The organism is Sorangium sp. So ce131 (assembly GCF_051519095.1).
Taxonomy (GTDB): domain Bacteria; phylum Myxococcota_A; class Polyangia; order Polyangiales; family Polyangiaceae; genus Sorangium.
On the sequence record NZ_CP150455.1, the window covers coordinates 921,014 to 1,036,356 of the forward strand.

The following is a 115,343-nucleotide window of genomic DNA, read 5'->3' on the forward strand; positions in this document are numbered from 1 at the left end:
GCTCCTCAAGGTGCGATCCAGGGAGATCGCGTTCAGCCGCTTCCGGGTGCAGGTGACGGCCGGCCCCGACGCGGGGGCCGCCCAGGTGTCCGACGCGACCGAGTTCGTGATCGGCACCGCGCCCGGCAACCAGCTCATCCTGAGCGACCGGGCCGTGTCGCGGCACCACTGCGTGATCGCCGTGACCCCGAAGGGCTTCCAGCTCCGCGATCTGGGCAGCAAGAACGGCACGACCCTGGCCGGCTTCCGCGTCGAGGCGGCCTACCTCCAGCCGGGCGCCACGCTGGGCGTCGGGCAGTCCACGCTCCGCTTCGAGCCGCTTGCCGAGGAGATCCGCGAGCCGCTCGTCGACGAGGACCGGCACGGCCGCGTGCTCGGGCAGAGCACCGCCATGCGCCGCATCTTCGCGGCGCTGCCGCGGATCGCCGCGTCGGACTCGACGGTGCTGATCGAGGGCGAGACGGGCACGGGCAAGGGCCTGCTCGCCGAGGCGATCCACGAGAGCAGCCCGCGCGCGGGCGGGCCGTTCGTGGTGATCGACTGCGGCTCGATCCCGCCGACCCTGATCGAGGCCGAGCTCTTCGGGCACGCGAAGGGGGCGTTCACGGGCGCGCAGGCCGCGCGGGCCGGCGCCTTCGAGGCGGCGCGGGGCGGCACGGTGCTGCTCGACGAGATGGGCGAGCTCCCGCTCGACATGCAGCCGAAGCTCCTGCGCGTGCTCGAGGAGCGGCAGATCCGGCGCATCGGCACGGTCGAGCCGACCAAGCTCGACATCCGGGTCATCGCCACGACCAACCGCGATCTCCGCCAGGAGGTGAACCGCGGCAACTTCCGGTCGGACCTCTATTACCGGCTGAACATCGTCCGCCTCCGCGTCCCGGCGCTGCGCGAGCGCCCCGACGACATCGCGCTGCTCACCGCGCACTTCTACCGGCAGTTCGCGCAGGGGCCGGACCAGAGCCCGCCCGGCGAGCTGCTCGAGGCCTTCATGCGCCAGGACTGGCCCGGCAACGTCCGCGAGCTGCGCGGCGCGGTCGAGCGCGCGGTGCTGATGATCGATCCGGCGCTCTTCCGGGAGGCCGTGATGGGCGGCCCGGAGCCGCTGGAGGGCAGCTCCCCGGCGCTCGACGCGCTCCGGGACGACGAGCTCTCCCTCTCGTTCCGCGAGGCGAAGGAGCGCGCCGTGGCGCGCTGGGAGCGGGCGTACCTCACCGCGCTCGTGCGCGCGAACGGCGGCAATCTCTCGCGCGCGGCCCGCGCGGCGCGCATGGACCGGAGCCACCTGCGCGAGCTCCTCCAGCGGCACGGCGTCTCGGCGGCCGAGGTCTGAAGGCTGCCCCAATGTTGGGGCAGCGCGGCGCCCCATGGTACGTCTCGTCACATGAGCGCCGCGTGGGACTGGGTTGTTCCGATTCGACAGAAGCACTTCGGCGAGCCGCTCGCGGGCCTCTACCCGCTCGAGCGGCTCGCCGGCGAGGAGGCCTACTGGGCGCTGCACGAGGCCGAGCTGCGCCGCCATTTCCCGCCCGAGTTCTATTTCAACCTCCCGGCGCTGTCCGGCGAGGAGGGGAGACGCGCCCGCGCCCGCCTCGCGGCGTCGGAGGGGGCCCACCGCCTCGCCGACTTCTGGATCGCGCGCGACGGCGACGCGATCGCGGCCATGTTCGCGGGCCACCAGAAGGACGCGGAGACCTACCGGATGTGGCACTCGGTCATCCACCCCGCCTACCGCCGGCGCGGCCTCTACACGGAGATCGTGCGGCGGATCCTCGCGTATACGCGCGATCTCGGCTTCGACTACGTGGTCAGCGAGCACGCCCCGAGCAACAACGCGGTGATCATCGCCAAGCTGAAGGCGGGATTCCGCATCGTCGCCATGGAGATAGACGCCGCCGTCGGCCCCGGCGTGAACCTCAGGTATTTTCACAACGAGGCGCACCTCAGGGCCTACGAGTTCCGCTGCGGCATGGCCAGGCTCGACGAGCGCCTCGTCGAGGTCGGGTTCGGCGCGATGCCGCTCCTCCTGGAGCAGCTCCAGCGCGCGCCGGCCGCCGAGGTGCAACCCCCCGAAACTCCTGCGTCTTCCGACCCTCGCCGCCCCTCCGGCGCGGGCCGCTGAGCCCGCTGAAAGCAGCGCGGGGGCTGACCTCGCGCAGCGCGGCAGAGCCGCGTTGCCCGAGGCAAGCCCCCGGCCAGGGGCATGCTCGACGAGCGGTTACTGGTTGGCCTTCTGCCGGTTCTCGCCCTTGAGCTCCCTGGCCTTGCCCTCGGCGGCCATCTGCTCGTTGTCGATCAGCTTCCCGACCCGGTTCTTGAGGGCGCCCGTCGCCTGCTCGAACGCGCCCTGCGCGCGCTCTTCGGCCTTCGCGTCCTCCTGCTGGACCTTTCCTCGGACCTCCTTGGCGCGGCCCTCCGCTTCCATCTGCTCGTCGCCCAGCAGCTTGCCGAGACCCTTCTTGATCTTGCCGCCCATCTCCTCGGCGGCCCCTTCGTCTCGATCGCTCTCGTTGCTCATTGTCGCCTCCCATCACGGTTACTGGACATCCGCAGCGCGTGTCTGCGGCGATCGAGGTGAAGCAACCGCCGCGCCACGCAGCGCACATGAGCCCGCCGCGCGGCGGCGCCGGCGATTGGGGCAGGGTACCTCGCCCGCTCTCTGCGTTTCGCACGTTTGAGGCATTACGCCACGCGTCGGGTGTGGGCTTGCGCGCACCGGCCGGGCCTCGTCGCCCGCGTTGTGGCGCCGAGCAACGCGTCGCCGGGCGGAATTCCGGGCCTGGAGGTGGTCCGGGCCCTCTGTCTCCGACGTTCGGAGCCGTGGGGCGCTCCTGCAGAAGATGGACTCCCTGGCATGGCGCGCAGCTTGCTGAAGAGTCTGAGCAGCAACGAGGAGCGGGTTGCTCCTCTTATGGGAGGTTCATCATGTCGTTCATTCTCTTTCTCCTGTTTGGTCTCGTCGTCGGTGCGCTGGCGCGGCTTATTGTTCCGGGGCGTGAGCCGGGCGGCTGGGTCGTCTCGATGATCATCGGTGTGGTCGGCTCGTTCGTCGGCGGGCTGCTCGGCCGTATGCTCTTCATGTACCGCGAGGGTGAGCCGGCCGGCTTCTTCATGTCGCTGATCGGCGCCATCGTCCTGGTGGTGGGGTATCAGGCGATCGCCCGGCGCGGCTCCGCGGTGCGATGAGCCATGGATCGCGTGACCCTCTGTTGAGGCTCTACGCTCGATCCCGTCGTGGGGCGCGGCTCGGAGGAGCTCTGGTTCCGCCGCCGCGCCCTGCGACGATGGCGATCGCCTCGGGTCGTCCGTACCGAGGCGCGGACCAGGCCTCGCCGCGCGGGAGAGCGCTCTCAGGCTCGCGCGCCGCGGCGGTGCCGTCCCCGTCTCCACGGCAGGCCTGAGGGGGTCCTGCTCGCCGCGTCGCCCTCTCCCCCCCAGGGGCGGCGCGGCGAGCAGGGCCTCCTCGGGCCGCGTCCGCTTGCCGGGTAGGCCTTGACGCCGCAGGATGCATTGGGCTTGCTAGCGCGCTCCGCGCTTTTGCCCAAGGTCCTGGCCATGTCGTTCTCCATCCTGCCGCCCCCGATCACGCCCCTCGCCGCGATCCTGCCGTCCGAGCCCTTGCTCCTGATGGGCGCGGGCCCGGTGCCCATCCCGCAGGCGGTGGCGCAGGCGAACGGGGTCATCATCAACCACCTCGGCCCCACCATGGACCGCGTCATCCAGAACGTGAAGTACATGGCGGCGTACGCGTTCCAGACGCGCAGCGACAAGATCATCGGCATCGCCGGGCCCGCGTCCGCGGCGATGGAGATGGCCGTGACGAACCTGTGCTGGCCCGGGCGCAAGGTCCTTTGCCTCAAGGTGGGGACCTTCAGCGGACGCCTCGGCGAGATGGCGCTCGGCGTGGGCGCCGACGTGACCTTCCTCGAGGGGCCGCCCGGGCGGCCCGTGACGCTCGCGGACGTGCGCGAGGCGCTGAAGAAGCAGCGCTACGACGTGGTCACGATGGCGCACGGCGAGACGTCGTGCGGCGTCCGCATGGTGGAGCTGCCGGAGATCTGCAAGCTCGCGAAGGCGCACGGCGCCCTCACCATCGTCGACGCGGTGGTCACGCTCACGGCCATGCCGGTGCACATGGACGAGTGGGGCATCGACGTCGGCATCGTCGGCGGGCAGAAGGCGCTGTCGTCGATCCCGGGCGTCTCCGCGTGCGCGTTCTCCCAGGACGCCTGGAAGGTCGTCGAGGAGCGCCCCACCCCGCGCCCGCACTGGTGCTACGACGCCACACGCGCGCAGCGGTTCTGGGGTTACCAGCAGTACCATTACACGGCGCCCGTCCCCGGCGTGCTCGCGCTGCACGAGGCGCTGCGGCTCGTCTGCGAGGAGACGCTCGAGCGGCGGTTCCGCCGCCACGAGATGAGCTCCCTGGCCATGCAGGCGGGCATCGAGGCGATGGGGCTCGAGCTGTTCGCGGCGAAGGACGTGCGCCTCAACAGCGTGCTCGCCATCAAGCTCCCGGGCGGCGTCGACAGCGCCCGCGTGCGCGAGTACATGACCAAGGCCTTCCGCGTGGAGATCTCGGGCGCCTTCGGCCTCAACATCGTGCGCGTCGGCCAGATGGGCGAGCAGTGCCGCTCGCACAACCTGTTCAAGACGCTGTACGCGATGGGCATGAGCTTCCAGCGCGAGGGCCTGAAGCTCGACGTCGCCAAGGGCATGGCCGCGCTCGAGCAGGGGCTCGCCGGCGACCGCGACTACTTCGTCGACTGACCCGGCCGCCGATCCGCCTCGATCACGCGCAGCATCGCGCTCGACCGCCGCGACATCGGGGCCGGCTGCGCGGCGATGCCGAGCCCGTCGAGCACCGCCGGCGACGCGAACACCCCCTCCGCCGCCCCCTCGGGCACCCACGCCGCGAGCTCCAGCAGATCGCCGCCCGTCAGCGCGCCGTCCGCGCCCGCGACGAGCTCGCCGACGTGCACGCAGAACCGCACGTGCACCCGCGGGTCGCGCCCGGCGCGCGCGTCGAGCCGCCACTTCAGCGACAGCGCCGCCTGGAGCGCGCCGCGCCGCGCCGCCTCGTCCCGCGCCGGATCCAGCGGCCGGTCGGCCGTGACCAGCGCGGTCGTGCCCGCCTCGACCGCCGCCGCGAACCCGGCGCGCGCGAGCTCGTCGAGCAAGAGCGGCATGATCGACTCGAGATCGTCGAGCAGCGCGGCCTCGGCGTCGTCGAGCGCGCCGGGATCGGCCTGCACCTCGACGTAGACGCCCACCGCCGAGCGCCGCGCCGCGCCGCCGCCCGGGCCGCGCGCGCCGGGCGCCGCGATCGCCGCGCGGACCCCGGCGAGGAACTCGCCCACCGAGCGCTGGCGCTCCGCGGGGTCTTTGCTGAGCGCCTGCAGCACCACGCCGTCGAGCGACTGGCTCACGCGCGCCCGCGCGCTCGGGCGGGGCGGGCTCGCGAACAGGTGGAGCTGGCGCAGCACCACGAACGACGTGCCCGAGAACGGCGGCTCCCCGGTGAGCATCATGTAGGTCAGGGCGCCGAGCGCGTAGATGTCCGCCCGCGCGTCGACCGGGCGGCTCATCAGCTGCTCGGGGGACATCGACGAGGGCGAGCCCACGATCTGCCGCGACGTCGTGAGCGAGGGCCCCGGCGCGTCGAGCAGCTTCGCCACCCCGAAGTCGAGCAGCACCACCCGCCCGCCGACGTCGCCGCCGCAGACGAAGACGTTCGACGGCTTGATGTCGCGGTGCACGATCGCCTGCGCGTGCGCCGCCTCGAGCGCGCTGCACAGGGGATCGAGCAGGGCGAGCGCCTCCTCCGGGGGCAGGCGGCCCCGCGCGCGCAGGAGCCGCTCGACGTCGGTGCCGTCGAGCAGCTCCATGACGAGGTAGGGGCGCCCGTCCTCGAGCCGCCCCAGATCGAGGACCTCGACCACGTTCGGGTGCCGCACCCGCCGCATCGCCTCGACCTCGCGCTCGAACCGAGCGATGAGGTCGGGGTGGGCGGCGAGCTCCGCGTGCATCACCTTGATCGCCGCCGGCGCGCCGTGCGCCGCGTGCGTGCCGCGGTAGACCACGCCGAAGCCCCCCTGGGCGATGGCGCTCCCGACCACGTACTCGCCGGCGCGCTCCGGCGCCGGGGCCTCGTACCCGCCGCCCGCGGCCGCCGCGTCGTCCTCCCCCGGGAGGGCGACCGTCTCGTCGGCCGGCCCTACGGTTCCGGGCGACGCGCTCTCCAGGGTGTCATCATCGGCGCGTCCCATGGGCCAACGCGCGCGACAATAGCATAGGCTTGCTCCGCGCTCGCGCGCACCGCTCGGGTGGAGAGATCGAGTGCACCGCTGTCCCTCCTGTCACCGCCGCCGCGAAGGCGCAGCCCCGTGCCCCCTCGACGGGTGGACGCCCGCGCCCGCGGGCGAGCTCCCCGCGCCCGCGGGCGAGCTCCCCGCGCCCGCGCCGCCCCGGATCGACGGCTTGTCGCTGGGCGAGCGCCTCGGGCAGGGCGGCTTCGCGGTGGTCTGGGCGGGGATCTCGGAGCGCGACGGCGCGGAGGTCGCCGTCAAGGTCGGCTCCTCCGCGACGCCGATGCTCGAGGAGCGCTTCCGTCGCGAGGCGGAGGCGCTCTCGCGCATCGGCCCGCCGCACGCGCCGCGGCTCTACGGTCGCGGCCGGCTCGCCGACGGCCGCCCCTACCTCGCCATGGAGCGGCTCTTCGGCCGCACGCTCGCCTCGGAGCTCGCCGCGCTCGCCGGGCCGCCCGACGCGGCGTGGGTCGCGGCGCGCGCCGACGCGGTGCTCGCCGCGCTCGAGGCCGCCCACGCCCTGGGCGTGATCCACCGGGATCTCAAGCCGGAGAACCTCTTCATCGCGCGCGGCGGGGGCGCGACCGGGGTTGGGGACGTGTCCGGCGCGACCGGGGGCGGGGGCGAGCCCGGCGAGCGCGTCGTGCTGCTCGACTTCGGCCTCACGAAGCGCTTCCCCGGCGCGACCGGCGACGCGGCCGGCGAGGCGCTGCGCACGCGCACCGGCGTGATCCTCGGGACGCCCGACTACATGGCCCCCGAGCAGATCCGCGGCGAGGCGCTCGACGAGCGCGCCGACATCTATGCGTTCGGCGTCATCCTGTTCGAGCTGCTCACGCTGGAGCTGCCGTTCGCGGGCGACGAGGGCTCGATCGAGCACGGCCACCTCGCGCTGCGCCCGCGGCGCCCCGGCGAGCTCGCGCCCGTGCCCGCCGCGCTGGAGGAGCTGACGCTCGCGTGCCTCGCCAAGGACCCGGACCGCCGCCCCGCGAGCGTGCCCGCGCTGCGCCGCGCGCTCGCCGCCGCGTGCGCGAGCGCGGCGGCCTGCGCCGGGCCGTCGCCCGCCGGGCCGGGGGCGCTGCCGGGCGGCGCGGGGGCGGCCTCCGCGCCGCAGCGGATCGCGGGGGCGGCCTCCGCGCCGGCCCAGCTCGTGGCCGAGGGGCGGCACCCGGTCGTCCTGCTCGTAGGGGACACGGACGCCGCGGCGGCGCCGGTCATCGCCGCCGTCACCGGCCGCGGCGGGTTCGTCGCGCGGCAGCGAGGTCGCCGCTATGTAGCCGTATTCACTGGAAAAAATGCCGACCGTCCGGCCGAGGCCGCGCTCGCCGCCGCGCGCGAGCTCGCCGCGCAGCACGGCGCGCGGGCGGCGCTCCACCTCGCGTCCGTCACGATCCGCCGCAAGGCGCGCGGCGCCGTGTCGGCGTACGGCGCGGCGGTCGAGCGCCCGGAGACCTGGCTGCCCCCGGAGCCCTGGTCGGGCGTGGCGCTCACCGCGGAGCTCGAGCGCGCCATGCCCGCGCGCGACGACCCGGGCCCTGCCTCGACGCAGGTGTTGCCATCGGCCGAGACCGACGCGCCGCTCGCCGGCCGCGACGACGTGATCGCGGCGCTCTCCGCGGCCGCCGCGGAGGCCTTCGACGGCACGTGCCCGGGCCTGTTCACGCTGATCGGCGATCCTGGCCTCGGCAAGAGCCGGCTCGTGGCGGAGGCCGCCGCCGTGGCGCGCCGCCTCGCCGACGGCGCGGCCGGCGCGGCCGATGCGGCCGATGCGGCCGGCGCGCGGGTGATCGCGCTGCGCGCGGCGCAGCCGCTGCCGGGCGAGGCGGGGCGCGACGCGGCGGAGCTCCTGCGCTGGGTGCTCGACGCGCCCCCGGAGGCGCCGGTCGATCCCGCCGCGTTCTGCCGCGAGCGGCTCGGCGACGCGCTCGGCGAGGCGACGTGGCCGGCGGTGGCGGCGGCGCTCGGCTGGCCGGCGCCCGCGCCCCGCGGCGGCGCGCCGGCGTCGCTCCACCACGGCCTGGTCCAGGCGCTCGGCGAAGGGCTGCGCCGGCTCGCGCGCCGCGGCCCGGTGGCGGTGCTGCTCGACGACGCGCACTGGGCCGACGACGCGCTGGTCGACGCGCTCGAGTACGCGACGCTCGACGGCGCCGGCGTCTCGCTCTGGGCGCTCGTCGCCGCGCACCCCCGCTTCGAGCTGGTGCGCCGGGCCTTCGGCGCGCGCACGCACCGCCACCGCCGCGCCGCGCTCGCGCCTCTCCGCGAAGAGGCGGCGATGGCGCTCGCCGCCGAGCTCCTGCGGCCGGCGGAGTACCCGCCCGCGGCCACGCTGCGCCGGCTCGCGGCCTGGGCGGGCGGCAACCCCGCCTGCCTCTCGGAGCTCGTGCGCTCGCTGAAGCGGGCCGGCCTCGTACGGCGCCGCCAGCGCTCCGACAGCCACTACGTCGCCACGGCGGAGCTCGACGCGCTGCCGCCGTCGCCGGCGTGGCAGTGGCTCGCCGAGCGGCAGCTCGACGCGCTGCCGCCGGAGCTCGCCGCGTGTGTGAGGCTCTGCTCGGTGCTCGGCGTCTCGTTCGGCCGCGCGGAGCTCGAGCACGTGCAGGACGCGCTCGACCGGGCGGGGGACGCCGGCACGCCGATCGACGCGGGCTACGGCCTGCGCGCGCTCGTCGAGCGCAAGATCCTGGAGCGCGGCGCGGGCGAGCGCTGGTCGTTCCAGAGCGCGGTGATCCAGGACGCGGTCTACGAGCTGCTCGACCCGGCGCAGCGCGCGCAGATCCACCGGCACGCGCTCGTGTTCTTCCAGGCGCGGGTGGAGGCGGACGGCGCGCGCCCGGAGCTCCTGGAGCCGCTCGCGCGGCACGCGGGCGGGTGCGGCGCGCGGGAGGTCGCGGCGGACGCGTGGCTCGCGCTCGGCGATCTCGCGTTCGCGGCGCACCGGCACGTCGAGGCGGATCAGCACTACACGGCGGCGCTGTCGCTCGCGGCGGGCGACGACGCGCGGCGGCGCGCGCTCGCGCTGATGGGGCGCGGCAAGAGCCGCTACCGTGTCCACCGCTCCCGCGAGGCCACGGAGGACCTGTCCGCCGCGCGCGCGCTGGCCGCGGAGCTCGGCGACGAGGCGTTCCTCGCGGAGGCGCTGATCGAGGAGGCGGCCGCGCTGGACTGGGCGAACGAGTTCGATCTCTCGGCGGCGCGCGTCGAGGAGGCGCGCGCGATCGCCACGCGGCTGGGGTCGCGGTCGCTCCACGGCCGTGTGGTCGTGGCCGAGGGGCGCACCTCGTTCCGGCGCGGCCGCGTCGAGGAGGCTGTCGCGCACCTCACGCAGGGCGCCGCCATCGCGGAGGCCGAGGGCGACTACGAGACGAGGATCGTCGCGCTCCTCCTCTTGTCGATCGCCCTCGCCTTCACCGGAGAGCTCGATCTCTCGGACGCGCGCTTCGACGAGACGGTCGCGCTGACTTCGTCCGTCGAGGACTGGCCTCACCTGTGCGCGGCGTACGCAAACCGCGTCATCCTGAGGGCGATGCGGCGGCAGCTCGACCTCGCCATGGCCGAGGTGCGCCAGGCGATCGCGCTGGCGCGCGAGATCGGCAACCCCTTCATCGAGCGTCAGGCGACGCTGAACGCCGCGGAGCTGCTCCACGTCGCCGACCGCGGGGACGAGGCGCTGGAGCTGGCGCGCCGCGCGCATCTGCTCGAGCAGCGTTTCATCGAGCGGCCAGTGTCCGAGTGCTCCCTGCTGCTCGCGAGGATCCTCGCCTCGCGGCGCTGCCACCGCGAGGCGAGCGAGCTCGCCGCATGGGTCGAGCAGCGCTGTCCGCCCGACCCGTCCGCGCCCTCGCTGTGGGCGTTCTACCGCGCGCTGCAGCTGGTCTTCTGCGAGATTGGCCTCCGCGCCGCCGACCCTCGCTCCGGCGCGGACCCCTGGGAGGCGGTGCTCTCGCAGTCCCGGGGCAGCCTGCTGCCGATCGAGCTGCTCGAGCTGCTGTACTTCCGGGTCGACGCGGCGATCGCCGGCGGGCGGGCCAGGGAGGCCGCCCTGGGGCTAGAGGAGGCGAAGGCGCTGTTCGACGAGGGGCCGGGCTTCCGGGCCCGGTTCGCCGTCCTCGCGGCGCGCCTCGGGCAGATGGAGGCTCCAGCCGGCACCGGGTGAGGGCCAGCGCCTCCATCGCATGGCGTAGGGAGGGGCGCTCCGCTGCCGGTGTGGATGCGTAACGATCGGAAATTCTTGATGAAGACCCGTGCTCGGCGGCGCGCCGCGCCGGCGCGTGGAGGCTCCGCTCGCTTGGCACGAAACCTGGAATTAGCCGGTCAGACCGCGCCGCACGGCGGCGCACCAGGAGGATGTCATGGCGAGCCACGGAGCATCGGTTGCAGCGCTGTTCGGGTTGTGCGTGTTCGCGTTCGGATGCGCGGCGATGCCGGTGGAGGGCGACGAAGAAGAGGTGATGTCTGCTGAGGAGGCGTGGGTCGTGACGAACGGCGACTCCCCGGCCTTCTTCTGGAAGACGTCCACGCAGCAGGCGCTGCAGCGGCTCGCCTTGGTCCCGCTCGTCAGCAACGGCAAGCTCGCGACCACGCCGCTGCTCGACACCGACGACGGGCGCGACCTCCTCCACTACGTCGTGGGCTGTGCGCTCCCCTCGGGCACGACGGTGAACACGGCGATCGCGGGCATCTCGTTCAAGGGGTCGGCTGGGCTCGCGCCGGGGTGGAAGACGATGAGGCTGGCCTCCACGTCCTCGCAGCGCTGGGTGACGTCGTGCCTCCTCCAGACCCTCAACGGCCTCGGCGCGCACGTGCCGATCCGGATGGTGGGGAGCCATGTCGGCCTCAACGACGCCTCGCCGACGGACGCCCTCATCTACACCATCCCGGACGCCACCATGTTCGGCAACATCTTCAACCCGACCGCGGTGGAGGTCTACGCCTGCGTCGACGCCGGCGTGAGGGATTCGTGCGGCTCCGGGTGGAGCGTCTTCGCGGACCTGCGCATCTGCGACTCCTCGCCCGACTGCGGCATCACCCCGCTCGGGGTGTGCCGGGACTCGGCCAACAACCACTGCTGGCTGAACAGCGCCGGCAAACCCGTCTGCAGGACGCCGGGCGGCACGCTCTACCCGGAGGTGATCTCGACGTTCCTCGATCAGACGGGCTTCTCGGAGCACTACCCGACGTGCAGCCGCCCGGAGTGAGCCGGGTTCGCCGCGGGAACCGCCGCCCGCGCCGTCCTCGACGGCGGGGAGGTCGGGCCGGCGAAGGTCGGGGAGCGCGCGGCGCCGGGAGGGGTCGCGGGGGCGACGGCGCGGCGGCGGCGTCGACAGGGGCGCGCCGGCGCCGCTCCCCGGCGGCCGGGGGCGCGGCGGCCGCGGGCGGGCAGCCCCGCGCAGGGCGTCGCCTGCGCGGGCGATCCAGGCTAAGAACCGCCCCTCCCATGACCTTCCAAAACCTCATCCTCGCACTGCAGAAGTTCTGGGCCGAGCGCGGCTGCCTCGTCGTGCAGCCGTACAACTCGGAGGTCGGCGCCGGCACGTTCAACCCGGCGACGTTCCTGCGCGCGCTCGGTCCCGAGCCCTGGAACGTGGCCTTCGTCGAGCCCTCGCGCCGACCCGCGGACGGGCGCTACGGCGAAAACCCGAACCGTCTCCAGCAGTTCCACCAGTTCCAGGTCATCCTCAAGCCGAGCCCGATCAACATCCAGGACCTCTACCTGGAGTCGCTGCGCGCGATCGGAACGAACCCGCTCGAGCATGACGTCCGCTTCCTCGAGGACGACTGGGAGTCGCCGACGCTCGGCGCGTGGGGGCTCGGCTGGCAGGTGTGGATCGACGGGCTCGAGATCTCGCAGTTCACCTACTTCCAGCAGATCGGCGGCATCGACTGCCGGCCCGTGTCCGGCGAGCTCACGTACGGCCTCGAGCGGATCGCGATGTACCTGCAGGACAAGGAGAGCATCTTCGACGTCGTCTACTCGGACGTCGGCGGGAAGATCGTGCGCTACGGGGAGCTCTACCAGCGCGCGGAGTGGGAGTGGTCGACGTACAACTTCGAGGAGGCCGACGTCGCAGAGCACTTCGCGGCGTTCGACCAGTGCGAGGCCGAAGCGAAGCGGCTCCTCTACCGGGGCGTGGACCCGACGGCGAAGGGGGCGGCGATCGACCCGAAGAAGGCGCTGGTGCTCCCGGCGTACGATTTCGTGGTCAAGGCGGCGCACCGCTTCAACGTGCTCGACGCCCGCGGCGCGATCAGCGTGACCGAGCGGCAGCGGTTCATCGGCCGGGTCCGCGGGCTCGCGCGGGCGGTCGCCGAGGCGTACCTCGCGCAGCGTGAGGCGCTCGGCTTCCCGCTGCTCGGCGAGCCGCAGGCGAAGGCGGCGGAGTAACCCGCCGGTCTTCGCGGGAGAGGGCGGGGCGCGCTGCGCCGGCCGGCGGCGCGGGCCGGATCAGCGGGGCGCGCTGTCGGGGAGGAAATCCCGCCGCGTGCAGATCGCGACGAACGGCAGCCCCGCCTCGCGGATCGCCTCGGCGCCGCCCTCGAGGCGGTCGACGATGGCGATCACGCCGATGACCGAGGCGCCCGCCGTGCGCAGCTTCTCGACCGCCTTCAGCGTCGAGCCGCCCGTCGTGACGACGTCCTCCAGGATGGCGACGGGGGTCCCGGGCGCGAGCCCCCGATCGCCCTCGACGAGGCGACGGGAGCCGTGATCCTTGACCTCCTTGCGCACGTAGAGCGCGGGGAGGGGGCGGCCGCGCAGGTAGCTCGTGAGCGACACGGCGCTCGCGAGAGGACATCCCCCGAGCTCGACGCCGGCGACGGCCTCGCACCGCGGCAGCGCGTCGAGCGCCTCGAACATCAGCGAGCCGACGAGGGCGTGCCCCTCGGCGGTCAGCACCGTCTGCTTGCAGTCGATGAAGAAATCGCTCTCGCGACCGGACGCGAGGACGAATCGCTTCTGCTCGAACGAGCGCTCCCGCAAGAGCGCGACGAGCCGCTCCCGCTCCGACGCGCCAGCGGAGCTCATCGCCCGCCCTTCCTGCGGAGCGACGCCTTCGCGGCGCCCTTCCGGAGCGCAGGCACCACCGGCGGCGGCGGACCGCCGGCGCCGCCTTCGGCCTCGGGCTCGTCACCCTCGCCCGCCGCCGCGGCCGCGCGTTCGGCGTCCTCGTCGTCGTGCGCCGGCGCGAGGTCGTGGGCCGGCGCGTGGCGCGGCTCGGGCGCGGCCGCGGGCCTCGCCTCGACCGGGGCGGGGGCGGTGCGTGCGGCGGGCGCCGGGCGCGCGGGCAGGGGAGCGGCGCGCGGGGCGGTGCGCGCCGCCGGCGCCGGCGAGCGCGGCTCCGCCTGCGCCCGCGCCGGCCGCGCCGCTGCGGGCGCCGCGGCCGCGCGCGGCGCTGCTGCTGCAGGGGCGGCGGCGCGGACGGGCGCGGGGGCGGCGGCGCGCGGGGCGCCGGTGGTGACGTTGCCGCGCACCAGCGCGCCGGCCTGGATGCCGATCTGCGGGGCGCCGAGGTCGCCGACGACGCGGGCGCCGGGCTCGAGGATCACCGCCTCGTCGCCGGAGATGTTGCCGGCGACCGCGCCGCGGACGATCACGCGCCGCCCACGGACGTCGCTCTGGATGAGCGCGCCCTCGCCGATGGTCACGTCGCCGGTCATGACGACGCTCCCCTCGACGCGCCCGAGGATCTCGAGATCCCCGTCGCCCTGCACGTTGCCGCGGATGGCCGTGGTCGGCCCGATCGAGGACTGGGCGGCCATCGGCTACACGTCCATGTCGACGTTGCCCTTGAACGAGGCTCCGTCCGCGATGGTCAGCCGCGACGCCTTGACGTCGCCGACGAGGCGCCCGCCCGCGAGGAGATCCACGCGGTCGGCCGCCGTCACGTTGCCGGTCACGTGGCCGCCCACCTGGAGCGACGCCGCCCCGATGTCCGCCTCGACCTGCGCCCCTGCGTCGATGGTCAGAGGCCCCTCGACGGTCAGCTTGCCGCGCACCGTGCCGGCGACGATCACCTCCTCGTCGGAGGTGATTTCGCCCTCGATCGTGAGCCCGTTTCCGATGATCGTACCCGCCACGTTCGTGCTCCTCGCCGCGCCACCGCGGCGCGATTCTTCGTAGGTCAACGCGCGCTACCGCCCCGCCGGCTCGCGGCGGGCGCCTTGCCCGCGACCGCCCGTCGGCTGCGCGAGCTCGGCGGGCATGTCGAACTCCAGCTCGATGCGCCCGGCGAACGCCGCGCCTTCCTCGAGGACCACCTCGCTGCCTCCGATGTCCCCGGCGAGCTGCGCGGTCGCCCGGATGGTGACGGGGCCTCGCGACGTGACGTTCCCCGTGAGCTGCCCGGCGACGACGAGCGAGCTCGCCTCGACGTCCCCGGTGACCGACGCGCCGTCCTCGATCTCGAGGTCGCCGGCCAGCTGGATGTCCCCCTCGACGTTCCCCTCGACCCGGAGCGAGCCGTCGCCGTGGACCCGCCCGCGGATGCGGGCGCCCCGGCCGATGAGCGATTCGGCAGCGTCCGATGCGCTGCGCGTGGTTGTCGAGCCTCGGGCCATTCTCGTCTCCCGTGCGCGTTGGGCGCGGCGCGAGCCGGGGCGCGCACTGGAGGCCCGGCTCGTCCGCTGGAGCGAAGCGAGCGACATCGCCCGGCCCCGCGGCGGCGCGGACGCTACTCCAAGGCGCAGCGCCTCGCAACCGGCGGGGGGGCGCGGTGGTCGGGGGGCGCGGTGGGGCGGGAGCGGCGGGAGCGGCGCGAGCGGCGGAGGCGCGGGGGCTCATGCGCGCGCGGCGGTAGGGCCCAGCAGGGCGCAGGGGAGCCCTCGGGGGGAGGGGGTGTCGCGCGGGGGGCCGAGGGGGCCCCTCCCACGAACTCGCGCCTTGTGGTGGCTATTGCCAGCGGCGCGGAGGTGCCGAGTCCATGAGCGACTCGCTTCGGCGCGGGCCGGCGCTCGGGTTCGTGGGGCCCTACCCCTCGGCCCCCGCGCGACACCCCCTCCCCCCGAGGGCTCTTTCCGGAGGGAGCGCGTGGCCTTCCCCCGAGGGCTCTTTCCGGAGGGGGCGCGGACGGCCTTCCGAGGGCTCTTTCCGGAGGGGGCGCGGGCGGGATGCGCGTGAAGCGAGCTGGCCTCGGGGAGAGAGCGCTCCGCCCTCACGCCACGCTCGACCCCTCGCGCATCGAGGCGGGCGGCGGGCTTCCTGTGCCCATGGCCGAGGTGATACGGTCTATCTTGACTGGGCTTTCCATGCTCGCGACGCCTCGATGGACCCGAAGGGCGGACCGACGTGGACGGCTCGGCGCGCTTCGTCCTCTGGACGAACGCAGACCAACGCAACCCGGGGGTCCTTATGCGCAAGATTGCTATCGTGGGGTCTGGACAGGCTGGCCTGCTCGCAGCACACGCCTTGGTGAAGACCGGCTACGACGTAACGCTCTACTCGGATCGCACGCCCGAGCAGTGGCTGAACGAGTCGAAGCCGACCGGTACGGCCGCGCGGTTCGACATGGCGCTCGAGTTCGAGCGCGAGCTCGGGCTGGCCTTCTGGGAAGACGCCGCGCCGAGGGGCGAGGGGGCGCACCTGACCGCGTGCGCCGCGCCGGGCAACCGCCTCCTGACGCTGGCGGGCCGCCTGGAGCGGCCGTTCATGGCCATCGACCTCCGGCTCCAGAGCCACCGGTGGATGCTCGAGCTCGAAGCGCGGGGCGGCAAGATCGTGATCGAGGCGGTCACGGTCCCGCGGCTGGACGAGATCGCCGCGGAGAACGACCTCACCGTGGTCGCCGCCGGACGCGCCGACCTGTGCCGCCTGTTCGAGCGCGACGCGGCGCGCAGCGTCCACGCGGACGCGCAGCGCAACGTCGTCATGATGTGCGTGACGGGGCCGAAGCTCGGGTTCGACGGCGTCCCGCTGCTCCCGGTCAAGTTCAACCTGTTCGCGGGCATCGGGGAGGCGTTCTGGGTGCCCTACCACCACAAGGACGTGGGACCGAGCTGGAACTGTCTCTTCGAGGCGATCCCCGGAGGGCCGCTCGACCGATTCCAGGGGGCGAAGAGCGGAGAGGAGATCGTCGCGATCGCGAAGGACCTGGTGAAGGAGCTCATCCCCTGGGACCACGATTGGTTCAAGACAGCCGAGCTGTCGGACAAGCATGGATGGCAGAACGGGCGGGTCGTCCCGACGGTGCGCAAGCCGGTCGGGCGGCTGCCCTCCGGCCGGATCGTGACGCCGCTCGGCGACACGGCGATGTCGCTCGATCCGGTCGGCGGTCAGGGCGCCAACAGCGGCAACAAGATGGCGCGCAACCTGGTCGAGTGCGTCGTGGCGCACGGCGAGCGCCCGTTCGACGCCGACTGGATGACGCGCACGTTCGATCGCTTCTACGCGCGGCACGGCGGGCCCACCGACCGGTTCAACAACCTGCTCCTCGCAGGCGCGCCGGCCGGGGTGTTCCACCTCCTCTTCGCGCAATACGGGAGCGACGGGCGGGCGGACAACCGGAGCAGACAGCAGGCGCTCGCGAACGCCTTCGTGAACAACTTCAACGATCCGGCGCAGCTGACGTCCGTCGTCGAGGACGTGGGGCGGGTGCGCGCGTTCATCCGGCAGAAGACCGGGAGGCCCTGGCCGCTCGCGCTCGCCGCGGGCGGGGTGGGCGTCGGCATCGCGCAGGTGCGGCAGCGCCTCGGACTCCCGCCGCAGCACCCGGCGGCGCCGGCGCAAGCGGTGGGAGCGCTCGCGTAGCCCCCAGCGCTGGATTGGCGCTCGCCGCCCCTCGGTAGTGGTCCGTAAAAATTGGAAGATGAAGGCGACGGGAGATATTGAATCTTCTTCCCGTCTCCCATCTTCATGCTCAAACGACAGCACGCCCCACCGTTGGAGCATGCTGCGCCTGCGCCCCGCCGCTCGGCGCCAACGCGCGCGACAGCACCTGTTGGATGTCTGCTGTCCGCTCAGCGTCGAGAGAGCTCATGGTCCGCCTCGCGACGGCCGAGAGGCCATGTCACCGGCGACCGCGACGGCGCGCCAGGATCTTCTCCGCAGCCGTGAGCGGCCGCTCTTCGGCTGTCGTCGTTGCAGGCGCTGCGGGCGTGTGTGCATCGGGCACCGCCGCCCCGCGCGCGCCTTGCCCCCAGGCCGCCGACGCTCCGGCCGAAACGCCGCGCTGCTCCGGTCGCGCGGCCGCCTGCTCCGGCGCCCGCGCCGGCCTCCCGGGCGGCGCCCACGGCGGCTGCGCAGGCCTCCCGGGGGCCGCCCGCGCCGGCGCGCGCTCGCCGCGCTCGCCGCCGCGCGGCGCCGCGGTCGCCTGCGCCCCCTCGCGCTGCGCGCGCCCGCGCTCCCGCGCCGACAGCAGCGCCCCCACCGTCGCGCCCGCGCCGGCCGCCTCCGCCGCCGCCCCCCACGGCCTCGCCCAGAGCCCCGCGCGCGCTCGCGCACCCCACGCCGCCGCCGCCTCCGGCAGCGCCAGCCGCCGCGCCGCCACCGCGAAGAGCAGCGCGAGCGCCGCGAGGAACACGAGCTCCTCCGTCGCGTCCTCGTACGCGAAGCGCCTCGCCGCCCGATCCTCGAAGATCCCCGCGAGCGTGTCGCGCCGCTTGCCGCCCGTGAACTCCGCGATCCGGCCGAGCAGCGACAGATCGCTGCCCGTCGGGCGCAGCTCCTCGCCCGCGGACATCACCGCGCCCGTCGTCCCGACGGCCTCCCCCGTGAGCTCGTCCCGCGCCACCGCCACGTACGTCCCCGGCCGCGACAGCGGCAGCGTCGCCGTGTACGTCCCCGCGCCCGTCGCCTCGAGCGGGAGCTCGCGCGCGATCCCGTCGGGCCCCGCCACGTGCACCAGGAGCCGCCGGAACGACTGCGCCCGCCCGTCGTCGCCGACCACGCTCGCCCGCACCGACAGCTCGCCGCCCGACGCGTCCGCCTCGAGCCGCACGCGCGGGTCCTCGGCCTTGCGCGTCACGTCGCGCGCCGCCTGCGCGATCATCCGCGCCGCGCCCGGCCAGCGGGTCCACGCGGCCCCCCAGCGGTCCTTGAGATCGCTCGTGAACGCAGCGGCCCGGCCGAGCCCGGCCGACCACGCCGCGAGGATCGGATCCCCCTCCGGGCCCGTCAGCAGCACCGTCGCCCGGCCCTTCGGGATCGTCACCACGTACCCCGCGAGCGGCGGCGCCTCGCCGAACGGGACGCCCGCCGTGACCGGCGACGGCGCGCCCAGCGCGACCTGGAACGGCTCCTCCACGATCGCGCTCCTCGCCGCGAGGATCGTCTCCTGCGTGAACACCGCCGGCAGGCGCGCGGCGTCCTCGACCAGGTAGAACCGGCCGCCGCCGAGGCGCGACAGGACCTCCAGCTCCGGCACGTCGCTGCCCTGGCCCAGCGAGACGACGCTCGTCGTGATCCCGCGGCGCCTCGCCGCCTCCACCATCACACGGCACGGGCCCATGTTCTCCGCGTCCGACCCGTCCGCGAAGAGCAGCACGTGCTTGAGGTTCACCGCCTCCCGATCGAGCGCCCCGTACGCCGCCGAGAGCGTGATGTCGACGAAGATGCCGCCGCCGCCCGGGCCCACGGCGCGGATCGCCCGGTCGATGCCGGCCTTGTCCGCCACCGGCCCGAGCGGCACGCTCCACCGCACCGCCGTGTCCACGTGCGCCACGCCGAGCCGGTCGCCGGGGCCTAGCAGCGCCGCCGACCGCGCGGCCGCCTCGTTGGCGAGCTCGAGCTTCGTGTGCGCGCCCGCGCTCGCCGCCATCGAGCCGGAGATGTCGATGCCGATCACCTGCGCCAGGCTCGCCCGCCGGCGCTCCTGCTTCAGGTCGAACGACACGGGCGAGACCTCCTCGACCGGCGTCCGCGCATAGCCGCCCGGGCCCATGCTCCGATCGCCGCCCATCAGCAGCAGGCCGCCGCCGAGATCGCGGACGTAGCTCGCGAGCGCGTCGAGCTGGCCCGGCGAGAGATCCGACGCGCGGACGTCGCTGAGCACCACCAGGTCGTAGCCGGCGAGCCCCCCGAGATCGGCGGGGACCTGGGCGACGCCCCCCTCGTCCACCCGGAACGCGCCGGCCTCGAGCGCCCGCGCGAGGAACGCGCCCTGGCCGGCGTCGCCCTCGAGCACGAGCGCCGCCGCCGGGCCGCGCACCCGGACGAACGCGCTCCCCGCGTTGTCCTCGGCGGCCTCGTCGAGCCCCGGGTCCTTCGCGGTGATCTCGACGTCGTAGCGGTGCAGCCCCGGCCCCGGCGCCTCCTGGCGGATGCGCAGCACGTCCTCGCCCGCCGCGATCGAGGCCTCGGTCCGGGCGATGAGCTCGCCGTCGCGGCGGAGGCGGATCTCGACCTCGGCCGGCGCCGGCGAGGAGGTGACGAGCCGCAGGTCGAGCGCCTCGCCCTCGTCCGCCCGCGCGGGCGCCCGGAGGGCGACCACGCGGACGTCGGGCAGGCGCCGCTGCTCCAGCGGGAGCACGTCGATGGAGACGCCGGCCGCCACGGCGGCGGCCGCCGCCGCCATCGTGTCGCCCCGGGTCGCGACGCCGTCGGTGACCAGCACGACGCGCGCCGCGGAGTCCGGCGGCACCTCGGCGAGCGCGCGCCGGATGCCCGCGGCGAGATCCGTCCCGTCCCGGCCGAGCGCGACCCGCTGCGGCGCCGGCAGCTGCGATCGCGGGCGCGGCGGATCCTCGGTCGCCGCGCCCGCGGCGAACGCGATCGTGGCGATGCGGTCGCCCTCGCGCATGCCGAGCTCCGCCACGGCGAGCTCGTGCGCGACGCGCGTGTCCGCGCTCGGCACGAGGTCGATCGAGCGGCTGCGATCGACGGCGAGCAGGACCGTGAGCCGGTCGAGCGGCCGACCCAGCTCCGGCCCAGCGACGGCCATGGCCGCAGCGAACGCTGCGAAGTTGCTCAGGAAATCGCCGAGCCGGGCGCGCCACGGTTCCTGCCTCTGGGCGTGGGCGGACGCGTGCGCCGAGGCGCGCGCGAGCGCGAGGGTCCGGAGCGCGACGAACGAGGTTGCGCCCAGGGCGAGCAGGGCGCCCCAGGGGCGCGCGAGCCGGAGGTGGGCGCCCGGAAGCAGCCCGCACCAGACCAGGCCTACGTGCAGCGCGGGCAGCGCGCCCGCGATCATCCAGGCGAGCAGGATCGGGCGGCGGCGCGCGCCGTCCCGGAGCGCGGCGCGGAGCAGCCCGGCGAAGATCAACACGCCGGCCAGCGTCGCGGCGTAGGGCAGGGCGCGCAGCGCGGCCGCCGGGATCACCCAGGCCTCCGTTGGGTCCGCATGCAGGGGAGCCGCAGTACAGCATCTTTGCCCCGCCCGCGGGATCCCGCTCCGGCGTGGGTGTGGCCGAGTGCCCCATCGGGGCAGCCATGTGACGCCCGTGTCGGTTTCGCGCGGGTTTCTGTCGGCATTTCGCCCTTTCCTGGAGCGCTTTCCATGGTTTCCCAGGGATGGCACGTTGCCTGCTTCTCGGCATCGCGCAGGTCGCAGCGCGCCACGAGCGTGGCGAGGCCGCGCAGCACGGGGGCAGGAGAGACCATGTCGCGCATCGAGATCACGGACGTCTGGGGCAGCACGGACGACAGCTCATGGGACCTCGGCGAGGGGTTCGGTGAGCTCGCGTGCGGCGTGCACTACCAGGAGGGCGATCTCATCGCTGGCAAGTACCGGCTGGTCCGCAAGATCGGCGAGGGGGCGATGGGCGCGGTCTGGGTGGCGACGAACGAGGCGATCGGCGGAGCGGTCGCGATCAAGCTGATGCGCCCGGAGCTCCGGTCGGCGGAGCTCACCGACTACTTCCTCCGCGAGGCGCGCGCCGCGGGCCGGATGAACCACCCGGAGATCGTGCGGATGTTCGACCTGGGCGAGACCGCCGAGGGCGACCCTTACCTGGTGATGGAGCTCATCGAGGGCGAGTCGCTGCGGAGCGTGGTCGCGCGCGAGGGCTGGATGACGCCGGAGCGGGCGATCGCGCTGCTCCTGCCGGTGGCGGGCGCGATGCACGCGGCCCACGAGAAGGGGGTCATCCACCGCGATCTCAAGCCCGACAACGTGATGCTGGTGCGCCGCGGCTCGGACTGGCTGCAGCCGAAGGTCGTGGACTTCGGCGTCGCGAAGATCGTCTCCGAGGGCGACGAGAGCCCGGCGTCGGGGAGCTTCGAGGTGTTCGGGACACCCGACTACATGCCGCCGGAGCAGGCGCTCGCGTTGCCGAGCGTCGACCGCCGCGCCGACGTCTGGTCGTTCTGCGCGATGCTTTACGAGCTGCTCGCGGGCCGGCCGCCGTTCTCGTCGAAGAACGCGCTCGACGGCCTGCGCGCGGTCCTCCAGGACACGGTCCCGTCGCTGGTCGAGCTGTGCGGCGTCGACGCGGGTCTCTGGGCGATCCTGGAGCGCGGGCTGCAGAAGGAGGCCTCGGCGCGCTGGTCGAGCCTGCGCGAGCTCGGCGAGGCGCTCGCCGCGTGGCTCTGGTCGCGCGGGGTCCGGGAGGACGCGCGCGGCGTGTCGCTCCAGGGCGAGTGGCTCCCGCGCGAGGAGACCTGCGCTCCCGCGAGCTGCGTGACGCGGCTGCGGTACGCCTCGGCCGAGGAGCGCAACCGGCCGAGCCGGAGGTGGTCGTCGCGCCGCCGGGCGCACCGGCTGCACCGGGCCCGGCCCCAGGCCGAGCCGGTGCTCTGCGCGATCAGGGCAGGGGCGACCTGCTGAGCGGGGCGAGGCGCGCCGGCGCCGGCCGCGGCGCGCGCGTGAAGTACCAGACGTCGAACAGGACGAACGCGAGCGCCGCGAGGGCGAGCAGCCAGGTCCACTCGGTGTGGGCGTCCGCCCGGCCCGCGGCGCTCGACACGGCGACCGCATCGCCCTCGGCCGAGAGCGGCCTCGGCGCGAGATCGCTCTCGGCGACGCTCGTGAGGTTCGCCGGCACGAGGACCGACCCGGCCTGCGGCCCCTGCCACGCGAGGCGGTAGAAGCCGGCGCGCGGCGCCTCGGCGATCACCGCGACGCCGGCGCGCAGCGCGACGTCGAGCCGCTCGCCGGCGGGGCCGATCGCCTCGAGGTCCCGCGCCGTCCCGGGGACGCTCACGCGCAGCGGCTCGCCGGTGCGCGCGGGGCCCGTGATGCCGTGGGCGCGGTGCGCCCGCGCCTGCTCGAGCAGGTTGCGCACGAAGAGCACGAACGACGCCTTGAGCGGCCAGTCGCTCTCGCCGACGTCGAAGCCGAGCAGCGTGCCGGTCCGGGAGGTGGTGGAGATGTCGGCCGCGATCGTGCCCTCCTGCGCCCGGATGAGCTCCCGCGCCGCCGCCTCGGGCCGCAGGGACGAGGCCGCGCGGAGGTGCACGCCGTCGAGCGTGAGGAAGCGCAGCCGGGGATCAGCCGTGTCCCACGACGTGAGCGTCGGGCGCTCGAGCGTCGGGCCGACGAGCGCGCCGAAGCAGCGCCCGGGCGGCGGGTTCACGATGAGCAGATCGCCGCCCGGCGGGTCGGCGGGGCAGGCGCCGTCGATCACCACGAACGTGTCCGGATCGAGCCCGGGCGCGTTCAACAGATCCGCGAGCGCGCCCGAGGTGACCGCCGTCATCGGGTCGGACGCGAGCGCCCGCTCGAGCCAGCCGGAGCCCCCGGCGGCCGCCGTCGGCTCCCCGCCCTGGCCCTCGCCGGCCGACGCGAGGAAGACCGGGAGCCGGTCGCCGGCCGGGACGCGGCCGTACGCGACGTCGTCGACCGGCATCACGTCGCGCGGGGAGAGCTCGAAGAGCAGCCCCTTGCGGCGATCGCCGGGCGATGGGCGGAACGTGAGCACGACCGGCAGGCGCTCGCCGGGCTTCACCAGCACGCGCCGCGAGCCGAGCACGTCGGAGGCGTTGTCCTGCCGCATGGTCACGTAGACGTCGCGCGGCTGCGCCCCGAAGTTCGCGACCACGAGGAAGGCCTGCACCTCCTCGCGCGCCGGCGCGCCGCCGCCCGCGTCGGCGGGGGCAGCGCCCGAGCGGACGTCGACGCGGACGATCGCGGCGTTGTCCACGGGGTCGCCGACGGTGATGACCTCGAGCGGGAGCGAGACCCCGCGCAGCGCGGCGGGCCGCGCCAGGTTGCCGTCGGTGATCACGACGATCCGGCGGGATCCGCCGAGCTGCCGGAGCCGGTCGACCCCGAGCGCGACCGCGGCGCCGAGGTCGCCCTCGACGTCGCGCGCCGCGATGGCGTCGACCGCGGCCCGGAGCCGGACGAGGTCGCGATCGAGCGCCGCGACGAGCCGCGCGTCGCGCCCCGCCTCGAGGATCAACGCGTCGCTGCCCGGGGTGAGGCCGGAGAGGAGGTCCCTCGCGAGCTGCTTCGCGAGCTCGATGCGCGTGGTCGCCTCGCCGGACGGCGCCCGCGCGGCCGCGGACATCGAGGCGCTCGCGTCGACGATGATCGCCACGTGGTCGCCGGTGAACGCGCGCCCGCGCGAGGCGGGGCGGGCGAGGGCGAGGGCGAGCAGCGCGAGCGCGAGCGCCTGTAGAATGAGCGGCAGCTGGGCGATGAGCCGCCGGAACGGCGCGCGCGCCAGGAGGTCGCGCTGCGCGGCGGCCCAGAGCCAGGTCGACGGGACGCGGCGGCGCCGCCGCTTGATCTTGAGGATGTACAGGAGGACGAGCGGGCCGAGCAGCGCGAGCAGCCACAGGCCGCCGGGCGCGAGCAGCGTCAGGGCCGAGCCCCCGGAGGCCTGCGCGAGCGGCGCCGCCACGTCAGTCGACGCTCCTCGAGACGAAGCGCCGGACGGCGCCCTCGAGCGCCTCGTCGCTCCGCGCGCGCACGTACGTGGCGCCGTGCCGGCGGGCGAAGGCGCGCAGGGCGTCGCAGAGCCCGGCGAAGCGCGCGGCGTACGCCTCGAGGGCCGCGGCGTCCATCGTGACGTCGACGAGCGCCCCGGTCTCGGCGTCCTCGAGCGTCAGGTCGCCCTCGAGGCCCGGCGCGAGCTCCTCGGCGGCGACGACCTGGACCACGGCGACGTCGTGGCCCGCCTGCGCCGCGCGCCCGAGCGCGGCCGTGACCGGGCCGGGGTCGAAGAAATCGGAGAGCACGCAGAGGAGGCCGGGCCGCGCGCTCTGCCGCACGACCGCGTCGACCGCCTTGGCGAGGTGCGTCCCGCCGGCCGCCCGCACGCCGTCGAGGGCGCGGAGCAGCGCGGCGAGCCCGGGGCGACCGCGCGCGGGCGGGTGCTCGCGCGCGATGCCGTCGCCCGCCACGAAGAGCTGCGCGCGCTCGGAGCGCGCGAGCGTCATGTAGCCGATCGCGGCCGCGAGCCGCCGCGCGGCGTCGAGCTTCGTGGGCTCCCCGAAGTCGAGCGACGCGGACGCGTCGCAGACGATCCGGGCGATGACGTCCTCCTCGGCGCGGAACAGCTTGAGCACCGGCTCCCCGGTGCGCGCGTACGCGGCCCAGTCGATGCGCCGCATGTCGTCGCCGGGCGCGTAGGCCCGGTGCTCCTTGAACTCCGCCGCGCCGCCGCGCCGCCGCGCGAGGTGCTCGCCGGAGCCGCCGGAGCGGGCGCGGATCTCGAGCCGCCGCTGCAGCACCTCGAGCTCGCGGACGAAGCTCGCGCCGAGGAGCGGTTCGGGCGGGGACGGGACCATCGGCAGCAGCAGTAGACCACCGCTCGGGGCGGAGCTACCAGCCGCGCCGCGAGCGGAGGCAGAGGCCGCCCGCGGGCGCCTCGTTCGCCGCCAGCAGCAGCACGGCGGGCCAGGCGGCCGAGCGCGCTCCTGCGATCAATCGCCTCATGGGGCATCTCGCCACATCCGGCGCTCTCCGCGGCGGCCGGATCTCGACCTCGGCGTCCGCTGTCCGTCGTGGCGCGCTTTGTGCGACCTGCGCCCCGGTTCCGCTGTTCGTGTGTGAGCTCGATCGGACAGCGCCGTCGCGCGCTCGAGTCCGATGTTCCCCAAGAGGAGGAGGCACCGTGAAGGCCGTTGTTTTCCACAAACCTTCCGACGTACGCGTCGAGAACGTCCCGGATCCCAGCATCGAAGAGCCCACGGACGCCATCGTGCGGGTCACCGCGACGGCGATCTGCGGGTCTGATCTCCACATCTACAACGGCTTCTTCCCGCAGCCGAAGCCCATGGTGCTCGGGCACGAGTTCATGGGCATCGTCGAGGAGGTCGGCTCGGGCGTCACGAAGCTCAGGAAGGGCGACCGGGTCGTGGTCCCGTTCCCCATCGCCTGCGGCAGCTGCTTCTTCTGTCACCACGCGCTCCCCGGCCACTGCGAGCGCTCGAACCCCAAGCACTATGGCCCGGAGGGCGGGGTGGTCGAGAGCAAGGGGGGAGCGCTCTTCGGGTACACGGATCTCTACGGCGGGTACAACGGCGGCCAGGCGGAGCTCGTGCGTGTCCCTTACGCCGACGTCGGGCCGAGGAAGGTGCCTGACGGGCTCACCGACGAGCAGGTCCTGTTCACGACCGACATCCTCCCCACCGGGTGGACGGCGATCGAGTGGGCCGAGCTCAAGGGCGGCGAGACGGTCGCGGTGCTCGGCTGTGGGCCGGTCGGGCTCATGGCGATGAAGTGCGCCTGGCTGCGCGGCGCGGGCCGCGTGATCGGCGTCGATCGGGAGGAGTACCGCCTGCAGAAGGCCCGCGAGATCGCCAAGGCCGAGACCATCAACGTCGAGAAGACCGACGCCGTCGAGGCGATCCGGTCGATGACGAACGGGCGAGGCGCGGACGTGTGCGTGGACGCCGTCGGGATGGAGGCGCACCGCACGTTGCTCGACAAGGCCTCCAACGTGGTGCACGGCCAGGTGGGGTCGATCTCGGCCCTCAAGCTCGCCTTCAGCGCGGTGCGCCGCGGCGGCGTCGTGACGGTCGTGGGCGTCTACGGCGTGCCCTACGACAACTTCCCGTTCGGCCAGTTCTTCGACAAGGGCCTCAAGCTCGTGGCCGGCCAGGCGCCGGCGCACAACTTCGTCGATCAGCTCCTCCAGCTCATCCAGGAGGGCAAGCTCCGCGCGGATGACGTCATCACACACCGCCTGCCCCTCTCGCGTGCCCCGCACGGCTACGAGGTCTTCAACAAGAAGCTCGAGGACTGCGTGAAGGTCGTCCTCCAGCCCTGAGCGCCGGCCGCCCTGACACAGGCGTCAGGGGGCGCGCGACGACGCTCACGCCAAGGTATCGAAACAATTCGCCTTCCTTCCAGGCATATCGCTTGCTGAGGGCCCGTCCCCGTGCGGAGCGCTCCTTGCTGACCTCGCCAGGTCGGCCGTCGCCGCTCGGAGGATGGCTTTCATGTCCCGGGATCCACGCGCGGTTCGAGCGCTCATCCACCCTTTGTGGCTGGGGGCCTTGGCGCTCCTCGTCCTCAACGATCACCTCCTCAAGGGCGCCGGCCTGCTCCCCGGCTGGCTGACCGGAAAGCTCAGTGACTTCGCCGGCCTCCTGGTCGCGCCCGCGGTCCTCGCCTCGCTGCTCGGGGTGTCCTCGCGCCGCGGCTTCCTCGGCGCGCACGCGGCCACCTTCGCCGTCTTCGCGGCCATCAAGCTCTCTCCGGCGGCCGCGCGCGCGGTCGAGGCGCTCATGGCGCTCACGCCGGTGCCGTGGCGCATCACCGTCGATCCGACGGACCTCGTCGCGCTGCCGATGCTCCTCGTGTCGTACCGCGTGCTCGGCGAGGTGATGCGGCGGCCCGAGCCCGCGCGGCCGGTCGCGCGCCGGCTGGCGCTGATGGCGGGCAGCCTCGCGTGTGTGGCCACGAGCCGAGAGACGACGCCGTGCGACGGCGGCCCGGGCTGCGAGGGGCCGCTGCCCGCGCAGTCCGCGTCGCTCGTGATCGGCAACACGACCGGCAAGGAGCAGCTCCTCCGCGTGCGCCGGCTCCGGGAGTCGGTGCAGGTCGACTGCAGCGCGCTGCTCGCCGACCCGACGGGCGCCCTCTCGCGCGACCTGTTCGCGAACGCCGAGACCTGGCTCATCGCGCCGGGGCGCGCGCTGCCGCTGCAGAACGCGGGGTGCGACGCCTACCTGATCGACGCCGACGGGCTGCCGCTCACGCTGCTCGCGTGGTCCCAGGCCGATTTCCCGACGCAGATGCTCACCACCGCCACGGAGAGCCCGCCGCCGGACGTGATGATCGTCCTCCAGCGGGCCGGGGCGCGGCTCGAGCTCGCCGAGCACCCGGCGGTGTTCCCGGCGCCGCCCGCCGAGCTCCCGACGCCCGCGGGCGAGTGCGGCGCCTCGTTCGAGGGGGGCACGCTCGACTGGACCACGTCCACCTCCGAGACCGCGGTCGTCGCCGGCGTGACGTCGTCTCCGGACGGCTGCCACGCGATCGCGACCGAGCAAGGCGATTCCTTCTACCTCTGCGTGCCTGCCGAGGCGATGCCGATCCAGGCCGGCGACGCCCTGCGCGTCGTCGACGTCGCGATCGACGGCGGCCGTTACCCGGAGCTCCCGCCGGGGCAGCAGGCGTCCGCGACCGGCGTCTACATCGAGAGCGAGGCGTACGCCCTCTTCGCGCTGCGCGGCAACGTGCTCGCCCGCTGGTCGATGGTCGGCCGGAACAGCCCGGCCGCCGAGCTCTCGGCCGTCCTCGAGCCGCTCGCGGAGTGCGAGGCGTTCCACGACGCGTGCGGCAGCCTCGTCGCGCCGCTCGAGGCGTCGCTCCTCGGCGAGGCGGTCTCCGGGGTCGTCACGCTGCGGGCCGGCGAGAGCGCGCCGCTCGCGGACGGCGCCGGGACGCTCCACCTCGTGCGCGCCGACGACATGCCCGTGCGCGACGCGGCGTGCTTCACCGCACCCGTCGATCAACCCCGCCAGATCGAGTCGGTCTTGGTCGCCGCCCCCGCGGCGCCGTAGGAGGTCATCCATGAAGCTTCACACCAACGTGGTTCTTGCGCTGAGCGCCGCCGCCCTGCTCGGCGCGGCCGGCTGCGCCGCGAACGACGCCGGCGCGGGCGACTTCGCGGGGCCCGCGATCCCCGGGGACCCCGGCAGCGTGGGCGTGTCGCAAGGCGGAGCGCAGGACTTCGGGCTGTTCCGGCAGATCCTCGAGGACGGCCAGATCCCCGGGCCGGACACGATCGACGACGTGGGCTTCTTCGCCGAGCACAAGCTCGACTACCCGGCCGCGACCTGCGGCGAGGACGTGTGCATGCACGGCCTGCTCGGGATCATGGGCAACATGATCAGCGGCTCGCCGTGCACGCTCATCCAGGTCGGGATGAACTCGCCGATCGACGTCAGCGCGCTGGAGCGGCCGCCGCTCCACCTCGTCATCGCGGCCGACACGAGCGGCTCGATGGCCGGCGACCCGATCGACTACCTGAAGGCGGGGCTCCTCGAGATGATCGGCGCGCTCGAGCCGGACGACCGGGTCTCGCTCGTGAGCTACGCGGACAGCGCCGAGGTCGTCCTGGAGCTCGCCGACGCGTCGGACACGGAGACGCTCACGGCGGCGTTCAGGCGGCTCGCCGCGGCCGGGAGGACCAACCTGTACGACGGCCTCTTCACCGCGTTCGCGGTCGCCGAGCGGCACCTGGATCCGGCGCGGCAGAACCGGGTGATCTTCCTGTCGGACGGCGAGGCCACCGTCGGGTTCACCTCGCCCGAGCGGCTCCGGTCGCTCGCGGAGGGGTACGCGGAGCTGGGGATCGGCGTCACCACCGTCGGCGTCGGCAGCGAGTTCGACGTCGACGTGATGCGCGGGGTCGGCGAGGTCGGCGCGGGCAACTTCTACTTCCTCGAGGATCCGAAGGCGGTGGAGGAGGTCTTCGTCGAGGAGGTGAAGACGTTCCTCGTGCCCGTGGCGCTCGACGTCGATCTCGACGTCTCCGTGGGCGAGGGCTACGTGGTGCGCGGCGCCTACGGCACGAACGGGTGGCAGGGCGGCGAGCGCGGCGGCACCGTGCACATGCCGAGCCTCTTCCTCGCCGGCCGGACGAGCTCCGAGGCGCCGGTCGGCGCCGGCCGGCGCGGCGGCGGCGGCGCGATCCTGCTGGAGCTCGTGCCGGAGGCAGGCCAGGACGGCGCCGAAGCCCCCCGCGCCGTGGGCAGCCTCGAGCTGTCGTGGAAGCACCCGATCACGGGCGAGGCGCGCTCGCAGAAGGTCGACGTCGCCGCGCCGGGCGCGCCGCTCGAGGCCGGGTATTTCTCCAGCGACACGGTCGAGAAGGGCTTTGTGATGCTGAACCTCTTCGCGGGGTTCAGGCTCGCCGCGCAGCTCGCCGCCGACGCCGACCCCCGCACCGCGCGCCGCACGCTCGAGGCGCTGCGCCCGAACGTCGCGGCGTGGCTCGAGCGCAATCCGGATCCGGACGTCGAGGACGACCTGCGCTATGTCGCCCTGTTCATCAAGAACCTGATCGCGGTCGAGGCGACCGTGGCGCCTTACACGCCGGCGGATCCTCCGAACCCCTGGCCCGCCGACTGAGCCCCAGGGCCCCTCGCGGCGGCGGATTACCGCGCCGCGGTCGCGCTGTCGCACGGCGTTCACGCCGCGCCCACCAACAGGCGTTCACAGGGCGATATGTGTGCTCGGCCTGCCCCTGGGCGCGCCCCGCGCGCCGCGAACATGCGCGGCCGAAATAGCACTTCCATAGAGTCGTCCTGTGTAGGATCGTGGCTTTGGCGTCATCGAGGAGGGTTCCCATGCGGAGATTCGGTTTTCTTGGGCTGGCTGGAGTCATTGTCTGTCTGTCGGCCGCCCTGCCGGCGAGCGCGGGCGTCGAGGAGTGCGGCAACATCCGATTCCAGGAGCTGTCGAACTGTGAAGTGCGCGTCCAGGCGGAGTGCAACGCGGGCTGCAGCGAGCTCGGGATTTACGAGACGGCGTGCGCCACGAGGCTCGTGCCGGTCTGCAAGACCGAGTGCACCCTCTCGGCGGAGGCGACCTGCACGGACAGCTGCACCACGCAGTGCAAGAGGGACTGCGACAACGGCGTCAACGTCATCTGCTCCCACAACTGCTTCGTCGAGTGCACCACCACGCGGGACGCCGAGTGCGCGGGCGACCCCGACCCCGTGCGGTGCGCCGCGCGGTGGGACGCGAACTGCGACGGCGAGTGCGACGCCCAGTGCGTGACGGTGGACGGTGGCTGTTATGATCACTGCATCGAGTGCTGCGGCGGCTCGTGCACGGCCGACGCGAACATGGACTGCCAGACCACCTGCCAGGACATGCTGGTCAGAGACTGCGAGCACGAGTTCCGCGCCAACTGCGAGGCTTCCTGCACCGGCGACGGCGCGCTCTTCTGCGACGGGAAGTACATCATCTCCGGTTCGCAGATCCCGGCCTGCGTGAAGGCGCTGCTCGAGCAGGGCGTCGAGGTGAAGGCCGAGGCCGAGGGGGAGGTGACCCTCGGTCCAGACGGCATCGACGGGGACCTCTCCGCCGGCATGTGCGCCGTCAGCCCGGGGAGCAAGGCGACGCTCGCCGCGCCGTTCGCCGCGCTCGCCGCGGCGGCAGGCTGGCTCGCGCGGCGCCGCCGGCGCGCCTCGCGGCCGTCGCGCTGAACGCCCTCCGATGATCGCGCGGCCGACCCGGGAGGCGATGATCGCGCTGCTCGTCCTGTGCACCGCGGGCTGCGGGGGCGACGACGCCGACGCGGTCGTGGTGCTCGGCCTGACGACGGACATGGCGGTCGGGTTCGCGCTCGACCGCGTCGAGGCGACCACGACGGTGGACGGCGTCATCACGAGCGCCGAGCGCCGCTCGTATGGCGCGGGCGACCTGTCGCTCCCGGCGGAGCTCCTCGTCCAGCGGGCGCAGGACGGCGCCGAGGTCGAGCTGTCCGTCGCGGCGTTCCGCGACGACGAGGCGGCGCCGCTCGTCACGCGGCGGGCCGCGACCCGCGCGGCCGGCGGGCGGACGCTGCTCCTGCCCGTCTCGCTCGACGAAGCGTGCGCCGCGGTGACCTGCGCGAACGGCGCGACCTGCGCGGCGGGAGCATGCGTCGATCCGTTCATCGCCCCGTCCGACCTCGCCGACCACGACCCGGGCTGGATCACGTCGGCGAGGGACGCGTGCAAGGCGCCCTCCTCGGGCGACCCGGCGATGAGGATCGGGCAGGGGCAGAGCGCGTTCGCCCCGCTGGAGGAGGGCGAGGTGGTGCCGATCGAACCGGGCCCTCAAGGAGGCCATCACGTGTGGCTCGCGCTGCGCGCGACCGGCCTCCGTCAGATGGGCTCGCGCCTGACGGTCGGAGGGCGCTTCCCCGAGCTCGCGCTGGCGCTGCCCCCGTTCACCTCGCAGGTCACGTTGCGCAAGGCGGGGGCAGACCACTGCGAGATCTATGGCGTGCGCTTCCAGGTGGACCGGGGCCTCTCGGTCGAGGCCGTCCGGGGTAGGGCGCTCGACATCGACGTCACCCTGGAAGACCCGGACGGCGACGTCGCGACCGCCGCAAGGCAGGTCGTCATCGCTCCTTAAACGAAGCGCCCGCGCCTGCGCCGGCGCAGGGCCGCGGTCGCCGAGAGGGCCGCCGCCGCGAGCACGCCCTCCCAGCCGGCGCCCGCGCCGCCGGCGCCGCACCCGCAGCCGCCCGCGTCGGCCGGGCCGGCCGGACCGCCCGGCGCCCCGGGCCGTCCGCCGGTGCCCGTGCCCGCGCTGGCGCCTCCGCCGCTCGCCGCCGTCGCGCCGCCCTCGCCGCCCGCGCCGCCGCCGCCGCCGTTGCCGCTGCCGCTGCCGCCGCCGCCTCCGGCGCCGGCGTCCGGCGTGCAGTCCCGGTGGCCGGTCATCAGCGCGATGCGCGCCCAGTCCGCCGGGCAGCGGTTGCCGGTCGGCGTGCTCGCCGCGCACTCGAGCGGGCCGCGGAGGCACGCCTGCTGGAGCAGCGGCTCGAACGTCGCGCCGCCGTCGACCGAGCGGCCGATCGTGAAGCCGTCGAGGAACTCGGTCGCGCACGCGTAGAGGCCCGTCTCGGTCCAGGTGAAGCACCGCGGCGCCACCGTCGAGACCTTCTCGAAGGCGAGCGTCGACGAGGGCGCGCGCCAGACGCCGTCGATGTCGCTGCCCACCGCCACGGTCGCGCCGTCGGGCGAGATCGCGAACGCGCGCACGAAGCCGGTCGTCTCGAACACCGGATCGAGCGTCGCGCCGCCGTCCTTCGAGGCGAGCAGCCGCCCGGCGGCGCCGGCGGTGCGCACGTAGACCACGTCGGCGTCGAGCGGATCGACCCCCGCGATGTAGGGCTCGCGATCGGTCGTGCTCCCCGGGACCGTCGAGGTCGCCCACGTCTCCCCGCCGTCGAGCGATCGCGCGAGCGCCCCTTTCACCGTCCCGCCCGCGCTCGCGAGGCCGCTCACGTACACGCGCCGCGGGTCCGACGGGGCGACGTCGACGGTGCGCGCCTTGAACCCCGCCGGCAGCGGCGTCCCCGCGCGCGACCAGGTGGCGCCGCCGTCGAGCGACGCCCACAGCCGGTGGCTGGCCCCGCCGGCGACCGCGACGACGCGCGACGGATCGCCCTTCACGGCGGAGAGATCGATCATCTCCTGCCCCGCGAGCTCGGCCGCGCCCGCCCAGGCGCAGCCGCCCTCGGTGCCGACCGCGAGCCCGTCGGCCAGCGCGGCGAGCACCCTGCCGCTCGACGCCGCGGCGATCGGCGGAGACACGCCGTCCGTGTCGTCGTACCCGACCGCGCTCTCGCAGATCCAGTCCCAGCTCGCGCCGCCGTCCCGCGTGGTGAGCAGGCCGTACGTCATCCGCGCCACGGCGCGCGCGGGGTCCGACGGATCGAACACGAGCTGATCCGCGGACGGGAAGACGCCGTTGGCGGCGGCGAGGGAAGGCAGCGCGGTGAGCGCGGCGGCGACGAGCGCGGCGGCGCGCAGCGCGCGGGGCCGCGGCGAGCGGACAGGCAAAGAGGGTGAGCGCATCGATCGTCCATCCTACAGCGGCGCGGGGCGGCAAGAAGCGCCCACGCGCTCGCGGCGCCCCGCTACACTCGCCGCAATGCCGGAGCGCATCGTCGTGTCCTTTCGAGGCGTCGCGGCCCTGGGGCAACCGGAAAGCACGGACGCGGTCGCGCCGCGGCCCAGCCGCCGCGGCGCAGGGCAGGCGGCGCCGCGGACGAGCCGCCGCGGCGCCGGGCCGCACGACGCCGGCGCGACGGCGCGCGGCGAGGAGAGCTACCTCGCCAGGGCGCTCGCGCTGAAGAAGCGCGCCGAGGCGCTCGGCGGCACCCTGTGCGCCTGGAGCGCGCAGACGTTCTCGTTCGAGTTCACCCCCGACGACATCGAGGAGGCGGTGCTGCTCGCCGCGCTCGCCGCCGAGGACGCGAGCGTGCACCCCGACGCGCGCTTCGCCGCCGGCATCGCGCAGGGCGAGATGACCTACGTCGGCGAGGCGGGGCGCTTCTCCGCGCTCTCCTGGGGGCAGCCGCTGCTCGTCGCCGTCATGCTCGCCCGCATCGCGCCCCCGGGCGAGGTGCTCCTCGATCCCGCGCTCCCCGCCGCGGCGGCGGGCGAGCTCATGACCCTCGGCGCGCACCGCGGCGTCGACGGCGCGCGCAGGGTGCGCGGGCTCCGCCTCGACGCGCAGCAGCCGCTGCGCAGGCAGGTCGCCGAGAGCGTCGCGCGCGTGTGCACGCCGCCGCTCATCGGCCGCGACAACGAGCTCCTGGAGCTCGTCCTGCCCTCCGGCTCCCTCGCCATCGTCCGGGCCGAGGCCGGCGCCGGCGGCACCCGGTTCCTCCTCGAGCTGCTCCGGGGCCTCGCGCCGTCGCGGGGCCTGTTCGTCGCGCCGATCGGGGCCTCGCGCGAGCCGTTCGGCGCGCTCCGCCGCGCCCTCGCGCGCGCCCTCGCGCGCGCCGCGCCCCGCGCCCCGAAGGGCCGCGCGCGCGCGCCGGCGCTCCCGGACCGCCTGATGCCCGCGCTCGAGCGGCTCCTCGCCGGCCACGGCGTCGAGCCGTGGACCGCCGCCGAGCTGCTCGCCTGCTGGCTCGCGCCGTCCGAGGGCCGCGTCGGCCTGGTCGCCGTGGACGACGCCGCCCAGGTCGACGACGCGAGCCTCGACGCGATCGCGATCGCGATGGGCATGGGCGGCGGCATCCGCGCCGTGGTCCGGCTGGGGCGCTCCGAGCCGCTGCCCGAGCCGCTCACCGGGATCGACGCCGCCTCGACGCTCGCGCTGGGCCCGCTCTCGGGGCCGAGCGCCCAGGTCCTCGTCCGCCGCCTGCTCGACGGCTGCATCGACGAGGCGGGCGCGCGGCGGTGGGCCACGCGCGCGCCCGCCTTCCCGCTGGCGCTGCGCGAGGTGATCTGCGAGGGCCTCGAGAGCGGCGCGCTGCGCTGGATCGGCAGGAGCGTCGGGCCGCGCCGGCGCAGCGCCGGGCGGGGCAGGCCCGCGCGCACCATGACCGCGGCCGAGCTCGCGGCGCCGCCCGCGTGCCGCCCGATCGAGGGCCGCCTGCGCCTGCTCGCGGTCGGCCCTCGCACGGTGCTCACCGCGCTCGCGATGCTCGGGGGCGACGCGCCCGACGCCGCGGTGGACGCCCTGTGCGAGAGCACCGGCGCCCCGAGGGTCTCCGCGGTCGAGTCGGCGCTGCGCGGCGGCGGCTGGGCCTTCCGCCCCGAGCCCGGCTGGCTGCGGCTCACGTCGCGCACGCTGCGCGACGTCCTGCTCGACGCCGTCCCGCTGGACGAGCGCGCCGCGTGGCACCTCGCCGCGGCGCGTGTCCTCGAGGAGCACGCCGGTCCGCTCGGCCTCGCGGACGCCGCGTGGCACGCCGCGCAGGCGGGCGATCGGCGCGCCGCGGCCGCGCTCGCCACGCGCGCGGCGAGCGCGGCGAGCGACGCGCTGCTCGAGTCCTCGGCCGCCGAGCTGCTCGCGTTCGCCGACGAGCAGGAGACCTCGAGGGAGCTCCCGCTGGACGGCGCGGCGGACGGCGCCTCGAGCCAGCCGCCCACCTACCGCACGCCGATCGAGGTGGTCGGCGAGACGGCCGAGCCGCCGCGCGCGCAGTCCTCCGCGGAGCGGCCCGGCGAGGCCGCGCTCCGCGAGGAGGGCGGCGGCTCTGCGCGACGGCGCGGCGCCGCCGCTCCGGAGCGCGACGGCGCGCGCCGCTCGACGCCCGCGCCGCCGGCGCCTGCGACGCCGGCGCCTGCGACGCCGGCGCCCGCGACGCCGGCGCCCGCGACGCCGACGCTGACGGACGGGGTCCGCGCGGCGCGCCCGAGCGGGGCGTCCTCGGACTTCCCCGACCCGCCGCCGCTCGACGAGGAGTTCACCCTCGGCACCTCGGAGGACCCGCTCGCGAAGACCTCGGAGTCGCCGGTCCTGTCGGTGAACGACATCGCGGTCCGCCTCGCCGAGCTGGCCAAGCAGGCGCTCGTCCAGGGCGACCTCCGCACGCTGGAGCGGCTCGTGGGCGAGCTCCGCCGCACCGGCGAGCACCAGGATCTCGTGGATCGCATGACCGGCCTCATCTCGCTCGGCCGCGGCGCGAAGGAGGAGGCGCTCCGGCGCTTCCGGATCGCCGCGGAGGCCGACGCGCCCCCCTCGCAGCGGGCGCGGGCGCTGCTCGCGTACGGCGTCGCGCTGGCCGCCGTGGGCCGCACGGAGGGCGCCCTCCTCAAGGCGCTGAGCGCCCTCGCGCGCGCCCGCGAGGCGCAGGATCGCCACGGCGAGCAGGCGTGCGCGCGGTTCCTGGCGCGGCTCGCGGCCGCGACCGGCCACGAGGAGGCGGCCCGCGCCTGGATGCACGTGGCGCGCCTCGCCAGCGCGGCGCCGCCGTCGTTGACCGCGGATTGACGCGCTCGCCGCGGCTGTCCATACCCGCGGCCATGCCGTCCCGAGAGCCCTCCGGCGAGCCGTCGTCGCGCCCGAGCGAGCCCGCTGACGCGCCTGCGAGCGGCGGCGCCGCCGCCCGGCGCGGCGCGCGCGCGTGGATCATCGCCGCGCTCGTCGCGCTGACGCTCTCGCTCGGCGCGGTCGCGGGCGTCGCGGCCCAGCGCTACGCCGCGGTGCACCTGCGCACCCCGCCGAAGGTGCCGACCTGCGTCCGCGGCGCGCGGGTCGTGCTGCGCAAGCCCGTCGCGGCGTCCGGCTCGGAGCCCCGCCAGACCGCGTCGGGCGAGACCGTCTACCTCACGTCCGGGGAGGACCTCGCCGTGGCCTGCGCGTTCCAGGTCGACGAGCGCCTCGCGCGCCACCTCGCGGGCGCGCTCGCCGAGCACGAGCCCGCCCGGCGCGCCGCCCGGCTGCTCGAGATCGTGCGCGACCACATCCCCGCGGATCCGGCGCACGACCGCCCCGCCGTCGCGGCCTACATGATGGCCGCCGCGGCGATGCGCGCCCTTCCCGCCGAGGTGCCCGGGGTGAGCGCCGCCGCGGACGAGCTCGAGCAGCGCCACGCCTGTCGCTTCGGCACGCGGCGCGTCTGCCCGACGCGCCCCCCGCCGCCGCCGATCGTGTGGATCGCCGGCGTCCCCGCGGCGCTCTCGGCGCTCTCGCTCGTCTGGATCGGCCTCGCGGCCAGCGCGGCGCGGTACGCCCGCTGGCGGGCGTCGCGGCGCCGCGGATCGCGCGGCGCCGTCGAGGAGCGCCGCGCCCGCGCCGCGCGCCTCAGTTGAGCGCCTCGACGCGGAAGCTCGAGTGGACCAGGCGGTGGGGCCGGGCGCCGAGGTTGGCGACATCGAACCCGAAGCCCGCGCCCTGCTGGTGGATCCCGGACACCTCGGAGCCGTCCGGCATCCGCACCGAGGAGTTCACCGTCACGTAGACCTTCGCGCCCTTCGAGAACCCGGCCGTCATCGCGAGCGCGCGCCCGGCGAGCTGCGCCGCCGCCTCGCGCGCCACCCGCGCCCACAGCGCGGCGGCGCCTGCGGTCGACGACACCGCGCGCACCCCGAGCACGGCGCCGGCGCCGCTCAGGTGCACCTCGAACACCGCGCGCGCCTTGTTCGGCGTCTCCGACCCGCGCACCGCGTCCGCCACCACGGACGCGACCGTGCCCGCGGCCGGCAGATCCAGCCCGCGCGTCTTGTCCCGGTCGCGCATCGCCTCGCGCAGCACCTCGCCGGCGCGGTCCATCGACGTCTCGCGCGGCGCGGGCGCCGCCGTCGGCGCGGGCGGCGCTGCCTGCGCCGACGGCAACACGCCCGGCATCTGCCACACCGGCGCGCCGTCGAGCCCGGCCACGCTCCGCGGCCCCTCCGCGCTCGGCGGACCGTCGTACTCGGAGCTCGGCGCAGGGGCCGGCGGCGCGACCAGGACGTCCTGCGGCTCGCCGGGCGCGTCGGGCGCCGCAGGCGCATCCCTGTCCCGCGGGTCGCGCCGCGCCGTCCGCTCGAGCGCCCGCGGCGCCGCGCCCTCGCGCGGCCGCGCCTCCTCCGGAGCCCGCGGCGGCGATGCGGTCGCGGCGCGCGCCTCGTCCGACGCCGGGGCGAGCGGCGCGACGGGCTGCACCTCGATCTCCACCTCGCGGTACGCGCCGCTCGAGCGCGCCACGAGCGCCGGGGCCGGGCTGCGCACGAGGCGCGCCGCCAGGGGGATCGCGGCGTGGAGCAGCGCCGCTGCGATCAGAAAACGAGCGTCACGGGGGAACAATCGCGGTGCACCTTGCTGGGGGTAGGAGAGGGGTGCAAGTGCGCGTTTCGCCGCCAGCGTGCTCGCCCGTCGCCGCGCCCCGCGCGCACGGCCGCGAGCACATTCCGCTCGCCCTCCGCGCCGCGGGACGAGCGCGCGCCCACGCGTGATCCAGTGGGGCACCAAGTATTCCAGCCGCGCTCAAATATGCGCGTACGGCACGGTTGCCGCTTGAGCTTACTGCCGTGCTGGTCGATCCTCCGGCTGCCGTGGCGCTTCCAGGCGCACGGCAGGAGCGGAAACGCAGCGCGGCGCCGGCAGTGCAACGCGCTCACGGAACACAGAGCAGCGCCCGGCCTGCGACGGCCGAGCGCCACGTCCCCGATGTGTGAGGAGGCGTATCAGTAATGAAGGGAAACGCGCGCGCTGACCGGTGGCCCGTGGGCCTCTCGCCGACGCCCACACCGCCGCCCGTCACCGTGATCCACGATCCGCGGGAGCGCGGTGCTCCTCTCGAGCCGCCATCCGCCGCCGTGGCGCCGGGGCCGCTGGAGCACGGGTTTCCCTTCGGTCTGCCGCCCGCCGCCGCGGCGCCGGGGCCGCTGGAGCACGGATTTCCCTTCGGTCCGCCGCCCGCCGCCGCGGAGCACGGCGCGCTCGGGCAGGGGTTTCCCCCCGGCTTCGAGCCCGCGCTGCACGGGCCGGCGCCGCAGCCCCTCCCGGAGATCGCGCCGTACGGCCCCTGGGCTCCGCCCGCGCCGGCGGAGCGCCGCGCGCGCAGGTGGCGCGCTTTCGGGGCGGCCGTGCTGGTCGCGGCGACCGTGGTCGCCGTGGTCGCGATCGCCGCGCGGGTGGTCGCCGCGAGGATGCCGGCCGACACCGTCGCCGCCTTCCGCGCGATGACGCCGGTGAGCCGCGCCATGCTGCTCGCGGCGCGCTCCGCGCGCGAGGGCGCCGGGGCCAAGGCGCTCGTCGCGCCCCAGATGTTCGCGCGGTGGCAGGGCAGGACGCCACCGCCGGCGATCCGGCACGACGGGTACGCGCCGATCCGCGGCGGCGTGCTCTTCACGCCCGAGTCGTTCAAGCCGGCAGGGCCCAGCTACGACCTCCTCGTGCACTTCCACGGCAACACCCAGCTCGTCCGCGAGAGCGCCGAGGTCGCCGGGCTGAACGCCGCCGTCGCCGTCGTCAACCTCGGGATCGGCTCGGGGGCCTACGAGGACGCCTACGCGCAGCCGGGCATGTACGAGGGCCTGCTCGGGGACATCGATCGCGCGCTCGCGCAGCGCGGCCTGCCCACCCCTCGGGTCCGCCGCGTCGCGCTGTCCTCGTGGAGCGCGGGCTATGGCGCGGTCGCGAAGATCCTGGAGCTCCGGCGCGGCACCGACACGGTCGACGCCATCCTCGTCACCGACGGGATCCATTGCGGCTTCGCGCCCGAGCAACCGAGCGGGCTGAACACCATCCAGCTCGCGTCGTTCGCGCGCGCCGCGCAGCGCGCCGCGTCGGGGGAGATCCTGTTCACGATCACGCACTCGGAGATCGACCCGATCACGTATGCCAGCTCGAGCGCGACGGCCAACTACCTGCTCGAGGTGGCGCAGGGCGGGCCGGTCGATCGGCCGCTCGCGCTCGACGCGCCGCCGCACCTGCGCCTGCGCGCGGCCGAGGGCGCCGTCTCGAGGCGCCTCGAGAAGCAGATGGTCCCGACGACCGAGGCCTCCGTGGGCGGGCTCCACGTCCGCGGCTACCGCGGCAACACGCCCGAGCACCACATGGCGCACCTGCTCCAGATGGCCGCGACCGTGCTCCCGGAGCTCACCGAGCGCTGGAGCGAAGGCGGCGACCCCCCGCTCTCCGACCCCTGAGATCATCCCCCTCCGTCGAGGACGCGGCCCGCGCCGCGTCCCCTTCGTCGAGGACGCCGCGTCAGCTCCGGCTCCGCGCCTCCTCCTGCCACGCCTTGATCGCCGCGGTCACCGGGTGATCCGGACCGAGGTCCGCCTCGGCGAGCGCGCGCGCCCGCTCGTAGAGCGGCAGCGCCGCGGAGATCCGTCCGGCGGCGTGGTGGACCTGCGCGAGCCGCACCAGCGTCGGCCGGAGCGACGGGTGGGTCGCCCCGGCGAGCGCCTCCCGCGCGGCGAGCGCGCGCTCGTACAGCGACGCCGCCTCGTCCATGTCCCCGAGCGCCTCCCGCGCGGCCGCCAGGTTGTGGAGGATCGACGCGAGCAGCGCCCCCTCCACCCGCGCGTCCCCGGCGGCGATGTCGAGCGCCCGCCGGAGCATGGCCTCCCGGTCGGCCGCCGGGCGATCCTCCTCGAGGAACGTCGCGGCGTTGTAGAGCGCCTCCGCGACGAGCGGATCCCGCTCGCCGAGCGCCGCCTCGCGCAGCGCGATCGCCCGCTGGAACAGCGGCGCGGCCTCGGCGCGCGCCCCCTTCCTCCCGAGCAGCAGGCCGAGCCGGTTCAGCAGCGCGGAGAGCTCGACCGGATCGGGGTCGCGCATCCGCTCGTAGCCCGCCAGCATCCGGCGGAACAGCGCCTCGACCTCCTCGGCCTTGCCCTGCCGCTCCAGGATGGCGGCGAGCTGCTCGAGCAGCCTCGGCAGTGGCGGGTCGGTGCCCCCGCCGGCCGCCTCGGCGATGGCGATCGCCCGCGCCGAGCTCGCCCGCGCCTCGTCCAGCCGCCCCTGCGAGAGCTGCGCCGAGCTCAGCGCGTAGAGCGGCCCGGTCAGCTCGGCGTCCTCGCGGCCGTAGATGTCCTCGGCGATCTCCAGCGCCGCCGCGCACGCCGCCTCGGCGTCCGCGTGGCGCGAGCCGGCCAGCGCCGACGCCGCTTCGTCCAGCAGGCGCCTGTACGTCCTCCCCCTCCACCACCGCCGTAGGGCGCGATCCGGTCGCATGCTCCGTTCTACTACCCCGCCGGCCACCGTGAGGGCGAGAAGGGGGCCCCCGCCGGGGCCCGGGGGGCGAAGACATCGCGCGGACAGCGCGGAAGGGGGATCGACAGGACGCGAAGGAGTGTAATCTCCGGACAGGATCTCGGTGGCGCGACGGAGGCAAGCAGACGCCAGATGCCAGCAACTGGCGGTTCCCGTGGATCGGGGTTATGGCGCAGGGCGCATGGCGCAGCGCTGGCCGCAGGGGGCGTTCGGCCTCCCGCACGGGACGATCGAGGAAAGGTCGCCAAGGACTTTTCTTCCGTTTAGACTGCCCCGACGGCCCCACGCGCCGACGCTCCCCACGATCATGAGGACCACGCTCACGCATCGCGAGGCAACGTCACCGAGGGGAGGGCTCGCCCGCGCCCGCACGGGGAAGGCGACGGAGTTCATATGAGTGCCAACGAAAACGTCGTCGATGAAGTAGCGCGCAGCGAGCCGATCGATCCGTTGCTCGGAAAGGTGCTCAACGGAAAGTTCAAGATCCTGTCCATGCTCGCGACCGGGGGCATGGGCACGATCTACCGCGGCGAGCAGATCCCGCTCGGGCGTCCGGTGGCCATCAAGGTCCTGATCCCGAACCAGGCCTCGAGGCAGCTCGACCCGAACTTCCACAAGCGCTTCTTCCTGGAGGCGAGCATCCTCGCGCGCTTGCAGCACCCCAACATCGTCACCGTCTTCGACTACGGCCGCATCGAGGCCGACGATCAGGAGCGGTACTTCATGGCGATGGAGTTCCTCGAGGGCGAGACGCTCTTCCGGCGCGTGCGCCGGCAGGGGCGCCTGCCGCCGCCCGAGGCGATGCGCATCGCGCGGCAGATCGCGCGCGGGCTGCGCGAGGCGCACAAGCACGGCGTCGTCCACCGCGACCTCAAGCCGTCGAACATCATGCTCGTCTCCAACGAGGACTCGGAGGAGGCGGTCAAGATCCTCGACTTCGGCCTGGTGAAGCAGCTCGGCGACGACTCGGAGGAGCTCACGCAGCAGGGCGCGTTCCTCGGCTCGCCGCGCTTCATGTCGCCCGAGCAGATCTCGCACGGCAAGGTCGATCTCCGGACCGACATCTACTCGCTCGGCGTGATCCTCTACCAGATGCTCTGCGGCAAGGTGCCGTTCGAGTCCGAGAAGTCGATCCAGATCCTCATGGCGCACCTCCAGCAGCCGGTGCCGCGCATGAAGGAGCGCAACCCGGACATCGACATCCCGGAGCCGCTCGAGGCGCTCGTGATGCGCTGCCTCGCGAAGGATCCGGACGGCCGGCCCGCGACGATGGACGCCCTCATCCAGGGCCTCGGCGAGTGCGCGCGCGGCATGGGCGTGACGACCGCGTTCGGCGCGGGCACGCAGATCACCTCGTTCGAGTCGCTGCCCGGCGTGCAGATCTCGTCGCGCTCGTCGACGATGCAGGCGCTCAAGGAGGCGGTGACGCTCCCGGCGCCGTCGACCGACGACGAGGCGAGCGGGCGCTCCTCCGGCGTGGGCACGGCGCCGGGCCTCGCCGGCGGCGCGGGCCCGGCCGCGGACGCAGGCAAGGGCGGCGCGGCGGGCGCGCGCCCCGGCTCGGGCCGCAAGACGGCGATCCTCGCCGCCATCGGAGCGGTGATCGTCGCCGGCGTCGCGTTCGCCCTGACCCGCGGCCCCGCGCCGACCGCGGCGCCGGTCGTGCCCGCGGCCGATCCGGCCCCCGCCGCCGCGACCACCGCCGACAAGGGCGTGCCCACGTTCATGCTCATCCTCGAGTCGATCCCGCCGGGCGCCGACGTCATGGAGGACGGCAAGTCGCTGGGGCACACCCCGCTCAACCTCTCGATCGAGAACGAGAAGGTGCGCGCGGAGCCTCGCCGGCTGACGGTGCAGAAGGAAGGGTTCCAGCCCTACTCCATCGTCCAGGGGCCGTCCGAGACGTCCGTGCACCTCGTCGCCACGCTCGCCGCGCAGGCGGCGACGAGCACGACGAAGACGGACGACTCGTCGACGAGCACGAGCAGCAAGCAGCCGGTGTGGCGCGGGCGCCGGACGCCGCCGCCTCCGCCGAGCGCGTCCGTGAAGGCGCCGCCGCCGCCGCCCGCGGGCAAGGACATCATCAACAACCGCTGATGCGGATGAGCTCGTAGCACCGCGTTTTCCGCTGGATTTCTCTCCCCCCGGCGGCGCGGTGCAACCCGCATGCGCTAGCTTTCGGCTGCGCATGTCCCGCCTGATCATCGTCTCGAACCGCCTGCCCGTCACCGTGCGGACCGAGCAGGGCACCGTCGCCGTGGTCCCGTCGGCGGGCGGGCTCGTGACCGCGCTGCGGGGCCCGCACGAGCGCCACGGCGGCCTGTGGCTCGGCTGGCCGGGCGACGTCTCGCGCCTCACCGCGGAGCAGCGCGACGATCTCGAGGCGCAGCTCGCGCGGGTCGGCGCCGCCCCGGTCCACCTCACGTCGGCCGAGGTGAGCCGTTACTACGACGGCTTCTCGAACGGCATCCTCTGGCCGCTCTTCCACTACCTGATCGAGAAGGTGAACCTCGACGCCCGGCGCGACTGGGAGAGCTACCGCGACGTGAACGAGCGCTTCGCGGCCGCGATCGCCGAGCGCTACCAGCCCGGGGACCGGGTCTGGATCCACGACTACCAGCTCACGCTGGTGCCCGCGATGCTGCGCCGGCGCGTGCCCGACGCGCGGATCGGCTTCTTCCTGCACATCCCGTTCCCCTCGTCCGAGGTCTTCCGGATCCTGCCGTGGCGCGAGCAGGTGCTGCGCGGCCTGCTCGGCGCCGACGTCGTCGGGTTCCACACGACGAGCTATCGCTACCACTTCGTTTACTCCGCCGCGCGCGTGCTCGGCCTCGACCCCGACCTCGAGACGCTCACGTACGAGGGGCGCAAGGTCCGGCTCGGCGTCTTCCCGGTCAGCATCGACGTCGGCGAGTTCGCGCGGCTGGCGCAGGACGAGGAGGTCCGCGCCGAGGCGCAGCGCATCCGCGAGCGCGACGGGGGGCGCAAGCTCGTGCTCGGCATCGATCGGCTGGACTACACGAAGGGGATCCCGCGGCGCATGCTCGCGATCGAGCGCTTCCTCGAGCGCGAGCCCGAGCTCCGGAGCAAGGTCCGGTTCGTCCAGATCGCGGTGCCCACGCGCGAGGGGGTCGACGCCTACGCCGAGTTCCGTCGGGTCGTGAACGAGCTGGTGGGCCGCATCAACGGCGCCTACGCGACGCTCGACGCGGTGCCGATCCATTTCATGCACCAGTCGATGCCGATGGACCGGGTCGTCGCGCTCTACCTCGCGGCCGACGTGATGATGGTGACGCCGCTGCGCGACGGCATGAACCTCGTGTGCAAGGAGTACGTGGCCTCGCGGCTCGACGACACCGGCGCGCTGGTGCTGAGCGAGTTCGCGGGCGCCGCGGCCGAGCTGATCGAGGCGCTCCCGGTCAACCCGTACGACATCGACTCGGTGGCCGCGACGATCAAGCGGGCGCTCGTGATGCCGCTGTCCGAGCAGCGGGTCCGGATGCAGGCGCTCCGGCGCCGCGTCATCGCGCACGACGCGCACCGCTGGGCGCACAGCTTCCTGAACGAGCTCGATCGCGCGAGCGCCGCGGCGCCCGCGGTCGGCGCCGCGCGGCGGATGAGCGACGCGCGCGAGCCGACCACGATCGCGACCGCGCGCCGCGCGCCGTCGCTGCTCGTGCTGCTCGACTACGACGGCACGATCGTCCCGCTCGCGGCGATGCCCGAGCTCGCGCCGCCCGACGAGGAGCTCTTCGCGGATCTGCGCGGGCTCGCGGCGCGCCCGCGGACGCAGGTGCACGTGGTGAGCGGCCGTCCGCGCGAGGACCTCGAGCGGTGGCTGGGCGAGCTGCCGATCAGCCTGCACGCCGAGCACGGGTTCTTCTCCCGCGCCGCCCCCGGCGAGCCCTGGACCGCGCTCCGCGAGGCCTCGCTCGACTGGAAGCCGAAGGTCCGCGACATCCTCCAGGGCTTCGTCGATCGGACGGCGGGCAGCTTCATCGAGGAGAAGACGGTGTCGATCGCGTGGCACTACCGCACCGCCGACCCCGAGCTCGCGAGTCAGATGGCCCGCGACGTGCCGGCGAGGCTCGCCGACGTGCTGCGCGAGCACGACCTCGAGCTGATCGCGGGCCGGAAGGTGCTGGAGGTGCGGCTGCGGGGGGTGAACAAGGGGGTGATCGTGCCGCGGGTGCTGTCGGCGGTGTCGCCCGACGCGATGATCGTCGCCCTCGGCGACGACAGGACGGACGAGGACCTGTTCGCGGCGCTCCCCCCGACGGCCCTCACGGTGCACGTGGGGGGCGGGGAGAGCCGCGCCGCGTTTCAGCTGCCCGATCCGGCCTCGGCGCGGCGCTTCCTGCGCGCGCTGGTCGCGTGAGCGCCCGCGCCGCCGATCATGCCCCGGAGCGGCGAGCGCGCCGCCGGAGGGCGGCCCCGAGGAGCGCGGCCGCCGCCGCGAGCGCGCCGCCGCCGGAGGTGGTGCCGGCCGCGAGCGCGCCGCCGACGCTGCACGAGGCAGGGTCGATGCTGCCGCGCTCGGGGTCGATGCTGCCGCGCTCGGGGTCGATGCTGCCGCGCTCGGGGTCGATGCTGCCGCGCTCGGGGTCGATGCTGCCGCGCTCGGGGTCGATGCTGCCGCGCTCGGGGTCGATGCTGCCGCGCTCGTCGGCGTTGCTCTCGCTCTCGACGGCGTCGTTGCCGCTGCCGTCGGCGTCCACATCGCTCTCGGCGGCCATCATGGCGCTCGCGACCCATGCGGGGCTCGCGCCGAGCTCGTAGGCGCCGATGTCGATCGCGCCCGCGGCCGACCGCCGCTGCGCTGCGCCCGGCACGCCCGCCTCGCGCGCGGGCGTGAACCGCGGCGCGGTGAGCGGCCCCGGGAACGGGTATCCTTCCGGGCTCGCCGTCGCCTTGGAGCCCGCGTCCACGAGCGGGCTGTCCGCCGACGGGCGGAGATCCAGGGAGGCGACGTCCACGAACCCGGGATCGGCGCCGCGCAGCGTGCCTGTCCACCCCGCAGGGATGGCCGACGAGCCGGCCGACACCCAGTTGTTCACGCCCGAGATCAACGCCGTTCCCGTCGCCCAGCTCGCGGACCGGTCGACGTAGACGTCCACGCCGCCGCCGCCGACGCGATAGAACACGTTGTTGCTCATCTCGACGCTCTCGATCCCGTCGTACATCCTGATCGCCGCGGAAGACCCGGGGGCGAGCAGGAACGTGTTGTTGACGAACCGGAAGCGGCCGAACGTCTGCCCCGTCCCGTCGCCCCCGACGCGCGCCACGAACGTCTTGCCGGTCTTGCGGAAGACGTTGCCGACCACATCGGAGTCCTCGCGCGCGAGCCCCTCGTCCTGTCCGTCTGGACCGATGAGCTCGACTTCGTGGTACTTGGCGCCCTCGATCCAGTTGTAATAGAGCTCGTTCCGCTCCGCGCGGCTCTTCACGTTGTTGCCGCCATTGCCGTCGTGCACGTAGCAATGCTGCATGCGGAACACCGAGCCCGGGTAGGTCCGCTCGTCGGTCGCGATGTAGACCGGGTGCCTGGTGTCGCCCGCGCCGCACGCATAGACCTCGACGTACTCCAGGCTCAGCGAGCCCGCGCCCTCGTCCGCCCCGAGGATGCCGTGCCCGGGGCAATCGTGCACCACCACGTCGCGGATCGTGACGTCGTGCGCGCGGTTGAAGACGCAGCGGCGCTCCCCGCCGGTGATCTCGAAGCCCTCGAAGACGTAATGATTGCCACCGAAGACCAAGGTGTTCGTGCCTCCGGCCAGGAGCGGGCGGCGCCCGTTCACGCGGACGCCGCGGATCGTGATCTTCGCGGATTCCGTGCCGGATTTCTTGAAGGTCAGGTCTCCTGGATAGGTCGCGTCGCCGTCGACTTCGACCACATCCCCGGCGGCGAGGCGAGGCGCGACCGCCGCGAGGCTTTCATAAGGCTTGCCAGGCCCCACCTCGTATGTCGCTCCGATCGCCGGTGAGGCCGCGAGCAGCACGGAGAGCCCGAGGCCCGGGGCGGCGAGGGAGAGCGAGACGAGGTGCCTTGTCGTGGGTTGCTGCATCGCCGCAATCTCGCGTGCAGCAGAGCCCTATTCAAGGTTACTTTTAGGTGAAATGCACGATGGGTAATTCAGGAGACACCTGATGACGGGCAATCTCTGCCAGTGTTTCGAGGACGCCAGGAGTTCTCTCTGATCTCGATTGTCCACGCCGGCGGTCTTGTCCGTGGCAGGGGCGCGTGGAGCAGCGCGAGGCGGGGAGGACGGTTCTCCTCGGCACGAGCGTCGGTCTGTGTCATGGATCCGCGCATGTCCCGGGTTGTCCTTGCCTCCACGTCTCCTTTCCGGAGGGCGCTCCTTGATCGTCTCGGGCTCGTGTACGAAGCGGTCCCGCCGGTGTTCGAGGAGATCGCGCCGCCGGGTCTCTCGCCCCTCGCGTGCGCCGTCCTCTTCGCGGAGGGCAAGGCGCTGAGCCTCGCGCATGCGCACGCCGACGCGGTCATCATCGGCGCCGATCAGGCGCTCGACGTCGACGGCGAGCTCCTGCGCAAGCCGGCGACGCTCGACGAGGCGGCGGAGCAGCTGGATCGGCTCGCGGGGCGGGCGCACGCGCTCCACACCGCCGTCGCGGTGCAAGCCCCGCCGGGGCTGAGGGACGTGTCGTGCGCGCAGAGGATGGTGTCAGAGGTCGTCACGGTGGAGCTGCGCGTGCGCCCGCTGAGCAGGGCGCAGATCCGCCGTTACGTCGAGCTGGATCGGCCGATCGGGAGCGCGGGAGGATACCTCTTCGAGAAGCACGGGGCGTGGTTGTTTGACGAGGTTCGCCACGCGGATGAGACGGCGATTGTGGGATTGCCGCTCGTGCCGCTGTGCAGGTTGTTGCGGGGGTTCGGGATCGATCCGCTCGACGTGCGCGCGGGAGGGTGAGCTCCGCCGCCGCGGAGTATCACCGCGCGAGGAGGGGAAAATCCGCCTCGGCGGCACGCCGAGGGCAGCACGCACCTGGTCTTTCGTCTTTCGTCTCTCGTCTCTCGTCTTTCGTCTCTCGTGCTCGTCCTCGTGATCGTGATCGTGATCGTGATCGTGATCGTGATCGTGATCGTGATCGTGATCGTGATCGATTCATTCCGTCTTCCGTCCGCATACGAGTCGCGCTGTCCTGAGCTCACCCGAGACGGGGCGAACGGAATCAGAGTGGACAGGACCGGAGCCGACCGGAGCGAACGATCACGATCACGATCACGAGGACGAGCACGAGAGACGAGAGACGAGCACGAGAGACGAAAGACGAGCACGAAAGACGAAAGACGAAAGACGAAAGACGAACGACGGGCGTTCTGCGCTCGGCTCTTCGCCTGGCGCACCCATTGCTGAGGTGCGACTCATTCCCTCCTCAGATCCATCCAACTGAGCACCATTTGCCGGGCCCCCCCGCCCGCAAGCCACCCGCTCGACGAGGTGAGCCGATGATCGACCGCTCCCCCTCCCCGGACGCCGACCCGCTCACCGCCTCCACCCTGTCCCGGTCCTGGCCTTCCCTCTCGCCCGACGACCGCCTCCACTCCTTCCTCCGTCTCCCCCGCGAGGAAGCCGACGACTTCTTCCAGAGCCTCCCCTCCGCCGACCAGGGCGCCCTCCTCTCCGCCCTCCCGCGGAGCGACCGCAAGATCGCCATCCGCCTCCTCGCCCCCGACGACGTGGCCGATCTCCTCCTCACCGTCCCGCCGGCGGAGCAGCTCTCCCTGCTCTCGCTGCTCGACGAGCCGACGAGGAGGGAAGTCAGCGCTCTCCTCGCTTACGCCGAGGACGCCGCCGGCGGGCTCATGAGCCCGTGGTTCGCGCGCGTGCGGCCCGAGGCGACCGTCGACGAAGCGATCAGCTACCTCAAGCGGCAGGCGACTGGCCAGCTCGAGACCCTCTACTACGGCTACGTCCTCGACGCCGAGCAGCGGCTGCGCGGCGTGCTGTCGCTGCGGCAGCTGATGACCACGCCCGGCGACCGCCGCGTCAGCGACGTCATGACCACCGACGTCGTCGCCGTCAACGAGGACGTCGATCAGGAAGAGGTCGCGCGCCTGTTCGCCGAGCACGACCTCGTGGCGATCCCCGTCGTCGACGGAGAGGGCAGGATGAAAGGCATCGTCACCGCCGATGACATCGTCGACGTCGTGGAAGAAGAGGCGACCGAGGATATCCAGAAGCTCGGCGGAATGCAGGCGCTCGACGCGCCGTACCTCCGGACCCCGCTCCTCCGGATGCTCGGCAAGCGCGCCGGCTGGCTCTCCGCGCTGTTCGTGGGCGAGCTCCTGACCGCGACCGCGATGGGCCACTACGAGGACGAGATCGCCCGCGCCGTCGTGCTCGCCCTCTTCGTGCCGCTCATCATCTCGAGCGGCGGCAACTCCGGCTCCCAGGCGACGACGCTCGTCATCCGCGCGATGTCGCTCGGCGAGGTCCGGCTCGCCGACTTCTGGCGCGTCACCCGGCGGGAGCTCGCGTCGGGCCTCGCGCTCGGCGGCATCCTCGGCGCCCTCGGCTTCGCGCGCGTCCTCCTGTGGGAAAAGCTCTTCGGGGTCTACGGCCCTCACCACGCGCTGATCGCGCTCACGGTCGCGATCAGCCTGGTCGGCGTCGTGACGTGGGGCACGCTGGCGGGCGCGCTCCTGCCGTTCCTCCTGCGGGCGCTCCGCTTCGATCCGGCGAGCGCCTCGGCCCCGTTCGTCGCGACGATCGTCGACGTCTCGGGCCTCGTGATCTACTTCAGCGTGGCCGAGCTCCTCCTCCGAGGCCTGCTCCTCTGAGGCGAGGCGCGCCCCCGCGCTAGGGGGCCACGCGCGACGCGAGGTAGTCCGCGGCGAGCGCGCCGACCCCCCGCGCGTCCGCGCGCCATCGGCCCCCGCTCGACAGCTTCTCCGACTCGGCGAGGCCGAGCATGGTGGACGGGTTCGGCGGGTGCGTGCGGCTCGAGAACTGGACCTCATCGAGCACCCTCCCGTCCGGCGCCGTGATCCGGAGCGTCAGCACGAGCTCGCTGGGCGACGAGGAGACGACCGCGTAGTGGCCGGGCTCGAGGTAAGCGATATAAGGCCTGAGCAGGAACGGCGCCGACATGGGCCCGGGGGTCCGCTCCACCTCGATGCCCTCCTCCTTGGCCCCCTCGATCAGCGCCTTCGCGAACTCCTCGTCGATCGCCGCCTTGTCGCCGAAAAAGCTGCTCTGCCCCTTCTCGTCCTTGTCGTCGAGGTACATCGACTCGGGTTTGCCGCCGACGCGCAGGCCCGTGTAGTCGACGGGCATCACGGCGAAATGGCGCTGGCCCACGAACGGAGCGGGGTTCGCCTGGGTGACGACGCGCCAGCGCGGCCCGCATCCGGCCAGGGCCGCGAAGCCGAGCAGCGCGGCCGCGAGGAAGCTGCGACGATGCATGAGGATCTCCTTGAGGGGCCCGCCTTGTAGGCCATGTCCGAGCGCCCTGGCAAGCGCGCGCGAGGGCGCGATGGGTCGGCGCCGCGCGCCGCGCGCGGCGCGCTCGGGGCAGCCGGCGCCCACAGCGGCGACGGCCGCCCTCCGACCCGGACGGGGCGCAGCGTCCTCGCCGCAGCGCGGGCGCCCCGGCGGGCTCTCCTGTGCAGCGGGCGGACATCGCCCGAGGTGGCCTGTGAGATGCAATGCCCACCTCGTACGAGGATGGATGTCCCCTCGGACGTGGAGGTGAGCTCATGATCACGCATCTCGCAGCAGGTCTCTTCGGACTTTTGCCCATCGTGGTGTTTCCGGTGTTCGAGGTCGACCCGGAGGACGGCGGCAGCGGCTCGCAGTCCGGCAGCGCCGCCGAGCCGGGGAGCCCCGGCGGGGCCGGCGAGGGCGCGCAGCGGTTCGTCTATTCGATCTCCTGCATCGAGGGCAGCACGGGAGAGAAGCGCTTCAGCTCCGAGGACGAGTTCTGCAGCGCCCTGCGCGGCGAGCAGGTCTGCTCCGAGAGCGCCGCGCTGTTCGCATTTCTCCAGGGGTGCCCCTGAGCGGCCTTGGGCCCGCCGCGCGCGCTGCAGCCCGCCGTCACCGCGCCGCCGCCGCGCTCGCGGCGAAAGTACAAACCCTTGACAATCGAGGTTGGCCTTGCTCTTCCTAGCGGGCGCGGACCGCCCGCGCGGCCCTCCCTTTGTCAGGTCGCGTGCCTCGGAGGCTCAAACTCGTGACGAACCTCTACCTCATCCGGCACGGAGAAGCGCTCGTCAACGTGAACCATATCGTGGGAGGCATGCGCGGGGACACCGGGCTGACCCCGCTTGGCGTCCTCCAGGCGGAGCGGCTGCGCGATCGCCTGGCGGCGACGCGCGAGATCAGCGCCGATGTCCTGATCGCCAGCACCTACCGCCGCGCGCAGCAGACCGCCGAGATCATCGCCCCGGCCCTGGGGCTGCCGCTCACGCTCGACGACGAGGTCCAGGAGCTCCGCCCGGGCGAGGCGGACGGGATGCCGGTCGGAGAGGCGATGGTGCGTTACGCGATCGATTTCGAGCGCGAGCCGTACCGCCCGGCGAGCCCCGGGGGAGAGAGCTGGGCTCAGTTCATGCTCCGGGTCTCCGTCGCCCTCGACCGGATCACCCGCGAGCACGAGGGGCGCACCATCGTCGTCGTCTCCCACGGCGGCTTCATCGACGTCGCGTTCCTCCATTTCTTCAAGATGAACGCGCTCGCCTTCCCGCCAGCGCACTTCGCCACCCGCCACACCGCGCTCACCCACTGGCAGCGCCGCCGGCGGTGGGGTCGGGCGGAGGCGTGGCACCTCATCTATTACAACGACTGCGCTCACCTGCGCGACGTCGAGCGGACCGTGCGCATCCCCTGGGCGGAGCTCTCCACGCTGGCCCCGAGGAGCCCCGACGACCGCGCCGACCCGCCGTCGTCCGAGAGCGACAAGACCCGGTAAACGCGCGCCCCGGGCCCCGCGGGAGCGCGCGCCGCCGCGCGGCAGGCGGCCTCCTTCGTCTGCGACGCACCGCGCGCGCAGCGCACCCGCGCGCACCCGGGGGATCCCCGCCGGGCAGCTGCGCTTGCGCCGCCACCTGGAGGCGAGCTACATGACGCGCATGACGGGTCCCGTGCACGCAACCTTCCTCGTCGCCGCGCCCGATCAGCCGGGCCTCGTGGCGCGACTCGCAGGGTTCTTCTACAACATCGGCCTGAACATCATCGACGCGAGCAATCACTCGGATGTGTTCACGGACGAGGGACCACGCTTCTTCATGCGCCTCGTCGTCGATCTGTCCGGCCTCTCGTCGCCGGCCGCCGTCGACGCCCTGGGCGGCTCGGCCACACGCAGCGCGATCGAGGCCGCCTTCCGCGAGCTCGCTGGGGCGCTCTCGGCGCGATGGTCGGTCGATTACAGCGATCACGTCCCCAAGATGGCCATTCTGGTCACCAAGGATCCGGCGTGCCTCTACGATCTCGTGCTCCGGCAGCGCGCGGGCGAGCTCCGCTGCGAGATCCCGCTCGTGATCTCCAATCACCCCACGCTGGAGGCGGTGGCCGAGAGCTTTCGAATCCCATTCTTCTGCCTCCCGATCACGCCCGAGACCAAGCGCGAGCAGGAGCGCCAGGTGCTCCACCTGCTGAAGAAGCACCACGTCGACCTCGTCGTGCTGGCGCGGTACATGCAAATCCTCTCCGAGGAGATGCTCCATGAGGGCCCGCCGGTCATCAACATCCACCACGGGTTCCTCCCGGCCTTCCAGGGCGCGAAGCCGTATCACCAGGCGCACGCGCGCGGGGTGAAGCTCATCGGTGCGACGGCGCATTACGCCACCCGCGACCTCGATCAGGGGCCGATCATCGAGCAGGACGTCGCGCGCGTGAACCACCAGATGGGGCCGGAGGAGATGACCCGGCTCGGGCGCGACGTGGAGCGCCTCGTGCTCTCTCGCGCCGTCCGGGCCCACCTGGAGCGGCGGGTCATCGTAGAAGGCCGCCGCACCGTGGTCTTCTGAGCGGCGGTCACCCGCTTCGGATACGGGCCCATCTCGACGTTTTCGGTGCTCAGCGCACTGGAGTGCGCTTCCGCGCCGAAAACGCCGATCTGGGCCCGTCTCCTGTGCGGGTGACCGCCGCTCTGACGCGGGGAGTACGTCAGGGGAGAGGGCCGGGAGCGCGCTTCCGCGCCGAAAACGCCGATCTGGGCCCGTCTCCTGTGCGGGTGACCGCCGCTCTGACGCGGGGAGTACGTCAGGGGAGAGGGCCGGCGCGCCGCGCCCGCTCCTCGTCGACGACGGCGCGCAGCGCGGCGATGTGCGCGGGGCCCGTCCCGCAGCAGCCGCCCACGATCGTCGCGCCGGCCTCGAGCCAGCGGCGCGCGAGCGCGGCGTACCGCGCGGCAGACGCGCTGTCCTGGCCTGCAGCCCAGCCGAGCCCCTCGCCCTCGGCGCCCGCGTTCGCGTAAGCCCCGAACGGGACGCCGCTCGCCGCGAGCCGCTCGACGTACTCGAGCGTGCGGGTCGCAGGGGCGCAGTTGACGAGCACCACCCGGGCGCCGCGAGCGGCGGCCTCCCGCGCGGCGAGCCCGACGTCCTCCGGCGAGAGGAGATCCGCCCCGGGGCCCGGCGTGAACGACACCCACGCCTCGACGCCCGTCGCCGCCGCCTCCTCGAGCGCGACGAGCGCCTCGCCGACGTGCGGGAACGTCTCGCACAGGAGCAGGTCGACGCCCGCCGCCGCGAGCGCCCGCGCGAGCTCGCGGTGCTCCGCGCGCGGGTCGGCAGGGCTCCGATCAGGGCGGTAGCAGTCCTCGAGCGGCGCGATGCTCCCCGCGACCCGGTGACCGGCGGGGGCGGCCTCGCGCGCGAGCGCGACCGCGCGCGCCGCGAGCTCGGCCCACGCGTCGCCCGCCTGCCGCCGCTTCGCACGGAACGTGTTCGCCGTGTGCACCGTCGCGCCGGCGCGCGCGTACTCCCGGTGGATCGCGCGCACGACCTCGCAGCCGCGCGCGTCGACCAGCGCCGCCGCGCTCCAGAGCGGCGCCGGCGTCGCGACGCCCCGCGCGGCGAGCTCGGTCCCGAGCGGACCATCAAGGACCACGAGGCCGCCCCCCGCGACCCCCTCGGCCCCGTCAACTGACCTCGACGGCGATGAAGGACTGTCCTCCATGTAGGCACCGGTATGTCCGCGAGCGCGTCGCGCGGCAAGCCGAGATCCCGGCGGTTTCCACCGCATCTCCTCAGGTGAGCGGGCGCCCGCACGGCGCACCGTCCAGACCACGATGCCGCAGAAAGGACGATGGAATTATCTTCTGCACCGGAAATTCGCTTGCCAGATCCGGGTGCCCTGCGGCACCGTTTGGAGTGAACTCGTCTTCCCCTCATTCCACTCAACTCGCGGGAGTCGTGGGGGGTCCACAGAAGCGATGACCTCGGGCGATCGGCAAGCGCGGAGCTCTCTGTGGGCAAGCGGGAAGCCAGACGATCGACGCGGCTCGGCCCAAAGAAAGGAATGCCATCCATGATTCGACAATCCATCCGTTCTTCCAAGTCGCTCGTTCTCACTTTTGCGCTCGGCGTCATCGCCGCGGCGGGTGTCGCCGGATGCGGCGCGTCGGAGCAGGGGTCTGACGACCCGATCGTGACGCAGGACGTCCAGAACCAGCGGGTCACTCCGGAGAGCCTGGCGGCCCTTCCGGACGGGGAGTTCCTGAGCCTCGATATGACCGAGAAGACGGTCTATGCGATCGACTACGCGACGGGGCCCATCGACTACGCGCGCATCAAGCTCGTCGCGGCCAATGGCACGGAGATCTCGCTGGAGCAGCAGATGGCCGCGGTCGAGAACGGCACCTACGGCGACAACCCGGCGCCCCAGCTCCGCGAGTCGTCGGAGCAGCGGTTCAGCATCGCCTCGGACGCCGCCTACTTCAACAAGCTGTCGGAGAGCGAGCTCGACCAGCTGAAGGCCGACGGGTACTTCTACTCGGAGAAGGCCCCCGAGGGGTACCCCGGGGCCGGCCCGCAGACCACCGACCCGGAGTGCATCCACGCGTTCTGCGAGATCTGCACCGACAACGTGACCGGCGGGCGGCCCGAGACCTGGTATCCGGGCACCTACACCTGCTACCTCGTCGAGCACGTGTGGTGCTAAGACTCGCCTGACATGCGCTGCCCTCCCACCCTCGCAAGGGGTCGTTGATGCGTTCGTTCCCTGTGTGGTGCGGTGCGCTGCTCGCCCTCCTGGGCACGGCCTGCGCAGAGGACGAGGGGCCGGTCCTCCCGAGCGGCGTCCCGGAGCCATACGAGCGCGTCTACATCGACTTCGGCCCAGCGCCGACCAAGGACCGCTTCCGGGCGCTGATGGCGTTCCGGACGCGGGACGTGGAGGCGCTGGAGGCCGAAATCGACGCGATCTACGACCCCCAGAGCCCCCAGTTCCGGAAGTACATGACGGTCGAGCGCTGGATGGAGCGCTTCGCCCCGACCGAGACCGACCTCGCGGCCGTCGAGGGGTGGCTCACCGGGCAAGGGATGGAGATCACGCGCCGGTCCAAGAACCGGCTGCTCGTCGAGTTCACCGGCACGGTCGAGCAGTTCAACGCGGCCTTCGACACCGAGCTGCGCGACTTCGAGCGCGAGAACCCCTCGGCCGACGGCAGGCCGCTCCGCACATACGGCGCGCTCACGCCGCTCCGGCCGCCGCAGAACATCATCGACACGGCGGAGAGCCTGGTCGCGATCGATCTCCCCGCCGAGACCGGGGAGCTCCCGGGGGAAGGGGGCTCGATCGAGGTCGCGCCCCCGGAGCCGGTGGCGGATGGGCTCACGCCGCCGCAGATCGCGCGCGCTTACGAGGTCGACACGCTCCACGAGGCGGGGCACCTCGGGGAGGGCGTGAAGCTCGGCCTCGTCGTCGGCGCGACGTTCAAGACCAAGGATCTCCAGTCGTTTTGGCGGTCGTTCGGCGTCTCCCGCGACAACCCGACGGACATCGCCACGGGGGATCCGATCGTCACGCGGTACATCGAGACCACGCTGGACACGGAGTGGGCGGGCGTGATGGCGCCCGGCGCGGAGCTCATCGCGTACCAGGGGCCGGACGCGCGCACGATCTCGATCCTCTACGCGTGGAACGAGGCGATCGGGGCGGGCGAGGCGTCGGTGCTCTCGACGTCGTTCGCCCACCGCGAGGAGACGGAGGCGGAGTCGATCCGGCAGCAGTACCACGCGGCGGCGCGGATGGGCGCGGCGCTCGGGATGACGATCGTCGTCGCGAGCGGCGACTCGGCCAGGCCCGACGTTCCGTCGTCGAGCCCGTACGTGACGTGCGTCGGCGGGACGAGGCTCACGCTGGGCGCGGGCGGCGAGGTCGAGGACGAGGTCGCGTGGAGCAACTCGGGGTCGGGCCGGTCCCGCTCCTTCACCACGCCCTCCTGGCAGGTGGACGTCGTCACCAACGCGCAGGGCAGGCGCGCGGTCTCCGACGTTGCGCTGAACGCGTCGCCGGAGTCGGGCTACTGGCTTTACTACCTGGGCGAGTGGGAGCACCGCGCCGGCACCTCGTTCGCCGCGCCGGTGTTCGCCGGGCTGATGGCGTCGGTGAACAGCCGCCGGCTCGCGGAGGGCAAGCCGGTCGCGGGGTGGCTGAACCCGGCGCTCTACCGCATTCCGGAGGTGCAGGCGGCGTTCCGCGACATCACGGAGGGACAGACCCACGGGGACGAGCACTTCGAGGGGTTCCGCGCGGAGAAGGGCTGGGACTACCCGACCGGCTGGGGCGCGCCGCTCGCGGACAAGCTCGCGGAGGCGCTGCCGTAGGCAGCCGGCGCCGCGCGAGGCCGCTGGGGCGCTCGCCGCGGATGCGTCATCCTGCGGTCGATGACGTCCTCTGCCGCGTTGTTCGCCCGCCCGCTCACGTGGATGGCCCTCGCCGGCGCGGCGGCGCTCGGCTGCGATCGCCCGGGCCGTGCCGCCGGGGCGGCGCCCGCGCCGCCGAGCGCCGCGCCCGCCCCGGCGCCCGAGGCCGCGGATGGCGGAGCGAAGGCCGTGCCGACCGCGCCGCTTGCGACGCCTCGAACCGACGCGGCGGCGCTCGCTCCGGCCGGCGCGGCGGCAGCGCCGCTCCGCGCGGACGCGCCGCTCGTCGAGCTCCCCGTCGAGGGGTTCGCGAGCGCGGTGGTGTCGGTGCCGATCGGCGCCACGGGGCGGCGCCCGGTGCTCATCGCGTCGCACGGCAACTACGATCGGCCCGAGTGGCAGTGCCAGGTGTGGCGCGACATCGCGGGCGACGGCGTCTTCATCCTGTGCCCGCGCGGCGTCGCCCGGCGCGACTCGCCGTCGGCGAGCGACGTGCGGTTCACGTACGAGAGCAACGCCCGGCTCGAGCAGGAGGTCGACGCGGGCCTCGCGGCGCTGCGCGCGCGATTCCCCGAGCACGTGGATCCGGGGCCGGCGCTCTACACCGGCTTCTCGCTGGGCGCGATCATGGGCTCGGCGATCGCCGCGCGCCGGGCTGCGCTCTTCCCGCGCCTCGTGCTGGTCGAGGGCGGGCACGACAAGTGGACCCCAGGGGCGGCGAAGGCGTTCGCCGAGGGCGGCGGGCAGCGCGTGCTCTTCGTCTGTGCGCAGGCCGGGTGCGGGGCCGCGGCGGCGTCCGCGGCGAAGCGCCTCGAGAAGGCGGGCGTGCTCACGCGCGTCGTGCGGAGCCAGGAGGCCGGCCACCGCTACGACGGGCCCGTGGCCGAGGAGACCCGGCGGGCGCTCGGCTGGGCGGTCGAGGGCGACGTGCGGTTCAGCGTGCGCTGAGCGAGCGGGAGCGGGAGGAGCGAGCGAACGGAGGCGCTGCCGGGCCGGCGAGGCGGAGCTCGCCGCCGCGCTCGCGTTCGCCGCCGCGCTCGCATCCGCGCCCGACGCCGTCTTGGTGCGCGGGCAGCTCCGATCTCACCCGGGCCGGGAGGGGTCCCTTTGCGTCGTGCGCCCCGCCGCTTTCGACCCCGGGCTGCGTTTGCGCGCCGCCGGCTTTCGCTCGGAACGCAGCCGCGGGCTCTTTGCACCGGCGCCATCGAGCACCGCCTCCGGCGTCGGCGCGGTGAGCACCCGGATCGTCCACCGCTCCAGGTCTCGCTCGCTCGCGGCTTCGACCCGAGCGGTCACGCTGGCCGGCACCTCCCCGAAGCGCGCTGTCAGCTGCTGTAGCAGCGACTTCACCCGCCCCTTGCGCTCGCCTCTGCGCTCGCCTTTGCGCTCCCCTCGCCGCTCGATCTCGTCGAGCCACGTCACGATGCCCTCCTGGGTTCGAGGTCCCGCCTTCTCCATGAGCTTCACCACCCTCTTCAGGCTCCGCGGCGCGTGCGTCGCCGCAATGTACCGCAGCACCGCGCCGAGCGCAGCCAGCCCGTCCGGCGCCGCCAGCACCTCCTCCAGCGCCGCGGCGAAGCGGCCGATCTCCCGCTCCAGACGCTCGTCGTCGCCCGCGACCGACAGGCTGCTCGCCAGGCCGGTCACCGGTCCGATGGGCCGGCGGCCGACGAGACCCGGCGGGCGCTCGGCTGGGCGCTCGAGGGCGACGCGGTGGCGCGCGCGACGAGCGAGCGGGACCGCGCGGAGCACGCTGAGGCGGTGGACGGGCGGACCCAGCGGCATGTCGGCGCGGCGGGCCCCGGGAGGCCCGCTCGCCCTGGCCGGCGGGCGGCCTCTGAGCTAGACGAGGGCCCGTCGATGAGGGCCCGTCCGTTCCCGGAAGCGCGCGCGCAGCATCGGGGTAGCCCGGGTCGGCTGCGCCTGATCCCGGCGCTCGCGGCCTCGCTGTCCGCGGCCGCCTGCGGCCCGGGCGAGGAGCCGCCGGGGCGCTCGGCCGAGGCCCAGCACGCCGCCCCGGATCGCGCCGCGGCGCTCGCGGCCCCGCCCGAGCCGCAGCTCGCGCCGGACGCCGGCGCCGGCGCCGGCGCCGAGGGCGAGCCTCTGGCGGCGCGGGAGGCGCTGCGCCCCGGGCGCGGCGACAGGCTGGCGAGCATCGCGATGCGCACGTTCGTGCACGCCGCGCCCGACCGCCGCGCGGCCAGGCTGGGCTACCTGCGGGCCGGCGCGGTCGTCGAGCGCGCCGCGGAGCCGTCGGGCCACGAGGGGTGCCCCGGCGGCTGGTACGCCGTGCATCCGCGCGGCTTCGTGTGCATCGGCAGGGGGGCCTCGCTCGATCTGGAGCACGACGTGGTCGCCGCGACGCCGGCCGGCCCGCGCCGCGGCGAGCCCTACCCCTACCGGTACGTCGTCTCGCGGAAGCCGCCGCCGCACCTCTATGTCCACCTGCCGAGCGCGGCGGAGCAGCGCCGCGTCGAGGGCCGCACGCGCGGCCAGGCCCCGCCCGGCTGGACCCGGCGCGACGAGGCGCTCCTCGGCCCGCCGGATCCGATCACGCCGTTCTTCGCGAGCGGCCGCGACCTGCCGAAGCCGTTCGGCGCCGCCGAGAAGGTCCGCTTCCCGTCGCACCGCGGCCGCGCGAAGGCCGACTCGGCGTTCGGCCTCGTCTCCACGTTCGAGTGGACCGGCCGGCGCTTCGGCCTGACGACCGAGCTCGATCTCATCCCGATCGAGCGCACGTCGGCGGTCGTTCCCACCGCCGTGCATGGCGTGGAGGTGAAGACCGAGGGCACCCCGGCCTTCGTGATGCATCACGGGGTCCGCACGCTGAAGCCGGACGCCTCGGGCGAGCTCAAGCCGGACGGCTGGGCGCCGTACCGCTCCGGCTGGGTGCTCACCGGCAAGACGGCCGCCGGCGGCGCCTACGCAGAGACCGACGCGGGCGCCTGGATCCCCGCGTCCACGCTGCGCGTCGCGCGCCTCGGCCGGGACCTCTGGGGCCACGCGGCGCGCGGCAGGAAGTGGATCGACATCTCGATCGAGCTCCAGATCCTGGTCGCCTACGAGGGCGAGCGCCCGGTGTTCGCGACGCTCGTCTCGACGGGCAGGGGTGAGCTCGGCGACCCGGCGACCACGAGCGCCACCGTGCAGGGCACGTTCTTCGTCCGCGAGAAGCACGTCACCGCGACGATGGACGGCGACGAGCTCAGCGAGACCTCCGTCGACCTCCGCGACGTGCCTTACGTCCAGTACTTCCACAACAGCTATGCGCTGCACGGCGTCTACTGGCACGACGCGTTCGGCAAGGTGCGGAGCAGCGGCTGCGTGAACCTCGCTCCCCCCGACGCCGCGTGGCTCTTCGAGTGGACCGATCCGCCGGTCCCCGAGGGGTGGCACGCGGCGTTCAACGACAAGGGCGGGACGCTGATCTACATTCACGCCTAGTCGTCCCCGGTGGCGCCGGCCGTCCAGGGAGGTTAGCTTCGCGCCATGACCGAGCCCGAGGCCCCCACGAGCGACGTCGGGCGCGCGGCGTCGTCGTCGTCCGACGCCGTGGCGGCGCTCGTGGCGGGGTACAGCGACTTCCGCCGGTTCCTGGAGCGCCGGGTGGGCAGCCAGGCCCTCGCCGAGGACATCCTCCAGGAGGCCTTCAGCCGCAGCCTCCAGCGCATCGACGAGCTGCGCAGCGGCGACTCGGTCACCGCCTGGTTCTACCGCACCCTCCGCAACGCCGTGATCGACCACTTCCGGCGCCAGGGCGCGTCGGAGCGCGCGATGTCCGCCCTGGCCGCCGAGCTCGACGAGGCGGTCGCGCCGGACGTCGAGGCGACGCGCGCCGCCGTCTGCCAGTGCGTCCGCGGGCTCGCGGGCGCGCTCAAGCCCGAGTACGCCGCCGCGCTCCAGCGCGTCGAGGTCGACGGGCTCTCCGTCCAAGCTTTCGCCGAGGAGGCGTCGATCAGCGCGAACAACGCCGCGGTGCGCCTCTTCCGCGCCCGCGAGGCGCTCCGCAAGCGCGTGGCCGCGACCTGCGGCGCCTGCGCCGCCGAGGGGTGCCTCGACTGCTCCTGCGAGCCGCCGCCGGGGGACGCGCCGCCGGCGGACGCGGCAGCCGAACACGCCGGCGGCTGCGCGCACCGCGCCGGGCGCTGACCGGCCGCTCCCAGCCGCCGGGCAGCCGCCCGGCAGGCTCATCCACCCCCTCGACCTGGCGCCGCCACGAATCCGATCGCGGGGCCTGTAATGCCGCCGAACGGGGCGCGTCAGCCAGGTACAACCCAGAACGAAGGTGCCTGATGATCACGACACGTCTTTTCATTGCCTCCGGTCTGCTCGCCGCCTCGCTGCTCGCCACCTCGCTGCTCGCCTCGAGCGCCGCCGCCGAGGAGGCCCCCGCCCCGGCGCAGCAGGCGGTGCGGGAGATCGAGATCATCGTCGACGGCGGCTACAAGCCGAGCCGCATCGTCGTCAAGGAGGGCGAGCGCGTCCGCCTCAAGGTGATCCGGCGGGACTACTCGCCGTGCGCGCGCGAGATCGTCTTCGCTTCCCTCAACATCCGCCGCGAGCTGCCGGTGAACGCACCGGTGATCATCGATCTCCCCGCGCTGAGCCCCGGCGAGGTCGAGTTCAAGTGCGGCATGAGCATGCTGCGCGGCGCGATCGTCGTCGAGCCCCGCAAGTAGCTGGATCCACCGGACCTGGAGCCGCTTCCATGACGTCACCTCACCTCGCGGGGCCCGCCGCCCTGCTCCTCATCGCCGCCGCGCTCGCCGGCTGCGCGCCGCGCAGCCTCCCGGCGAGCTTCCCCGCCTCATCGGCCGCCTCGTGGCGGGCCGCGGAGGCGCCGTCGCCGCGGATCGGCGTTGCCCTCGCGGAGGATCCGCCGCTGCCCGGGGAGCCCACCCGCGGCTGGGTCGGGCTCGAGCCGGCGCCGGGAGGCGCGGACGCCGGCGGCGATCCCCACCAGCACCATCACCACCACGGCCACGCGCCGGCCGCGGCCCCGGACCACGCGCCGGCCAAGGCCCCGGACCACGCGCCGGTCAAGGCCCCGGAGCCCGCCCATGCGCACTGAACGCTGGCGATCGCGCGCGCTCGCGGCGAGCCTCGCGCTGTTCTCCGCGGCCGCGGCCGGCTGCGCCGCCCCGTCGACGGCCGCCGACGTGGCGCGGATCCGCAAGTTCTCCGGCATGGATCTGCCGCCGAGCGCGACCTCGGAGGCGGTCGACCCGGAGCCCGCGGGCGACGCGCGGAAGCTCCGCGAGCAGCCGCTCACGGCGGACAGCGCGGTGCGCATCGCGCTGCTCAACAACCGCGAGCTGCGCGCCGCGCTCAAGGAGGTCGGCGTCGCCCGGGGCAACCTCGAGCAGGCGGGCGCGCTGCCGAACCCCGAGATCGAGGTCGAGGTGACGCCGCGGCAGGAGGGGCTGGATCACACGCACCTCGAGCTCGCGGTCGAGATCGATCTGACCTCGGCCCTGCTCGCGCCGCTCCACGTGCGGGCGGCGCGATCGGCGCACGACGCCGCGCGCTACCGCTCGGCGGGCGCGGTCGTCGAGCTCGGCTACCAGGTGCGCGCTGCGTTCTACGCCGCGCAGGCGGCGGAGCAGCGCCTCGGCATCGCGAACCGCGCGGTCGACGCGCTCGCCGCGGCCCGCGACGCCGCCCGCGCGCTCTTCGAGGCGGGCAACGTCCCGGAGCTCGACGCGGCGACCCAGGAGGCGGGCTACGAGCAGGCCCGCGTCACGGCCGCGCAGCTCGAGCTCGAGCTGCTCTCGGCGCGCGAGCGGCTGCAGCGGCTGCTCGGCCTCTCCGGCGCGGAGACCGCCTGGACCCTCGCCGGCCCGCTCCCCGGCGCGCCCGAGGCGCTCGCGACGCCGCCGCGCGCGGAAGCGCGGGCGATCCGGGCGAGCCTCGAGCTCGCGGAGCTGCGCAGCCGGATCGACGCGGCGGCCGGCCGCGCCGGCGCGCTGCGCGCGGGAGGCTGGCTGCCGGACGTGTCGGCCTCCGTCCGCGCCGAGCGGGAGCTCGGCGGGCACGACGGCGAGCTCGACGACCACCCGTGGCTGATCGGCGCCGGGCTCCGCATGTCGCTCCCGATCTTCAACCGGCAGCAGGGCGCCGTGACGGCGCAGGCCGCGGAGTTCGACAGCCTGCTCGAGCGCTACCACGGCCGCGCCGTCGACATCCGCTCCGCGCTCCGCGAGGCGCGCAACCGGCTCGCGTCCGCGCACGCGCGGGCGCGGCACTACGAGCGCGTCGTCCTCCCCGCGCGCAAGCGGGTCCTGGAGCAGACGCTGCTTCAATACAACGCGATGCAGATCGGCGTCTTCGAGCTGCTCTCGGCCCGCCGCGAGCAGCTCGACGCCGAGCTCGCGGCGGTCGAGACGCTGCGCGAGTTCTGGACGGCGAAGGCCGCGTTCGACGCGCTCCTGGCAGGGGGCCGCGTCGAGGCTGCGGGGGCGGGAGCGCCCGCCGCGATGCCGGGCGCCTCCGGGGCGCCCGCAGGAGGAGGGCACTAGAATGGACCGACGCTCGTTCATCCACGTGGGCAGCCTGGCCGCAGGCGCCGCCCTGATCACGCGCGGGATCGCCCACGCGCAGCAGCGCCCGGACGCGCCGCCCGCGCCGCCCCCCGCGGCCCCGAGGCCCCGGAAGGACGCGGCCCCCGGGGGCCAGCCCGCCGTGGTGACGCCGAACGTCAGCACGTTGCCCTTGCGGGTCGTGGACGGCGTGAAGGTCGGCCACCTCGTCGCAGCGCCTATCGAGCACGAGTTCGCGCCTGGCCTGAAGTGCGAGGTGTGGGGCTACAACGGCAGCACCCCCGGCCCGACCATCGAGGCCGTCGAGGGCGATCGCCTGCGGATCTACGTGACGAACTCGTTGCCCGAGGCCACGACGGTCCACTGGCACGGCCTCGTGCTGCCGAACGGCATGGATGGAGTCGCGGGGCTCAACCAGCGCCCCATCCCGCCCGGGGAGACGTACGTTTACGAGTTCGTCGTCCGTTATCCCGGGACGTACATGTACCACTCCCATTTCGACGAGATGACGCAGATCGCGCTCGGCGGGGTGGGGATGTTCGTCGTGCACCCGAGGCGGCCCCGCGGCCCGCGCGTGGACAGGGATTTCGTGCTCATGACGCACGAGTGGAAGATCAACGCGGGCGCGCGCCGGCCCGACCCGAACGCGATGAGCGACTTCAACGTGCTCACGTTCAACGGCAAGGCGTTCCCCGCGACGGCGCCGCTCCTCGTCGGCCGCGGCGAGCGCGTGCGCATCCGGCTCGGGAACCTCGGCCCGATGGATCACCACCCGATCCACCTGCACGGCCTGTCGTTCCAGGTCACCGCGACGGACGGCGGGTATGTCCCCGAGTCGGCGCAGTACCCGGAGACGACGGTGCTGGTCCCGGTGGGCAGCACCCGTGTCATCGAGTTCGTGCCCGAGGAGCCGGGCGACTGGGCGGTGCATTGCCACATGACCCACCACACGATGATGCAGATGGGCCACGGCCTGCCGAACATGGTCGGGGCGAACACACGCACGCTCGATCGGCGCATGAGCCGGGTGATGCCCGAATACATGACGATGGGGACCGCGGGAATGGGCGGCATGGGCGAGATGCCGATGCCGATGCCCGCGAACAGCCTGCCGATGCGCGGCGGGAGCGGCCCGTTCTCGTACATCGACATGGGCGGGATGTTCACGATCCTGAAGGTCCGCGACGACCCCGACAGGGCGGATCCGGCGGGGTGGTACACGCATCCGGCGGGCACGGTGGCCGGGCCGGCGAGCGCGGAGCGGATGCGGGCGGACGGGATCGAGCCGGCCTCCGGGCCGGGCTCCAAGCCTGGCTGAGGCTACAGGCGACACGTCGTCGATCCCGCCGCCCCCTCGCCTGCGCGGGGAGCTCGCCGCGCCGTCGCCCACGCGTGAGGGGGGCACGCGTGAGGGTGGCTCCCGCGCCGGTCACCTGGACTGTCCCCTACGAATAACGAAGGTCGCAAGAGCACCCGGTGCGGCCAGTGCGGCCGCGGCGGACGCCGAGCCGAGGGCGTCGACAAAGTGAACGCCCCCGCGCGCAGGCGGTGAATACCGCCGCACGTCAGCGCACCACAGTGGCAAAACGGAGGCGGGGATGCACCAAGGGTCGCTGGGGCTCTGGAGTGCCGGGCGGAGCTATGTGGAGCGATCGGGAGTTGCTTCCATTGTGGCGTGGGCGCGCCGCCGGGGAACACGGCGGCTTTCCGGAGGGCGCAGCTGACATGGCCGCGCGCGTCGCCCTCTTGGGTCCTCTCCCTCCGCCCGCCGGCGGCCTCACGCGGTGGGTCCAGAACTACCTCGCTGCGGCGCCTGCCTCTGGCATCGACGCGGAGGTGATCGACATCTCGCCCCGCGCCGCCGGCGTCGACACCGCGAGCCGGTTTCGCCCCGCGCGCGTGCTCCGGGCGACTCACACCCTCATCCAGCTGCGCCGCCTCCTGGCGCAGCGCCCGCCGGACGTCGTCCATCTGTGCACGACCCTGTTCTGGGCGACCGCGCGCGAGGGCCTCGCGCTCGAGCTGTGTCACCGGGCGGGCGTGCCGGCCGTGCTCCACGTGCACATGTCGACGCAGATCATCGCCTGGCACCGCGCCCTGCGCTGGCCGTCCCGGCAGGGCGTGCGCGCCGTGCTCGAGCGCGCCTCGGCGGTCGTCACCATGTCCGAGGAGCTGAGGGTGTACCTGGAGGGCCTGCTCCCGGACGGCCGCATCGTCCACATCCCGAACCCCGTCAACACGGATCGCTTCTATCCCGCCGCCGCGCCGCGCCCGGCGGGGCGGCCGCTGCGGGTCCTCTTCGCGGGCCTGATCGCGCAGACCAAGGGGCTGCTCGAGCTCGCGCGGGCCGTGCTCGCCGTCGAGGGCCTGACCCTCGCGGTGGCGGGGTCGCGCAGCATCGGGCTCGCCGCGGAGTCCGATCGGCGCATCGAGCTCGCGCTCGGGGAGCTCGAGCGAAACGGCCGCCTGGAGCTGCTCGGCGAGGTGCCCGCGGCCGCGATGCCCGCGACCTACCGCGACGCGGACGTCTTCTGCCTGCCGAGCCACGCCGAGGGCCTGCCCAACGCGCTGCTCGAGGCCATGGCCTGCGGCCTGCCCTGCGTGATCACGCCGGTCGGCGGCATGCTCGAGGCGGTCGAGGGCGCAAGCGGCCCCGCGGCCCTCGTCGTGCCGGTGGGGGACGAGGCGGCGCTCTCGTCCGCGCTCCGCTCCCTGCGCGACGCCGCCCCGCTGCGGGCGCGGCTCGGCGAGGCCGCGCGCCAGCGCGCCGTGAGCCGCTACGCGACCCGGACGGTCATGGCGGAGTACGCGGCGCTCTACGCGCGGCTGAGGGGGAGCGGCGTGGCCCACGAGCGCTCCCTCTGGACGTGAAATAGCCGTGAAATAGCGCTGGCGCGCCCGCCCGGTTACTCCTCGGTCAAACAAACCCGCCGGGCCCGAACTCGAGGCCAGGCATGATGGAGGAGATCATGATTCAGCAGGATCTGGACCCCGCGACCGGCAGCGCTGAACCCCGTGAGAAGGCCGCCGCGCAGCCGCCGGTGTCGTTCGAGCTCGATCCGGGGATGAAGTACATCATTAAGGCGATCGTGTCGGGGAGCACGACGCTGCTCGGCGAGATCTACTCGATCACCGAGCCCGGCGGCATCACCGAGTATTTCGTGGTTCACGCGGCGCTGCCTGCGGGCACGACGTCGATCAAGATCTCCGCGGTGAGCGCCGCGTCGCCGCCCGCGAGCTTCACCTTCCAGACCAGCTCGGCGCAGTTCAGCTCGGTCACGCCCCCTTCGGCCAGCAGCACGCTGTTCGTGGACAACACCAAGCATGTCGGGCTCGTCTGGAGCTTCACGCAGAACCTGGGCGTCTGGAGCGGGAGCGCGACCTGGTACAACAGCAGCGCGAACCTCATCGCGATGGCCGCGAACTCCGCGATCACGCTGACCAACAACAAGCTGGACAACCAGCTCGTCTTCCGGGCCACGAACACGGCATGAACACGCGCGCCCTCAGGGCGTGTACGACCGCGCCACGCGCACCCCCACCGTGAGCCGGCGGGTGCCGGGCGGGGCTCCGAACCGGACCGCGGAGCGCGCCAGATCGATCGGGCTGCTCCAGGCTCCGCCCCTGACGGCCCGGTACTCCGCGGTCCCCTCGAAGGGCGGCTCCTCGACGCGGAGCCGCCCGCCCTCGATCGTCGGGCCCTTTCGCCGCCACCCGTTCAAGCACCAGTCGCGCGTGTTTCCGGCGAGCCCGCGCGCCCCGTACGGGCTCTCGTCATCGGGGTAGCTGTTCACCGAGGCGCGGCGAGGCTTCTGCTCGTAGCTCTCGATCACGCAGGCGAAGGACGCGTCGAGGAAGTCGCCCCAGGGGCAGGTGCGGCCGTCGACACCCCGCGCGGCCTTCTCCCGCTCCAGCTCGTTCGGCAGCCGCCAGGGGGCGCCCGTGCGCGCCGCAAGCCAGCGGGCGTACGCCGTGGCCGCGTGCCAGTCGACGAGCGCGACCGGCATGTCGGGCGCCGACGGGTAACCGAGCTCGTCCTCGCTCAGCACGAAGCGCCCGTCCGCCGCGCGCCCGAACATCAGGCGGCTGTCGGCGTTCTCGTGGATCCCCGTCTGCCCTCGCGGGCAGGCCGCGAGCGCCTCCTCCTCGCGCCCTCCGGCGATCAGGTCGTTCAGGAACTCGAGGTACTCGGCGTTCGTCACCGGGAACCTCCGGATCACGAAGGCGTCCACCCAGATCCGCGCCGCCGGCAGGCTGTCCGAAGCGTCCACGTCTCCGCCGAGCCAGGACCAGCCTGCGGGCACGTACACGTCGTCCGGGCCGAGCTCGCCCTCCGCGGGCAGGTGGATCGGCGTCGGCGTCCGTTCGCCGGGCGCGCAGCCGTCCCAGTGCGCGCCGCGCTCGATCAGCACCGGGTAGCGCACCTCCGCCCGCCCCGGCGCCCGGAGCCGCAGCCGGTAGCTCCCGCGCTGGAGCGGCGCGCCGTGGAGCGCCGTCCGGCCCAGCGGGCCGAGATCCTCGGGCACGAGCCGGCGCTGCCGCCGCGTGTAGCGCTCCAGGATCACCTCGGCGCCGGCCGGCTCGGTCACGAGCGTGAGCGCCCCCTCGCCGCGCAGCAGCGCCGCGTGCCTGCCGCGGTCGTGCGCGCGCAGCTGCGCCTCGCAGCGCGCCGCGTCCTCGTCGCGGTGCGCCCGCTCCGCCGCGATCAGCCGGTCGCGGTAGTGGTCGGCGAGCATCGCGTGCGCCTCCGGCAGGTCCGGGTCCACGGTGAGCGCGCCGCGCAGCGCCGCCCGCCACTCCGCCTCGCGCAGCGCCGCGTTCACCTCGAGCCGCGCCGCCTCGTCTTCCAGCGCCCAGCCGGGCTGCTTTCGCGCCGCCGGATCGAACGGCCGGGTGTTCTCGAGCAGCGCCTGCGCCTCGGAGCGCAGCCGCGCGGCCTCGGCCCGGAGCCCGGCGATCTCCGGCTCCATCGCCCGCGCCTCCGCCACCGCCGCGAGGGCCTGCTCGCGCCGCCGCTCGCCGTCCAGCCACGCGAGCACGTCGCGCGCCAGCGCCTCGGCGTCCGGGTAACGCTCCTCGATCGGGCGCCGCATCGCCCGCTCGCAGATCGCGGCGAGCTCCGGGGGCACCGCCTTGCCCGGCGCCGCCTCCATCACCGGCGTCGGCGGCTCGCTCGCGACCCGCTCCAGCACCCGGAGCACGCCGCCCTCGTAGGGCGGGCGCCCGGCGAGCGCGTGGTAGAGGATCGCGCCGAGCGCGTAGACGTCGCTCGCGGGGCCCTGCCGCTTGCGGTCGCCGCGCGCTTGCTCCGGCGGCATGTAGGCCGGCGTGCCGAGCACGTCGCCGTCGAGCGTGAGCTCCGGCGTCGGGCGGTCGGGGATCGACGACGGCGGGCTCGACTCGGACGGGGACGACGGCGCGCGGCGGGTGCTCCGGCCGATGCCCCAGTCCATGACGAGCACCTCGCCGAGCTCCCCGACCATCACGTTGGCGGGCTTGAGATCGCGGTGCACGACGCCCTGGCGGTGGGCGTAGGCGACGGTCTGGCAGGCGCGCGCGAAGGCGTCGATCATGCGCCGGAAGGTCCAGCCCGCGCCTGCCTCGCGGGCCCCGCCCGGCGCCGGGGCCGCGTGCGCCTCGTCGATGATCTCGCGGAGCGTGCGGCCGCGGACCTCGGGCATGGTGTACCAGAGCCGGCCGTCCTCGAGCCGGCCGCCGTCGTGCACCGCGACGATGCCCGGGTGCTGCAGCCTGGCGGTGAGCTTCGCCTCTTCGAGGAAGCGCGCCTGCACGCGCTCCGAGTTGCCCACGTCGCTGCGCAGGATCTTCATCGCGGCCACGCGGTCGAGGACCACGTCGTACACGCGTCGCACGTCCCCGAAGCCGCCGCGGCCGATGAGGCCGAGGTCGCGGTAACGCGGCGGCAGCACGGGGCCGCTGTCGGGGATGTCGGCCGGGCTGTGCGCCAGGGTCGGCTCGAAGCCGGCTGGCGAGATCGGCGGGGTCCCGGCCGGGGAAATGGGCGGAATTCTGGCCGGCGAGATGGGTGGGGTTCCGGCCGGCGGGATGGGCGACGCTCCAGCCGGCGGGATGGGCGACGCTCCAGCCGGCGAGGTGGGCGACGCTCCAGCCGGCGGGACGGGCGACGCTCCAGCCGGCGGGATGGGCGACGCTCCAGCCGGCGAGGTGGGCGAAGCGGGCGAGGTGGGCTGCGCGCGGGGTATGGTCTCCGTGCGGGCCTCGGCGGCGGGCTGTTTTCCGGCCCCCTCGCCGCCGACGAGCGTGGGTGCCGGGCGCTCCCTGTCCTGCTGATCCAATGGTTCCCCTGCGGCGAGCGTAGCTGCGTGCTGGTGCTGGTAATATAGGGCACGCCCATGGGACGGCTGAAGCGCCACGCGCCCGAGGAGTTCTTCCTTTTGCGCTCGCGGTGCCTCATCGGGCGCTCCTCGACGTGCGACGTGCGGTTCGACGACGCGCGCATTTCCGGCGAACACGCCTGCGTTCGCTGGACGGGCGACGGCTGGGAGCTCCGCGACCTGGCCAGCAAGAACGGAGTCTTCGTCCGCGGCCACCGCGTTGCGGCGGGCGAGCGCATCCTTCTCGCCGCGGGCGACGGGTTCACCCTGGGCGATCCGGGCGCGAGCGCGTTCCGGTTCACGCTGGTGGAGGCGGCGCCGCCCGTGGCGAGCGCCCTGCACGTGGCGAGCGGCGCCGTGCGCGCGTCGACCGCGGGGCTGCTCGTGTTGCCCGACGACAACCACCCCCGGGTGAGCCTGATCGAGGGGCGCAACGGCCGCTGGATGCTGGAGGCCGAGGGCGAGGTGCGCGCCGTCGAGGACAGAGAGATCGTGGTGGTGGACGGGGAGGCCTGGAGCCTCGACCTGCCGGCGCTCACGGGTCCCACGCTCGACGGCGAGGCGGCGGCGCAGCCGGAGGGCCGTCCGCTGATCGACTCGATCGGGTTGCGGTTTCACGTCAGCCGGGACGAGGAGCGCGTGGAGATCACGATCCTCCACCGCAGCGGTGAGCTTCACTTGCCGGCGCGCAGCCACCATTACCTCCTGCTGACGCTGGCGCGCGCGCGGCTCGCGGACGCCGGCGCGCCGCCAGCCCAGCAGGGCTGGCGCGATCGGGACGAGCTCTGCCGCATGCTCGCCACGGACGAGTCCCGCCTCAACGTCGACGTGTGCCGCGCGCGCAAGCAGTTCCTGGCGGCCGGCGTCCACGGCGCCGCGAACCTGGTCGAACGTCGACCCGGCACCGGGCGGATCCGGCTCGGGGTCGGGCGCGTCGAGATCGAGCGCGTGTAGGCGGGCCGTCCTCGCGCGCGGCGCGCCTCGGCATCGGCGGAGCATTCGAGTCGTCCGGTCGTCGCGCCGGACACACGCGCGCGGGCGGGCAGCCACAGACTCGGCGAATTCCTCAATGAATTCGCGGCCCGAGGCGCGGTCTGCGCCTTGCCATGAGGAGCTGCGAGACGGGGACTCCCCGGGATGCGGAGGATTGCTGCCATGGCGACGAAGACGACTCGGAGGATGGTGTTTCTGGCGCTCTGCGCGGTGGCGCTCGCTGGCTGCGGCGAGCGGCAAGAGGCGCGGCCTGCGGCGCCGATGGCGGCCGCGGGGCTCGCGGCGGCGCCTGGCCCCGAGGCGCCGGCGACGCCCGCGCCCGCGCCGGTGACGGCGGCCGCGCCGGCGACGGCGGCCGCGCCGGCGACGGCGGCCGTGACGGCGGCGGCGGTCGCGCCGGACGCGCGCGCGGCGGCGGGCAAGGGGAGCAAGGCGGGCAAGGGTGCGGCGGAGCTGAAGGTGAAGCGGCTCGTGCTCGCCGAGGGCGTGAAGGATCGGGAGCCGGTGGCGCCGGGGACGACGTTCCGCGCGCCCGAGACCGAGCGGCTCTACGCGTTCATCGAGGTCGAGAACCGGGGCGAGGTGAGCGGGGAAGTGACGGTGTCCTTCGTCCCGCCCGACGGCGGGGCCCCGGTGGGCAACGTGACGCTCGAGGTCGGCGCATCGCCGCGGTGGCGGACGTGGGCGTTCACGCGCGGGGCGCGCAAGGCCGGGGGGTGGACCGCGGTCGTGCGGTCGGAGACGGGCGAGGAGCTCGCGCGCGCGCCGTTCGAGGTCACGCTGTAGCCGGTCGCCGGCCGATCTCGCCCGGCGGGCCGCGCGCGGCGTGTGGTACCCTGGGCCGTGGTCCGAGCGTCCCCCTCGTGTCGGGCGATCCTCCCCGCGGGCGCGGCGCCGCGCGCTCCGGCGCGGGGAGCGGCCGGCGTGGCGCGGTCGTTCCGGAGGCGCTCGGAGCGCTCGGCGCACAGCCGGTGCTGTCGCTGGCGGGGGCGGTGGGGATCGCGCGCGTGGGGTGAGCCATGAACAAGGCCGACGAGGCACATGCGAAGACCGAGGCGGAGCCTGCCGAGGAGGCGGCGGACCAGGAGCAGGAGGAGACGGAGCTCTCCGCCGAGGAAGCGACGACGCTCCTGGATCTGCTGCTCGCGGAGCACGCGGCCAAGGCGGCGCCGGCGCTCCCGGAGCGCCTCGACGGCGTCCTCGTCGGCCGCGTCGCGGCGCTCGACCCGGAGGGCGCCGGGGCGACGGTGACGTTCGCCGGCGGCCCGCCGGAGGGGCTGCCTGCGCGCGCCATGGTGTCGCTCGACGCCGCCGACGTCGGGCGCGAGGTCGCGCTGATGTTCGAAGGGGGCAGCCCGCGGCGTCCGATCGTGATGGGCCGGATGGTGAGCCCTGCGCTCGCCGGGAGCGCCCAGGCGCCGGTCGCCGACGCGGACGGGAAGCGGATCGAGATCGTGGCGGAGCAGGAGATCGTCCTGCGCTGCGGCGACGCCAGCATCACCCTGACCCGCGCCGGAAAGATCCTCCTGCGCGGCGCCTACGTGCTCTCGCGATCCTCCGGGGTGAACCGCATCCAGGGCGGCTCGGTGCAGATCAACTGAGCTCCGGGCCCCAGGGTCGCGCCCGGTCGAGCCCTCGCCGCCTCAGGTTCCGGCGCCGCTGCGGGGCACCTCGGCCCTCACGGGGATCTCCTGCGCTCCCAGCCCCTCGAGCGCCGCCTTGCCCGAGAGCGCGTCGAGGCTCGAGCGCGCGTCGCGCAGGTAGCCGTCGAAGAACGCGGCGAGGTAGCCCATCGCGAGCGCCTGCTGCTCGCGTCGCGGGAGCGCGGCCGGGGCGTCGAGCGGCTCGGCGAGGCCGAGCGAGGTCGCGTAGCCGAAGTGGTTCGCGCCCGGCAGGGTCACGAGGTGCTTCGGCGCGCGCGCGCGCTCGTAGAGCGCCGCGGGCGCGCCGGCGGCGACGGGGTCCGCCGTGCCGTGGACGATGAGCACGGGGCGGGGCGCGAGCGCGTCGATCGGCGGCGCTCGCTCGGGCTCGCCGGCCGGCGCGAGCAGCGCGACGGCGCGGATGTGGAACGGGGACGCGGCGTCGAGCGAGAGCGCGAGGGCGGCCTGCGCGCCGAGGCCGTGGCCGAGGAGCCCCGCGCGGTCGAAGTCGGCGAGGAGCGGGCCGCGCGACCCGGCGCGGAGGTGCGAGAGCGCGTCCCGGAGGACCGCGGCGCGGCGCACGGGCGCGGCGTCGGGCGCGAGCCACGAGAGGTCCGGCGCGATCACCGCGAAGCCCCAGCGTGCGAGGTGCGCCATGACGCCGGCGAGCTGGCGGTAGTCCTGGCCGATGTCCGCGGGCGCCCCCGGCGCGACCGCGCTGGCGCGGAGCCGCCGCTCGTGGGCGATCGCGACGACCGGGAACGGACCTCCCGGAGAGAGCGGCGCCTCCTCGCCGTCCGCCAGGGCGGGGTAGTAGAGCAGCGCGGCGATCGCCTCAGGGCAGCGGTAGATCTCGCCCTGGAACGGCCAGGTGCTCGGGTAGCGGGCGTCCTCCGAGAGCGAGAGCGCGCGGATGCGCCGGAACCCGGCCCGGTGTGGTCCGGCGCGCAGCTGCGGCGCGGTGCTGGTGCGGCGCGGCGCCGGCGAGGGGGGCGGTGACGGCGACGGTGCAGCGGCGGGTGAGGGCGCGGGCGCGGCGGCGGGTGAGGGCGCGGGCGCGGCGGCGGGCGCGGGCGCGGCGGCCGGCGAGGGCGCGGCGGCGGGCGAGGGCGCGGCGGCGGGCGAGGGCGCGGCGGCGGGCGAGGGCGCGGCGGCCGGCGAGGGCGCGGCGGCCGGCGAGGGCGCGGCGGCCGGCGAGGGCGCGGCTGGCGTGGCTGGAGGTGCCCCGCGAAGAACCACGCGCCGCGACCAGAGCTCGCCGTCGCGCACGAGATGGACGACCTGCTCCCCGGCGCGCACGGCGAGCTCGATCTGCCCGAGCGGTCGGCCCTCCATCGCGGACACCGCGTCGCACCGGCCCAGGTCGGTGGCGAGCACCGTCGGTCCGCGGAAGCGCGCCCCATGGGCGTCGTCGCGGCGCCAGCGGGCGATCCCCACGCCCGCGAGCGGCGCGAAGAGCTCGAGGGCGCCCCCGCCGCCCGACGCGGGCTGCAGGAGCGCCGGCGTCCCGCGGACGCCGGAGACCACCTCCTCCGGGCCGTGCCACGCCGCGCTCGGACCGGGCGGGCGCCAGAAGAGCAGCAGCCGATCGCCGAGGCGCGCGACGACCTCGAGGGTGCCGGGGGTGCGCGGCGCGTCGCCTGCGCGCTGGAGCATCGCGACCGCCTCGACGTGCCCGAGATCCGCGCCGAAGACCGTCGGCCCGCGCCAGCCGAGCTCCGCGGTGTCGTTGTCGCGGTAGTAGTGGGCGATCCCGCCGCTCGCGTGCGGGACCACGAGCTCGAAGTTGCCCGTCCACCCGGCGCTGCCCTGGATCAGGGCAGGGTCGCCGGCCGCGCCCTCCGCGAAGAGGCGCGGCTCGCTCCACGACGGCTCGCCCGCGGGCGCGCACCAGAACGTCGCCAGCCGATCCCCGGCGCGCGCCACCACCTCGAGGTGGCCCGGCTCGCCGAAGTTGCTCTGGATGAGCGAGACAGCCCCGACCGGGCCGAGGCCTTCGGCGAACGTCGCCGCGCGCCGCCACGGCCCGGAGGCCTCCTCGCGGCGGTGGTGCTCGACGCCGGACCGCGCATCGGCGGCGGGCAGGACGAGCTCGAGCGCGCCGCGCGAGGCGCATTGCAGGAAGAAACCGCTGGTCGTGGTGGGCATGGCGTGGTGATCGGAGGCGGAGCGGCGCTTACCTAAGCATCTCCTCGAGCCTGTCGCCCGCCCGGAAGGTCTGCGTCGCGCCGGAGCGCCCCGGCGCCTGGAGACTACTCGCGGAAGAGGCTGCTGACGGCCAGATCGAGCTGACTCCGGACGATGCCGACGACGCTCTCCACCTCGGCCCGGTCGATGCCGAGCCGCTGCCCGAGCAGCTCCTGCACTCCTTTGAGGAGCGCCTCGCGGCCCCGCGTCACCCAGCGCGCGGCCGTGGCGCGGTGGACCCCGTAGACGGCGGCGATCTTGTCGATGCCGAGCCCGTCCAGGAAATAGAGCCGCAGCACGTTGCGCTCGTCCGCGGGCAATCCGGCGAACGCATCCTTCAACGCCTGAGAGACCTCGGCCCGGTAATGCGCTTTCAGAAACGCGAGCTCGGGATCCGGCGCGGCGGGCTCCCTCGCGTCGTCGAGCTCCGCCCCTCTGGCCACGTGGTCATGCCTCTTCTGCTTGAGGGCGTTGAGCGCCGTCCGGATCGTGGCCACGCGCACCCAGCCGCCCAGGGGGCCTCGGCCCGCGTAGTCGCCGATCTTTGGGGGGGCGCCGGTCCGGCCGACGATCAGCTTCTCCAGGACCTCCTGGCGCAGCTCGTCGCGCTGGGCGGGCGGGACGTTCAGGCCGCGCAGCGCCGCGTCGAGGTCGGCCTCGTGGCGGGAGAGGAACGCCTCGACCGCGCCCGGCGCCCGCTCCCCGCAGGCACAGGCGAGGTACAGGTCGGCGGCGTGGAGCGCCGAGAGGTGCGCCCCTGGCGCGCCGAGGTCCGGCAGGTGGCGCGCGACGTGCCGCAGGAACGAGGGGACCGAGACCTTGAGTCCGGGCCACGATCGCCGGCCCTCCTCGACGAGCCCGGCGAGGGCCCTGTCCACCTCGTCGCCCCCGCCCAGGCCGGCTTCTTCCCGGAGGGAGCGGATCGGAAGCCGCGCGTCGCTCATCCGACCTCCTGACCTCTCACGGAGGCGAGCGTGCATCAAGGCGGGAGTGGGTGCGCCGACAGCCATGCTTCGATCTCGGCGATGTCTCTGGCCATCTCGCTGCCGCCGCCCCGTGCCACCTCGAGCGCGTCGGCCGCCATGGTGCGCGCCCGCTTACGATCCCGGCCGATTTTCCACAAGGTGTCTGCCACCTGCCCCCGGATGCTCACTCGAGCGCTCCGCCCGATGGAGTAAGAGTCCGTGATCGGGCGCGACTCTGCGATGGCGAGCGACCGTTCCAGGAACGGCAGGCCCTTCTCCGGATGCCCTAGCCTGTCGTGCGCCTGCCCGAGCACGACCAGGGTATTGGCGAGGTCGGGGTGATCCGGGCCGAGGAGCTTCTCCTCGATCGGCAGCGCCCGCTCCGCGCACGCGAGCTGCTTGTCGACCTCGTGAAGCTCGCCGTAACTGATGGCCATGTTCTTCAGGATGTAGACCATCTCCGGGTGCTCCGCGCCCACCGCCCGCTCCTGGAGCTCTCGCGCGCGCTGGAGCAGCACGATGGCGTCGCGCGGGTCCCTGTGCAGGTTCGATAGAGCGATGAGCGTCTTGATCAGCACCGGGTGGTCCGGCCCGAAGGCGCGCTCCTGGATGGCGAGGGCGCGCGAGGTGAGCGGGATCCCCTCGGCGCTGCGCGCGGACATGTACAGGATGAACGAGATCGCGTTGAGTGATGCCGCGAGATCCGGATGGTCCGGGCCGAGGAGCCGCTCCTGGATGGCGAGCGACCGCTGCGCGAGCGCGAGCGCCTCCGGGTACCGCTCGAGGTTCGACAGCGCCCTGGCGAGGCGGCCGAGGGTCGTCGCCACCGTGAGGTCGTCGGCGCCGAGGGCGCGCTCCTGGAGGGCGAGCGCCTGCTCGAGATGCGGGACGGCCTCGTTCGCGTGGCCCTCGTCGAGGAGGAGCTTGCCCAGCACCATCAGCCGATCCGCCGACACCAGCGGAGCGTCCCCGATGCGCTCCAGCGTCGCTTCGGCGAGATCCGCCCAGACGTGCCCCTGCGGGTGGCGGCGGAACATCAGGCCATGGACATGGGCCAGCGAGAGGCAGGCCCTCGCCGCGACGATCTGGTGTCCGCTGGCCTGGGCCGACGTCAGGGCGCGGTACAGCGACGGCTCCGCCCGCGCCCCGTCCTCCAGCTGGATGTCGGCGAGCGCGACGGCCATCCACGCCTCGGCCTCGAGCGGCCTGTACGAGAGGGACCTCGCCTCGTCGGCGACCTTCTGGGCGAGCGCCCGGCTCTCTGCGTACCGGCCCGCGGCGAGCTGCGCGGCCGCGTCGGCGAGCTCGCCGCGGGCGCCCTCGATCCGCGCGCGGGCCGCCGGATCCCGGGGCGGGCGCACGGGCGCGGTGAGCGCCTCGGTCGCGGCGCACTCGTCGAGCGAGGGGAGCCGATCTGCCGCCTGCGCGGCGCGCTCCACGACCGCCCTGTCCGCGCTGGTCAGCACGCCGGTGAGCGCGCGCAGCGCCTCTCGGCGCTGCGCGAGGCACGCCATGCGCAGATCCAGGAGCTCGCCGGACTGCTCGCCCCGCACGTGGGTGGCCTCGCAGGCCTCCGTGTGCATCCGGACCCAGCCCTTCGCGTAGCGATCGACGAGCGCCTCGGTCGCGGACCAGGCCGCCTCGGCAAAGGGCGCTCCCGTCGCGAGGAACGCTGCGCGGAGCTTCTGCCGTCGAGCGTCGTCCCAGGCGCCGGCCAGCCGCTCCTCGGCGTGCGCGCACATCTCCTCGCCCCGATCTCGCCGCCCCAGCGTGAGCGCTCCCGCCGCGAGGATGGCCGTCACGCCGAGGGCCCCGAGGGTGAGGCGGCGCCTCCGCAGGGACGTGTTCCGCCGTTCCAGATCGCCGAGCAGGGCGAGCATGGAGGGGTACCGGCGCTCCGGCCCGATGGACAGGCCGCGAGCCAGCGGGCCCTGCAGCCACGACGGGATCCGGTCGCCCCGCGGCGGCTCGCGGCCTCCTGGCCCACCCTGCCGTTTGAGGTCGGCCACCGTGAACGGACGCTCGCCCTGGAGCGCCTCGTAGAGGGCGACGCAGTACGCGAACTGATCGCTGCGCGTGTCCGCCCGCGTCCCTCGCCACAGCTCCGGGGCCATGTACGCCGGCGTCCCGAGCAGCGCTCCCGCCTCTGTCCGCGTCTCCGCGCTGGCCGGCAAGGGCCGGACGGGGTGCTCGGGTCGATCGGGCGCCGCCGCGCCGGCCGCGGTGACCCGCACCAGGCCGAAGTCGGTCACGCGGGCGCGCCCGTCCTTGCCGAGGAGCACGTTGTCCGGCTTGAAGTCGCGGTGCACCAGCCCGGCGGCGTGCGCGACCGCGAGCCCGCGCCCGGCCTGGAGGAACAGCTCCAGCACGGCGCCGGGCGTCCGTCGCTCCGCGCGCATCCACTCGCGCAGCGTGCCCCCCTCGATGAACTCCATGGTGAGGAAGACCTGCCCGTCGAAGCGGCCCGCGTCGAACACCGTGATCACGTGAGGGTGGGCCAGCCGGGCCAGCGCCTGCGCTTCCCGCAGCAGCCGAGAGGCGGCCTCCTCGCGTGCCCCGCCGGGGAGGCGCTCGCGATGGACCAGCTTCAGCGCGACGCGGCGGTCGAGCTCCGGGTCGTACGCCGCGTAGACGACCCCCATCCCACCGGCGCCGACCGTGTGGAGCACCGTGTAACGCCCGATCCGGCTGCCGGCCGTGAGGCGCGGCGGCGCGCTCTCCGCTCCGGCGGCGTCCAGGAAAGGCGGCGCTTCCGCCGTGGCGTCGGCCTGCGCCGCCGTCCAGCTCGCCGCGTGGCCCAGGGCGGCCAGGAGGCGGCGGCAGTCCTCACAGGCGTCGATGTGGCGAACGGCGGCGTCGCGCTCTCCTGCGGAGAGCTGCCCGCGGCCCAGGGCGTCGAGGGTATTCTCCTCAAGGCAGCGGATCGGCTGTCTTCCCGCGACGCTGTCCATCAGGACTCCTCCGATCCTCCCAGAGGACTCTAGGCGGGAGGGCGACGGCGCTGTCACAAAAAGGAGGCCGGGCGAGGTGGCCGTGGACGTGTCGTGCTGTGGCGTCGACGCGAATGCGGGGAGCGGAAAAATTCAATGGTGTTGCCGCCTCACGGGAACCCTCTCCGGGCAAACAACGGCGTGGTCCGTGGCGTGGCCCGCTCGCCCTCGCGGCGCTCGTTCCGGGGGTGACGATTTCGGTGCGACATCCGGAGGTGGGCACTGTCATCCGGGCAATCAGGCGCCGCTCGGCGCGCGCTGCCGTCGCGCGCCGCCGGCGCTTGCAGGGGTGCAGGTCCGCCGCGCCGCGGCCTCGCTGCCCGAGACACCGTAAACCCATGAGGCTTCCCTATGCGATCTCGCTCATCGTTCCTCGTCCCCGTTGCCGTCCTGTCGATGCTGTTCGCGTGCGGCGGAGAGGACCTGGAATCCATCGCCACCTCGCAGGACATGCTGACCACCCCGGCCACCGGCGCCCTCTCCAAGCCGGCGGGCCTCACGCTCGTGCCGCCGTGGGCGTCGGGCGTGCAGCATACGATCACGCGGGCCTACGGCGTGGGCGCCCACATCCACACGAACGAGTCGACAAGGACGAACGATCACCATGCGCTGGACTTCGATCTGAGCTTGAATGAAGACGTTTACGCGGCCGCCGACGGTCAGGTCGTGTTCGCGGGCAGGGCGACGGGCGCTAACAGCTTCGCGAGCTTCGGGAACATCGTCTTTATCCGGCACACGGTGGGGGCCGAGCAGTATTACTCGCTGTACGCGCACCTCTCGAGCGTCGCCGTCGCCACGGGCGCAACGGTCACGACGAACACCCGCCTCGGCGGGGCCGGGAACTCCGGTTCCGGCGAGTCGTCGACCGTTGGTACGTTCGGCGTGCATCTCCACTTCGCGCTCTACAAGAACGCGTCGTTCCAGACCCTGGAGACCGCGAGGGGGCCCTACGGCGGTCAGGCGGTCGTGCCGGAGGTGTTCGCGAGCTGCACCAAGAACGGCAGCGGCACCTGCGAGAACCTCGCCTTCAACGACCGGCTGACGCGTGGAGGCACCGGCACCACCAGCGCCAGCACCACCAGCGCCGGCACCGGGGGCGGCGGCGGCGCGGGGGGCGGCGGCGGCAGCGGCGGCGCCGGGGGCGGTGGTGGTGCGGGGGGCGGCGGCGGTGGCTGCGGCTCCACCTGCACGCAATGCGTGCTGACGCAGCGGACCGACATCTTGCCGTTCTACCAGTCGAACGGCTGGGACACCTCGTGCGGCAACCGCGACAGCATCGTCGGCAACTGGTGCGGCATCGATCCTGCGAGCTGCGGCGCGGTGAAATCGGGCAGCTGCGCGTCCAGCTGCGGCGGCGGCGGCTGCGGATCGAGCTGCACGCAATGTGTGCTGACGCAGCGGACCGACATCTTGCCGTTCTACCAGTCGAACGGCTGGGACACCTCGTGCGGCAACCGCGACAGCATCGTCAGCAACTGGTGCGGCATCGATCCTGCGAGCTGCGGCGCCGTGAAGTCCGGCAGCTGCGCGTCCACCTGCGTCGCCTTCGACCCTCCCCCCCAGCCGACCCTCTCGAACGCGCAGATCGAGGCGGTCTCCACGCCGCAGTTTGGGCGCATCGACGGCTTCGGCCCGTACGGCGGCTGGGCGTTTCACGCCTCCTATCCGCGCGCCGGCAACTCCGGGCTGGGCCAGCGCTTCGGCTTCTACTCGGCGGGGGCAGCCGAGACGGTCGGGCAAGTGCTGAGCGCGCGCTTCGCTGCGAACCGGGTCTACACGTTCCGGAGCTACGCGCAGGGCGGCGGCGACAACGTGGGGACCGTGCCCTACGAGATCGGCTATGCGTCGACCGACGGCGTGCTCTCGTCCTTCCGGCTCCTGGCGCGCCAGGTCCAAACGACCGGCGCCGGGTGGGCCCGGACGGGCGGCGTGATGTACCGCACCGGCAGCACCGGCGCAGAGCTCGGAAAGCAGATCATCGTCCGGCTCGGCGACGGCGCCGCGGGCGGCTCCAGCGACATCTGGTTCGACAACCTGGAGATCGTCTCGGCGGCCCCCTGACGGCAAGCGAGGCGCAGGCGCCTACCTGAGCATCTCCTGGAGCCGGTCGCCCGTCGCCGCCGCGAGCCCGCGGGCGAGCGCCCGCGGGTTCAGCTCGACCGCGACCGCCACGGCGTCCGGCGCGTGTGTGGCGAGCGGCGGCTCGACCGGCGCGTCGAGGCCGAGCAGGTGGCCGAACGAGCCGTGAGCGAGCTCGTTCCAGGCCGAGAGCAGCTCCTCCGACGCGGCCTCGCCGCTCGTCGAGAAGTCGCCCGCCACGGCGATCGCGAGCGCGATCCCCTCGCGCACGCTCGGCCTCGCGGCCGCGCCGACCGCCGTCGCCGCCGCGAGCAGCCCCCGCGCCCCGCGCGCGAGCTCCCCCTCGAACGGGCCCGGCGCGAACGCGCGCACGGGCGCCGGGCCGAGGCGGTCCGAGAGCGCGCGCAGCGGTCCGCCCGAGAGCGCCGGCGGCGCGCGCCGGAGCCGGCCGAGCGCGTACAGCGACGCGACGCGGGCCGGCCCGCGCTCGCCGCTCCCGCCGTCCTGCAGGCCGACGACGTCGGGGCCGAGCAGCACCAGCGTGTGCGGCGCCGCGCCGATGTCGCCCGACAGGCGCACGACGTCGGGGCGCTCGGACGCGCGCCGCTCCTTGCCCGTCAGGCGGCGCCGGAACAGGCGCTCCAGCGCCCGCGGATCCCCGCTGTGCCGCGCCAGGTAGAACGTGACGTCGCCGCTCGCCCCCGCGTAGGACGCGATCGCGGCCTCGCGCACCTGCCGCAGATCCACGCCCGTCGCGCGGGCGTGCCGGGCCAGGTTCTCCTCGGGCGCCACGAGCGCGATCGACGGGATGAGCCACGGCACCGCCGCGATCTCGCGCGGCCGCGCGAGGACCAGCCACCTGAGCCCCGCCTGGGGCAGCAGGCGCGTGAGGTCCGCCGTGCCGAGCGGCGGCAAGGGCGGGCTCGGCCGCCGGGCGGGCGGGGGCGCGCCGCCGCACGAGGGCAGCGCGGCGCCCAGGGCGCAGGCCAGGAGGCCGCCGAGCGCGCCGCGCCGGCTGCGCCCTCGATCGGGCGCGTCAGCCAACGACCAGGTAGGCGAAGCGGCGGTTCTTCGAGCCGACGCGGACCAGGTATCGCTTCCCACGCTCCAGCTTGGCCTGGTCGTCCTTGACCACCTCGCCGTCGAGGTGCACGGCGCCGCCCTTCACGAGCCGGATCGCCTCGGACGTCGACTTGGCGAGGCCGGCCAGCGCGAGCGCCTTGCCGATCGGGATGGTGTCGCGATCGCTCGCGACCTGGATCTCCTCGATGACCTCCGGCAGGCCGCCGGCCGCGACGCTGCGGCGCCGCTCGAGGGCCGCGCGCGCGTCCTCGGCGGAGTGGAACCGGGTGACGATCTCCTGGGCGAAGCTCTCCTTCACCTCGATGACGCTCTGCTCGCCGCGGAGGACGGCCTCGCGCAGCCGGGCGACCTCCTCGGGCGGGCGCGACGACAGGAGCTCCATGTACCGCCAGATGACGCCGTCATCGACGAGCATCAGCTTCTGCAGCATCTCGAACGGCGGCTCCGTGATCCCGACGTAGTTGTCCGCGCTCTTCGACATCTTGGCGCCGACGACCTTGCCGTTCTCGACGCGCGCATTTGTGCCCTCGAGGAGCGGCGTCGTCATGACCATCTGGGCGCGCTTGCCGTAGCGGGGCATCAGGTCGCGCGCGACGAGCAGGTTGAAGAGCTGATCGGTGCCGCCGAGCTCGATGTCGGCCTCGAGCACGACCGAGTCGTAGGCCTGGAGGAGCGGGTACATGAACTCGTGCACGTAGATGGGCCGCGCCTCCGCGTAGCGCTTCGCGAAATCGTCGCGCTCGAGCATGCGCGCGACCGTGTACTTCGCGCAGAGCTCGATCATCTGGGTCGGATCGAGCCGGTTCAGCCACTCGGAGTTGTAACGGACCTCGGTCCGGTCCCGGTCGAGGACCTTGAACGCCTGGGCCTGGTACGTCTCCGCGGCGGAGACGACCTCCTCGCGCGAGAGCCGCGGGCGCAGCTCGTTCTTGCCGGTCGGGTCGCCGACCATCGCCGTGAAGTCGCCGACCACGAAGACGACGGAGTGCCCGAAGTCCTGGAACTCCCTCATCTTCTGCATCACCACGGTGTGGCCGAGGTGGAGATCGGGGCGGGTCGGGTCGAAGCCGGCCTTCACGCGCAGGGGCTTGCCCTCGCGGAGCCGCTCCTCGAGCTCGGCCCGGACGTGGAGGTCGACGACACCCTTGCAGAGAATCTCGAGCTGACGTTCGGCGGGGACCATGGGGGCCCGCTTCTACCGCGCAGCGCAATCGCCCGCCAGGGGGCGGACGCAAGGAAGGAGGGGGGCGGCGGACCGGAGCGCGCCGCGGGCCGGCGACGCGCCGGGGGCGTGCGGGCCCGCGCCGCGTCCTCCATTCATTCGTCTTCGCTCTCGTCGTCCTCGTCGTCCTCGTCGTCGTCGTCGCCCGAGATGGCGTACGCGCGGCTGGCGTTGACGAGCTCCTTCAGCTCCTTGCCGACCTTGAAGAACGGGAGCCGCTTGGCGGGCACGGGGACAGGCTGGCCCGTGCGGGGGTTCCTGCCGCTGTAGGGCTTGTAAGGCCGGACCGTGAAGCTGCCGAAGCCGCGGATCTCGATGCCTTCGTTGCGCTGGAGCGCCTGCGTCATCGCGTCGAAGACGCAGTTCACCACGAGCTCAGCTCGAGCCTTGGTGAGCTCTCCCCGTCCCGCGATCGCGTCGATGAGCTCGCTTTTGGTCATGGTCCATCTCCCCCACCCGAGCGGGACCTGCCGCCGGCGCTCGACTTGCCGCTTGCTTCGACTCGGCCCCGGGGAGCGCGCCGGTCCAGGGCCGCATGACAACAGAATCCTTTGAAAAGCTCGCATGTTGCGGGACTACTGGTCAACCGAATTCCCGCCGGCGATCGCCACCGCGTCGAGCGCGAAGAGCCCCTCGATTTCGCGGCGGACTCGGTTTTCCTGCGGCGCCGCGGCGCCGACCGCGCCGGCCGCGGCTGCGCCGCGAGCAGCTTTCCAGCGCGCCAGCTCGAGCTCGATCTCGGCGGCGCGCTCGGGGATCGGGCGCGGCGGGAGCTCGACGCAGGTGAGCGGCGCGCCGGGGGTGCCCGGCGGCGCCGGCTCGACCCGCCAGACATGGAGCAGGGCGCCGTCGACGATCAGGCGAACCTCGCCCGCGCCGTCGCCCGAGGCCGCCACGCGCGGGCGGATCCTGGCGCCGCGGAGCCAGCGCGCCGGCAGGCCGACACGCACGACGGCGTCGCCCGCGGCGGCGGCGTCGCCCGCGGCGGCATCGCTGCCCGCGGCGGCGGCGTCGCCCGCCGCGGCGTGCACCGCGAGGAGCCGCCCCCCTCGGGCGCACGTGCCGCTCGCGTACTCGGGCAGCGCCCAGGCGCCGCGCTGGGCGCGCGGCGGCCACAGCGACTCGCCCTCGACGACGGCCTCGCGGGGCGGGGCGGCGTCGAACGAGAGCGGCGCGATCGAGGCCGAGGCGAGGCCGCCGCCCTCGGGGATCACGAAGCGGTAGCGGTAGGCGGGGGGGCGCCCGAGGGCCTCCCACGCCATCCGGTCGAGCGCGTCGCCGCGGTAGCGCCGCACGGCGAGCTCGCCCGCCGAGGGGTGGAAGCCGAGGTTGAAGCCGTGGTCGGTGTCGACGAACACGAGGCCGCGCCGGACGCCGGCGCGCGCGACAACGGCGGGGTCGAACATGGGCAGGCCGCCCTCGCGATCCCGGAGCGCGGCGTGGTCGAAGCCGGCGCGGAACGCGAAGCCGGCGAGCGGGAGCGCCGCCGCGAGCAGCGCCCACGGCGCAGGACCCGGCGCGACGCGGGCGGCCCGCGCGCGCTCCACCGCCGCGACGACGTAGACGACGGCGACGGCGGCGAGGGCGTGCTCCACCGGCAGCACGTCGGCGAGGAAGCGAGCGCCGCCGCCCGGGTAGTTGCCGTCGAAATAGAACGGGGCGTAGGCGGCGATCTGGAAGAGCGGGGCCAGCGCGAGGGCGCGCGATCTCCGGCTCCGGAGGGCGATCGCGGCGCCGACCACCACGAGCAGCGCCAGCGGCTCGGCGTTGAGCGCGTCGACGAGGTGGAGCTTCAGGCGGCGCAGCGTCGTGCCGGCGGCAGCCAGAAAACCATATCCTTCCGCGAGGTTATGGCGGACGAAGTCGCCGTGCTCGCCGAGGCAGCCGATCCCCTCGCCGAAGCCGTACCGGAAGCAGCCGGGAGGGCCGTCGGCGACGGCGTAGTAGGCGGCCTGCGACGACGCGAAGGCGCCCGTCGCCGCGCGCTGGTGCGCCGCGAGCAGCGCCAGGCCGGGGAGCGCGCCGAGCGCCATCACCGCGGCGATCCGCCCGAGCCGCGGCCGCGGCGGCGGACCCGGCGCGGGGCCGCGAGCGCCCTCGGCCGCGCTCCTCGGCACGAGGAGCAGCAGCGTCGCGGCGAGGGCGAGCGCGCTCGGCGGGCGCGTCGCGGCGAGCCATCCCGCGGCGAGCCCGGCGAGCGCGGCGGCGCGGCCGGCCGGACCGGTCCACGGCGACGGGGCGCGCGCGGCGGCGGCCGCGCAGGCGTGGTCGAGCGCGCGCCGCGTGGACGCGAGCGCCACGGTGAAGCAGAGCGCCGCGAGCCCGTGCGACATCGTGTCGGCCGTCTGGTAGCGGAGCGCGGCGCACAGCGCCGAGAAGAGCGCCGCGACGAGCGGGACGGAGGGGATCCGCGCGGCGTCCTCGCCGGAGGAGGCCGGGCGCGCCGGCGCGAGCCGCGCGGCGAGGTCGTAGGTGGCGATCGCGAGCGCGGCGGCGAGCAAGGGGCCGACCGCGAGCGGCGCCCCCGCGAGGAAGCCCAGCGCGAGGAGGGCGGGGTACCCCGGCGGGAACAGGACCGCGACCTCGGCCGCGCCGTCGCCCTGGCCCGCCGCGTCGCGGCGGACGAGGAAGCGTCCGAGCACGGAGGCCGACGGCTCGTCGAGTGGCCATGCGAGGTGCCCCGCCGCGATCGCGCGCGCCTCGAGCCAGTAGCTCGTCGCATCGATGATGCGGGGGCCTCCGCGGAGGTAGACCGCGACGTACGCGGCCGAGATCAGCGCCGCGGCGGCCGCGAGGGCCGCGAGGGCCGCGGCCGCTGCGAAGCCCGGGGCCGCGCCGGAGCGGGGCGGGGGAGGCCGCCGCGGCGGAGCGGGCGAGCGGCCGCGGCGGAGGAGCCAGGCGCCGGCGAGCAGCGCGGCGAGGGAGAGCGCGAGCGCGATCCACTGGGCGGGGTCGCGGGGGAGGCCGGCGCGCACGTCACGGCCCGGCGAGCGGGCGCGCCTCGAGGCGCGCGGCGCGCTCGAGGATCCACACGTGGTGGTCGGCCCAATCGCCCTCGACCGAGGTCAGGGTGAGCGTGAACGTCTCGGGCAGGTCGTCGGGCAGGTCGAGCGAGGCCTCGGTCCAGCCGTCGCTCTCGCGGATCGCGAGCTGGCCGAGCTCTCGGCCGTCCGCCGCCGCCCGGATCACGGCGGGGCGCGACGCGGCGGTGCGGACCACGAGCCTGCCGCCGCCCGCGCGCGGGGCGCGCAGGCGGGCGGCCTCGCTCCTGCCGCCCGGGATGATGCGCCCCGCGTCGAAGCGGTCGCGCCCGGGGTCGCGCGGGTCCGGCAGGACGCTGAAGACCACGAAGCCGGCCTGCGGCCGCGGGAACGTGTAATCGTGCTCGCGCTCGCTCACGAGGTCGGCGACGTCGAGCTCGTCGACCACGCGCTCGTCGGCGCGCAGCGACGCCGGCCCCTCGCCGCGCGCGAGCGGGCTCCAGTCGGCCCGGTAGATGACCTTCTCGGCGCCGCCGCAGATCACGTTGCCGACGACCGGGATGCCGACGATCCGCTGGCCGAAGATGGCCGGGAGCTCGCCCCACCAGGTCGGGTAGATCGCCAGCACGTCGGGGCGCTCCTCGGGGGCGATGCGCTCGATGAGCTCCAGGGAGGCGCCGAGGCCGTGGACGCCCGCGCGCGCGAACGGGAGGTCGTGGTAGCCGCCGAGCCCGATGAGGTCGAGCCCGGGCCGGTCGGACGCGTAGAGGAGCGCGCCCGCGTCGCCCACGAGGACGCGCCGCACGTTGAGCTCGGCGAGCACCTTGCCGGCGACGAGGTGCTGGTCGCGGATGTTGCGGCTGGCGCGCCCGAAGAACCAGATCTGGTCGCGCATCCTGGGCAGCTGGTGGACCCAGAAGAGCGCGGCGAGGGCGAGGCCGAGCGCGACCCGCGCCGCCCAGGGGACCAGCGCGCCGCGACGCCCGATGGCGAGGGCGGGGCCGCCGGGGGCGGGGCCGCCGGGAGCACGGCCGCCGAGGGCGCGGCCGCCGAGGGCGCGGCCGCCGAGGGCCCGCGCCACGGCCGCGAGGCGCGCCCAGCGCCCTGCCGGCGCCGGGGCCCCGGGCGTCTCCGGCGCGCGCTCCGCGGCGGCGCGGGCCTCGCTGCCCGGCGCGGTCCGCGCCACGAGCAGGGCGAGCCCCATCGCCGCGAGCAGCAGCAGCCAGGCGACGGCGGGCATCGTGTAGCGCTCGTTTTGCCAGCGCACCTGGCCGTTCAGGGCGACGAGCGCGAGCCAGCCCGCGACGTGGATCCACAGCAGCGCCGCGATCGCGCGGGTCTTGCGGAAGGCGAGGGGGACGAGCGCGAGGGCGGGGACGATCCAGCCCCAGGGGAGCGCGTCCGCGAAGTGGTGGTTGGTGTTCCGCGCGACGACGTACGTGAGGAGAAACTCGTAGGTATTCCACTTCTCCTCGGCCGTCATGTACGGGTTGTTCAGCGCGAGCTTGGCGATGGCGCCGCTCGCCGCCCACTCGCCGGTGAACGCGCGGTTCGCGAGCGCCTGGGCGACGCACGCGAGCGCGCCGGGCACCGACGCGCGGAGCAGGGTCGCGAGCGCGGCGCGCGCGCCGTAGGCCCTCCGCACGGCGAGGGCCGCGTACACGCTCAGCGCCGCGACGCAGACGACCGACTCCGGCCGCGTCGCGTAGAGGAGCGCGCCGGCGAGCCCGGCGGCGTACCCGAGGCGGGCGACGCGCCTCGGCGGCGCTGCCGCGCGCCCGGCGTCGCCGGCCTCGCGCGCCGCGTCCGCGAGCGAGAGCGCGGCCAGGGCGTTGAGGGCCCAGACGCCGAGGTGGAAGGCGTTCTCCATGCCGCTGAACAGCGACCAGTCGAGCGCGCCGACCGAGAGCGCCACGGGCGGCAGCAGGTACTTGGCCCAGCGCCCGATGGGCTCCAGGATCCGGCCGCCGACGAGCAGGAAGCCGAGCGTCGAGGCGCACGCGACGATCGCCGCCCACTGCATCAGGAGGAGGCCGCGGAAGCCGATGACGTAGCCGAGCGCGAGGATGAACGGGTAGCTCAGGCTGGTGTTGCCGCTCGAGAAGCCGTTGCCCTCGGACCACTGGAACGGGTACCCGCGCGCGGTGGCGCGGGCGTAGTCGAAATGGATGAAGACGTCGTCGAGCGGCGCCGACCACATGCCGCCCGTCTGCCGGTGCATCGAGCCGTAGAACGCGACGGCGGCGTAGAGGACACAGGCGCCCGCGTAGACGGAGAACAGGATCGGGTCGACGCGTGGCCACGCGGCGACCAGACGATCGAGCCGACCGGGGGGCCCGGCCCGGTTTGTGTCATGGGCGGCTGCCGCGTCGGGTTCGGCCGTGTCGGCGGCTTTCGGCCGAGACGGCAGCGGCGCACCACCTTCCGGCGGTGCAGGGGGCACGGGTTCGGCGCGGGACGGTGACACGCGGCTCTTTTACACGAGTTCCCACGCGCTGGACCGACGGAGCCCCTGTCCACGGCCAACCGGGCGAACTGTTCCGACTGTACGTGCCGGACGCGCCTCGCCGTCAATTCTGGAAGTGAAATCTCCAGAGTTGAAAGGTGTCGGAGGTCTCCTTAAGCAAATCCACGCGAAACCAGGTGGGCTAGCCCTTGGTCCGCCTCCTGCTACTACCGGAGGCCAGAGCGCCCGTGACGGTCTCCCCCCCCGCCGTCGAATGGGCGCTCTGTTTCTTTTGTGCGCCGTGCGAGCCGCGCGTGCCGCCGGCAGCTGCTCGGTGCCGAGGCGCCGCCACGCGGTGGTGCACCCCGCATCTCAGGCCTCGGAGCACAGGCCCGGCGTGCTCGCCGGTGGACGGCGCCCCCTACCCTACCGCGCGCCGAGGCGAGCGACACCCTGCTCGGCGGCGCGCCTGCCAGGGCGGGCCAACACATCGCGCGGATCCGCGCCCGGCGCCCTCCGAACACGCCAGGGTAGCAAGGATGCAAACGCCTGTTTCAGGTTTGAAACAGATCGGGCAGATCTCCTAGGGAAAAGCCGCGGAAGCATGCGCGATCGCCCTTGGCCTGCGTCCTGCTATCTCCGTACGGCAGAGCGCCCGTGACGGTTCCCCCCCCCACCGTCGAATGGGCGCTCTGTTTTTTGTCCTCCTCCCACGCGGAAGCGTCCGCGCCGTGCCGCGACGGTAGGGGTGTTCGTCGCAAGGTCCCGGAGGGGGCGCACGCAGGAGCGGGAAGTCGGGAAGATCTTTGAGCATTCTTCCTCTTCTCGCGCTCTCGGATTCCCGTCTTCCTGCTCAACCCGGTGATTGCGCCGGCAAGTGCGACGTCGGCTCGGTCCCGCTGAGCTGGGCGCCTCCGTGTACGATGGCTTTTGACACCGACACGAGAGGGGACCCATGTCCGCGCCAGCGCCGCTCTTCCGCTCATCGTTTCTGCTGCTCCTCTGGCTCTGGCTCGCCGCCTGCGCGCCGAGCGCCGGGACCGCACCGCCGGCCGGCGAACGCCCGAGGGCCGTTGCGATCCCGCCGCCTCCTGCCGCCGCGCCGGCCACCGCCGCGGCGGTCGAGCCAGAGCCGGAGCCCGGCACCGCCGTGCCCGTCACCCGCGCCGACCCGTGGTGGGGCGAGCCGCTCGCGCCGGTCACCCTGGTGGTGTGGGGCGATTACGAGTGTCCTTTCACGTCCAGGTTCATGGCGACGCTGGAGATGCTGAAGCAGGCCTACGGGCCGGAGCGGCTGCGCATCGTCTGGAAGCACAATCCGCTGCCGTTCCACAAGAACGCGCGCCCGGCGCACCTCGCCGCCGAGACGGTGTTCCAGCTCGGCGGAGCCGGGGCGTTCTGGAAGTTCCATCAGCTCGCCTTCGCCAACCAGCGCGCGCTCGCGCCGGAGTCGTTCGAGGCCTGGGCCGCCGAGGCCGGCGTGGACCGGGCGGCGTTCCGCGCGTCGTTCGAGCAGCAGCGCGGCGCGCCCAAGATCGATGAGGACATCGCCGCGGGCACGGCGAGCGGCGTCACGGGTACACCCGTGTCGTTCATCAACGGCGTGATCCTCAGCGGAGCGCAGCCGCTCGACAAGCTCCAGGCCGTCATCGGCGAGCAGCTCCGGGCGGCCGAGGAGAGCCGCCGGGACGGCGTCCCGCCGGAGCGACTCTACGCGGCGCTCTCCGCGAAGAACAAAGCGCTCGCCCCCACGGCGCGAGCGCCGGCGCCGCCGGCCGACGAGACGACCGTCTGGAAGGTGCCTGTCGACGGGTCGCCCACCCGGGGCAACCCGGCCGCGCCGGTGACGCTGGTTATGTTCTTCAATTTCCAGTGTCCGTTCTGTCGCAAGGTCGCCCCGACGATCGACGCGCTCGAGAAGAAATACAGCGACAAGCTGCGCCTCGTCTTCAAGCACAACCCGCTTCCGTTCCACCCTCGGGCCGAGCCCGCCGCCGAGCTCGCGCTCGAAGCGAAAGCGCAGAAGGGCGACGCGGCCTTCTGGAAGGCGTACGCGCTGCTGCGGGAGGGCCCCCTGGACGACGCGGATCTCGTGGCGCACGCGAGGTCGCTCGGCCTCGACGTGGGGCGGGCGCAGCAGGCCGTCGCGGCGCGGCGGCACGCGGCGCGCATCCAGCGCGACCAGGCGCTCGCCGACGACCTCGCGAGCTCGGGCACACCCCATTTCTTCATCAACGGCAGGCGGCTCGTCGGCGCCCAGCCGGCAGAGAAATTCGAGGCCATCCTCGACGAGGAGATCGCGCGCGCCGCGAAGCTCGTCGCCGCGGGCACGCCGCCGGAGAAGGTCTACGACGCGCTGCAGAAGGACGCGAAGACCGGCGCGCCGCCCGAGCGGATCCTCGCCCCCGCGCCGACCGGCGACAACCCCGGCAAAGGAGCAAAGCCCGGCGCGAAGGTGACCATCCAGATGTTCGCCGACTTCCAGTGCCCGTTCTGCAGGCGCGTCCAGCCCACGCTCGACGAGATCATCGCCGCCTATCCGGGCCAGGTCCGCGTGGTCTTCCGGCACCTGCCGCTCCCCATGCACAAGCACGCGCCCCTCGCCGCCGAGGCATCCATCGAGGCGTTCCGGCAGAAAGGCGAGGCCGGCTTCTGGGCGATGGCGCAGCGCCTGTGGGAGGACCAGTCCGAGACCGGGCTCGATCGCGCGGCGCTCGAGCGCAAGGGGGCCGCGATCGGGCTCGACGTGGCGAAGCTCGCCGCCGCGCTCGACGCGCGCGTGCACCGCGCGGCGGTCGAGGCGGACGAGAAGCTCGCCGAGAGCCTGCACATCACGGGCGCGCCCGCCTTCGCCATCAACGATTACTTCCTGAGCGGCGCGGAGCCGGCATGGCGGTTCAAGCGGCTCGTGGACAGAGCGCTCGGCCCGCACGTCCCCCCCACGATGGATTCGCTGCACGGCGTGCGAAAGCCCGCACCCCAGCCGCCCGCTGACCGGCCGCCTGCGGTGCCTGGTCTGCTGGGCGCCAAGCACCTCCTCGTCATGTATGCGGGGTCACGGCGGTCTCCGCCGCACATCACCCGCACCAAGGACGAGGCGCGCGTCCTCGCCGAGCACCTGCTCCGGCGAGCGCAGCGCGGGGAGAGGTTCGAGGACCTCGCGGCCCAGCACAGCGACGAGCCGGGCGCCGCCGCGCGCGGCGGCGATCTCGGCAAGTTCCCGAAGGGGGCGATGGTGCCCGAGTTCCAGCAGGCGCTCGAGAACACCGCTGTGGGCGCGCTGAGCGGGGTCGTGGAGACGCCGTTCGGCTTCCACATCATCCTCCGGACGCAGTAGCTCGGAGGCGCGGGCGCACCGGGGTCGAGGCGCCGCCGGGATCCTCGGAGGTCGCGTGGAGGTGCAGAGTCGCGCCGCACGAGAGCCTCGCGCCGGCGGCTGGGCGTCTGACGCCGCTCCCGCTTTGCGCGCAGCGCAGCGGGCGCCTCGCGTACGACCAGGGCTGAGCGGCCACATCGGCAAACGCCCTGCGTCACCGGAATACCCGGCGGCCGTTCAGTGACCGAGCGGGTTCGTCTGCGGCGCCTCGCCGCGAGCCGCGGTGGTATCTCAGGACTTGCCGGATTCTCCTCGCCGGCCTCGATTGGAGAAGTTTTCATTCCTTCCGGCAAGGGGCGGCGCTCTCTTTCCGGGCGGACTGCGCGTTGACCCCTCTCGCGGGCGTCGAGTAGAACGATCGTCGCGCCAGCGCGCGCGACCCAGTCAGCGCCAGCGCGGATTGGAACCGCAAACGATGCGTTGGTTCGTCGAGATCTCGTCCCTGGGCCAGAAGGAGCAGCCCACCAAGAAGGTGTGCGTCGAGGCCCCGCAGTGGCAGCCCGCGCTGCAGAAGGCCCGGGCGCTCCGCGGCGACAATGGGCCGCTCAACAACTTCTCGGTGGACCTGCTGGAGACCGGCTACCGGGCGATCGATCCCGCGACACGCGTGCGGTATTTCGTCCAGCGCGCGCCGGACGACGCGGCGCTCACCGACGGGACCGAGCCGCCCGCCGCAGCGGCCGCGCGCGGCGCCGCCGACGACGCGCCTCCGCCACGAAAGCGCCCGGCGGCGGCCACCGTGCCGTTCATCTCGATGGGCGCCGCGCTCCTCGTGCCGGAGCCGGCAGGCGCGGCGGCCAGGCCCGAGCGGGACGCGGCAACGGCGCCGGAACGGTCCGCCGCCCTGGCGAACGATACGGCGGCCAAGCCGGAGCCGAGCGCCGCGCCGGAGCCGAGCGCCGCGCCGGAGCCGGGCGCCGCGCTAGAGCCGGGCGCCGCGCCGGAGCCGGGCGCCGCGCCGGAGCCGGGCGCCGCACCGGAGCCGAGCGCCGCGCTAGAGCCGAGCGCCGCGCCGGAGCCGGGCGGGCTGCCGCCGTTCGAGCTCGTGTCGCAGCGCGAGGAAGATCCGTCGGAGCGGTCGCCGCTGACGTACCGAGAGCTCGTCTATGCGGTCGCGCCGGGCACCCCGCGCGATCTCGTCAAGGCGCTTCTGCTCGACCGGTTCGAGGACGCGAGGCAGCGGATCGACGATGCCCGCCCCGGCAAGTTCATTCATCTCGCCGTGTTCGATCACGTCTTTCACGAACGGCCTCAGCGCGGCCCGCTCGCGACCCTTGCCTGGAAGGACTGGCGCTCGGAGGAGCCCGAGATCCAGTTCCGCCCTCGCGCCGGCGCCACCACGCCTCCGCCAGCTCCAGCCGCGGCGCCGCCGCCGTCGCCCACCGAGCCGCCGTCCCCTGAGCCACCGAGCGCGCCGCCTGCCCCCGGCGCCGCGTCGCCCATGGCCGAGGTCGTCCGCCTCACGCCGACCTCGCCGAGGAGCCGCTCCTCCCGCCCGCCGCCGGGCGGGCGCCTCTCCGGCGACGACCTCCTCGCCGAGCTGTTCGAGGCGTGCAGCGACCTGCACTTCCTTCAAGGGACCCTCCAGGGCGCGGACTTCATCCTGGCGCTCACGCTCCAGAAGATCCCGTGCGCCCTCGGGCTCGTGTCGCTGTTCGACATCAACCGGCGCGAGTTCGTCGTCGTCCGGCAGCACGGCGGCAAGAGCGCGCTGCTCGCCAGGCTGCCCGAGCGGGCGCCGCTCGCGCAGGCCGCGATGCGCTCGCGGCGCGCCGTCGTCGTGCCCGACGCGGCCGCGGACGAGCGCGCGAGGGACGAGCGGTGGGCCGCGATGGACGTCGAGCTCCGGAGCCTCGTCTGCGCGCCCGTGGAGCTCGCGGGCCGCTACCTCGGCCTGATCGAGCTCGGCAACCCGCTCGACGGCCGCCCCTTCTCCGAGGGCGACGGCAACGCGCTCACCTACATCGGCCAGCAGTTCGCGGAGTTCGTCGGGGCGCGCGGCGTGGTCGTCGAGCCCGACCTCGTGACCGCCGGGGCGAAGAGGGCCGCCCGCTAGCGGCGGGGCTGCGATGGACCTCCTCCCCTCGGCCGGGCAGCGGCACCGCGTCCCGTACTTCGCCCTCGTGCCGGCCATCGTCGTGGCCGTGCTCGTGCTCGGCGGGATCGCCCTGCGCACGACCCTCCAGATCGAGAAGGCCCGCCAGCAGACCGTCTTCGCCGCGACGCTCGCCCTCGCCGACGAGCGCGTCGACCGCCTCGACAAGCTGATCATCGCGCAGGACAACGTGATCGCCGCGCACGTCGACGTCGCGAACCTCCCCGCCATCGCGCGCCGCTGGCTCCCCACCGCGGCCCGCGAGACGCCGACCGTGCGCGCCATCCTCGTCCTCGACATGGAGCACGACGCCCACGACGTGCTCGCCTTCGTCTCGCGCGGCGCGTCCGGGCAGGAGGACGACGCGTTCCGCAGGCTCCTGCTCGCCCGCCTCCTGCCCCAGATGAAATTCGGGGGCGACGGGGCCGAGCTGCGCCACCTCCACCACGTCATCGACCAGCAGAGCCTGCTCGTGAGCTACTGGCAGCGCGAGCACCTGGGCCGCCGGTACCTCGTCATCGCCTGGCACGAGGTGGCCCGCCTGGTCCACGAGGTGATGCCCCGCCTGTTCCGCGACCTCGACCGCGGCAACAGCCGGATGAACGTCATCGACGAGGAGGGGCGCATCGTGTTCGGCCCGCCGATCAAGGGCGGCGAGTTCACCGTGGGGCGCCCGTTCCCGACCACGCTCTACAACTGGCACCTCCAGGTCGCGCTCACCACCGCCGAGGAGCTCGGCCAGAGCGTGGAGCGGCAGCGCCTGATCGAGATCCTGATGGTCGGCTTCTCCGCCGTGGTCGCCCTCGCCGGGCTCGCGATCGTGGTGCTCGCCTCCGTGAACGAGCGGCGGCTCGCCGCCCTGAAGAGCGATTTCGTCGCGAACGTCTCCCACGAGCTCAAGACGCCGCTCTCCCTCGTCCGCATGTTCGGCGAGCTCCTGCTCGGCGACCGCGTCCCCAACGACGAGAAGCGCCGCCAGTACCTGCAGATCATCGTGAGCGAGAGCGAGCGGCTCACCGCGCTCATCGAGAACGTCCTCGATTTCGCCCGGGTCGAGCGCGGCAAGGCCGCCTACGAGTTCGCCCGCGGGAGCGTCGCCGAGGTGGCCACGCGCGCGGTCGACATGTACCACTACCGCGCCGAGCGCGAGGAGGTGGCCGTCGAGCTCACCCTCGCCGAGGGGCTGCCGGAGGCGCTCATCGACGCGCGCGCGCTCGAGCTCGCGATCGTGAACCTGCTCGACAACGCGCTCAAGTACGCGAAGGACGGCGGGCGCGTCGACGTGTCGGTCGAGGTCGAGGGCGGGCGAGGGGGGCGCCTCGCCGCGCTGACCGGCGCGGCGGATCGCGTCGTCGTCCGCGTGAGCGACCGCGGGCCGGGCATCGATCCGGACGAGCAGAAGCACATCTTCGAGCGCTTCGCGCGCGGCCGGCGGGCGAGCGAGCGGCACGTGCGCGGCAGCGGGATCGGGCTCGCGCTGGTGAAGCACATCGCCGAGAGCCACGGCGGCGCCGTGCGGGTCGAGAGCCCGCTCACCGAGGACGGGCGCGGCAGCGCGTTCATCGTGTCGATCCCCGCGCTGGCGCGCGATCCGGAGGCGCAGGAGCGGGCCGCGCCGGCCGAGGCGCCGCCGGAGCCGGAGCGGAGCGCGCCCTCGTCGGCGCGGGGCGAGGAGGCGCCGTGACGTCGCCCCGCCGCGACGCCGCGCAGGCCGCCGCGCGCAAGGATGCGCGGGCCGCCGCGCGCGAGGGCGTGCGCGCCGCCGCGCGCAAGGATGCGCGGGCCGCCGCGCGCGACGCCGCCCTGAAGGCGGCGCTCGACGAGGTGCGCGCGCGGTGCGCCGTCGAGGAGCGCCGCGCGCAGGATCCGGTCTCGTTCGTCCATCGCTACACGGACCCGGCCGATCAGGAGCTGGTCGCGCTGCTCGCCGCGTCGCTCGCCTTCGGCAACGTGAAGGCGCTGCGCGCCAAGATCGGCGAGGCGCTCGACCGGCTCGGCCCGGAGATCGCCCGCGTCGCGGACGACCCCCGGGCCGTCTCGGCGCGGCTGCGCGGCTTCCGGCACCGGGTCTACCAGGGCCGCGACCTCGCGGGGCTGCTCGTCGGCGCCCGCCAGGTGCAGCGCGCCTCGGGCTCGCTCGGCGCCGCCTTCGCGGCCGAGCTCTCCCGCAGCGGCGATCTGCGCCAGGCCCTCGGCGCGTGGGTGCGGGCGATCCGGACCGCGGGCGGCCTCGACCGCCGGCCGAACGACCGCGGCGCGGCGCACATCCTCCCCGATCCCGAGAAGGGCAGCGCCACCAAGCGGCTCATGCTGCTCCTGCGCTGGATGATCCGCCCCGCCGACGGCGTGGATCTCGGCCTCTGGCCGGTGCCCCCGTCCGCCCTGCTGATCCCGGTCGACACGCACATCGAGAAGCTCGGTTACAACATCGGCCTGACCGACCGCAGGGGAGCCACCTGGAAGACCGCGGAGGAGATCACCGCCGCCCTCCGGCGCTTCGACGCCGCCGACCCGGTCAAGTACGACTTCGCCCTCTGCCACCTCGGCATGCTCCAGCAGTGCCCGTCACAGCGCGACCCGGTCCGCTGCGAGGGCTGCGGCGTGAAGGCCGTCTGCCGGTACTGGGATGAGTGAGCACGCCGTGCACGCTCGCTTTTGCCCCGGACGTTCTCGCTGCGCCCCGGACGGGCACACGGAACCCTTCGAAATCGCAAAGGATTTCAGTTTTGATTTGCAGGCGCGCAAGGACGGCGGAGCTTCTGCTTCGTAACTAGCTGATGTCTGGTTCCAAGCAGGCCGGCACGGAGCCTGCACTAAAGGTGGGCGAGCGCCGTCGCGGAGACCTTCCCCCCCCAGGTCCGCGAGGCGCTTTTTTCATTTTGTCCGTTCGTCGCGCTCGTCGCGCTCGTCGCGCTCGGTCGTGATGTCGGCCGCGTAGGTTGGGGTGCGGCGGCTTGCCTGGGCCCGCACGAGCGGTGCGCAAGGTGAGCGCCGCAGCGGAGCCCCCCCGAGCTCCGCTGCGGCGTTCTGGTGTTGCGTACCCCGTGCGCACGGGCGCGCTTGCGGACGTCTTGCCGCCTCTCTCTCTCGTCCAGGCGCCTTGCGACCGCCATGCCACGGAGCCGGCCGTCGATCGTGGCACTTTTGTGCACGGCCGTGATGAAGGCCGCGCGCTCCTCGCGGCGCGCCGCGTCGCCGCGCGCCGCTCGCCGCTCGCCGCGTCGCCGCGCGCTCGCGCCGTTTGCCCTGCGTGTACGCCGAAAGAAACGAGCGCGAAACGCGCGGCCGGCTGTTCATCGAAACACGATGTCGGCGAGCATGGGCCAATCCTCACGACGATGGCCGACCAGCGAACCGGTGAGCGGGCCTCCACGAGCGGCTGGCCCACGCGCTCTCCGACGATCAAGAATGTTCCGGCGGCCGAGCTTGCCCGCATGCGGAGGTCCAGCCAGCGAGTAGAGTATGTGTATGGTCTGGACATTCGGGGCTTACCTCCTCGTCGCGCTGGCGCTCGCCGCGCTCGCGGCGGTCGCGCTCTGGGCGCACCTCTTTTACTGGGTCAAGCGGCTGACCCTCTCGCTCGAGTACAGCGCAGAAGAGGTGGTGAAGACCGAGGACGGCGCGCGGATCGAGATCCGCCGCGTCCCATGCCCGCCCGGAGCGGCCGCGCAGCCGGACCTGCCCCCCATCCTCCTGGTCCATGGCATCGCCGCCAACCACAGGAACCAGGATATCCACCCCGATTACTCCCTCGCCCGCCACCTCGCCGCGCTCGGGCGCGATGTGTGGCTGCTCACGCTGCGGAGCGGCCTTCTGCTCACCCGCTCCGAGCGGCGCAACGTCCACTTCTCGGCCATGGCGCGGTACGATCTGCCCCGCGCCTTCGACGTGATCCTGGAGCGCACGTCGGCCCGCTCGCTCGATTACGTCGGCTTCTCGATGGGCGGCATGCTCCTTTATGCCGCGCTCGGCCGGAGCGTGCCGGAACATCGGGTCCGCCGTGTGGTCATCGTGGGCTCGCCGGGTCGGATTTCCGGTCCGGGGCGGCTCCTCCGCCACGTGCCGGCCCGGCTGCTCCCGGGCGTCCCGCTGCGCCTCATGGCACGCAGCGTCGCGTTCGCCTCGGAGTGGCTGCCGACGCCGCTCCACCGCGCGGTGGCCAATCCGCGCAACGTGCCTCCCGGCGTGACGCGGCTCGCGCTCGTCAACTGCATCGAGGACATCCCCGCCGGGCTGAACGCGGACTTCGCCGCCTGGATCGGGGGCGACGGTGAGATCCGGGTGGAGGGAGAAAAGGTCCTGGACGGACTCGCGTCCGTCTCGGCGCCGGCGCTGTTCATCGCGGGCAGCGCCGACAGGATCGCGCCGGTCTCGGCGGTGCGCGCGGCGTTCGACGCATGGGGGCGCGATCACCCGGAGACGCCGAAGCGGTTTCTCGTGCTCGGGCGCGACTTCGGGGCGCGGGAGGATTACGGCCACGGGGATCTCGCCGTGGGCGCTTATACGGGAGCCGAGCTCTTCGAGCCCATCGCCCGCTTCCTCGGCCCGGACGCACAGCCCGAAGAGACCGCGGGGCCCGAGACGGGCGCTCCGGCGCTGGACGCAATCCAGGCGCGTCAGCCGACCTCGAACGATGCCGGCCCGCTGCCGGACGTCCCGCCGGCCTAACACGTTTCATCCGTCATTGCGGAAGGGGCGCGGAGGGGCGTATTCTCGATCTCGGGTCTCTCAAAGCCACCACCCGGTGGCCGGCGCGCTTGCCAAAGGATGTTCATGAGTCAACCCGGGTTGCGCTCCAGGTTCGAGCTGGCGTCGGTCGCGTTCTGGCTGACGGCGGCGAGTCTCGTCGCCTCCGCCGTGTCCTGCGCGCAGGGCGGCAATTCCATCGCGGATTGTGATGACGGCCTCTCGCTCTGCGGCGGCACGTGCATCGACACGCAGACCGACCCTGACAACTGCGGCGACTGCAACGTCGCCTGCGAGGGCGGAGCGCGGTGCGCGGCGGGCAGGTGCGTCGGCGGAGGCGGAGAGGGCGGAGAGGACAGCGACGCCGCCACGTCCGGGACCGGCGGCGACGGCTGCGGCCCTGGCGAGGTGGAGTGCGAGGGCAGCTGCGTCGCGCTCGGGACCGACGCGCAGAACTGCGGCAGCTGCGGCAACACGTGCCCGGAGGACCAGACCTGCGAGGGCGGCGCCTGCCGCTGCGCCCCAGAGCTGACGGCCTGCGACGGCAGCTGCGTGGATCTCGAGAGCGACCCGCATCATTGCGGCGCCTGCGAGACCTCGTGCGCTTACAACGAGACGTGCGCGGAAGGGGCGTGCCGCTGCAACGAGGGCCTCGCCGAGTGCGACGTCGAGGGGCCCGAGGGGACGTCTCGCGCGTGCTTCGATCTGGCGAGCCACCCGCATCACTGCGGCGCGTGCGGCGCGGCGTGCGAGCCGGGGCTGTACTGCCAGCGGGGCGAGTGCACCTGCGTCGTCGGCCCCTACGAGGACATCGGCTCGACGGTCCCGCTGCGCGTGGAGGGGAGCACGCTGGGAGCAGATACGTATTTCGGCCTCGACTGCGTGGCCAGCGGCTCGACCGAGCTGGCCTACAAGTTCACGGCGCCCCAGGGCGGCCTGTACAAGTTCGATACCACGGGGTCGAGTTATGACACCGCGCTGGGCGTGCTGGACTTCGACGTCTGCGACGAGCTCGCGTGCAACGACGATGGCCCCCGCGGGGCACAGGCGATCACCTCGACGCTCCTCGAGGAGGGGGAGTCGGTCCTCCTCGTCGTGACCGGCTACAACGGCGCGCAGGGCGACTTCGCCCTCAACGTCACGTGGTCGGCGCCGCCGGTCTGCCCGGTGGGCACGATCGAGCCGACCCTGCCGCAGGTCATCAACGACGACACCACCACGCGCGGCGACTACAACACGCCGAGCTGCGGCTCGGCCGGCAGCCCCGACGCGAGCTACACGTTCACCGCGCCTGCCGCCGGCAGGTACGTCTTCGACACGTTCGGCTCCTCGTCCGACACCCTCCTCGAGCTGCGCAACGGGTCCTGCACCGGGTCGGTGATCGCCTGCAACGACGACACGGGGACTGGAGCGGAGTCGCGCCTCGTGGCGAACCTCTCTGCGGGCCAGACGGTGGTCGCGTTCGTCGAGGTCGCCGAGGGCGAGGCTGGTCCCATTACGCTCAACGTCACCGAGTACGTGCCGCCGCCGTGCCCGGAGCTCGATCTGGGCTCCACCACGCCGCAGACCGTGCGCGGCAGCACCACGGGGCGCGATCGCGCCCTCCCGTCCCCCTGCGCCGGCGGCTACGGCCCCGAGGTCACCTACCGGTTCACCGCGCCCGAGTACGCGCTCTACACCTTCGACACCTTCGGCTCCGGCTTCGATACGGTCCTCCACATCCACGACGGGACGTGCGCCGGCACGAGCCTCGGCTGCAACGACGACACGGCCGGCGTCCGGGAATCCGAGGTGAGCGTGGTGCTGAGCGCGGGGCAGACCGTCGTCGTGGTCGTCGACGGCTTCGGCGAGTCGAGCGCCGGCGCCTACACGCTCAACGTGAACAGCGTGCTCATCCCTCCCTGCCCGGCGATCGATCTCGGATCGACGGTGCCTCAGTCCGTGACCGGATCGACGGCGGACGCGGTCGACATCCTGCGCCCGGCCTGCGGCGGCAACCGCGGCAAGGAGCTGACCTACAGCTTCACCGCGCCCGAGGACGGCACGTACGTCTTCGATACGCTCGGATCCTCCTTCAACACGGTCCTCTACGCGCGCGACGTCGACTGCGCCGGTCCCTCGCTCGGGTGCAACGCCGACGCGGGCGGAGGGCAGCAATCGCGGCTCTGGCTCAACCTCCGCGCAGGCCAGACGATCGTCCTCGTCGTCGACGGCAACACCACGGCGGACGCGGGGGACTTCACGCTCTCCGTCCAGCAGTTCACGGGCGCCACCTGCGCGGCGCCGATCGATCTCGGCTCGGCCACCCCGCAGGTCGTGACCGGCAGCACCGTGGGCCAGCCCGAGCTCGTGAGCCCGGCGTGCGGCAGCTCCAGCGCCCCGGAGGTGGTCTACAGCTTCACCGCGCCGGAGAACGGCACCTATATCTTCGATACGTCCGGATCCAGCTTCAACACGATCCTCCAGGTCTTCGATGGAACCTGCGGGGGGAGATCGCTCGGCTGCAATGACGACTCGGGCGGCCCGCAGTCGCGGGTCCACGTGGACCTGACCGCCGGCCAGACCGTCCTCGCCGTCGTCGACGGCCAGAGCTCGAACGCCGGGGACTACGTGCTCAAGGTGGAGCGCTACACCGCGCCCGGCACCTGCTCGACGGCGATCGATCTCGGCCGGACCGTCCCGCAGACCGCGACCGGGAGCACCACGGGGGCGCTGAACCGCCACGCGACGACCTGCGGCTACTCCAACACCTCGGAGATCGTGTACACGTTCACGGCGCCGGAGGACGGGCGTTACCTGTTCGACACGTTCGGGTCGGCGTTCGATACGATCCTGCAGCTGCGCCAGGACGGCTGCGCGGGCGTCTCGCTCGGGTGCAGCGACAACGCGGGCAACCCGCAATCCGCGGTGAACGTCCCGCTCGTCGCCGATCAGGTGGTCGCCGTGATCGTCGATGGCTCGTCGTCGCAAGCGGGCAACTACACCCTGAACGTCAGCCGGTTCGACGGGTCCGGCACGTGCGAGGCTCCGATCGATCTCGGCTCGGAGCTGCCGCTCACCAGGACCGGCTCCACGGCGACGCAGCCGAACTCGACCTCGCCCCCGTGCGTCGGCTCGTCCACGGCGCCGGACGTGGTGTTCTCCTACACCGCCCCGGCCGACGGCACGTACGTTATCGACACGGTCGGATCGAATTTCGACACGGTCCTCACGGCGCGCGAGGATGGCGATGGATGCACCGGCGCATCGCTCGGCTGCAGCGATGACGTGAGCGGCATCGGGCGAGCGTCGCGCGTGACGCTGACGCTCACCGCCGGTCAGGTCATTGTCATCGCCGTCGACGGCTTCGGCACGGCGCTGGGCAATTACACGCTGAACATCAATCCCGGTTGAACCTGCATTGCGCGCGCGCTACGTGCCGAGGCGACCGCGCCGCCCGACGCCGCGCGCGCCGCCCGACGCCGCGCGCGCCGCCCGACGCCGCGCGCGGCCTCGATTCCAGTCGAGCCCCGCCGCCCGGCGCGCCGGGAACCCGCACACATCCAGCACCGCCGCCCGTTGCGGACGCCTCGGCCGTGAGCGTATCCTCGCGCGCGGCTTGCGCTTCGCTTCGCCTCGATCGGCCAGGAAACACCAAGGATGGCTATGAAAAGATTCCGAACGCGCCTCACGCCCACCCTCTCGTCCGCTGCGCTGCTGCTGGCCGCGGGGGTCGTCTTCGCGGCGTCGTGCGCCCAGAGCTCCAATTCGTCGGGGGAGTGCCGTGATGGGCTGTCGCTGTGCGATGGCCAGTGCGTCGATACCCAGGCCAACGCGGACCATTGCGGCGCGTGCGGCGACGCCTGCGCGGAGGGGCAGGGCTGCGCGGAGGGCCGCTGCCAGGGTGGCGAGGGCGGCGAGGGCGGCGGCGGCGAGGGCGGCGGCGGCGCCGGCGGCGAAGGCGGCGAGGGCGGCCGAGGCGAGTCCGACGGGGGGTGCGACGAGGGCGAGACCGACTGCGCCGGCGTCTGCGCCGACCTCGAGAGCAACCCGCGGCACTGCGGCGCGTGCGGCGAGGAGTGCGCGGAGGGGCAGATCTGCGCGGACGGCGAGTGCGGCTGCGGCGAGGGCCTCGAGGACTGCGACGGCGCCTGCGTGAGCCTCCAGAGCGACATGGCGAACTGCGGCGCGTGCGGGGAGAGCTGCTCGCCGAGCCAGCAGTGCGTCGAGGGCGCCTGCACCTGCTCCGAAGGCCTCGCCGAGTGCGGCGTCGCGTGCGCCAACCTGCAGACCAGCGAGCTCCACTGCGGCGCGTGCGGCGTCGCGTGCGAGCGAGGGGCGTTCTGCCAGGAGGGCGCGTGCTCCTGCGTCCTCGGCACGACCGAGGAGATCACGAGCTCGCTCCCGCTGACCTTGACGGGGACGACCGTCGGGGGCGAGACGAACTATGGCCTCGCGTGCGTGGCCGCCGGCTCGTCGGAGCATGTCTATCTCTTCACGGCCCCCGAGCACGGGACCTACACGATGGATACCTTCGGGTCCGGGTTCGACACGGCCCTTGGCGTGGTGGGCGCGGTCGACTGCGCTCAGCTCGGCTGCAACGACGACGCCCAGGGCGCCCAGTCCAAGCTCCGAGTCATCCTCACAGAGGGGCAGTCGGTCCTCGTCGTCGTGACCGGCTTCGACGGCGCGGAGGGCGAGTTCAAGCTCAACCTGGGGCAGGCCGGCCCGCCGATCTGCCCCACGACCGACGAGGTCATCACCGAGCTCCCGCAGGTCATCACCGGCGACACCGCGCTGCTCGGCGACCGGTTCACGCCGACCTGCGGCGACCCCGACGGCCCTGACGCGAGCTACGTCTTCACGGCGCCGGCCGACGGAAAGTACGTCTTCGATACGTTCGGCTCCGGGTACAACACCGTGCTCGAGCTGCGCGACGGCGGGTGCGACGGCCGCGTGATCGCTTGCAACGACGACTCCCAGGAGGGCGCGCAGTCGCGCATCACGACGGACCTCACCGCCGGACAGACGGTCGTGGTCGTCGTCGACGGCGCGAGCGGCGAGGCCGGGCCCTTCACGCTGAACATCTCCGAATGGGTCCCGCCCCCGTGCCCCATGGAGGATCTCGGCTCCACGTTCCCGCAAAGCGTGAACCGCAACACGACCGGCCTCGACCATTACCTGGAGCCGTCCTGCCTCACGGGCGCCGCCCCCGAGATGAGCTTCAGCTTCACGGCGCCCGCCGCCGGGCGGTACACGTTCGACACGTTCGGCTCGAGCTTCGACACCGTGCTCCACGTCCACGATGGCAGCTGCACGGGCCGGTCGCTGGGCTGCAACAACGACGCGACGTCCTCCCAGTCGCAGGTCGTGACGCCGCTCGCGGAGGGGCAGACGGCGTACGTGGTCGTGGACGGCGCGTTCGGGAGCTCCGGCGCCTTCACGCTCAACGTCGACGGGATCCTCGCGCCCCCGTGCCCGGAGAACGAGCTCGGGTCGGTCGTGCCGCAGACGGTGACGGGCACCACCGCCGGCCGCGGCGACTTCGTGAGCGCGGCCTGCGGCGCGCCCGGCGGCGCCGAGGCGACCTACAGTTTCACCGCCCCGAACGACGGCGTGTACGTCTTCGACACGTTCGGATCGAGCTTCAACACGATCGTCCACGTGCTCGACGGCTCGTGCGGCGGCGCGTCGCTCGGCTGCAACGACAACACGGCGGGCCCGCAGTCGCGGGTGGCGGTGCCGCTCACGGCGGGCCAGGCGGTCGTCGTCGTCGTCGACGGCGCCGGCACCAGCGCGGCGGGCGCCTACACGCTCAACGTCAGCCTGTTCGACGGCACGGCCACCTGCGCGAGCCCCATCGATCTCGGGTCGACGGTGCCGCAGACGGCGACTGGCCCCACCTTGACCCAGCCGAACTCCGCCGCGCCGAGCTGCGTCGCGTCCAGCGGCAACGACCGGGTCTACCGCTTCACCGCGCCGGCGGACGGGACCTACGTGATCGACACGTTGTCCTCGACCTTCGATACGGTCCTCCACGTGCACGACGGCGACAGCTGCACGGGCGCCGAGCTCGCGTGCAACGACAACGCGAGCGGCGTCACCTCCCGGGTGAACGTGACCCTCACCGCGGGGCAGGTGATCACGATCGTCGCCGACAGCCGGCCCTCCTCGTCCGGCAACCTCACGCTGCACATCAACGCCGCGGCCCCTTGACGCGACGCGGCGTCGCGGGTCGGCCCGCGGCAGGGCCGCCCGCGGCAGGGGCGTAGGGTCAGGTGGCCCGGCGTGGCGTGATGGATGGCGGTGGCGGGCGGCGCACCCGCTCGCCGCGCCGCCCGGCGGCCCGCCTGGCGGAGCAGCGCCGCGGATCCCTAGGAGTTTTCTTGAGAGCTGCGCGCGCCCGTGCGAGTCTCGCGCCCCGGGACGCGCGTCCGTCATCCTCCGGGACGTGTCCCCGTGCTCCGGATCGAACCATGCCAAAGGAACGTGTGTTCTCTCTCGATGCCGTGCGGACCGACGGCTGGTTCGAGCGTATAGGCGACGGCATCGGCAGCTTCCAGGCCCTGTGTGAGATCGTAGGCGAGGCGTTCTTCGCGTTCTCGATGATTACGGGCGCGCGCATCACCGCGCTGACCGTCGATCGCCGCAACCCGGACAACACGCTGGTCGACTTCGTTATCGCGCCGCCGGGCGAGGAGGACATCGACGGCGACGTCCAGCGGCTCACGCTCGCCGACTTCCGCCACCGCCTGGTCGGCGCCCTGCTCACGGACGACACGACGCCCCACGCCCCGGAGCGGGACACCGACCTCGAGGGCATCCAGCTCCACATCGGCGTCCGCTACCTGCTGCTCGCCCCGCTCTACGGGTACAGCCTCCGCAAGCTCTTCGTCGAGGGGAAGACCTCGCGCCTGCTCCTCCTGCGCGACGGCATCGAGGAGACGCACGAGCTCAACGAGTTCCGCGCGCGCATCCGCTCGCACGTGCGCGACGAGCTGGAGCGGGCATCGGCCGGGGCGCGCTCCGCGATCGATCTCACGAAGGTCGCCGAGGCCGAGGTCGCCTCGCAGCGCGGCGACTTCCCGAAGGTGATCCAGCTGCTCGGCACGTGGCCGGCGCCGCTCGCGATCTTCCTGCGCACCCCCGAGGGGCAGATGCTGACGCCGGACGCCCGCAGCCTGATCGCCAAGGGCCTCGGCCTGCTCGGCACCGCCTGCGTCAAGCTCGGCGAGGAGCACCAGGGCGAGGAGGTCATGCGCCTCGCCGTGCAGTACGCGCAGGATGGAGCCGCCGCCGGCGACATCTTCCGCCGGCTGGGCGAGGCCATGCTCGACGACGGCCGGGCGGGCGAGGCCATCGGGCCGCTCCGGCGCGCCGCGAACCTCGGCGCCCCGCCCAAGCACATCTGGCCGCTGCTCGCGCGGGCGTTCGTGCAGCGCAAGAAGTTCGTCGCCGCGCTCGCCTGCGTCCGCGAGGCGCGGAGCGCCGGCGTGCCGGACGCCGAGATGGTCGAGGAAATCCGCGAGATCGAGGCCACCCTGGGCACGGCGCTCACCGCGTGGCGCGGGCTGGTCCTCGCCGCGAACCGCTCCTAACGTGGCGGGGCGTCGCCGGCCCAGCGCGCGGGCGTCGCGTGACATCACGCCACGGACCGCCTCCATTGACACCCCCGCGGCGGGCGACTAGATCCGGCGCCCGGCGCGGATTAAGCCGAGATTGCTCGGATTTTCGCTGGCTTCCGGCAGGGTCCCCGCGCCGCTCTCATCAAGTTGGACTGCATGGTTCGGGGCCGCGGGCCCTGAGGTCTCGCCTGAAAAGCCGCGCGCTGCGGCGAGACGGTCGACCCTCCCGGGGGTTACCCGCAGGAGTGCTCTCTCGATGGCCACCTACATCCCCTTGTTCCTGCTGTTTCTCGTGGCCGCCGTCATCGCGCTCGCGATGTTCACGCTGACGTCGCTGCTCGGCCCGAAGAACCCGACGGCCGAGAAGATGATCCCGTACGAATGCGGCAGCGATTCGACGGGCGGGCGCTTCGTCAAGCCGAGCGTGAAGTTCTACCTGACGGCGATCCTCTTTGTCGTGTTCGACATCGAGGCGGTCCTTATTTACCCGTGGACGATCCAGTTCCGCTCGCTGGGCTGGACGGGCCTCGCGACGATGGGCTCGTTCATCGCGCTGCTCGTCGTCGCCCTCGTGTACGTGTGGAAGAAGGGAGCTCTGGAATGGGAGAAATAACGAGCGGCAGCACCTCGATGCGGGTGCTCGACGGGGGCGAGCACGGCTTCGCGACCACCCGCGTGGACGCGCTGCTCAACTGGGCGAAGAAGTACTCCCTGTTCCAGTACCCGTTCGTGACGGCGTGTTGCGGGATGGAGTACATGGCCATGGCGAGCCCGCGCTACGACATGGCGCGGTTCGGCGCCGAGGTGCCGCGCTTCTCGCCGCGCCAGGCCGACCTGCTCTGGGTGGTGGGGACCATCAGCCAGCGCCAGGCGCCCGCGCTGAAGCGCATCTACGAGCAGATGGCGGACCCGAAGTGGGTCCTCGCCTTCGGGACGTGCGCGTCGTGCGGCGGGTTCTACGACAACTACACGACCGTCGCCGGCATCGACAAGGTGATCCCCTGCGACGTCTACGTGCCCGGGTGTCCGCCGCGGCCCGAGGCGGTGCTCGACGGCCTCATGCTGCTCCAGGACAAGATCGCGCGCGGCGATCGCACGCCCGCGATCGTGAAGCCGCGGGAGGATCCCGCGCAGGCCGAGCGGCTGGTCACCCTGCGCAAGGACAGGAGCGCGCCGTGAGCAAGAAGGTCCTCGAGATCCTGACGGCGCAGTTCCCGGGCGCGATCCTGGAGACGCACTCGCAGTTCGGCGACGACACCGCCGTCATCGACCCGGTCGCGTGGCGCGACGTCGCGCTCTTCCTGCGCAACGACCCGCGCTGCCTGATGAACATGTTCGTCGACCTCACCGCGGTCGACTACCTCTGGCGCGGCGACGTGCCCCGCTTCGAGGTGGTCTGCCACCTCCGCTCGCTCGAGCGGGCCCACCGCATCCGGATCAAGGCGCGCGTGGGCGACGAGGAGGGCAACGGCGCCGAGCTCGACTCGATCGTCCCGGTGTGGAAGGGCGCGAACTGGTTCGAGCGCGAGTGCTTCGACCTGCTCGGCATCGTGTTCAAGGGGCACCCCGACCTCCGGCGCATCCTGATGTACCCGGAGTTCCAGGGGCACCCGCTGCGCAAGGACTACCCCGCGAACCGCATCCAGCCGCTGGTGCCGTTCCGCGACGTCCCGAACACCGGCAAGCTGCCGCCGTTCGGCCCCGACGAGGGCATGAGCTTCGGCCGCCAGTCGCACGATTTCGCGCTCTACGACGACGGGCGCGGCGCAACCCTCGAATCCACCGGCGGCGACGAGCCTTCCGACAAGGCCAAGCCGCACGGCATCAGCCCGCTCGTCCTCGAGGAGCGAAGTTAAGCCACCATGGAACCTCTGGATCGCGATCTTGACGCGGGCGAGCTCGAGCTGCCGAGCGAGCCGATGCTCCTCAACATGGGGCCGTCCCACCCGGCGATGCACGGCACGGTGCGGATCGTGCTCGAGCTGTCCGGCGAGACGATCAACAAGGCCGACGTGCAGATCGGCTACCTGCACCGCGGCTTCGAGAAGATGTGCGAGCGCGGCACGTGGACGCAGGTCTTCCCGTACGTCGACCGGCTCAACTACGTCTCGCCGATGCTCAACAACGTCGGCTTCGCGCTGGCGGTCGAGAAGATGCTCGGCGTCACGGTCCCGGAGCGCTGCCAGTACTACCGCGTGATCCTCGGCGAGATGGCGCGGATCTGCGACCACATGATCTGCAGCGGCGCCATGAGCATGGAGCTCGGCGCGTTCACGCCGTTCCTCTACCTCTGCCGCGCGCGCGAGATCTTCTGGGAGATCTTCGAGGAGGAGACCGGCGCCCGCCTGACGCACAGCTTCGGCCGCGTCGGCGGCATGGCGCGGCCGCCCACGGCCGACTTCAAGGCGATGGTCCGGGCCGGCCTCGCCCGCGTGCTCACGCTCGTGCACGACGCCGAGAAGCTCATCCTGAAGAACCGCATCTTCCTCGATCGCCTCGACGGCGTCGGGCGGATCTCGAAGGAGGACGCGCTCGCGCTCGGCTGGACCGGCGTCTGCCTCCGGGCGACCGGCGTGCCGTACGACGTGCGCCGCGCGCACCCGTACATGGTCTACGACCGCCTCGACTTCGACGTGCCGGTCGGGACGCGCGGCGACAACTACGACCGGTTCATGTGCCGCCAGGAGGAGATCCGCCAGGCGGGCAGGATCATCGAGCAGGCGCTCGATCAGATGCCCGACGAGGGGCCGATCAACGTCGACGATCCGCGGATCGTGCTGCCGCCCAAGGAGGAGGTCTACACGACCATCGAGGCGACGATCCAGCACTTCAAGATCGTGATGGAGGGCATCAAGGTGCCCGCCGGCGAGTGCTACTCGTACACCGAGGCGGGCAACGGCGAGCTCGGCTTCTACCTGGTGTCCGACGGCAGCGGCACGCCCTACCGGGTCCGCATCCGCCCGCCGTGCTTCGCCACGACGCAGGGGCTCTCCCAGCTCATCACCGGGCTGATGATCCCCGACGTCGTGCCGACCTTCGGCTCCCTCAACATGATCGGCGGGGAGTGCGACCACTGAGCGGGGCCCCTGAGCGAGGCGCCTCCGCGAAACCGAGCGAAGACGAGCGAGGACCGAGCGACGGCGAGAGGAGCGCTCGCGTCGACCGACCGACTTAAGGATGCAGGGGCCCTGCGCGGCCCTGCCGGGAATCGAGATCACGATGCCTACGATCAAGATCGACGGAAGGGAGATCCCCTTCGAGAGCGGTGACACGATCATCCGGGCGGCGCACCGCTCCGGGATCGACATCCCCCACTACTGCTGGCACCCCGGCCTCTCCGTCGCCGCCAACTGCCGGATGTGCCTCGTGGAGGTGCTGCCCCCGCCGGGGCGGCCGGCGATGAGCCTCGACATCCTGCGCTGGGATCCGGCGAAGCAGGACTACGTGCCGGCGGCGAAGCCGAAGCTCCAGCCCGCGTGCCAGATGGGCTGCGCGCCCGGCATGGAGGTGCTCTCCGAGAGCAGCGAGCACGTGGCCGAGGCGCGCTCGGCGGTGCAGGAGCTGCTCCTCCTGAACCACCCGGTCGACTGCCCGATCTGCGACCAGGCGGGCGAGTGCCGCCTCCAGGACTACTGGCTCGAGCACCAGCGCAAGGGCAAGCGGATGCAGCAGGAGCCGGTCCACAAGCCGAAGGCGGTCGTCTTCGGGCCGACCATCGTCTACGACGCCGAGCGCTGCATCGTCTGCACGCGCTGCATCCGCGTCTGCAACGAGCTCGCCAAGGACCCGGTGCTCTCGGTCCGCGAGCGCGGCAACCTCGGGGAGATCACGGTCTCGCCGGGGCGGGAGCTCGACCACGACTACACGCTGATGACCGAGCACGTGTGCCCGGTCGGCGCGCTCACGTCGAGCGACTTCCGGTTCAAGGCGCGGGTCTGGTTCCTCCGCAGCGCCCGGACCGTCTGCCAGGGCTGCGCGACCGGCTGCAACGCCTACCTCGACTACGATCCGCGCAACAACACGCCGTACCGGCACCGGCCGCGCGAGAACATGGCCGTCAACACGTACTGGATGTGCGACGACGGCATGCTCTCGTACCGGCGCGCGGTCGAGGGGCGGCTGCTCACGGCGCTCGTCGGCAACGACGACGCGAGCCTCGACGACGCGCTCGCCGCGGCCAAGGAGCAGCTCGCGGGCCACGCCGACGACCCGTCGAAGGTCGCGATCGTCCTGTCCGCCCAGCACTCGAACGAGGACAACTTCGCGCTCTACCACCTGGCGACGACGTACCTCGGCGCGACCGACTTCTTCGTGTCGGGCAAGCCGCTCGGCCGGGGCGACGAGATCCTCATGAGCGAGGACAAGAACCCGAACACCCGCGGCGTGATGCAGATCGCGGCGGCGACCCCGCCGCGCCCGGTCGCGGAGCTGCTCCAGGGGATCGCGTCGGGGCAGTACGCGTTCGTGCTCGCGCTCGGGTCGGACCTCGAGGTCGACGCGGGCGAGGCGCAGCGGGCGCTCTCGCGCCTGAAGGGCGTGGTGACGATCGCCGCGCACGAGGGGCCGCTCGCGAAGGCGGCGCGCGTCGCGCTGCCCGCGTGCTCGTGGGCCGAGGCCGAGGGGACGTACGTGAACCGGAAGGGCATGGCGCAGGGCAGCGAGCGGGCGATCCGCCCGCACGGCGACGCGCGCCCCGCCTGGGAGCTGATCGGCCGGCTCGGGCGCACGCTCGGCTACGCGACCGGCTGGAAGACCCTCGCCGACATCCGCCGCGCGATGCCGCCCGGCGCCGCGGTCGCGGGCGGGCTCTCCCCGGCGCCGGCGGCGCCCGGCGGCGCGCCCGGGCCGCACGCGGCCGCGGCGACCGCCGTCGCCGACGTGGCGCGGCCTGAGATCAAGAAGACGGAGGCCACGGCATGACCAGCGTCGAGGTCGTTCTCGCGATCGTCAAGATCCTCATCGTTGTCCTCTTCCTGCTGAACATGGCGGCGATCGCCACCTGGGCCGACCGGCGCCAGGGCGCGATGGTGCAGGACCGCGTCGGCCCGAACCGCGCCGTCGTCTACCTGCCGTCCCTGATCGTGAAGGCGATCGTCCTCTTGCCCCCGACGCTGCTCGGGGCGCTCGCCGTGCTCACGGCGACGCGCCAGATGACCGCGGCCGCCGGGGCCGAGGCGCTCGTGATCGGCGCGCAGCTCGCCGTGCTCGTGGGCTGGTTCAGCCTCCTCGTGTTCTGCGCGTCGGCCCGCAAGGGCGGCCCGATCAACGCGGCCGAGGAGGCGCTCGCCCGCGTCGACCCCCGGAGCATCTTCTACGCCGGCGTGATGGCCCACGTGCTCGTCTTCTTCGTGACGCAGGCGGTCCCGCTCTCGGCGGCGCCGCTCGCGGCGCGGGTCGCGAACGGCCTGCTCGCCGGGCTGCTGTTCGTGTCGGGCATCTACGCGGCCGCGCGTGTGCCCGAGGGCAAGGTGCCGCTGCGGCTGCTCGGCACGCTCCACGCCGCCGCCGACGCGATCAAGATGATCTGGAAGGAGGACTTCATCCCGAAGAACGCCGACCGGCTCCTCCACTCGCTCGCGCCGCTGCTCGCGATGTTCCCGGCGCTGGTGACGTTCGCGGTCATCCCGTTCGGCGACAAGCTCTGCTTCGAGGACAACGGCGACCGGGTCTTCGGCTTCGCGGATCTCGCGAACCTCAAGCACACGGTCGACCCGGCGTTCACCTGCAACGGCCACGTCGTGAACCTGCAGGTCGCCGACCTCAACGTCGGCATCCTGTACATCTTCGCGATGGCGGGCACGGGCGTCATCGGCGCCGCGATCGCCGGCTGGGCGAGCGACAACAAGTTCTCGCTGCTCGGCGGGCTGCGCGCCGCGAGCCAGATGGTCAGCTACGAGGTCGCGATGGGCCTCAGCGTCGTCGGGCTCTTCATCATCTACAGCAGCGTCCGGCTCGGCGACATGGTGCAGTGGCAGGTCAACCACGCGTGGGGGATCTTCGTGCAGCCGGTCGCGTTCTTCCTGTTCCTCGCGGCGCTCGCCGCCGAGACGAAGCGCATCCCGTTCGACCAGCCCGAGGGCGAGAGCGAGATCGTCGCCGGCTACTTCGTCGAGTACTCCGGCATGAAGTTCGGGATGTTCATGACGGGCGAGTACGTGGAGCTCATCACGTCGAGCGCGCTGCTCGTCACGCTCTTCTTCGGCGGCTACCACCTGCCGTTCCTCGACCGCGACGGCCTCAACGTCGCGATCGGCGGCGTGCAGCTCCTGCCGAAGTACCAGATGACGCACCTCGCCGTGAGCGTGATCTACGTGGTCGCGTTCTTCGCGAAGACGATCCTCATGACGTGGGTGCAGGTCTTCTTCCGCTGGACGCTGCCGCGCTTCCGTTACGACCAGGTGATGCGGCTCGGCTGGACGAAGCTCCTGCCGCTCGCGATCGCGAACATGATGGTGACCGGCGTCCTGGTGCTGGCGGTCGACTCGGCGCCCGCCGGGCTCCGCGACGGCCTCCAGGCGGCCGCCGACGTCACGCAGGCGGTCGTCGCCCTCGGCGGGTTCGCCGCGGTCGTGGCGCTGATCGTCGGGCTGCTCGAGCCGGTCGAGCGCAACCGCTTCCTCCATTCCACCGCGGCCCGGTTCGCCGCCGCCGCGGGCGGCACGAAGGCGTCGCCCCAGCAGGCGTAAGCAGGCGCAGGAGAACCCCCATGCCGAAAGCTCCCCTGAGCAACCCCTGGACGAAGCCGGCCGGCAAGCCGATCGCCGGCAAGCCCATCCCGCGCCCCAACCGGAGCGCCGACGTGCAGGCCTACATCCCCGAAATGGTGAAGGGGCTGGGCCTCACGATGAAGCACTTCTTCAAGAACACGAAGGAGATGGTCCTCGGCCAGAAGCCGGATCCGGTGCTCGAGTCGCTCGAGCCGGGGGTCACGACCATCAGCTACCCCGAGGAGAAGCGCCCCTACCCGGAGCGCTTCCGGGGCGTCCACCGGCTCACGCTGCGCGACGACGGCTCGCCCCGCTGCGTCGCCTGCCTCTGCTGCTCGACGGCGTGCCCGGCCCAGTGCATCGCGATCGACCCGGCCGAGTACCCCGAGGGCGACCGGCGGCGCGGCTACGAGCGGTACCCGGGCAGCTTCGTCATCGACGAGCTCCGCTGCGTGTTCTGCGGCTTCTGCGTCGAGGCGTGCCCCGTCGACGCGATCCGGATGGACACGGGCCTCCACGCGGCGCCCTACGACTCGCGCGAGCAGTTCATCTACCGGCGCGACCTCCTCATGGCGCTCAGCGACCGCGACGGCACGCAGGTGACCGCGAACCCGCGCCACGAGCCGGGCGACCCGACCCACCCGGGCCTCACGCGCGATCACGCCGAGCACTGACCCGGCCGGCGGGGCCGCCCGCCGCGGCCCCTCGCCGCCCGTGGTTCTGCTAGAACGGCGGCCCATGGCGACGACGTACGGCTCCTTCGAGGCGGTCATCGGGCTCGAGGTCCACGCGCAGCTCCTCACCCGCACCAAGGCGTTCTGCGGCTGCGCGACCAGCTTCGGCGACCCGCCGAACACGCACACGTGCCCGGTCTGCCTCGGGCTCCCGGGCGCGCTCCCGGTGCTGAACCGCGAGGCGGTCCGGATGGCGGTGAGCGCCGCGCTCGCGCTCGGCTGCACCCTCCAGGAACACAGCATCTTCGCGCGGAAGAACTACTTCTACCCGGACCTGCCGAAGGGCTTCCAGCTCAGCCAGTACGACCGGCCGCTCGCGCTGCGCGGCGCGCTCGAGATCGAGACCGAGGCCGGGAAGAAGCGGGCGGGGATCACGCGCGTGCACATGGAGGAGGACGCCGGCAAGAACCTGCACGGCGTCGGCGGCCTGTCGGTGGTCGATCTCAACCGCGCCGGCACCCCGCTCATCGAGATCGTCGGCGAGCCCGATCTGAGCTCGGGCGCCGAGGCGGCCGAGTACCTGAAGCGGCTGCGCGAGATCCTCATGTTCATCGGCGTGAACGACGGCAACCTCGAGCAGGGCAGCTTCCGCTGCGACGCCAACGTCTCGGTGCGCAGGGCAGGGGAGACGAAGCTCGGCACGCGGACGGAGCTCAAGAACATCAACTCGTTCCGCTTCGTCGCCGAGGCGATCGACCTCGAGATCCGGCGGCAGATCGCGCTGATCGAGCAGGGCGGCCGGGTGCGCCAGCAGACCCGCGGCTACAACGCGGACAAGAAGGAGACGTACCTCCTGCGCGACAAGGAGAACGAGTCCGGCTACCGCTACTTCCCCGAGCCGGACCTGCCGCCGCTCGTGGTCGACGAGGCGTTCCTCGCCGACGTGCGCGCCACGCTCCCGGAGTCGCCGGCCGAGAAGCGCCGCCGCTTCTCCGAGTCGCTCGGCCTCACGCCGTACGCCGCGTCGGTCCTGACCGGCCACCCCCGGATCGCCGCCTTCTTCGAGGAGGCGGCGCTGCTCCACGGCGACGCGGTGAAGGTCGCGAACTTCGTGCAGGGCGAGGTGCTGCGCGACGCCCGCACGGCGGGCCTCACCGCGACGTTCCCCGTCTCCCCGTCGCAGATCGCCGCGCTGCTCCGCCTGGTCGACGAGGGCGCGATCAGCGGCAAGCAGGCCAAGGAGGTGTACACGGAGATGGCCGGCACGGACCGGGCCCCCGCCGACATCGTCCGCGACAAGGGCATGGCCGTGATGAGCGACGCCTCCGCGATCGAGGCGATCGCCGCCGAGGTCATCGGCGCGAACGCGAAGCAGGCCGCGGCGTACCGCGCCGGCAAGACCGCGCTGCTCGGCTTCTTCGTGGGGCAGATCATGAAGCGGACCGGGGGCAGCGCGAGCCCGGCGGTCGTGAACGACGTCCTGAAGCGGCTGCTCGAAGGCGCCCCCGCGTCGGGCGGGTGAAGGCGCTTTCTCCGCGGCCGGGCGTGAAATAGCCTCGCTCCCCGCTCGCCCGAGCGGGCAGGACACCCGGAGCATGAACCGCGCTCACCCCCTCGACGCCCTCCGCTTCCCCCTCCGCACGGCCGGCTTCGTCGGCCTCACCTTCGGCATGTACGGCCTGCTCGAGGTCGACACGGCGCTGTCCAGCGCCGCGGTCCGCGACGTGGTCCTTCATACCTGGATGCGCCGGTACGGCCGCGCGCTCCTCCGGCTCTGGGGCCTCGACGTGCGCGCGGCGGGGCCCTTCGTGGGGGAGCCCGCGCGAGGCGCCGCGGGCGGCGGCGATGGCGCGGGGCACTACCCCGGCCGCGACGCCGCCGGCCGCGGGCGGCTGTTCGTGATGAACCACCGCTCCGCGCTCGACATCATGATCACGCTCGCTTTTTTCGAGGCCACTGTCGTGAGCCGCGCCGACCTCGCCGGCTGGCCGGTCATCGGCATGGCGGCGCGCCGCGTCGGGACGTTGTTCGTCGACCGATCGAGCAGGCGCAGCGGCGCCGCGGTCGTGCAGGCGATGAGCTCCGCGCTCAAGGGCGGCCGTGGTGTGATGGTCTACCCCGAGGGGACGACGTTCTCCGGGGACGAG

The 115,343-nt window shown here is 73.7% G+C and carries 81 protein-coding genes (2 of these 81 running past the window's edge); 56 read left to right on the forward strand and 25 right to left on the reverse strand.

Translation table 11 applies throughout. The features are described 5' to 3' along the window. Both WMF43_RS03440 and WMF43_RS03445 read left to right on the forward strand, forming a co-directional pair. Positions 1–1,330, forward strand: the 3' portion of a protein-coding gene (locus tag WMF43_RS03440) for a sigma 54-interacting transcriptional regulator (RefSeq protein ID WP_437677493.1). It extends 41 nt beyond the left edge of the window; the window shows 1,330 of its 1,371 coding nt (coding positions 42–1,371); its start codon lies beyond the left edge, outside the window; its stop codon occupies positions 1,328–1,330. A 51-nt stretch (positions 1,331–1,381) separates the two neighbouring features. After that, positions 1,382–2,119, forward strand: coding sequence for a GNAT family N-acetyltransferase (locus WMF43_RS03445; RefSeq protein WP_437677494.1), 738 nt, complete (start codon positions 1,382–1,384; stop codon positions 2,117–2,119). Positions 2,120–2,215: 96 nt separating this feature from the next. Here WMF43_RS03445 and WMF43_RS03450 read toward each other — a convergent pair whose 3' ends face one another. Further along, positions 2,216–2,515, reverse strand: coding sequence for a CsbD family protein (locus WMF43_RS03450; RefSeq protein ID WP_437677495.1), 300 nt, complete (start codon positions 2,513–2,515; stop codon positions 2,216–2,218). 407 nt (positions 2,516–2,922) lie between these two features. On the opposite strand from WMF43_RS03450, the gene WMF43_RS03455 reads away from it, so the two are divergent. Together WMF43_RS03455 and WMF43_RS03460 are read left to right on the forward strand one after the other, a co-directional pair. Then, entirely contained in the window at positions 2,923–3,183 is a 261-nt protein-coding gene (locus WMF43_RS03455; protein WP_437677496.1) for a GlsB/YeaQ/YmgE family stress response membrane protein, read from the forward strand. A 369-nt stretch (positions 3,184–3,552) separates the two neighbouring features. Beyond that, positions 3,553–4,767, forward strand: coding sequence for a pyridoxal-phosphate-dependent aminotransferase family protein (locus WMF43_RS03460; protein WP_437677497.1), 1,215 nt, complete (start codon positions 3,553–3,555; stop codon positions 4,765–4,767). Here WMF43_RS03460 and WMF43_RS03465 read toward each other — a convergent pair. Continuing rightward, positions 4,752–6,266: a serine/threonine-protein kinase gene (locus WMF43_RS03465; RefSeq protein WP_437677498.1), complete on the reverse strand. Its 1,515-nt coding sequence runs from the start codon at positions 6,264–6,266 to the stop codon at positions 4,752–4,754. The genes WMF43_RS03460 and WMF43_RS03465 overlap by 16 nt on opposite strands. A 70-nt stretch (positions 6,267–6,336) precedes the next feature. Here WMF43_RS03465 and WMF43_RS03470 point away from each other — a divergent pair, with 70 nt between their 5' ends. The 3 genes from WMF43_RS03470 to glyQ all read left to right on the forward strand — a co-directional run bounded on the left by WMF43_RS03470 (position 6,337) and on the right by glyQ (position 12,687). After that, complete coding sequence (locus WMF43_RS03470) at positions 6,337–10,458, forward strand: protein kinase domain-containing protein (RefSeq protein WP_437677499.1); 4,122 nt, start codon at positions 6,337–6,339, stop codon at positions 10,456–10,458. A gap of 196 nt (positions 10,459–10,654) precedes the next feature. Beyond that, complete coding sequence (locus WMF43_RS03475) at positions 10,655–11,500, forward strand: hypothetical protein (protein WP_437677500.1); 846 nt, start codon at positions 10,655–10,657, stop codon at positions 11,498–11,500. A 239-nt stretch (positions 11,501–11,739) separates the two neighbouring features. Beyond that, the gene (gene glyQ / locus WMF43_RS03480) at positions 11,740–12,687 is read left to right on the forward strand and encodes a glycine--tRNA ligase subunit alpha (protein WP_437677501.1); all 948 of its coding nucleotides are present in this window, start codon (positions 11,740–11,742) and stop codon (positions 12,685–12,687) included. 60 nt (positions 12,688–12,747) lie between these two features. Here the strand turns inward: glyQ and pyrE are convergent, their stop codons facing one another. From pyrE to WMF43_RS03500, 4 genes are read right to left on the reverse strand one after another with little or no spacing between them, the layout of a single operon-like run. After that, a complete protein-coding gene (gene pyrE / locus WMF43_RS03485) occupies positions 12,748–13,326 on the reverse strand; it encodes an orotate phosphoribosyltransferase (protein WP_437677502.1) in 579 nt (192 codons plus the stop codon). Next, a complete protein-coding gene (locus WMF43_RS03490; protein WP_437677503.1) occupies positions 13,323–14,060 on the reverse strand; it encodes a bactofilin family protein in 738 nt (245 codons plus the stop codon). Before WMF43_RS03490 ends, pyrE begins: the two co-directional genes overlap by 4 nt. A 3-nt stretch (positions 14,061–14,063) precedes the next feature. Continuing rightward, positions 14,064–14,378, reverse strand: coding sequence for a bactofilin family protein (locus WMF43_RS03495; protein WP_104986994.1), 315 nt, complete (start codon positions 14,376–14,378; stop codon positions 14,064–14,066). A 54-nt stretch (positions 14,379–14,432) separates the two neighbouring features. Next, entirely contained in the window at positions 14,433–14,858 is a 426-nt protein-coding gene (locus tag WMF43_RS03500; RefSeq protein WP_437677504.1) for a bactofilin family protein, read from the reverse strand. 790 nt (positions 14,859–15,648) lie between these two features. Here WMF43_RS03500 and WMF43_RS03505 point away from each other — a divergent pair. After that, positions 15,649–17,043, forward strand: a complete 1,395-nt coding sequence (locus WMF43_RS03505; RefSeq protein WP_437677505.1) for a styrene monooxygenase/indole monooxygenase family protein — start codon at positions 15,649–15,651, stop codon at positions 17,041–17,043. A 259-nt stretch (positions 17,044–17,302) separates the two neighbouring features. Here WMF43_RS03505 and WMF43_RS03510 read toward each other — a convergent pair whose 3' ends face one another. Further along, positions 17,303–20,551 (reverse strand): VWA domain-containing protein, encoded by a 3,249-nt coding sequence (locus WMF43_RS03510; protein ID WP_437677506.1) that lies wholly within the window; start codon positions 20,549–20,551, stop codon positions 17,303–17,305. A 279-nt stretch (positions 20,552–20,830) separates the two neighbouring features. On the opposite strand from WMF43_RS03510, the gene WMF43_RS03515 reads away from it, so the two are divergent. After that, entirely contained in the window at positions 20,831–21,997 is a 1,167-nt protein-coding gene (locus tag WMF43_RS03515; protein WP_437677507.1) for a serine/threonine-protein kinase, read from the forward strand. Here the strand turns inward: WMF43_RS03515 and WMF43_RS03520 are convergent. Together WMF43_RS03520 and WMF43_RS03525 are read right to left on the reverse strand one after the other, a co-directional pair. After that, positions 21,975–24,017, reverse strand: coding sequence for a VWA domain-containing protein (locus tag WMF43_RS03520; protein ID WP_437677508.1), 2,043 nt, complete (start codon positions 24,015–24,017; stop codon positions 21,975–21,977). The two genes, WMF43_RS03515 and WMF43_RS03520, sit on opposite strands and share 23 nt — an antisense overlap. 1 nt (position 24,018) lies before the next feature. Then, complete coding sequence (locus WMF43_RS03525) at positions 24,019–24,906, reverse strand: DUF58 domain-containing protein (protein WP_437677509.1); 888 nt, start codon at positions 24,904–24,906, stop codon at positions 24,019–24,021. A 326-nt stretch (positions 24,907–25,232) separates the two neighbouring features. On the opposite strand from WMF43_RS03525, the gene WMF43_RS03530 reads away from it, so the two are divergent. From WMF43_RS03530 to WMF43_RS03550, 5 genes are all read left to right on the forward strand, one after another. Next, positions 25,233–26,390 carry a zinc-dependent alcohol dehydrogenase gene (locus WMF43_RS03530; protein ID WP_437677510.1) on the forward strand — a complete coding sequence of 386 codons (1,158 nt, stop codon included), beginning with the start codon at positions 25,233–25,235 and terminating at the stop codon, positions 26,388–26,390. A 172-nt stretch (positions 26,391–26,562) separates the two neighbouring features. Beyond that, entirely contained in the window at positions 26,563–28,128 is a 1,566-nt protein-coding gene (locus tag WMF43_RS03535) for a hypothetical protein (RefSeq protein WP_437677511.1), read from the forward strand. A gap of 10 nt (positions 28,129–28,138) precedes the next feature. Continuing rightward, the gene (locus tag WMF43_RS03540; protein ID WP_437677512.1) at positions 28,139–29,701 is read left to right on the forward strand and encodes a vWA domain-containing protein; all 1,563 of its coding nucleotides are present in this window, start codon (positions 28,139–28,141) and stop codon (positions 29,699–29,701) included. Positions 29,702–29,919: 218 nt separating this feature from the next. Then, positions 29,920–30,783: a hypothetical protein gene (locus WMF43_RS03545; RefSeq protein WP_437677513.1), complete on the forward strand. Its 864-nt coding sequence runs from the start codon at positions 29,920–29,922 to the stop codon at positions 30,781–30,783. A 10-nt stretch (positions 30,784–30,793) separates the two neighbouring features. After that, entirely contained in the window at positions 30,794–31,699 is a 906-nt protein-coding gene (locus tag WMF43_RS03550) for a hypothetical protein (protein WP_437677514.1), read from the forward strand. Here WMF43_RS03550 and WMF43_RS03555 read toward each other — a convergent pair. Further along, on the reverse strand, positions 31,696–33,147 hold the full coding sequence (locus WMF43_RS03555) for a WD40/YVTN/BNR-like repeat-containing protein (RefSeq protein ID WP_437677515.1): 1,452 nt from the start codon (positions 33,145–33,147) through the stop codon (positions 31,696–31,698). The genes WMF43_RS03550 and WMF43_RS03555 overlap by 4 nt on opposite strands. Before the next feature lie 76 nt (positions 33,148–33,223). Between WMF43_RS03555 and WMF43_RS03560 the strand changes: the two genes are divergently transcribed. Together WMF43_RS03560 and WMF43_RS03565 are read left to right on the forward strand one after the other, a co-directional pair. Further along, positions 33,224–36,022, forward strand: coding sequence for a hypothetical protein (locus WMF43_RS03560; protein WP_437677516.1), 2,799 nt, complete (start codon positions 33,224–33,226; stop codon positions 36,020–36,022). 32 nt (positions 36,023–36,054) lie between these two features. Continuing rightward, positions 36,055–36,843, forward strand: a complete 789-nt coding sequence (locus tag WMF43_RS03565; protein ID WP_437677517.1) for a hypothetical protein — start codon at positions 36,055–36,057, stop codon at positions 36,841–36,843. Here the strand turns inward: WMF43_RS03565 and WMF43_RS03570 are convergent. After that, complete coding sequence (locus WMF43_RS03570; protein ID WP_437677518.1) at positions 36,836–37,819, reverse strand: hypothetical protein; 984 nt, start codon at positions 37,817–37,819, stop codon at positions 36,836–36,838. The two genes, WMF43_RS03565 and WMF43_RS03570, sit on opposite strands and share 8 nt — an antisense overlap. Positions 37,820–38,205: 386 nt before the next feature. Here WMF43_RS03570 and WMF43_RS03575 point away from each other — a divergent pair, with 386 nt between their 5' ends. After that, positions 38,206–39,666: a hypothetical protein gene (locus WMF43_RS03575; RefSeq protein ID WP_437677519.1), complete on the forward strand. Its 1,461-nt coding sequence runs from the start codon at positions 38,206–38,208 to the stop codon at positions 39,664–39,666. 61 nt (positions 39,667–39,727) lie between these two features. Here the strand turns inward: WMF43_RS03575 and WMF43_RS03580 are convergent, their stop codons facing one another. Further along, positions 39,728–40,699, reverse strand: coding sequence for a tetratricopeptide repeat protein (locus WMF43_RS03580; RefSeq protein WP_437677520.1), 972 nt, complete (start codon positions 40,697–40,699; stop codon positions 39,728–39,730). Positions 40,700–41,131: 432 nt separating this feature from the next. Here WMF43_RS03580 and WMF43_RS03585 point away from each other — a divergent pair, with 432 nt between their 5' ends. Further along, positions 41,132–42,835: a protein kinase domain-containing protein gene (locus WMF43_RS03585; RefSeq protein ID WP_437677521.1), complete on the forward strand. Its 1,704-nt coding sequence runs from the start codon at positions 41,132–41,134 to the stop codon at positions 42,833–42,835. Between the two features lie 91 nt (positions 42,836–42,926). Beyond that, complete coding sequence (locus WMF43_RS03590; RefSeq protein WP_437677522.1) at positions 42,927–45,116, forward strand: bifunctional alpha,alpha-trehalose-phosphate synthase (UDP-forming)/trehalose-phosphatase; 2,190 nt, start codon at positions 42,927–42,929, stop codon at positions 45,114–45,116. Between the two features lie 16 nt (positions 45,117–45,132). Here WMF43_RS03590 and WMF43_RS03595 read toward each other — a convergent pair whose 3' ends face one another. After that, complete coding sequence (locus WMF43_RS03595; RefSeq protein WP_437677523.1) at positions 45,133–46,803, reverse strand: right-handed parallel beta-helix repeat-containing protein; 1,671 nt, start codon at positions 46,801–46,803, stop codon at positions 45,133–45,135. A 246-nt stretch (positions 46,804–47,049) separates the two neighbouring features. Between WMF43_RS03595 and WMF43_RS03600 the strand changes: the two genes are divergently transcribed. Next, positions 47,050–47,667: a Maf family protein gene (locus WMF43_RS03600; RefSeq protein ID WP_437677524.1), complete on the forward strand. Its 618-nt coding sequence runs from the start codon at positions 47,050–47,052 to the stop codon at positions 47,665–47,667. A gap of 539 nt (positions 47,668–48,206) precedes the next feature. Further along, positions 48,207–49,541: a magnesium transporter gene (mgtE, locus tag WMF43_RS03605; protein ID WP_437677525.1), complete on the forward strand. Its 1,335-nt coding sequence runs from the start codon at positions 48,207–48,209 to the stop codon at positions 49,539–49,541. A 19-nt stretch (positions 49,542–49,560) separates the two neighbouring features. On the opposite strand, the gene WMF43_RS03610 is transcribed toward mgtE, so the two are convergent. Beyond that, complete coding sequence (locus tag WMF43_RS03610) at positions 49,561–50,166, reverse strand: hypothetical protein (protein WP_437677526.1); 606 nt, start codon at positions 50,164–50,166, stop codon at positions 49,561–49,563. 293 nt (positions 50,167–50,459) lie between these two features. On the opposite strand from WMF43_RS03610, the gene WMF43_RS03615 reads away from it, so the two are divergent. The 3 genes from WMF43_RS03615 (at position 50,460) to purU (ending at position 52,727) form a co-directional block, all read left to right on the forward strand. After that, a complete protein-coding gene (locus WMF43_RS03615; protein WP_437677527.1) occupies positions 50,460–50,759 on the forward strand; it encodes a hypothetical protein in 300 nt (99 codons plus the stop codon). A 173-nt stretch (positions 50,760–50,932) separates the two neighbouring features. After that, positions 50,933–51,670, forward strand: a complete 738-nt coding sequence (locus WMF43_RS03620) for a histidine phosphatase family protein (protein ID WP_437677528.1) — start codon at positions 50,933–50,935, stop codon at positions 51,668–51,670. A 151-nt stretch (positions 51,671–51,821) separates the two neighbouring features. Then, a complete protein-coding gene (purU, locus tag WMF43_RS03625; RefSeq protein WP_437677529.1) occupies positions 51,822–52,727 on the forward strand; it encodes a formyltetrahydrofolate deformylase in 906 nt (301 codons plus the stop codon). Positions 52,728–52,962: 235 nt separating this feature from the next. On the opposite strand, the gene WMF43_RS03630 is transcribed toward purU, so the two are convergent. Then, positions 52,963–53,880, reverse strand: coding sequence for a homocysteine S-methyltransferase family protein (locus WMF43_RS03630; protein WP_437677530.1), 918 nt, complete (start codon positions 53,878–53,880; stop codon positions 52,963–52,965). 351 nt (positions 53,881–54,231) lie between these two features. On the opposite strand from WMF43_RS03630, the gene WMF43_RS03635 reads away from it, so the two are divergent. The 3 genes from WMF43_RS03635 to WMF43_RS03645 are packed head-to-tail and all read left to right on the forward strand — an operon-like array spanning position 54,232 to position 57,518. Further along, the gene (locus tag WMF43_RS03635; RefSeq protein WP_437677531.1) at positions 54,232–54,864 is read left to right on the forward strand and encodes a hypothetical protein; all 633 of its coding nucleotides are present in this window, start codon (positions 54,232–54,234) and stop codon (positions 54,862–54,864) included. A gap of 47 nt (positions 54,865–54,911) precedes the next feature. Then, positions 54,912–56,531, forward strand: coding sequence for a S53 family peptidase (locus WMF43_RS03640; protein ID WP_437677532.1), 1,620 nt, complete (start codon positions 54,912–54,914; stop codon positions 56,529–56,531). A 60-nt stretch (positions 56,532–56,591) separates the two neighbouring features. Continuing rightward, on the forward strand, positions 56,592–57,518 hold the full coding sequence (locus WMF43_RS03645; protein WP_437677533.1) for a hypothetical protein: 927 nt from the start codon (positions 56,592–56,594) through the stop codon (positions 57,516–57,518). 135 nt (positions 57,519–57,653) lie between these two features. Here WMF43_RS03645 and WMF43_RS03650 read toward each other — a convergent pair whose 3' ends face one another. Further along, positions 57,654–58,355, reverse strand: a complete 702-nt coding sequence (locus WMF43_RS03650; RefSeq protein WP_437677534.1) for a hypothetical protein — start codon at positions 58,353–58,355, stop codon at positions 57,654–57,656. Positions 58,356–58,430: 75 nt separating this feature from the next. Between WMF43_RS03650 and WMF43_RS03655 the strand changes: the two genes are divergently transcribed. The 8 genes from WMF43_RS03655 (at position 58,431) to WMF43_RS03690 (ending at position 66,603) form a co-directional block, all read left to right on the forward strand. Continuing rightward, positions 58,431–60,014: a L,D-transpeptidase gene (locus WMF43_RS03655; protein WP_437677535.1), complete on the forward strand. Its 1,584-nt coding sequence runs from the start codon at positions 58,431–58,433 to the stop codon at positions 60,012–60,014. A gap of 45 nt (positions 60,015–60,059) precedes the next feature. After that, positions 60,060–60,719 (forward strand): RNA polymerase sigma factor, encoded by a 660-nt coding sequence (locus WMF43_RS03660; protein WP_437677536.1) that lies wholly within the window; start codon positions 60,060–60,062, stop codon positions 60,717–60,719. A 143-nt stretch (positions 60,720–60,862) separates the two neighbouring features. Further along, on the forward strand, positions 60,863–61,249 hold the full coding sequence (locus WMF43_RS03665; protein WP_437677537.1) for a cupredoxin domain-containing protein: 387 nt from the start codon (positions 60,863–60,865) through the stop codon (positions 61,247–61,249). Positions 61,250–61,278: 29 nt separating this feature from the next. After that, complete coding sequence (locus WMF43_RS03670) at positions 61,279–61,641, forward strand: hypothetical protein (protein ID WP_437677538.1); 363 nt, start codon at positions 61,279–61,281, stop codon at positions 61,639–61,641. Continuing rightward, positions 61,631–63,088 carry a TolC family protein gene (locus WMF43_RS03675; RefSeq protein ID WP_437677539.1) on the forward strand — a complete coding sequence of 486 codons (1,458 nt, stop codon included), beginning with the start codon at positions 61,631–61,633 and terminating at the stop codon, positions 63,086–63,088. Before WMF43_RS03670 ends, WMF43_RS03675 begins: the two co-directional genes overlap by 11 nt. A 1-nt stretch (position 63,089) precedes the next feature. Continuing rightward, the gene (locus WMF43_RS03680; protein WP_437677540.1) at positions 63,090–64,427 is read left to right on the forward strand and encodes a multicopper oxidase family protein; all 1,338 of its coding nucleotides are present in this window, start codon (positions 63,090–63,092) and stop codon (positions 64,425–64,427) included. Positions 64,428–64,834: 407 nt separating this feature from the next. Continuing rightward, positions 64,835–65,980 (forward strand): glycosyltransferase family 4 protein, encoded by a 1,146-nt coding sequence (locus WMF43_RS03685; RefSeq protein WP_437677541.1) that lies wholly within the window; start codon positions 64,835–64,837, stop codon positions 65,978–65,980. 98 nt (positions 65,981–66,078) lie between these two features. Next, positions 66,079–66,603 carry a hypothetical protein gene (locus WMF43_RS03690; RefSeq protein ID WP_437677542.1) on the forward strand — a complete coding sequence of 175 codons (525 nt, stop codon included), beginning with the start codon at positions 66,079–66,081 and terminating at the stop codon, positions 66,601–66,603. A 12-nt stretch (positions 66,604–66,615) separates the two neighbouring features. On the opposite strand, the gene WMF43_RS03695 is transcribed toward WMF43_RS03690, so the two are convergent. Then, complete coding sequence (locus WMF43_RS03695; protein WP_437677543.1) at positions 66,616–69,039, reverse strand: SUMF1/EgtB/PvdO family nonheme iron enzyme; 2,424 nt, start codon at positions 69,037–69,039, stop codon at positions 66,616–66,618. A gap of 444 nt (positions 69,040–69,483) precedes the next feature. On the opposite strand from WMF43_RS03695, the gene WMF43_RS03700 reads away from it, so the two are divergent. The 3 genes from WMF43_RS03700 (at position 69,484) to WMF43_RS03710 (ending at position 72,059) form a co-directional block, all read left to right on the forward strand. Continuing rightward, positions 69,484–70,419 (forward strand): FHA domain-containing protein, encoded by a 936-nt coding sequence (locus WMF43_RS03700; protein ID WP_437677544.1) that lies wholly within the window; start codon positions 69,484–69,486, stop codon positions 70,417–70,419. Positions 70,420–70,620: 201 nt separating this feature from the next. After that, positions 70,621–71,244 carry a DUF2914 domain-containing protein gene (locus WMF43_RS03705; protein WP_437677545.1) on the forward strand — a complete coding sequence of 208 codons (624 nt, stop codon included), beginning with the start codon at positions 70,621–70,623 and terminating at the stop codon, positions 71,242–71,244. Positions 71,245–71,594: 350 nt separating this feature from the next. Beyond that, entirely contained in the window at positions 71,595–72,059 is a 465-nt protein-coding gene (locus WMF43_RS03710) for a DUF6484 domain-containing protein (RefSeq protein ID WP_437683936.1), read from the forward strand. Positions 72,060–72,101: 42 nt separating this feature from the next. Here WMF43_RS03710 and WMF43_RS03715 read toward each other — a convergent pair whose 3' ends face one another. The 3 genes from WMF43_RS03715 to WMF43_RS03725 all read right to left on the reverse strand — a co-directional run bounded on the left by WMF43_RS03715 (position 72,102) and on the right by WMF43_RS03725 (position 78,204). Then, the gene (locus WMF43_RS03715) at positions 72,102–74,249 is read right to left on the reverse strand and encodes an alpha/beta hydrolase (RefSeq protein WP_437677546.1); all 2,148 of its coding nucleotides are present in this window, start codon (positions 74,247–74,249) and stop codon (positions 72,102–72,104) included. Between the two features lie 104 nt (positions 74,250–74,353). After that, positions 74,354–75,232, reverse strand: coding sequence for a sigma-70 family RNA polymerase sigma factor (locus WMF43_RS03720; protein ID WP_437677547.1), 879 nt, complete (start codon positions 75,230–75,232; stop codon positions 74,354–74,356). Positions 75,233–75,267: 35 nt separating this feature from the next. Then, on the reverse strand, positions 75,268–78,204 hold the full coding sequence (locus tag WMF43_RS03725) for a tetratricopeptide repeat protein (RefSeq protein WP_437677548.1): 2,937 nt from the start codon (positions 78,202–78,204) through the stop codon (positions 75,268–75,270). A 390-nt stretch (positions 78,205–78,594) separates the two neighbouring features. On the opposite strand from WMF43_RS03725, the gene WMF43_RS03730 reads away from it, so the two are divergent. Further along, the gene (locus tag WMF43_RS03730; protein ID WP_437677549.1) at positions 78,595–80,304 is read left to right on the forward strand and encodes a peptidoglycan DD-metalloendopeptidase family protein; all 1,710 of its coding nucleotides are present in this window, start codon (positions 78,595–78,597) and stop codon (positions 80,302–80,304) included. 21 nt (positions 80,305–80,325) lie between these two features. On the opposite strand, the gene WMF43_RS03735 is transcribed toward WMF43_RS03730, so the two are convergent. The 5 genes from WMF43_RS03735 to WMF43_RS03755 all read right to left on the reverse strand — a co-directional run bounded on the left by WMF43_RS03735 (position 80,326) and on the right by WMF43_RS03755 (position 88,075). After that, positions 80,326–81,366: a hypothetical protein gene (locus tag WMF43_RS03735; protein ID WP_437677550.1), complete on the reverse strand. Its 1,041-nt coding sequence runs from the start codon at positions 81,364–81,366 to the stop codon at positions 80,326–80,328. Beyond that, a complete protein-coding gene (tyrS, locus tag WMF43_RS03740) occupies positions 81,359–82,588 on the reverse strand; it encodes a tyrosine--tRNA ligase (protein ID WP_437677551.1) in 1,230 nt (409 codons plus the stop codon). The genes WMF43_RS03735 and tyrS overlap by 8 nt, the downstream gene beginning before the upstream one ends. Positions 82,589–82,722: 134 nt before the next feature. Then, positions 82,723–83,067, reverse strand: coding sequence for an HU family DNA-binding protein (locus WMF43_RS03745; protein WP_437677552.1), 345 nt, complete (start codon positions 83,065–83,067; stop codon positions 82,723–82,725). Between the two features lie 135 nt (positions 83,068–83,202). After that, positions 83,203–85,602 carry a hypothetical protein gene (locus WMF43_RS03750; RefSeq protein ID WP_437677553.1) on the reverse strand — a complete coding sequence of 800 codons (2,400 nt, stop codon included), beginning with the start codon at positions 85,600–85,602 and terminating at the stop codon, positions 83,203–83,205. A gap of 1 nt (position 85,603) precedes the next feature. Beyond that, positions 85,604–88,075 (reverse strand): hypothetical protein, encoded by a 2,472-nt coding sequence (locus WMF43_RS03755; protein WP_437677554.1) that lies wholly within the window; start codon positions 88,073–88,075, stop codon positions 85,604–85,606. 934 nt (positions 88,076–89,009) lie between these two features. Here WMF43_RS03755 and WMF43_RS03760 point away from each other — a divergent pair. The 17 genes from WMF43_RS03760 to WMF43_RS03840 all read left to right on the forward strand — a co-directional run. Then, complete coding sequence (locus tag WMF43_RS03760) at positions 89,010–91,391, forward strand: thioredoxin domain-containing protein (protein ID WP_437677555.1); 2,382 nt, start codon at positions 89,010–89,012, stop codon at positions 91,389–91,391. 454 nt (positions 91,392–91,845) lie between these two features. Beyond that, positions 91,846–93,486, forward strand: coding sequence for a GAF domain-containing protein (locus WMF43_RS03765; RefSeq protein ID WP_437677556.1), 1,641 nt, complete (start codon positions 91,846–91,848; stop codon positions 93,484–93,486). A 13-nt stretch (positions 93,487–93,499) separates the two neighbouring features. Further along, the gene (locus WMF43_RS03770; protein ID WP_437677557.1) at positions 93,500–95,209 is read left to right on the forward strand and encodes a sensor histidine kinase; all 1,710 of its coding nucleotides are present in this window, start codon (positions 93,500–93,502) and stop codon (positions 95,207–95,209) included. Continuing rightward, a complete protein-coding gene (locus tag WMF43_RS03775) occupies positions 95,206–96,159 on the forward strand; it encodes a TIGR02757 family protein (RefSeq protein WP_437677558.1) in 954 nt (317 codons plus the stop codon). Before WMF43_RS03770 ends, WMF43_RS03775 begins: the two co-directional genes overlap by 4 nt. Positions 96,160–96,993: 834 nt before the next feature. Next, entirely contained in the window at positions 96,994–98,193 is a 1,200-nt protein-coding gene (locus WMF43_RS03780; protein WP_437677559.1) for an alpha/beta fold hydrolase, read from the forward strand. A gap of 105 nt (positions 98,194–98,298) precedes the next feature. Then, positions 98,299–101,604 carry an MXAN_6577-like cysteine-rich protein gene (locus WMF43_RS03785; protein ID WP_437677560.1) on the forward strand — a complete coding sequence of 1,102 codons (3,306 nt, stop codon included), beginning with the start codon at positions 98,299–98,301 and terminating at the stop codon, positions 101,602–101,604. Positions 101,605–101,856: 252 nt separating this feature from the next. Continuing rightward, complete coding sequence (locus tag WMF43_RS03790; protein WP_437677561.1) at positions 101,857–104,406, forward strand: MXAN_6577-like cysteine-rich protein; 2,550 nt, start codon at positions 101,857–101,859, stop codon at positions 104,404–104,406. 275 nt (positions 104,407–104,681) lie between these two features. Beyond that, on the forward strand, positions 104,682–105,788 hold the full coding sequence (locus WMF43_RS03795; RefSeq protein WP_437677562.1) for a hypothetical protein: 1,107 nt from the start codon (positions 104,682–104,684) through the stop codon (positions 105,786–105,788). Between the two features lie 283 nt (positions 105,789–106,071). After that, positions 106,072–106,428, forward strand: a complete 357-nt coding sequence (locus tag WMF43_RS03800) for an NADH-quinone oxidoreductase subunit A (protein WP_437677563.1) — start codon at positions 106,072–106,074, stop codon at positions 106,426–106,428. A gap of 17 nt (positions 106,429–106,445) precedes the next feature. Then, positions 106,446–106,994 (forward strand): NADH-quinone oxidoreductase subunit B, encoded by a 549-nt coding sequence (locus tag WMF43_RS03805; protein WP_437683938.1) that lies wholly within the window; start codon positions 106,446–106,448, stop codon positions 106,992–106,994. Continuing rightward, a complete protein-coding gene (locus WMF43_RS03810; RefSeq protein ID WP_437677564.1) occupies positions 106,991–107,671 on the forward strand; it encodes an NADH-quinone oxidoreductase subunit C in 681 nt (226 codons plus the stop codon). The genes WMF43_RS03805 and WMF43_RS03810 overlap by 4 nt, the downstream gene beginning before the upstream one ends. A gap of 6 nt (positions 107,672–107,677) precedes the next feature. Next, positions 107,678–108,892: an NADH-quinone oxidoreductase subunit D gene (locus WMF43_RS03815; protein WP_437677565.1), complete on the forward strand. Its 1,215-nt coding sequence runs from the start codon at positions 107,678–107,680 to the stop codon at positions 108,890–108,892. A 142-nt stretch (positions 108,893–109,034) separates the two neighbouring features. Beyond that, entirely contained in the window at positions 109,035–110,735 is a 1,701-nt protein-coding gene (locus WMF43_RS03820; protein ID WP_437677566.1) for a molybdopterin-dependent oxidoreductase, read from the forward strand. Continuing rightward, on the forward strand, positions 110,732–112,501 hold the full coding sequence (locus WMF43_RS03825) for a complex I subunit 1/NuoH family protein (RefSeq protein ID WP_437677567.1): 1,770 nt from the start codon (positions 110,732–110,734) through the stop codon (positions 112,499–112,501). The genes WMF43_RS03820 and WMF43_RS03825 overlap by 4 nt, the downstream gene beginning before the upstream one ends. 20 nt (positions 112,502–112,521) lie before the next feature. Further along, complete coding sequence (locus WMF43_RS03830; RefSeq protein WP_437677568.1) at positions 112,522–113,196, forward strand: NuoI/complex I 23 kDa subunit family protein; 675 nt, start codon at positions 112,522–112,524, stop codon at positions 113,194–113,196. Positions 113,197–113,260: 64 nt separating this feature from the next. Next, positions 113,261–114,718, forward strand: coding sequence for an Asp-tRNA(Asn)/Glu-tRNA(Gln) amidotransferase subunit GatB (gatB, locus tag WMF43_RS03835; RefSeq protein WP_437677569.1), 1,458 nt, complete (start codon positions 113,261–113,263; stop codon positions 114,716–114,718). A gap of 73 nt (positions 114,719–114,791) precedes the next feature. Further along, positions 114,792–115,343: the 5' portion of a lysophospholipid acyltransferase family protein gene (locus tag WMF43_RS03840; protein WP_437677570.1), read on the forward strand. 285 nt of this gene lie beyond the right edge of the window; only the first 552 of its 837 coding nucleotides appear in the window; its start codon is at positions 114,792–114,794; its stop codon lies off the right edge, out of view.

Coding starts and splice junctions, on each gene's coding strand:
- WMF43_RS03540 (WP_437677512.1), top strand. CDS start 28,139: ATGAAGCTTCACACCAACGTGGTTCTTGCGCTGAGCGCCGCCGCCCTG.
- WMF43_RS03670 (WP_437677538.1), top strand. CDS start 61,279: ATGACGTCACCTCACCTCGCGGGGCCCGCCGCCCTGCTCCTCATCGCC.
- WMF43_RS03525 (WP_437677509.1), bottom strand. CDS start 24,906: ATGGTCCCGTCCCCGCCCGAACCGCTCCTCGGCGCGAGCTTCGTCCGC.
- WMF43_RS03715 (WP_437677546.1), bottom strand. CDS start 74,249: ATGCCCACCACGACCAGCGGTTTCTTCCTGCAATGCGCCTCGCGCGGC.
- glyQ (WP_437677501.1), top strand. CDS start 11,740: ATGACCTTCCAAAACCTCATCCTCGCACTGCAGAAGTTCTGGGCCGAG.
- WMF43_RS03450 (WP_437677495.1), bottom strand. CDS start 2,515: ATGAGCAACGAGAGCGATCGAGACGAAGGGGCCGCCGAGGAGATGGGC.
- WMF43_RS03745 (WP_437677552.1), bottom strand. CDS start 83,067: ATGACCAAAAGCGAGCTCATCGACGCGATCGCGGGACGGGGAGAGCTC.
- WMF43_RS03535 (WP_437677511.1), top strand. CDS start 26,563: ATGTCCCGGGATCCACGCGCGGTTCGAGCGCTCATCCACCCTTTGTGG.
- WMF43_RS03630 (WP_437677530.1), bottom strand. CDS start 53,880: ATGGAGGACAGTCCTTCATCGCCGTCGAGGTCAGTTGACGGGGCCGAG.
- WMF43_RS03610 (WP_437677526.1), bottom strand. CDS start 50,166: ATGCATCGTCGCAGCTTCCTCGCGGCCGCGCTGCTCGGCTTCGCGGCC.
- WMF43_RS03730 (WP_437677549.1), top strand. CDS start 78,595: ATGCGATCTCGCTCATCGTTCCTCGTCCCCGTTGCCGTCCTGTCGATG.
- WMF43_RS03780 (WP_437677559.1), top strand. CDS start 96,994: ATGGTCTGGACATTCGGGGCTTACCTCCTCGTCGCGCTGGCGCTCGCC.
- WMF43_RS03705 (WP_437677545.1), top strand. CDS start 70,621: ATGGCGACGAAGACGACTCGGAGGATGGTGTTTCTGGCGCTCTGCGCG.
- WMF43_RS03655 (WP_437677535.1), top strand. CDS start 58,431: ATGAGGGCCCGTCCGTTCCCGGAAGCGCGCGCGCAGCATCGGGGTAGC.
- WMF43_RS03680 (WP_437677540.1), top strand. CDS start 63,090: ATGGACCGACGCTCGTTCATCCACGTGGGCAGCCTGGCCGCAGGCGCC.
- WMF43_RS03700 (WP_437677544.1), top strand. CDS start 69,484: ATGGGACGGCTGAAGCGCCACGCGCCCGAGGAGTTCTTCCTTTTGCGC.
- WMF43_RS03490 (WP_437677503.1), bottom strand. CDS start 14,060: ATGGCCGCCCAGTCCTCGATCGGGCCGACCACGGCCATCCGCGGCAAC.
- WMF43_RS03545 (WP_437677513.1), top strand. CDS start 29,920: ATGCGGAGATTCGGTTTTCTTGGGCTGGCTGGAGTCATTGTCTGTCTG.
- WMF43_RS03765 (WP_437677556.1), top strand. CDS start 91,846: ATGCGTTGGTTCGTCGAGATCTCGTCCCTGGGCCAGAAGGAGCAGCCC.
- pyrE (WP_437677502.1), bottom strand. CDS start 13,326: ATGAGCTCCGCTGGCGCGTCGGAGCGGGAGCGGCTCGTCGCGCTCTTG.
- WMF43_RS03760 (WP_437677555.1), top strand. CDS start 89,010: ATGTCCGCGCCAGCGCCGCTCTTCCGCTCATCGTTTCTGCTGCTCCTC.
- gatB (WP_437677569.1), top strand. CDS start 113,261: ATGGCGACGACGTACGGCTCCTTCGAGGCGGTCATCGGGCTCGAGGTC.
- WMF43_RS03830 (WP_437677568.1), top strand. CDS start 112,522: ATGCCGAAAGCTCCCCTGAGCAACCCCTGGACGAAGCCGGCCGGCAAG.
- purU (WP_437677529.1), top strand. CDS start 51,822: ATGACGCGCATGACGGGTCCCGTGCACGCAACCTTCCTCGTCGCCGCG.
- WMF43_RS03445 (WP_437677494.1), top strand. CDS start 1,382: ATGAGCGCCGCGTGGGACTGGGTTGTTCCGATTCGACAGAAGCACTTC.
- WMF43_RS03660 (WP_437677536.1), top strand. CDS start 60,060: ATGACCGAGCCCGAGGCCCCCACGAGCGACGTCGGGCGCGCGGCGTCG.
- WMF43_RS03460 (WP_437677497.1), top strand. CDS start 3,553: ATGTCGTTCTCCATCCTGCCGCCCCCGATCACGCCCCTCGCCGCGATC.
- WMF43_RS03720 (WP_437677547.1), bottom strand. CDS start 75,232: ATGAGCGACGCGCGGCTTCCGATCCGCTCCCTCCGGGAAGAAGCCGGC.
- WMF43_RS03785 (WP_437677560.1), top strand. CDS start 98,299: ATGAGTCAACCCGGGTTGCGCTCCAGGTTCGAGCTGGCGTCGGTCGCG.
- WMF43_RS03820 (WP_437677566.1), top strand. CDS start 109,035: ATGCCTACGATCAAGATCGACGGAAGGGAGATCCCCTTCGAGAGCGGT.
- WMF43_RS03455 (WP_437677496.1), top strand. CDS start 2,923: ATGTCGTTCATTCTCTTTCTCCTGTTTGGTCTCGTCGTCGGTGCGCTG.
- WMF43_RS03790 (WP_437677561.1), top strand. CDS start 101,857: ATGAAAAGATTCCGAACGCGCCTCACGCCCACCCTCTCGTCCGCTGCG.
- WMF43_RS03600 (WP_437677524.1), top strand. CDS start 47,050: ATGTCCCGGGTTGTCCTTGCCTCCACGTCTCCTTTCCGGAGGGCGCTC.
- WMF43_RS03770 (WP_437677557.1), top strand. CDS start 93,500: ATGGACCTCCTCCCCTCGGCCGGGCAGCGGCACCGCGTCCCGTACTTC.
- WMF43_RS03500 (WP_437677504.1), bottom strand. CDS start 14,858: ATGGCCCGAGGCTCGACAACCACGCGCAGCGCATCGGACGCTGCCGAA.
- WMF43_RS03690 (WP_437677542.1), top strand. CDS start 66,079: ATGATTCAGCAGGATCTGGACCCCGCGACCGGCAGCGCTGAACCCCGT.
- WMF43_RS03675 (WP_437677539.1), top strand. CDS start 61,631: ATGCGCACTGAACGCTGGCGATCGCGCGCGCTCGCGGCGAGCCTCGCG.
- WMF43_RS03685 (WP_437677541.1), top strand. CDS start 64,835: ATGGCCGCGCGCGTCGCCCTCTTGGGTCCTCTCCCTCCGCCCGCCGGC.
- WMF43_RS03465 (WP_437677498.1), bottom strand. CDS start 6,266: ATGGGACGCGCCGATGATGACACCCTGGAGAGCGCGTCGCCCGGAACC.
- WMF43_RS03585 (WP_437677521.1), top strand. CDS start 41,132: ATGAGTGCCAACGAAAACGTCGTCGATGAAGTAGCGCGCAGCGAGCCG.
- WMF43_RS03665 (WP_437677537.1), top strand. CDS start 60,863: ATGATCACGACACGTCTTTTCATTGCCTCCGGTCTGCTCGCCGCCTCG.
- WMF43_RS03475 (WP_437677500.1), top strand. CDS start 10,655: ATGGCGAGCCACGGAGCATCGGTTGCAGCGCTGTTCGGGTTGTGCGTG.
- mgtE (WP_437677525.1), top strand. CDS start 48,207: ATGATCGACCGCTCCCCCTCCCCGGACGCCGACCCGCTCACCGCCTCC.
- WMF43_RS03805 (WP_437683938.1), top strand. CDS start 106,446: ATGCGGGTGCTCGACGGGGGCGAGCACGGCTTCGCGACCACCCGCGTG.
- WMF43_RS03565 (WP_437677517.1), top strand. CDS start 36,055: ATGCCGTCCCGAGAGCCCTCCGGCGAGCCGTCGTCGCGCCCGAGCGAG.
- WMF43_RS03725 (WP_437677548.1), bottom strand. CDS start 78,204: ATGGACAGCGTCGCGGGAAGACAGCCGATCCGCTGCCTTGAGGAGAAT.
- WMF43_RS03640 (WP_437677532.1), top strand. CDS start 54,912: ATGCGTTCGTTCCCTGTGTGGTGCGGTGCGCTGCTCGCCCTCCTGGGC.
- WMF43_RS03580 (WP_437677520.1), bottom strand. CDS start 40,699: ATGCGACCGGATCGCGCCCTACGGCGGTGGTGGAGGGGGAGGACGTAC.
- WMF43_RS03575 (WP_437677519.1), top strand. CDS start 38,206: ATGAAGGGAAACGCGCGCGCTGACCGGTGGCCCGTGGGCCTCTCGCCG.
- WMF43_RS03825 (WP_437677567.1), top strand. CDS start 110,732: ATGACCAGCGTCGAGGTCGTTCTCGCGATCGTCAAGATCCTCATCGTT.
- WMF43_RS03595 (WP_437677523.1), bottom strand. CDS start 46,803: ATGCAGCAACCCACGACAAGGCACCTCGTCTCGCTCTCCCTCGCCGCC.
- WMF43_RS03645 (WP_437677533.1), top strand. CDS start 56,592: ATGACGTCCTCTGCCGCGTTGTTCGCCCGCCCGCTCACGTGGATGGCC.
- WMF43_RS03650 (WP_437677534.1), bottom strand. CDS start 58,355: ATGCCGCTGGGTCCGCCCGTCCACCGCCTCAGCGTGCTCCGCGCGGTC.
- WMF43_RS03800 (WP_437677563.1), top strand. CDS start 106,072: ATGGCCACCTACATCCCCTTGTTCCTGCTGTTTCTCGTGGCCGCCGTC.
- WMF43_RS03635 (WP_437677531.1), top strand. CDS start 54,232: ATGATTCGACAATCCATCCGTTCTTCCAAGTCGCTCGTTCTCACTTTT.
- tyrS (WP_437677551.1), bottom strand. CDS start 82,588: ATGGTCCCCGCCGAACGTCAGCTCGAGATTCTCTGCAAGGGTGTCGTC.
- WMF43_RS03550 (WP_437677514.1), top strand. CDS start 30,794: ATGATCGCGCGGCCGACCCGGGAGGCGATGATCGCGCTGCTCGTCCTG.
- WMF43_RS03515 (WP_437677507.1), top strand. CDS start 20,831: ATGTCGCGCATCGAGATCACGGACGTCTGGGGCAGCACGGACGACAGC.
- WMF43_RS03505 (WP_437677505.1), top strand. CDS start 15,649: ATGCGCAAGATTGCTATCGTGGGGTCTGGACAGGCTGGCCTGCTCGCA.
- WMF43_RS03590 (WP_437677522.1), top strand. CDS start 42,927: ATGTCCCGCCTGATCATCGTCTCGAACCGCCTGCCCGTCACCGTGCGG.
- WMF43_RS03615 (WP_437677527.1), top strand. CDS start 50,460: ATGATCACGCATCTCGCAGCAGGTCTCTTCGGACTTTTGCCCATCGTG.
- WMF43_RS03560 (WP_437677516.1), top strand. CDS start 33,224: ATGCCGGAGCGCATCGTCGTGTCCTTTCGAGGCGTCGCGGCCCTGGGG.
- WMF43_RS03815 (WP_437677565.1), top strand. CDS start 107,678: ATGGAACCTCTGGATCGCGATCTTGACGCGGGCGAGCTCGAGCTGCCG.
- WMF43_RS03555 (WP_437677515.1), bottom strand. CDS start 33,147: ATGCGCTCACCCTCTTTGCCTGTCCGCTCGCCGCGGCCCCGCGCGCTG.